This window comes from Tenacibaculum sp. SG-28, from assembly GCF_002954385.1.
Classification (GTDB): Bacteria; Bacteroidota; Bacteroidia; order Flavobacteriales; family Flavobacteriaceae; genus Polaribacter.
Window position 1 is genome coordinate 384,919 of record NZ_MQVY01000001.1, and the last position, 115,343, is coordinate 500,261.

105 protein-coding genes and 3 pseudogenes (2 of these 108 only partly in view) are annotated in these 115,343 nt (G+C 33.4%); 53 read left to right on the top strand and 55 right to left on the bottom strand.

Annotated features, from left to right (window positions below; all coding sequences use genetic code 11):
• On the bottom strand, positions 1 to 336 hold the 5' portion of the coding sequence (locus BSU00_RS01700; RefSeq protein ID WP_105002847.1) for an orotate phosphoribosyltransferase. The gene continues 54 nt to the left of window position 1, outside the view; only the first 336 of its 390 coding nucleotides appear in the window; the start codon lies at positions 334 to 336; the stop codon falls past the left edge of the window.
• 19 nt (positions 337 to 355) lie between these two features.
• On the bottom strand, positions 356 to 1,000 hold the full coding sequence (gene pyrE / locus BSU00_RS01705; RefSeq protein WP_105002848.1) for an orotate phosphoribosyltransferase: 645 nt from the start codon (positions 998 to 1,000) through the stop codon (positions 356 to 358).
• A gap of 7 nt (positions 1,001 to 1,007) precedes the next feature.
• Between pyrE and BSU00_RS01710 the strand changes: the two genes are divergently transcribed.
• From BSU00_RS01710 to BSU00_RS01735, 5 genes are all read left to right on the top strand, one after another.
• Positions 1,008 to 1,616 carry an NUDIX hydrolase gene (locus BSU00_RS01710; RefSeq protein ID WP_105003385.1) on the top strand — a complete coding sequence of 203 codons (609 nt, stop codon included), beginning with the start codon at positions 1,008 to 1,010 and terminating at the stop codon, positions 1,614 to 1,616.
• Between the two features lie 129 nt (positions 1,617 to 1,745).
• The gene (dnaK, locus tag BSU00_RS01715; RefSeq protein ID WP_105002849.1) at positions 1,746 to 3,659 is read left to right on the top strand and encodes a molecular chaperone DnaK; all 1,914 of its coding nucleotides are present in this window, start codon (positions 1,746 to 1,748) and stop codon (positions 3,657 to 3,659) included.
• Positions 3,660 to 3,769: 110 nt separating this feature from the next.
• On the top strand, positions 3,770 to 4,351 hold the full coding sequence (locus tag BSU00_RS01720) for a two-component regulator propeller domain-containing protein (protein ID WP_105002850.1): 582 nt from the start codon (positions 3,770 to 3,772) through the stop codon (positions 4,349 to 4,351).
• A 348-nt stretch (positions 4,352 to 4,699) separates the two neighbouring features.
• Positions 4,700 to 6,670: a histidine kinase gene (locus BSU00_RS01730; protein ID WP_105002852.1), complete on the top strand. Its 1,971-nt coding sequence runs from the start codon at positions 4,700 to 4,702 to the stop codon at positions 6,668 to 6,670.
• Positions 6,671 to 6,790: 120 nt separating this feature from the next.
• Positions 6,791 to 7,525, top strand: a complete 735-nt coding sequence (locus BSU00_RS01735) for a LytTR family DNA-binding domain-containing protein (protein ID WP_105002853.1) — start codon at positions 6,791 to 6,793, stop codon at positions 7,523 to 7,525.
• Positions 7,526 to 8,347: 822 nt separating this feature from the next.
• On the opposite strand, the gene BSU00_RS01745 is transcribed toward BSU00_RS01735, so the two are convergent.
• The 3 genes from BSU00_RS01745 to BSU00_RS01755 form a co-directional block, all read right to left on the bottom strand.
• The gene (locus tag BSU00_RS01745) at positions 8,348 to 9,640 is read right to left on the bottom strand and encodes an amidohydrolase family protein (protein WP_105002855.1); all 1,293 of its coding nucleotides are present in this window, start codon (positions 9,638 to 9,640) and stop codon (positions 8,348 to 8,350) included.
• A gap of 13 nt (positions 9,641 to 9,653) precedes the next feature.
• Complete coding sequence (locus BSU00_RS01750; RefSeq protein WP_199176747.1) at positions 9,654 to 12,617, bottom strand: amidohydrolase family protein; 2,964 nt, start codon at positions 12,615 to 12,617, stop codon at positions 9,654 to 9,656.
• A gap of 90 nt (positions 12,618 to 12,707) precedes the next feature.
• Positions 12,708 to 13,751, bottom strand: coding sequence for an oxidoreductase (locus BSU00_RS01755; protein WP_105002856.1), 1,044 nt, complete (start codon positions 13,749 to 13,751; stop codon positions 12,708 to 12,710).
• A gap of 37 nt (positions 13,752 to 13,788) precedes the next feature.
• On the opposite strand from BSU00_RS01755, the gene BSU00_RS01760 reads away from it, so the two are divergent.
• The gene (locus tag BSU00_RS01760; protein WP_105002857.1) at positions 13,789 to 14,715 is read left to right on the top strand and encodes a patatin family protein; all 927 of its coding nucleotides are present in this window, start codon (positions 13,789 to 13,791) and stop codon (positions 14,713 to 14,715) included.
• A 58-nt stretch (positions 14,716 to 14,773) separates the two neighbouring features.
• On the opposite strand, the gene BSU00_RS01765 is transcribed toward BSU00_RS01760, so the two are convergent.
• On the bottom strand, positions 14,774 to 16,090 hold the full coding sequence (locus BSU00_RS01765) for a S41 family peptidase (RefSeq protein ID WP_105002858.1): 1,317 nt from the start codon (positions 16,088 to 16,090) through the stop codon (positions 14,774 to 14,776).
• 253 nt (positions 16,091 to 16,343) lie between these two features.
• On the opposite strand from BSU00_RS01765, the gene BSU00_RS01770 reads away from it, so the two are divergent.
• The 6 genes from BSU00_RS01770 (at position 16,344) to BSU00_RS01795 (ending at position 22,339) form a co-directional block, all read left to right on the top strand.
• Positions 16,344 to 16,853, top strand: coding sequence for an RNA polymerase sigma factor (locus BSU00_RS01770; RefSeq protein WP_105002859.1), 510 nt, complete (start codon positions 16,344 to 16,346; stop codon positions 16,851 to 16,853).
• Complete coding sequence (locus tag BSU00_RS01775; protein ID WP_105002860.1) at positions 16,840 to 17,316, top strand: hypothetical protein; 477 nt, start codon at positions 16,840 to 16,842, stop codon at positions 17,314 to 17,316. The genes BSU00_RS01770 and BSU00_RS01775 overlap by 14 nt, the downstream gene beginning before the upstream one ends.
• A gap of 33 nt (positions 17,317 to 17,349) precedes the next feature.
• Positions 17,350 to 17,847: a DUF4252 domain-containing protein gene (locus BSU00_RS01780; RefSeq protein WP_105002861.1), complete on the top strand. Its 498-nt coding sequence runs from the start codon at positions 17,350 to 17,352 to the stop codon at positions 17,845 to 17,847.
• Between the two features lie 88 nt (positions 17,848 to 17,935).
• Positions 17,936 to 18,472 (top strand): DUF4252 domain-containing protein, encoded by a 537-nt coding sequence (locus tag BSU00_RS01785; protein WP_158254381.1) that lies wholly within the window; start codon positions 17,936 to 17,938, stop codon positions 18,470 to 18,472.
• 394 nt (positions 18,473 to 18,866) lie between these two features.
• On the top strand, positions 18,867 to 20,507 hold the full coding sequence (pgi, locus tag BSU00_RS01790; protein WP_105002863.1) for a glucose-6-phosphate isomerase: 1,641 nt from the start codon (positions 18,867 to 18,869) through the stop codon (positions 20,505 to 20,507).
• Positions 20,508 to 20,902: 395 nt separating this feature from the next.
• Positions 20,903 to 22,339 carry a DUF1254 domain-containing protein gene (locus tag BSU00_RS01795; RefSeq protein WP_146104774.1) on the top strand — a complete coding sequence of 479 codons (1,437 nt, stop codon included), beginning with the start codon at positions 20,903 to 20,905 and terminating at the stop codon, positions 22,337 to 22,339.
• An 844-nt stretch (positions 22,340 to 23,183) separates the two neighbouring features.
• Here BSU00_RS01795 and BSU00_RS01805 read toward each other — a convergent pair.
• The 3 genes from BSU00_RS01805 to BSU00_RS13830 form a co-directional block, all read right to left on the bottom strand.
• Positions 23,184 to 23,942, bottom strand: a complete 759-nt coding sequence (locus BSU00_RS01805; RefSeq protein ID WP_105002866.1) for a DUF3667 domain-containing protein — start codon at positions 23,940 to 23,942, stop codon at positions 23,184 to 23,186.
• Positions 23,943 to 24,100: 158 nt separating this feature from the next.
• The gene (locus BSU00_RS01810) at positions 24,101 to 24,712 is read right to left on the bottom strand and encodes a heme-binding protein (protein WP_233188539.1); all 612 of its coding nucleotides are present in this window, start codon (positions 24,710 to 24,712) and stop codon (positions 24,101 to 24,103) included.
• A gap of 264 nt (positions 24,713 to 24,976) precedes the next feature.
• Positions 24,977 to 27,451: an AAA family ATPase gene (locus tag BSU00_RS13830; RefSeq protein WP_369820235.1), complete on the bottom strand. Its 2,475-nt coding sequence runs from the start codon at positions 27,449 to 27,451 to the stop codon at positions 24,977 to 24,979.
• On the opposite strand from BSU00_RS13830, the gene BSU00_RS13835 reads away from it, so the two are divergent.
• A complete protein-coding gene (locus tag BSU00_RS13835) occupies positions 27,435 to 27,659 on the top strand; it encodes a hypothetical protein (protein ID WP_369820236.1) in 225 nt (74 codons plus the stop codon). The genes BSU00_RS13830 and BSU00_RS13835 overlap by 17 nt on opposite strands.
• A gap of 46 nt (positions 27,660 to 27,705) precedes the next feature.
• On the opposite strand, the gene BSU00_RS13840 is transcribed toward BSU00_RS13835, so the two are convergent.
• The 5 genes from BSU00_RS13840 to BSU00_RS01835 all read right to left on the bottom strand — a co-directional run bounded on the left by BSU00_RS13840 (position 27,706) and on the right by BSU00_RS01835 (position 33,912).
• Positions 27,706 to 29,829 (bottom strand): DNA repair ATPase, encoded by a 2,124-nt coding sequence (locus tag BSU00_RS13840; protein ID WP_369820237.1) that lies wholly within the window; start codon positions 29,827 to 29,829, stop codon positions 27,706 to 27,708.
• A 128-nt stretch (positions 29,830 to 29,957) separates the two neighbouring features.
• On the bottom strand, positions 29,958 to 32,057 hold the full coding sequence (locus BSU00_RS01820) for a flotillin family protein (RefSeq protein WP_105002867.1): 2,100 nt from the start codon (positions 32,055 to 32,057) through the stop codon (positions 29,958 to 29,960).
• A gap of 15 nt (positions 32,058 to 32,072) precedes the next feature.
• On the bottom strand, positions 32,073 to 32,735 hold the full coding sequence (locus tag BSU00_RS01825; RefSeq protein WP_233188540.1) for a hypothetical protein: 663 nt from the start codon (positions 32,733 to 32,735) through the stop codon (positions 32,073 to 32,075).
• A 56-nt stretch (positions 32,736 to 32,791) separates the two neighbouring features.
• Positions 32,792 to 33,505: a PspA/IM30 family protein gene (locus tag BSU00_RS01830; protein ID WP_105002869.1), complete on the bottom strand. Its 714-nt coding sequence runs from the start codon at positions 33,503 to 33,505 to the stop codon at positions 32,792 to 32,794.
• Between the two features lie 11 nt (positions 33,506 to 33,516).
• Positions 33,517 to 33,912, bottom strand: coding sequence for a molecular chaperone Tir (locus BSU00_RS01835; RefSeq protein ID WP_105002870.1), 396 nt, complete (start codon positions 33,910 to 33,912; stop codon positions 33,517 to 33,519).
• Positions 33,913 to 34,137: 225 nt separating this feature from the next.
• On the opposite strand from BSU00_RS01835, the gene BSU00_RS01840 reads away from it, so the two are divergent.
• The 3 genes from BSU00_RS01840 (at position 34,138) to BSU00_RS01850 (ending at position 36,623) form a co-directional block, all read left to right on the top strand.
• On the top strand, positions 34,138 to 34,893 hold the full coding sequence (locus tag BSU00_RS01840; protein ID WP_105002871.1) for a helix-turn-helix domain-containing protein: 756 nt from the start codon (positions 34,138 to 34,140) through the stop codon (positions 34,891 to 34,893).
• Positions 34,894 to 35,026: 133 nt separating this feature from the next.
• Positions 35,027 to 36,337 (top strand): NAD(P)/FAD-dependent oxidoreductase, encoded by a 1,311-nt coding sequence (locus BSU00_RS01845; RefSeq protein WP_105002872.1) that lies wholly within the window; start codon positions 35,027 to 35,029, stop codon positions 36,335 to 36,337.
• The gene (locus BSU00_RS01850) at positions 36,318 to 36,623 is read left to right on the top strand and encodes a hypothetical protein (RefSeq protein WP_105002873.1); all 306 of its coding nucleotides are present in this window, start codon (positions 36,318 to 36,320) and stop codon (positions 36,621 to 36,623) included. Before BSU00_RS01845 ends, BSU00_RS01850 begins: the two co-directional genes overlap by 20 nt.
• Before the next feature lie 426 nt (positions 36,624 to 37,049).
• On the opposite strand, the gene BSU00_RS01860 is transcribed toward BSU00_RS01850, so the two are convergent.
• Positions 37,050 to 37,526: a DUF6428 family protein gene (locus tag BSU00_RS01860; protein ID WP_105002875.1), complete on the bottom strand. Its 477-nt coding sequence runs from the start codon at positions 37,524 to 37,526 to the stop codon at positions 37,050 to 37,052.
• Positions 37,527 to 38,138: 612 nt separating this feature from the next.
• On the opposite strand from BSU00_RS01860, the gene BSU00_RS01865 reads away from it, so the two are divergent.
• The 8 genes and pseudogenes from BSU00_RS01865 (at position 38,139) to BSU00_RS01900 (ending at position 47,360) form a co-directional block, all read left to right on the top strand.
• Positions 38,139 to 38,555 (top strand): hypothetical protein, encoded by a 417-nt coding sequence (locus BSU00_RS01865; protein ID WP_105002876.1) that lies wholly within the window; start codon positions 38,139 to 38,141, stop codon positions 38,553 to 38,555.
• 74 nt (positions 38,556 to 38,629) lie between these two features.
• Complete coding sequence (locus tag BSU00_RS01870; protein WP_105002877.1) at positions 38,630 to 39,532, top strand: TolC family protein; 903 nt, start codon at positions 38,630 to 38,632, stop codon at positions 39,530 to 39,532.
• A 190-nt stretch (positions 39,533 to 39,722) separates the two neighbouring features.
• Positions 39,723 to 40,484, top strand: coding sequence for an HlyD family secretion protein (locus tag BSU00_RS01875; RefSeq protein ID WP_233188541.1), 762 nt, complete (start codon positions 39,723 to 39,725; stop codon positions 40,482 to 40,484).
• 1 nt (position 40,485) lies between these two features.
• Positions 40,486 to 41,655, top strand: coding sequence for an ABC transporter permease (locus BSU00_RS01880; RefSeq protein WP_105002878.1), 1,170 nt, complete (start codon positions 40,486 to 40,488; stop codon positions 41,653 to 41,655).
• 518 nt (positions 41,656 to 42,173) lie between these two features.
• Positions 42,174 to 43,027: pseudogene (locus BSU00_RS01885) on the top strand (PPK2 family polyphosphate kinase).
• Between the two features lie 64 nt (positions 43,028 to 43,091).
• Positions 43,092 to 43,919 (top strand): 3'-5' exonuclease, encoded by an 828-nt coding sequence (locus BSU00_RS01890; RefSeq protein ID WP_105002879.1) that lies wholly within the window; start codon positions 43,092 to 43,094, stop codon positions 43,917 to 43,919.
• Positions 43,920 to 43,929: 10 nt separating this feature from the next.
• Entirely contained in the window at positions 43,930 to 44,415 is a 486-nt protein-coding gene (locus tag BSU00_RS01895) for an ABC transporter ATPase (protein ID WP_105002880.1), read from the top strand.
• Positions 44,416 to 44,438: 23 nt separating this feature from the next.
• Positions 44,439 to 47,360, top strand: coding sequence for a glycoside hydrolase family 3 N-terminal domain-containing protein (locus tag BSU00_RS01900; RefSeq protein WP_105002881.1), 2,922 nt, complete (start codon positions 44,439 to 44,441; stop codon positions 47,358 to 47,360).
• Here the strand turns inward: BSU00_RS01900 and BSU00_RS01905 are convergent.
• The 6 genes from BSU00_RS01905 to BSU00_RS01930 are packed head-to-tail and all read right to left on the bottom strand — an operon-like array spanning position 47,344 to position 53,165.
• The gene (locus BSU00_RS01905) at positions 47,344 to 48,384 is read right to left on the bottom strand and encodes a lysophospholipid acyltransferase family protein (RefSeq protein ID WP_105002882.1); all 1,041 of its coding nucleotides are present in this window, start codon (positions 48,382 to 48,384) and stop codon (positions 47,344 to 47,346) included. The genes BSU00_RS01900 and BSU00_RS01905 overlap by 17 nt on opposite strands.
• Entirely contained in the window at positions 48,384 to 49,301 is a 918-nt protein-coding gene (locus BSU00_RS01910; protein ID WP_105002883.1) for a bile acid:sodium symporter family protein, read from the bottom strand. Before BSU00_RS01910 ends, BSU00_RS01905 begins: the two co-directional genes overlap by 1 nt.
• Positions 49,285 to 49,926: a DUF4159 domain-containing protein gene (locus BSU00_RS01915; RefSeq protein ID WP_105002884.1), complete on the bottom strand. Its 642-nt coding sequence runs from the start codon at positions 49,924 to 49,926 to the stop codon at positions 49,285 to 49,287. Before BSU00_RS01915 ends, BSU00_RS01910 begins: the two co-directional genes overlap by 17 nt.
• 60 nt (positions 49,927 to 49,986) lie before the next feature.
• Positions 49,987 to 50,706, bottom strand: a complete 720-nt coding sequence (locus tag BSU00_RS01920) for a 16S rRNA (uracil(1498)-N(3))-methyltransferase (protein ID WP_105002885.1) — start codon at positions 50,704 to 50,706, stop codon at positions 49,987 to 49,989.
• Positions 50,706 to 51,824, bottom strand: a complete 1,119-nt coding sequence (locus BSU00_RS01925) for a GTP cyclohydrolase (protein ID WP_105002886.1) — start codon at positions 51,822 to 51,824, stop codon at positions 50,706 to 50,708. Before BSU00_RS01925 ends, BSU00_RS01920 begins: the two co-directional genes overlap by 1 nt.
• 6 nt (positions 51,825 to 51,830) lie before the next feature.
• Positions 51,831 to 53,165, bottom strand: coding sequence for a transporter (locus BSU00_RS01930; RefSeq protein WP_105002887.1), 1,335 nt, complete (start codon positions 53,163 to 53,165; stop codon positions 51,831 to 51,833).
• A gap of 143 nt (positions 53,166 to 53,308) precedes the next feature.
• On the opposite strand from BSU00_RS01930, the gene BSU00_RS01935 reads away from it, so the two are divergent.
• The 7 genes from BSU00_RS01935 to BSU00_RS01955 all read left to right on the top strand — a co-directional run bounded on the left by BSU00_RS01935 (position 53,309) and on the right by BSU00_RS01955 (position 60,074).
• A complete protein-coding gene (locus tag BSU00_RS01935) occupies positions 53,309 to 53,596 on the top strand; it encodes a DUF4834 family protein (protein ID WP_233188542.1) in 288 nt (95 codons plus the stop codon).
• A gap of 2 nt (positions 53,597 to 53,598) precedes the next feature.
• Entirely contained in the window at positions 53,599 to 56,028 is a 2,430-nt protein-coding gene (locus BSU00_RS01940) for a YfhO family protein (protein ID WP_105002889.1), read from the top strand.
• Positions 56,029 to 56,072: 44 nt separating this feature from the next.
• Positions 56,073 to 57,263 carry a glycosyltransferase family 4 protein gene (locus BSU00_RS01945; protein WP_105002890.1) on the top strand — a complete coding sequence of 397 codons (1,191 nt, stop codon included), beginning with the start codon at positions 56,073 to 56,075 and terminating at the stop codon, positions 57,261 to 57,263.
• Between the two features lies 1 nt (position 57,264).
• Positions 57,265 to 57,648, top strand: coding sequence for a hypothetical protein (locus BSU00_RS13075; protein WP_233188543.1), 384 nt, complete (start codon positions 57,265 to 57,267; stop codon positions 57,646 to 57,648).
• On the top strand, positions 57,561 to 58,535 hold the full coding sequence (locus BSU00_RS01950) for a glycosyltransferase (protein ID WP_233188544.1): 975 nt from the start codon (positions 57,561 to 57,563) through the stop codon (positions 58,533 to 58,535). Before BSU00_RS13075 ends, BSU00_RS01950 begins: the two co-directional genes overlap by 88 nt.
• Before the next feature lie 37 nt (positions 58,536 to 58,572).
• Positions 58,573 to 58,815: an oligosaccharide flippase family protein gene (locus BSU00_RS13080; RefSeq protein WP_233188545.1), complete on the top strand. Its 243-nt coding sequence runs from the start codon at positions 58,573 to 58,575 to the stop codon at positions 58,813 to 58,815.
• 242 nt (positions 58,816 to 59,057) lie between these two features.
• Entirely contained in the window at positions 59,058 to 60,074 is a 1,017-nt protein-coding gene (locus BSU00_RS01955) for a lipopolysaccharide biosynthesis protein (protein ID WP_233188546.1), read from the top strand.
• Positions 60,075 to 60,179: 105 nt separating this feature from the next.
• Here the strand turns inward: BSU00_RS01955 and BSU00_RS01960 are convergent, their stop codons facing one another.
• The 9 genes from BSU00_RS01960 to BSU00_RS02000 form a co-directional block, all read right to left on the bottom strand.
• Positions 60,180 to 60,761, bottom strand: a complete 582-nt coding sequence (locus BSU00_RS01960; protein WP_105002891.1) for a Crp/Fnr family transcriptional regulator — start codon at positions 60,759 to 60,761, stop codon at positions 60,180 to 60,182.
• Positions 60,762 to 60,826: 65 nt separating this feature from the next.
• Positions 60,827 to 61,444, bottom strand: coding sequence for a WbqC family protein (locus BSU00_RS01965; RefSeq protein WP_105003388.1), 618 nt, complete (start codon positions 61,442 to 61,444; stop codon positions 60,827 to 60,829).
• Positions 61,444 to 63,198, bottom strand: coding sequence for a signal peptidase I (lepB, locus tag BSU00_RS01970; protein ID WP_105002892.1), 1,755 nt, complete (start codon positions 63,196 to 63,198; stop codon positions 61,444 to 61,446). The genes BSU00_RS01965 and lepB overlap by 1 nt, the downstream gene beginning before the upstream one ends.
• A gap of 76 nt (positions 63,199 to 63,274) precedes the next feature.
• Positions 63,275 to 63,976: a 4-hydroxy-tetrahydrodipicolinate reductase gene (gene dapB, locus BSU00_RS01975; RefSeq protein ID WP_105002893.1), complete on the bottom strand. Its 702-nt coding sequence runs from the start codon at positions 63,974 to 63,976 to the stop codon at positions 63,275 to 63,277.
• Between the two features lie 2 nt (positions 63,977 to 63,978).
• Positions 63,979 to 64,506: a DUF5683 domain-containing protein gene (locus BSU00_RS01980; RefSeq protein ID WP_233188547.1), complete on the bottom strand. Its 528-nt coding sequence runs from the start codon at positions 64,504 to 64,506 to the stop codon at positions 63,979 to 63,981.
• 55 nt (positions 64,507 to 64,561) lie between these two features.
• Positions 64,562 to 65,449 carry a ParB/RepB/Spo0J family partition protein gene (locus tag BSU00_RS01985; RefSeq protein WP_105002895.1) on the bottom strand — a complete coding sequence of 296 codons (888 nt, stop codon included), beginning with the start codon at positions 65,447 to 65,449 and terminating at the stop codon, positions 64,562 to 64,564.
• Entirely contained in the window at positions 65,449 to 66,222 is a 774-nt protein-coding gene (locus BSU00_RS01990; protein ID WP_105002896.1) for a ParA family protein, read from the bottom strand. Before BSU00_RS01990 ends, BSU00_RS01985 begins: the two co-directional genes overlap by 1 nt.
• Positions 66,223 to 66,469: 247 nt before the next feature.
• Complete coding sequence (gene dnaN, locus BSU00_RS01995; protein WP_105002897.1) at positions 66,470 to 67,588, bottom strand: DNA polymerase III subunit beta; 1,119 nt, start codon at positions 67,586 to 67,588, stop codon at positions 66,470 to 66,472.
• A gap of 70 nt (positions 67,589 to 67,658) precedes the next feature.
• Positions 67,659 to 68,609, bottom strand: a complete 951-nt coding sequence (locus BSU00_RS02000) for a lipid A deacylase LpxR family protein (protein WP_105002898.1) — start codon at positions 68,607 to 68,609, stop codon at positions 67,659 to 67,661.
• Positions 68,610 to 68,671: 62 nt separating this feature from the next.
• Between BSU00_RS02000 and ppk2 (BSU00_RS02005) the strand changes: the two genes are divergently transcribed.
• Positions 68,672 to 69,529: a polyphosphate kinase 2 gene (ppk2, locus tag BSU00_RS02005; protein WP_105002899.1), complete on the top strand. Its 858-nt coding sequence runs from the start codon at positions 68,672 to 68,674 to the stop codon at positions 69,527 to 69,529.
• A gap of 2 nt (positions 69,530 to 69,531) precedes the next feature.
• Positions 69,532 to 70,313 (top strand): annotated as a pseudogene (gene ppk2, locus BSU00_RS02010) (polyphosphate kinase 2).
• Positions 70,314 to 70,349: 36 nt separating this feature from the next.
• Here ppk2 (BSU00_RS02010) and BSU00_RS02015 read toward each other — a convergent pair.
• Positions 70,350 to 70,988 carry a hypothetical protein gene (locus tag BSU00_RS02015; protein ID WP_105002900.1) on the bottom strand — a complete coding sequence of 213 codons (639 nt, stop codon included), beginning with the start codon at positions 70,986 to 70,988 and terminating at the stop codon, positions 70,350 to 70,352.
• A 92-nt stretch (positions 70,989 to 71,080) separates the two neighbouring features.
• Between BSU00_RS02015 and BSU00_RS02020 the strand changes: the two genes are divergently transcribed.
• Together BSU00_RS02020 and BSU00_RS02025 are read left to right on the top strand one after the other, a co-directional pair.
• Positions 71,081 to 71,626 (top strand): Smr/MutS family protein, encoded by a 546-nt coding sequence (locus BSU00_RS02020; RefSeq protein WP_105002901.1) that lies wholly within the window; start codon positions 71,081 to 71,083, stop codon positions 71,624 to 71,626.
• 17 nt (positions 71,627 to 71,643) lie between these two features.
• Entirely contained in the window at positions 71,644 to 72,786 is a 1,143-nt protein-coding gene (locus tag BSU00_RS02025; RefSeq protein WP_105002902.1) for a cysteine desulfurase family protein, read from the top strand.
• Between the two features lie 168 nt (positions 72,787 to 72,954).
• On the opposite strand, the gene BSU00_RS02030 is transcribed toward BSU00_RS02025, so the two are convergent.
• From BSU00_RS02030 to BSU00_RS02070, 9 genes are all read right to left on the bottom strand, one after another.
• Positions 72,955 to 73,152: a hypothetical protein gene (locus BSU00_RS02030; RefSeq protein WP_105002903.1), complete on the bottom strand. Its 198-nt coding sequence runs from the start codon at positions 73,150 to 73,152 to the stop codon at positions 72,955 to 72,957.
• 109 nt (positions 73,153 to 73,261) lie between these two features.
• On the bottom strand, positions 73,262 to 73,528 hold the full coding sequence (locus BSU00_RS02035; RefSeq protein WP_105002904.1) for a hypothetical protein: 267 nt from the start codon (positions 73,526 to 73,528) through the stop codon (positions 73,262 to 73,264).
• Positions 73,529 to 73,615: 87 nt separating this feature from the next.
• A complete protein-coding gene (locus BSU00_RS02040) occupies positions 73,616 to 74,311 on the bottom strand; it encodes an HAD family hydrolase (RefSeq protein ID WP_105002905.1) in 696 nt (231 codons plus the stop codon).
• Complete coding sequence (gene kdsB / locus BSU00_RS02045) at positions 74,304 to 75,038, bottom strand: 3-deoxy-manno-octulosonate cytidylyltransferase (protein ID WP_105002906.1); 735 nt, start codon at positions 75,036 to 75,038, stop codon at positions 74,304 to 74,306. The genes BSU00_RS02040 and kdsB overlap by 8 nt, the downstream gene beginning before the upstream one ends.
• 149 nt (positions 75,039 to 75,187) lie before the next feature.
• Complete coding sequence (locus BSU00_RS02050) at positions 75,188 to 76,339, bottom strand: energy transducer TonB (RefSeq protein ID WP_105002907.1); 1,152 nt, start codon at positions 76,337 to 76,339, stop codon at positions 75,188 to 75,190.
• 180 nt (positions 76,340 to 76,519) lie between these two features.
• Positions 76,520 to 77,179 (bottom strand): energy transducer TonB, encoded by a 660-nt coding sequence (locus tag BSU00_RS02055; protein WP_105002908.1) that lies wholly within the window; start codon positions 77,177 to 77,179, stop codon positions 76,520 to 76,522.
• 183 nt (positions 77,180 to 77,362) lie between these two features.
• Positions 77,363 to 78,292 (bottom strand): peptidylprolyl isomerase, encoded by a 930-nt coding sequence (locus tag BSU00_RS02060; RefSeq protein ID WP_105002909.1) that lies wholly within the window; start codon positions 78,290 to 78,292, stop codon positions 77,363 to 77,365.
• A gap of 18 nt (positions 78,293 to 78,310) precedes the next feature.
• Positions 78,311 to 79,933, bottom strand: a complete 1,623-nt coding sequence (locus BSU00_RS02065; protein WP_105002910.1) for a hypothetical protein — start codon at positions 79,931 to 79,933, stop codon at positions 78,311 to 78,313.
• A gap of 26 nt (positions 79,934 to 79,959) precedes the next feature.
• Entirely contained in the window at positions 79,960 to 81,549 is a 1,590-nt protein-coding gene (locus BSU00_RS02070; protein WP_105002911.1) for a peptide chain release factor 3, read from the bottom strand.
• Between the two features lie 265 nt (positions 81,550 to 81,814).
• Here BSU00_RS02070 and idi point away from each other — a divergent pair, with 265 nt between their 5' ends.
• Genes idi through BSU00_RS02085 form a run of 3 tightly spaced genes read left to right on the top strand, consistent with a single transcriptional unit; the run spans position 81,815 to position 83,758 of the window.
• On the top strand, positions 81,815 to 82,336 hold the full coding sequence (gene idi / locus BSU00_RS02075; protein ID WP_105002912.1) for an isopentenyl-diphosphate Delta-isomerase: 522 nt from the start codon (positions 81,815 to 81,817) through the stop codon (positions 82,334 to 82,336).
• A 1-nt stretch (position 82,337) separates the two neighbouring features.
• Entirely contained in the window at positions 82,338 to 82,751 is a 414-nt protein-coding gene (locus BSU00_RS02080) for a 6-carboxytetrahydropterin synthase (RefSeq protein WP_105002913.1), read from the top strand.
• 26 nt (positions 82,752 to 82,777) lie between these two features.
• Complete coding sequence (locus BSU00_RS02085; RefSeq protein ID WP_105002914.1) at positions 82,778 to 83,758, top strand: type I phosphomannose isomerase catalytic subunit; 981 nt, start codon at positions 82,778 to 82,780, stop codon at positions 83,756 to 83,758.
• Here the strand turns inward: BSU00_RS02085 and BSU00_RS02090 are convergent, their stop codons facing one another.
• From BSU00_RS02090 to BSU00_RS02105, 4 genes are all read right to left on the bottom strand, one after another.
• Positions 83,759 to 84,220, bottom strand: coding sequence for a hypothetical protein (locus BSU00_RS02090; protein WP_105002915.1), 462 nt, complete (start codon positions 84,218 to 84,220; stop codon positions 83,759 to 83,761).
• A gap of 1 nt (position 84,221) precedes the next feature.
• The gene (locus BSU00_RS02095) at positions 84,222 to 84,773 is read right to left on the bottom strand and encodes a hypothetical protein (protein ID WP_105002916.1); all 552 of its coding nucleotides are present in this window, start codon (positions 84,771 to 84,773) and stop codon (positions 84,222 to 84,224) included.
• 34 nt (positions 84,774 to 84,807) lie between these two features.
• On the bottom strand, positions 84,808 to 85,353 hold the full coding sequence (locus BSU00_RS02100) for an RNA polymerase sigma factor (protein WP_105002917.1): 546 nt from the start codon (positions 85,351 to 85,353) through the stop codon (positions 84,808 to 84,810).
• 63 nt (positions 85,354 to 85,416) lie between these two features.
• A complete protein-coding gene (locus tag BSU00_RS02105) occupies positions 85,417 to 86,856 on the bottom strand; it encodes a nicotinate-nucleotide adenylyltransferase (RefSeq protein ID WP_105002918.1) in 1,440 nt (479 codons plus the stop codon).
• A gap of 81 nt (positions 86,857 to 86,937) precedes the next feature.
• Between BSU00_RS02105 and BSU00_RS02110 the strand changes: the two genes are divergently transcribed.
• Positions 86,938 to 87,723 carry an MBL fold metallo-hydrolase gene (locus BSU00_RS02110; protein ID WP_105002919.1) on the top strand — a complete coding sequence of 262 codons (786 nt, stop codon included), beginning with the start codon at positions 86,938 to 86,940 and terminating at the stop codon, positions 87,721 to 87,723.
• Positions 87,724 to 87,823: 100 nt separating this feature from the next.
• Positions 87,824 to 88,582, top strand: a complete 759-nt coding sequence (gene yaaA / locus BSU00_RS02115) for a peroxide stress protein YaaA (RefSeq protein ID WP_105002920.1) — start codon at positions 87,824 to 87,826, stop codon at positions 88,580 to 88,582.
• A 4-nt stretch (positions 88,583 to 88,586) separates the two neighbouring features.
• On the opposite strand, the gene BSU00_RS02120 is transcribed toward yaaA, so the two are convergent.
• On the bottom strand, positions 88,587 to 90,650 hold the full coding sequence (locus tag BSU00_RS02120) for a tetratricopeptide repeat protein (RefSeq protein WP_105002921.1): 2,064 nt from the start codon (positions 90,648 to 90,650) through the stop codon (positions 88,587 to 88,589).
• Positions 90,651 to 90,811: 161 nt separating this feature from the next.
• Here BSU00_RS02120 and BSU00_RS02125 point away from each other — a divergent pair, with 161 nt between their 5' ends.
• Entirely contained in the window at positions 90,812 to 91,117 is a 306-nt protein-coding gene (locus BSU00_RS02125; protein WP_105002922.1) for an STAS domain-containing protein, read from the top strand.
• Between the two features lie 150 nt (positions 91,118 to 91,267).
• Entirely contained in the window at positions 91,268 to 92,455 is a 1,188-nt protein-coding gene (locus tag BSU00_RS02130) for a glycosyltransferase (RefSeq protein WP_105002923.1), read from the top strand.
• On the opposite strand, the gene BSU00_RS02135 is transcribed toward BSU00_RS02130, so the two are convergent.
• From BSU00_RS02135 to BSU00_RS02150, 5 genes are all read right to left on the bottom strand, one after another.
• Positions 92,456 to 93,985, bottom strand: coding sequence for a cellulase family glycosylhydrolase (locus BSU00_RS02135; RefSeq protein WP_105002924.1), 1,530 nt, complete (start codon positions 93,983 to 93,985; stop codon positions 92,456 to 92,458).
• The gene (locus tag BSU00_RS02140) at positions 93,982 to 94,296 is read right to left on the bottom strand and encodes a hypothetical protein (protein WP_105002925.1); all 315 of its coding nucleotides are present in this window, start codon (positions 94,294 to 94,296) and stop codon (positions 93,982 to 93,984) included. Before BSU00_RS02140 ends, BSU00_RS02135 begins: the two co-directional genes overlap by 4 nt.
• Before the next feature lie 383 nt (positions 94,297 to 94,679).
• The gene (locus BSU00_RS02145; RefSeq protein WP_105002926.1) at positions 94,680 to 95,195 is read right to left on the bottom strand and encodes a hypothetical protein; all 516 of its coding nucleotides are present in this window, start codon (positions 95,193 to 95,195) and stop codon (positions 94,680 to 94,682) included.
• Positions 95,192 to 95,575, bottom strand: coding sequence for a hypothetical protein (locus tag BSU00_RS13845; RefSeq protein ID WP_369820238.1), 384 nt, complete (start codon positions 95,573 to 95,575; stop codon positions 95,192 to 95,194). The genes BSU00_RS02145 and BSU00_RS13845 overlap by 4 nt, the downstream gene beginning before the upstream one ends.
• An 86-nt stretch (positions 95,576 to 95,661) precedes the next feature.
• A complete protein-coding gene (locus BSU00_RS02150) occupies positions 95,662 to 98,283 on the bottom strand; it encodes a hypothetical protein (RefSeq protein WP_369820239.1) in 2,622 nt (873 codons plus the stop codon).
• Positions 98,284 to 98,449: 166 nt separating this feature from the next.
• Here BSU00_RS02150 and BSU00_RS02155 point away from each other — a divergent pair, with 166 nt between their 5' ends.
• Positions 98,450 to 99,208, top strand: a complete 759-nt coding sequence (locus BSU00_RS02155; RefSeq protein WP_105002927.1) for a glycosyltransferase — start codon at positions 98,450 to 98,452, stop codon at positions 99,206 to 99,208.
• Positions 99,209 to 99,215: 7 nt separating this feature from the next.
• Here the strand turns inward: BSU00_RS02155 and BSU00_RS02160 are convergent, their stop codons facing one another.
• Positions 99,216 to 100,094 (bottom strand): Brp/Blh family beta-carotene 15,15'-dioxygenase, encoded by an 879-nt coding sequence (locus BSU00_RS02160; RefSeq protein ID WP_105002928.1) that lies wholly within the window; start codon positions 100,092 to 100,094, stop codon positions 99,216 to 99,218.
• An 86-nt stretch (positions 100,095 to 100,180) separates the two neighbouring features.
• Between BSU00_RS02160 and BSU00_RS02165 the strand changes: the two genes are divergently transcribed.
• Positions 100,181 to 100,900 carry a bacteriorhodopsin-like gene (locus tag BSU00_RS02165; RefSeq protein WP_105002929.1) on the top strand — a complete coding sequence of 240 codons (720 nt, stop codon included), beginning with the start codon at positions 100,181 to 100,183 and terminating at the stop codon, positions 100,898 to 100,900.
• 56 nt (positions 100,901 to 100,956) lie between these two features.
• Here BSU00_RS02165 and BSU00_RS02170 read toward each other — a convergent pair whose 3' ends face one another.
• Together BSU00_RS02170 and BSU00_RS02175 are read right to left on the bottom strand one after the other, a co-directional pair.
• The gene (locus tag BSU00_RS02170) at positions 100,957 to 102,384 is read right to left on the bottom strand and encodes an L-serine ammonia-lyase (RefSeq protein ID WP_105003389.1); all 1,428 of its coding nucleotides are present in this window, start codon (positions 102,382 to 102,384) and stop codon (positions 100,957 to 100,959) included.
• Positions 102,385 to 102,468: 84 nt separating this feature from the next.
• Entirely contained in the window at positions 102,469 to 102,810 is a 342-nt protein-coding gene (locus BSU00_RS02175) for a DUF2853 family protein (protein WP_105002930.1), read from the bottom strand.
• Positions 102,811 to 103,007: 197 nt separating this feature from the next.
• Here BSU00_RS02175 and BSU00_RS02180 point away from each other — a divergent pair, with 197 nt between their 5' ends.
• The 4 genes from BSU00_RS02180 (at position 103,008) to gap (BSU00_RS02195) (ending at position 107,849) form a co-directional block, all read left to right on the top strand.
• Positions 103,008 to 104,375, top strand: coding sequence for a tetratricopeptide repeat protein (locus BSU00_RS02180; protein WP_105002931.1), 1,368 nt, complete (start codon positions 103,008 to 103,010; stop codon positions 104,373 to 104,375).
• 337 nt (positions 104,376 to 104,712) lie between these two features.
• Complete coding sequence (gene pfkA, locus BSU00_RS02185; protein WP_105002932.1) at positions 104,713 to 105,699, top strand: 6-phosphofructokinase; 987 nt, start codon at positions 104,713 to 104,715, stop codon at positions 105,697 to 105,699.
• Between the two features lie 15 nt (positions 105,700 to 105,714).
• On the top strand, positions 105,715 to 106,710 hold the full coding sequence (gene gap / locus BSU00_RS02190; RefSeq protein WP_105002933.1) for a type I glyceraldehyde-3-phosphate dehydrogenase: 996 nt from the start codon (positions 105,715 to 105,717) through the stop codon (positions 106,708 to 106,710).
• Between the two features lie 146 nt (positions 106,711 to 106,856).
• Positions 106,857 to 107,849: a type I glyceraldehyde-3-phosphate dehydrogenase gene (gene gap / locus BSU00_RS02195; protein ID WP_105002934.1), complete on the top strand. Its 993-nt coding sequence runs from the start codon at positions 106,857 to 106,859 to the stop codon at positions 107,847 to 107,849.
• Between the two features lie 176 nt (positions 107,850 to 108,025).
• Here the strand turns inward: gap (BSU00_RS02195) and BSU00_RS02200 are convergent, their stop codons facing one another.
• Together BSU00_RS02200 and BSU00_RS02205 are read right to left on the bottom strand one after the other, a co-directional pair.
• Complete coding sequence (locus BSU00_RS02200; protein WP_105002935.1) at positions 108,026 to 108,406, bottom strand: Rid family detoxifying hydrolase; 381 nt, start codon at positions 108,404 to 108,406, stop codon at positions 108,026 to 108,028.
• 13 nt (positions 108,407 to 108,419) lie between these two features.
• Positions 108,420 to 110,541, bottom strand: a pseudogene (locus tag BSU00_RS02205) (putative LPS assembly protein LptD).
• 664 nt (positions 110,542 to 111,205) lie between these two features.
• Between BSU00_RS02205 and BSU00_RS02210 the strand changes: the two are divergent.
• From BSU00_RS02210 to BSU00_RS02225, 5 genes are all read left to right on the top strand, one after another.
• Entirely contained in the window at positions 111,206 to 112,411 is a 1,206-nt protein-coding gene (locus BSU00_RS02210; protein ID WP_105002936.1) for an N-acetylmuramoyl-L-alanine amidase, read from the top strand.
• 75 nt (positions 112,412 to 112,486) lie between these two features.
• The gene (locus BSU00_RS13090) at positions 112,487 to 112,891 is read left to right on the top strand and encodes an MlaD family protein (RefSeq protein ID WP_233188550.1); all 405 of its coding nucleotides are present in this window, start codon (positions 112,487 to 112,489) and stop codon (positions 112,889 to 112,891) included.
• Between the two features lie 41 nt (positions 112,892 to 112,932).
• Positions 112,933 to 113,442, top strand: coding sequence for a hypothetical protein (locus BSU00_RS13095; RefSeq protein ID WP_233188551.1), 510 nt, complete (start codon positions 112,933 to 112,935; stop codon positions 113,440 to 113,442).
• Between the two features lie 267 nt (positions 113,443 to 113,709).
• The gene (locus BSU00_RS02220; protein WP_105002937.1) at positions 113,710 to 115,026 is read left to right on the top strand and encodes a (Fe-S)-binding protein; all 1,317 of its coding nucleotides are present in this window, start codon (positions 113,710 to 113,712) and stop codon (positions 115,024 to 115,026) included.
• 54 nt (positions 115,027 to 115,080) lie between these two features.
• Positions 115,081 to 115,343: the 5' portion of a (Fe-S)-binding protein gene (locus BSU00_RS02225; protein WP_105002938.1), read on the top strand. It continues 517 nt past the right edge of the window; 263 of the gene's 780 nt are visible here — the first part of the coding sequence; the start codon lies at positions 115,081 to 115,083; its stop codon lies beyond the right edge, outside the window.

Consider the following 115,343-nt stretch of genomic DNA (forward strand, 5'->3'; position numbering starts at 1 on the left):
TTTTACCATCATCGCCATCATTGGGTTAAACTCTCCGTTGAAATTTAAGGTAACTTTAGATTCATTTTCTGCAATTTGTTCTATGCCTGAGCTCAATGTAAAGGGTAGTTTACTACTTGCAGCTCCTAAAATTACTTTAGAAAATTCTGTCTTTTCTTTTAAGACCAATCTAATTTCAGGCATCCCTTTTAAACCAAAGATAAAGCTTTCTCCATCTACTTCAAATTTCTCTGCATTTTCAGGCATCAGTTGCTCGTAGTTTTGTAGCGTAGAGAAAAAAGTAAAAAGTTCTTCTGAAGACTTTTTAACGGTTACAGTTGTTCCTTCGATATTCATTTTTTATGTTGTCTTAGTATTAATTTTGTTTCCATGTGCTTGGCGATACTCTCCAGTCTTCGAGTGTTCTAAGTTCTTCACTGGTAATGTATTTGCTATCCAACGCTTGCTCTAGTAAATATTCATAGTTACTCAGGGTACTTAGTTCGATATCACTTTTGGTAAAATTTTCTTTTGCAAGGTCGAAACCATAAGAAAATATGGCTACCATACCTTTAACCTTTACATCTGCTTCTTTCAAGGCTTTTACCGCATCCAAACTACTTTTTCCGGTACTTATTAAATCTTCAATAACTACTACGTTGTTACCACTTTCAAGATGCCCCTCAATTTGATTTTTTCTGCCGTGTTTTTTCGGCTCAGGTCTTACGTATACGAAGGGTACACCCAATTCTTGAGCTACTAGCACACCTATTGCTATGGCACCTGTAGCCACGCCCGCAATTGCATCTGGTTTACCGTGCTTTTGTTCCACAATTTTAGCAATCTCTTCTTTAATGAAATTTCTAACTGTTGGAAACGATAGTGTAATTCTGTTGTCACAGTAAATCGGTGATTTCCAACCTGAAGCCCATGTAAAAGGTTCTTGTGGATTAAGTTTTATAGCTTTTACTTGTAAAAGGAGTTCAGCTGTTTTTTTTGCTGTATCTTTGTTAAAATCCATACCGCAAATGTATAAAGTTTTTGTGAATGACAAGCCATTAATACTAACAACTTCTGTTAAAAAACAACATAATTATCCCGTTTACATGTTTGCGGCTGTAAGTGTTGATGCGATTATTCACAAGTTAGCGAATACATCTATTTCCGGACTGTATCTTTTTTCCAATGCTCTAGATAAGGATTGGGTTGTTTTTCGGGAAAAAATTGCACCAGTCATCGCTGGTGGAGGTTTAGTATTAAATGAAAAAGAGGAAATACTCTTTATATATCGTGGAGGTAAATGGGATTTACCCAAAGGGAGAACTGAAATAGGAGAGAACATTGAACAAACTGCGATTCGTGAAGTAGAGGAAGAGTGTGGTATACAAAATCTAACCCTCAAAAATTTTCTAACAATAACCTATCATGTTTATTTTCAAGATGGTCAATACAAACTAAAAGAGACCCATTGGTTTTTAATGTTTTCCAACTACAAAGGAGCTCTTTCTCCCCAAACAGAAGAGGGTATTACCCAAGTTTCTTTTAAAAATTCCACACAAATCAAGGCATTACTTCCAAACACCTATGCAAATATTCGATTAGTATATGAAAATTATCAGAAATTGGCAGAAAAATGACACTATGGCATTAAATTTATGCGCAAATCTTTCTTTTACTGACAAAAAACATTAAATAAATCATTGGCATACACTTTGAGTTAATCAACCTGTAAAATTGAATTAAAAATTTAAACTGAAAATAAAATTATGAGTAAAATTATAGGTATAGATTTAGGGACAACAAATTCGTGTGTTTCTGTAATGGAAGGAAACGAGCCTGTAGTAATTCCTAACTCAGAAGGAAAAAGAACTACGCCATCAGTTGTGGCATTTGTAGAAGGAGGAGAGCGTAAAGTTGGTGATCCTGCTAAAAGACAAGCAGTAACTAACCCAACAAAAACTGTCTACTCTATCAAGCGTTTTATGGGTAACAAATATTCAGAATCTCAAAAAGAAGCACAAAGAGTGCCTTATGAAGTAACTAAAGGAGATAATGATACGCCTCGTGTTAAAATCGATGATCGCATGTACACACCACAAGAAATTTCGGCAATGGTGTTACAAAAAATGAAGAAAACGGCTGAAGATTATTTGGGGCAAGGAGTATCAGAAGCTGTAATTACAGTACCTGCCTACTTTAACGATGCACAAAGACAAGCTACAAAAGAGGCAGGAGAAATTGCTGGTTTAAAAGTTCGTCGAATTATCAACGAACCAACAGCTGCAGCCTTAGCATATGGATTGGATAAAGCAAATGACGATAAAAAAATAGTAGTTTTTGATTTTGGAGGGGGTACACACGATGTATCTATTTTAGAATTAGGAGATGGCGTATTTGAGGTATTGGCTACCGATGGAGATACACATCTTGGTGGTGATGATGTCGATGAAAAAATCATTAACTGGTTGGCAGAGGAATTTAAGAGTACAGAAGGAGACGGTATGGATTTACGTAAAGATCCTATGGCCTTACAACGTCTTAAAGAAGCTGCAGAAAAAGCAAAGATAGAATTATCTAGTACTACTTCAACAGAAATTAATTTACCGTACATCACGGCTACTGCCTCAGGACCTAAACACCTAGTTAGAACTTTGAGTAGAGCTAAATTTGAGCAGTTAATTGACGATTTAGTAAAGAGAACTATCAATCCATGTCAAACAGCTTTAAAAAATGCAGATCTTACCACAGCAGATATTGATGAAATTATTTTAGTAGGAGGATCAACTCGTATTCCAGCGATTCAAGAAGCAGTTGAAAAGTTCTTTGGAAAAGCACCAAGTAAAGGAGTTAACCCGGATGAGGTGGTGTCTTTAGGAGCTGCAATTCAAGGAGGGGTCTTAACTGGTGATGTTAAAGACGTTCTTTTACTAGATGTTACACCGTTGTCACTAGGAATTGAAACCATGGGTAATGTATTTACCAAATTAATTGACGCAAATACAACCATTCCTACTAAAAAATCACAAGTTTTCTCTACCGCTGTAGACAATCAGCCATCTGTAGATATTCACGTATTACAAGGTGAAAGAGCTATGGCAGCAGATAATAAAACTATAGGTAGATTCCAATTGACAGATATTCCACCTGCACCAAGAGGAATTCCTCAAATTGAAGTAACTTTTGATATCGATGCAAATGGTATTATCAATGTTTCTGCTGCAGATAAAGCGACAGGAAAGTCTCAAAATATTCGCATTGAAGCTTCTTCGGGTTTAACGGAAGAAGAAATTCAAAAGATGAAAGCTGATGCAGAAGCTAACGCAGATGCAGACGCAAAAGCAAAAGAGACTGCAGACAAGGTAAACGGCGCTGACTCTATGATTTTTCAAACAGAAAAGCAATTAAAAGAGTTTGGGGATAAATTATCAGCAGATAAGAAGGAACCAATTGAAACTGCCCTAGCGGAATTAAAATCGGCACACGAGTCGAAGGATTTAGCACAAATTGATAGTGCAATGGAGAAAATTAATGAAGCTTGGAAAGTAGCATCTGAAGAAATGTATGCAGCACAGCAACAGGCAGGCGGAGCAGGAGCTAATGAAGCACAAGAAGCACAGTCGGAGACTTCAGATTCTCAAACAGATAATGTTGAAGATGTAGACTTCGAAGAAGTGAAATAATTGACAGTAATTATATTTATAAAAAAGCTCATTGTAGAATTACAATGAGCTTTTTTATTTTTTGATGCTTTGTTTTACATTTGTTTTAATTAATGTAGTTTTGAAGTGTATTGACACGTAATATTGTTCATATTATAATTCTTGTTTTATTGTTTATCCCACGGGTAAATGCACAACAGCCTGTTTATAACGAATTAACGGAGAAAGATGGGTTGCCAGATTTTGTTTTCTACAGCTTACTTGAAGATAGAGAAGGATATATATGGTTAGCCGCAAACAAAGGTTTGTATCGTTACGATGGAAGAGAGTTTAAACTATATTCAAGTAAAGAGAAAAGAGGTTTATCTGTATTTGGCCTTAAATTAGATTCGCATGGTCGCGTTTGGTGCAATAATTTATCCGGACAATATTTTTACATCGAAGATGATAGCTTAAAATTATTTTGTGATCTAAAAGATGTCACAAAAGGACAGCCCTCAAAATTTATTTTTTTCGATCGATATTTAGTAACCTCAAATTTTGACTTTTTTGCAAAGATTGATATGGAAACTAAAAAAATATCATTCGAAGAAAAGGTTGATTATTTTTCGGATATCTTTAAAAAAAGGACACCTTATTTTATGCGGATAATAAATCGATTCGATATAGTACAGATGGTGAGATTTTTAAGAATTACTTGCCGATTTCCATAGACAAAAAGATAAGGAAAACTCCAAAATCAACTTTTATATTCGAAGGAAAAACTTTTCATTATCGTCTCAATTATTATAATACTCCAAGTTTAAAAAATGACTACAAAACTAGTTTGTTTTATGAAAAAAATGGGGTATTAAGTCCGGTTAAACTTCCCGAAAAATTAAAAAGTATCGTAATACTCGATACTTACGTTACCGATGAAGAGATATGGTTCGGAACCGATAATGGGTTATACATATGCAATTTTAGAGAAGGAGAAATAAATTGTTATAATAATTTTTTGAGACAAAAAAAATTACAAATATCATAAAAGATAGAAGCAACAACTTTTGGTTTTCTACCTTATGAGTGGTGTATTTATAGTTCCCAATATGCATTTATTTAATATCGATTTTAAGGAATATAATTCTAATATTAGTGTAATCGAAAATATTGGTAATGACCGATTATTGTTTGGCTCGGAAAACGGAGATTTATTTTTATATGACGCTAATAAAAAGACCCCCATTAAAATTAAGTTAAAGAATAAAGAGAAAGTTTTTTCCATTCTCAAGATAAATACAAATCAAGTATTGATAGGTTTTTCTACCTACTCAATTATTTTAAACTTATCCGATTACTCTTATAAGAAAACTAACTACTACGGAAATATTAAAGATTTTACTTTAATTAATGCCAATACAATTGTTATTGCAGGACACGATAGAAGTTATGTTTCACAATTAAACAATAATAAAGAGAGGCTCTTGTATAATGAAAGAAGTTTTGCAGTTCATTACAGTAAAAAACAAAACTCCTTTTATATTGCCTATATAAATGGTATTAAAAAGTTTGATGCTGCTTTTAAGCCTAGAGATATTAAATTCAAGGAGCAATCTATTTATGCGCAGGATATTGCAGAAACATCTAACGGTATAGTTTGGTTTTCGACGACAAAAGATGGGCTTGTAGGTGTTAAAAATGATGAGATTATTTACCACTATACCGATCAAAACGGTTTGTTATCTAACTTGACAAATGTTTTGAAAAGTGATGGAGATTTACTTTGGGTAGTAACCAGTAAAGGAATACAAGTTTTAGATACCGTTACTGGAGAGTTCCAAAATTTAACTAAAAAAGATGGGTTGGTTTCCTATAATATTTCTGATATTGAGATCCTTGACAATACGCTCTACTTTAGTACCAACACAGGAGTTTTTGTGGTGGATAAACGAAAAATTTTTAAAAAAGGAGTTGTTTCTGATTTTTCTTTTACCGAAATACTAATTAATGGTAAGAAAGTTCCGATTCAGGAAAAGTTTGAGTTTCTATATGGGGATAATACCATACAATTTAAGTTTCATACCAATGGGTATCTTTCTAGCGATCACATGCAGTATCAATACCAATTATTGGAAAATGAAGACTCGAAAAGTTGGATTACGCTAGACCAAGGCGATAGCCAATTAACGTTTAATAATTTGGCTTCTGGGCAATATGATTTAAAGGTAAGAGGGGTTGAAATCGACGGCAAAAACGAAACTCCAATAAAAAGAGCTATAATTGAAGTGCGACTCCCTTTTTACAAATCTCTATGGTTTACCATTCTTATTTTTTTATTGATTTTAATGCTTGTTTGGTACGGATTTACTAAACAAATTCAAGATATTGAAAACAAGCAGATTAGGGTGTTAGAACAAGAGCGAATCCAGAAACAACTCGTTTTCTCCAAACTTGAAAGTCTTCAGGCGCAAATGAATCCGCATTTTATTTTTAATGCCTTAAATTCCATTCAGAATTTGGTTTTGAAAGAGAACAAATTTTCAGCGTATAATTACTTAACCAAGTTCTCTCTTTTTATTCGAGAAAATTTGAATATGAGTAGAAAAAGTTTTGTTGATTTCCAGGAAGAGTTGGATTTGATCTATAAATACTTAGAACTTGAAAATTTACGTTTTGGAGACGAGTTTAGTTATGTGATTAATGTGCAAGATGAGGTACACAATATTAAAATTCCAACAATGATTATTCAGCCCTTTATCGAAAATGCTATCAAACATGGTTTACTGCATAAAACAAAAGGGGATAAAAGGTTAGTTTTGGATTTTTATAAACTAGATGTTTTGGTTTGTGTAATTACAGATAACGGTATAGGAATGAAAGCATCGAAGGAGCTTAATAAAGCAAATATACTCAAACCAAATTCTTTTTCAACGACTGCTATTCAGGATAGATTAAAATTACTGAAGGATTTTTATACCATCGATGTTGGTGTGTCATATAAAGAACTTGAAGAAGGTACAAGAGTTATTATTAAAATTCCTTATAAAGTATAATATACTGGATTTTAGAGGCTTAATTTTAAGAAAAAAAAAGTACCAGATAAAATTGTAGATTGCCGCCAACCTTAAGTTAAATATTTTTATGATATTTGTTGTATAAAAAATTACGTTACTATGAATACAGTGGAGGCAATAATTGTTGATGATGAGCAAAATGCTCGGGAAAATTTAAGGTATTTATTGCAAACATTTTGTCCGAATATAATTATTGTAAATGAATCTTCAAATGTAGATCAAGCCTACGAGGCAATACAAAAATACAAGCCCAAATTAGTTTTTCTAGATATTGAAATGCCTCGTAAAAATGGTTTTCAACTATTGGAAATGTTTACAGACATTACTTTTCAAGTAATATTTATAACCGCTTATGATAGCTACGCCATTAAAGCTTTTGAGGTATCTGCAATTGATTACCTTTTAAAACCAATTGATATTTCTCGCCTTGAAACAGCTGTTCTTAAAGCCTCCAAAAATTTGTTAGGAGATAGTGGCAATATGGATGCGCTTAAATCCAATACAAAAGAGATTAAAAAATTAGCAATACCATATAAATCCGATTATGTCATAATAGATATAAATGATCTTCTATGCATTGAGGCAGATAGAATGTACTCTGTACTGCATACCAAAGATGATAATCATTATTTGGTATCCAAAAAGCTAAGTTATTATGAAGAAATACTTTGCCAAGACAAAAACTTCATTCGAGTGCATCGATCGTGGATTGTAAATTCTAACTTAATTCAAAATTATTCAAAAAAGAACAAAGAATTAACCTTAGAAACGCAGCTCAAAATCCCGGTTAGTAGAGGGTATAAAGACAATTTTGAAAGTTTATTGTACAATTAAATACTTAAAAAATATAAATGTCTTTTGCTACAAAACTAGTAGTTTTCCCTTGAAGGAACTCCCTTGTCGTTGTTTGGAAGTAAATATAGTTCGTTTAGAAGTTTTTTTATTCAATACAAGAGATATTTTGTATATTAGCTGTTGGGAAGAAATAATTTGAAAAACTAAAGAGAGTAACTCTATTTATGATTTACTAAAATTTTTATTTTATCATTTTATAAATAGATAAAAATCCAGACAAATGTGTCTGGATTTTTTATGCGTTCTCTTCTAAATATTGGTTTGTATGGAAATACCAACAAGAAATAGTGTTTTTCCTATTTTTAAAACAGTCTTTTTTTCATTCGGAAGTATTTACTTGCATTTTGGAAGTAATATTGTGGAAAGTATTGTACAAGTATGTTTATTTGTACAGAAGGGAAGAATAGCAATTTTTGAAAGAAAAAGAAAGGAATATGTTTTGTAAAATATTATATAATTGTATTTAAATAATACGGTAATAATCTTTGTTTTTAACATTGTTTTTGCAATGTTGTTTTTATTGAGGTTTTAGTTTTTTCAAAGAGAATTACATTTTTTGTATAACGATTCACAGTAACATTTTCAGCTAACCAAAGCTTTTTTATCCGACACTAAATTTTTGAAATATTTTATTAGTAAAAAAAATACTACGTATTCTTTCAGGCTAATAAGGGGTTTTATAAAAAAGAGTTTTTTTATTTTGAAGGGGAAACCTGAATTTTGATTATTTAGCAAAAACCGAATAGAGCATAGCTCTTTTCGGTTTTTTTATAATGTATTTATTGGAAATAGGTAAAAATCTTACTTATATTTTTTGGTGTATCGCTTCCATAATTTTGTTTGATGCGTTTCTAAACTTATATTCCTTCCTTGAATAAAAGCTTTTCTTACAATATTTCCTCGCATATCCAAAGCATCACCATCCGATATAAATAGTGTAGCGTCTTTCCCAACTTCTAGAGACCCTGTAAAAGTATCAATACCTAAAATTTTTGCGTTATTAAGTGTTATCAAACTCACTGCAACTTCTTTTGCTAAACCATAAGCAGCATAAGTTCCTGCATAAAATGGTAAGTTTCTGGCACTCATACGTTCCATTTCACCATCCATTCCTAATCCTACTGTGATACCTGCATCAAAGAGTATTTTCGCAGTTCTATAGGGAAGGTCATAGTCTTCGTCTTCATTAGAAGGTAATCGATGTGACCGTTCTAGGATCACAGGAATAGTATGTTGCTTTAAAATGGATGCAATTTTTTCTGCTTGAAATCCACCGACAATTACTAGATTACTTATAGCTAATTCTCTAAACATGGTAATTGCATCTTGTATTTGAGAAGCTCCATTTACATGAACATAAACTTTTTGTGTGCCTTCAAACACATTTTTTAAAGCTTCATAAGGCAGATTTTTAGATTTCTTTTCTCCTGTTAAATATCTCTTTGCATCCCTAAAAAAATCTTTAATTTTTGCTGTATTTTTGGTGTAGTTTTTATTGGGTTTTAAAGACGGATCTTCACCTAGCCACCATCTACCTCTAGCGAATAAACTTGGCCAATTAACATGGATTCCATCATTTGTTTTAATTGCAGCATCCTCCCAGTTCCAAGCATCAAATTGTACAATAGAAGAAGTTCCAGAAATCGTTCCACCTCGGGGTGTTATTTGTCCTAATAAAACACCATTTGGACGCATAGTTTCAATAATTTTACTTTCAGCATTGTACGCAATAAGACTTCTTATGTGGGGTAACATGCTACCAACCTCATCATCATCAACAGTAGCTCTAACAGCATCAATTTCTGCTAGCCCAAGGGATGTGTTTGCAGCAATAAATCCTGGATAGAGATGTTTTCCTTTTGCATTTATAACTTCTCCTTTACGCGCAATTTTCATATTCGCGCTACCTACAAAGGTTATTTTTCCTTCGGAAAACATGAGTAAAGAGTTTTCTATAATCTTCCCGTTACCAATATGTGCAGTTGCACCTTCAATAGTAAAATCTTTGGTTTGTTTTCGGCCTGGTGTTTGTTGTGCAATGCTATTTCCAACTAAAAAGAAATAAAACAAAGTATATATAGTTATATGTTTCATGAATCTTAGGTTTTTATTCGGTATCACAGTGAAATAAGGTCTTAGATTTTTTAATTGGAGCTTGTGTTTTTACTCCTTTAATTTTTTCTTTCAGCATCATGTTAATTAATTTCGAACGTTCTGCTTTGATTGCTTTTCGCTTTTGGGTATCTGTATCGATATCAAAATAAATGGCACCGTCTACTATTGTTTTTTCTGGTTTCGCATAAATAGATAAGGGGTTTTCGTTCCAGAGAACTAAATCTGCATCTTTCCCAATCTTAATGCTTCCAGTTCGATCATTTAAATGAAGTAGTTTGGCAGGGTTTATTGTTACCGTACTCCATGCTTCTTGCTCTGATAATCCGCCGTATTTAATTGTTTTCGCTGCTTCTTGGTTTAATCTACGAGACATCTCAGCATCGTCAGAATTTATGGCTACTACTAAACCTTGACGTTGCATTATTGCTGCATTATAAGGAATCGCATCATTCACCTCATATTTATACGCCCACCAATCTGAAAATGTCGATGCACCAACTCCGTGTTCTTTCATTTTATCCGCAACCTTATAGCCCTCTAAAATATGGGTGAAGGTATTTATGTTAAAGTTAAATTGTTCAGCAACTTTCATTAACATGTTTATTTCTGACTGCACATAAGAATGGCAAGAAATAAAACGCTCTTTATTGATGATTTCCGCTAATATTTCTAATTCAATATCTTTTCGAAAGGGTTCTCCGCTTTTTTTAGCGGTATCGTATTCTTTGGCTCTTTGGAAATAATCGATATACACTTGTTCGACACCCATTCTCGTTTGTGGGAACCTGATGGTGTTTGTTTCTCCCCAATTGGATTGTTTCACATTTTCGCCAAGGGCAAATTTTATGAATTTTGGAGAATTATCATAAAGCAGTCCTTCTGCATTCTCCCCCCATTTCAATTTAATAATTGCCGATTGTCCTCCAATTGGATTGGCGGAACCGTGTAAAATTTGGATAGAAGTCACACCTCCGGCAAGGTTTCTGTAAATGTTGATGTCATTCGGGTCAACTACATCTTCTATACTTACTTCTGCAGTAGAATTATGTCCGGCTTCATTAATCGCTGAGGCGGCTATGTGCGAGTGCTCGTCAATAATTCCAGCAGTCAAAAATTTATTGGTACCATCAATTATTTTCGCTCCTCTCGAGGATATATTTTTACCAATATTTTTAATTTTTCCCGCTTCAACTAATACATCGGTATTTAACAATACCTCTTGATTTTCTGAGGTCCATACCGTTGCATTTGTTATGAGTAGTTTTTCTTGTTTTGGAATACTAGCATTACCGTATCCGATGTTCGGAAAACTTACGGGTACAACTTCCATATTTTTTGTTTGCGTTTCTTCGTTTTTCTTCTTTTTTTCTCTGGGGTTCTCTTTGGTTACTTTTTTAGACGCCGACCAATTGATAGCATTGCCGTTAGCATCCACTCCAATTCCTTGCATTACATTAGCGCTATTAATAATACTACCCGATAAACGTATAAATTTATCAGCATCGTTAATAGTTAATGCTATTTTATTATTGGTGTAATTAAACTTAGCGTTTAATTGCTTATCTCCTTTTTTTATGGTTGCCTTTTGTTTAGAACCAACCCCACTGATACGCATAGAGTAATTATTATTACCTGCATACAACATGTATTCTCCGGATAGGTCTTTACTATTAATGTCTTGAATAACATTTTTCTTACCTTGTACCCAGTTTTCATAAAGGATTGTTTTTTTGTCGAAAATCTCTCCTGAGGTTATTAGTAAATTTGCATAGCTACCTACTTTTAAATTTCCGATTTTTTCATTTTTTAGAATTTGTGCAGGTATAGTGGTTAATGCTTCTAACGCTTTTGTTTTGTCTAATCCGTACGCAATTGCCTTTTGCAAATTTGGTAGAAAGTCTTTTGCCGCTTTTAATTGGTGTAGCGTAAGCGCAAAAGAAATGTTGTTTTTTGCCATAACACCTGGATTTGTCGGTTCCTGATTCCATCGACGCATATCACTCAATGCTATGTTATTCGCTAAATCTATATTGCTAACATCGTATGCTTTTCTGAAATTTATTGGAAGTACAAATGTTGCGTTTGTATTTTTTATATCCATTACTCTTTCGTATTCGTCTCCACCACCAACAATGATGTATTGTATGCCGAAGGCATCTCCTATTTTGTCTGCACGGATATCATTTAAATTATCTCCTGCTCGGAAGATTTGTGGTAAATCTTTTTTCGCATTTAGTGCTTCTAGGGCTAAATCTTTATTTTTTGCATTTCCTTTTGCATACCATTCCGCATCCATGTAGGTCTGTTTTAATAATGCTATAGCACCCATTCTAGAGGTTGGGTAACTTTGTTTAGAGGTATTACTTTTAGAAAAGGATAGGTAATTACCCGATCTTCGATTAAGAATTCTATAAGCGTCTGTTTCCTCTGTGTTGAGCGCTACTAATAAACCATTTCCTTGCATAATTCCATCATCGACATGCGTATTTACAGTACCAAATCCTATATTGAGATATTCTTTTGCTTTTTTGTTATCAAACTTGAATACATCGAAAGCATCTATATCTGGTCTGATATGATCATTCCAATAATATCCTTTTCTGCTAGCATCGTATTGTGGTGCAGAGCTGTAGGCACTGCTGCTGCGCTTTACCTTAGCAACTCCAAAATTGGAATAAACGTCAATAAAAGATGGGTAAATAGTTTTACCTAATAGGTCGATCACTAATGCTTCTTTTGGAATCGAAATAGATTTTCCTACCGAAATAATTTTTCCGTCTTTAATTAAAAGAGTTCCTTTCTTTATTTGTTCGGTTGGGGTTACCCAAATAGTTGCATTTTGGAAAGCAATTATTGTGTTTTTTCTGGTTTTTACGCCAGTATTTGTCGGAAAATACTCTTGTGCATGCAGATTTGAAAAATAAATGCACAAAAGTATTATTAAGTATTTTTTCATTTTGGGAAATTGAATTTGATTGTTAATTTTAGGTCGATAAAAGTATAAAAACCTTAATTTTTTGAATATCTCTTTAACAAAAAATTAAGATTATTTTATAATGAGCTTTCCAATGCAATTGTTGCCTCCAAGCCATGCGATATTTTCATTTATAAATTGTATGGTGTAAAAAGAAGAATCACTTACTTGTTTCCAGGTTAAGCCGCCATCGTTGGAATAAGAAATTCCTGTTTTTCCAACGGCAAAAATTTCTACACCATCGGTATTAGGAACGAATTGAATGCAGCTTTTATAACCAGGTGCCTTATTTTTCGCAACAAGTGTCCAGGTTTTTCCACCATCTTTAGTGATTGCTTTGTTAGCTTGATTCCTTTCCGGATATGCATAGTCGCCACCGATAGTTATACCGTATAGTTCGTTGTAAAAATCAACCGAATACATTCCCTCTGCGCCCTTTCCTTGAATAATTGGAGTCTCGTATATTTCCCAAGTTCTACCTTTGTCTTTCGATTTAAGTACTCTTGCTTTTGTTCCTCCAGACACCATCCAAACGGTTTCGTCTATAATTTTTATATTGGTGTTGCTTGCGGCAAAGAAAGCTTCTCCCTCTCCAAACTTAGGAAGTTGATCACATGGTATTTTATACCAAGAATTACCGTAATCCGAAGTAAGGAGTATTGAAGGACAATCTTCTGTTGGATCACCAACTGCTATACCGTGTTTTCCATCGCTAAAAAATTGTAATGCATCGTAAAATACATTTGGATGCTCTTCTTTGTACACCAAATTAACCTGATTTTTAAATACCTTAAAGAGTAATCCTGGATTTCCAATAGATAAAACAAAAACGGTATCTTTTACAACAGCAATACTTCTAAAATTTGGAGTTGTTTTTTCATTGTGTTTTACAGGAGTAACTTCCCAGGTTTTTCCACTATCTATTGTTTTACCGATATTCCCTTTTGCATCTGCAAAATAAAGAGTATTTTCATCTATGGCTTTTATGGCTCTTATGTTTGAGCTATCTATGGTAAAATGAGTTATATGGACATTATTAATGATTCTTGGATTGTACGGTGTATTGCAGGCGATAAGCATAATTCCAAGTAGCAATGATAAAAAGACATACTTCATTTTTTATATTTTTAAACAACTAAATTAGACAATTTAAATGAAAAAGGCATTGGTTATCTCAGGAGGTGGAAGCAAAGGAGCTTTTGCTGGTGGTGTTGCAGAATTTTTAATGAAAGAAAAAAATCAAACTTACGATTTATTTTTAGGAGCTTCTACCGGAAGTCTTATGGTAAGCCATCTAGCACTTGGTAAAATACTAGAATTAAAAAAGCTTTACACTAGTGTTAACCAAAATTCTATCTTTAGCAACAACCCGTTTCGAATCAAAACTGTGCACGGAGAAAAGGTGATTTCTATAAGACACCTCAATACTTTTTGGAACTTTCTAAACGGTAGAAAAACCTTTGGAGAAAGTAAAAATTTGCGTCGTCTAATTCGACGAAATATCACTGAAGCAATGTATACTGCTATTCGAGAACAACATAAGGATGTGGTGATAACAGTTTCAAACATAACAACGAATACTATAGAATACAAGTCTATTTTAGATTGTTCCTACGATGATTTTTGCGATTGGATTTGGGGGTCTTGCAACTACATCCCTTTTATGAGTTTGTTGGAAAAAAACCACTGCCAATATGCCGATGGAGGATTTGGTTGTTTGGTGCCAATAAGACAAGCTATCTTGAGAGGTGCAAAAGAAATTGATGCCATTATTTTAGAAACTGAGATTCCAAAGTTAAATAGGTTGCCTGCAAAAAATCCTTTTTCATTAATGTTGAATGTTTTTGATTTTATGTTAGAGCATGTAGAAAAACACAACGTAACCATTGGAAAGTTATCTGCCAAACACAATGATGTTAAACTAAATTTATATTATACACCTACTGTTTTAACTACCAATTCTCTTGTTTTTGATAAAAAATTGATGACAAAATGGTGGCAATACGGCTATGAACATGCAAAGTTTAAAAACGATTCTTTCCGTAGCACCGAATTTAGAGCAGAGTTAATTGATAAATAGAGGATTTTAAATATTAAAACAAAAAAGAGAGGGTTGCCTCCTCTCTTTTATTTGTGTTTTATTTCGATTGCAAGTTTACATACATATTGTTATACAATGGATAGTTAGCCTTAGAACTGCTAATAGTTTTTAGTACAATTGGAGTATTACCAGATTTAGCAGCTCTATTTCCTGTTGTAATCAATTGCAGTGTCCTCGCTAGTAAAGGTTCTTCACGATTTCCCAATACACCTAAATTACCAAAGTCTTCTAGTATTTCTACGGTAGGTTCAATGCCATCTTTATCATTTTTGTCATTTTTGTTTACGATTTCTAAAACAATAGGTTGCATGGCCCAATTATGGTTTGGGTTGATATCTTCTTTAGTATATAGATTCGGAGAATCGTATAAAGTTACTGACCCAACGTATTTACCAACAGTTTTTTCTCCTACTGTGAAAACATTAATGTAAGGTTCAAGACTGTTTATTACAAGTTCAGATGCAGATGCTGAACTACTTGTTGTTATGAAGTAAATGTTTTCTAGGTTTAGAGAATTTATATTTTCAGAGGATTCTATTTTGTTCTTGAATCTATCGATTAGAATTTCTTGATTCTCTATAATATTCATATATTTTTCATTCCATCGTTGTTTAGAAAAAACATCTCCCGTAAATTGTCCGGTAATCATACTTCCTAAATAACTTGCAGTTCTAACGGAGCCTCCACCATTATAGCGAAGATCTATAATAAGTTCTGTAACACCATCTGATTTGAATTGAGAGAAAACTTGGTTTAGTTGAGAGTCAAAAGTAGAGGTAAATCCGTTGTACATTAGATATCCTATATTTTTTCCCCCTTCATTGATCGTTTTTGCCAAATGTATTGGGTTTTCAGTGTAAGAGTTTTTAGTTAGGTTTATGGATGTGCCATTTGTGATAGGATCTCCATTATTGTAATTGGATAAATTAATAGTTAACGAGGTGTTCTCGGAAAATAATAAGTTTCTGTAATTATCAATGGTTATTTGAGTGCCATTTACAGAACTAAACAGCATGCCTCGCTCAACTCCTTGACTAGCAGCATCTGTATTCGGTACAACATATCGTACATATCCAAAAACGTTATTCATTTCGTTTCGATATCTAACTAAACCAAACTCCATTCCTGTTGTTTGTGTTGTGCCTTGAAATTGCTGCTCTAAAGCAATATAATCATCTACAATCCAAGACCATTTATCTATGGTTCCTCTCTGGTATAATAAAGATTCAAAAAGTAGGTTAGGATCATCAAAATCATCTAAGTATTCATTGAGTTGCTGCTGTGACGAAAATCTTCTATCCGATAAATCTGGGATATCGTTTTGCCATAAATAGTAGCGTTTAGCCCTTTCCATATAAAATCTTGAATTTCAACATTGTCTGGTGCGTCTTCTTTTTTACTGCATGAGGAAACAATTGAAAAAAGAAATATTAAAATAAATATATTAGTAAATCTCATGAAAATATAGGTTTTGTTAAGCCAACGCAATTTAAGCAATATTATTATTTTTCAATACAACTTGTAACAAACTTTAACATGTGTCGTCGTAATATTGTAAACGCATAATTAAAAGTGATTTTGAGCTTGCTAGATTAACTAATGAAACAATGAATCAATCCGAATTTTTAAAATCTGTTTTACCGTTTAAAGACAAAGTTTTTCGTTTGGCGAAAAGATTTTTAGTGTCGACCGAAGAGGCAGAAGATGCCACACAAGAATTATTTTTAAAGTTGTGGAAGAATAAGAATAAATTGGGGGAGTACAGAAATGTAGAGGCTTTCGCAATGACGATGACAAAAAATTATTGTTTTGATAGATTGAAATCGAAACAGGCAAGTAATTTAACTTTGGTGCACAGTAATTACAAGGAGAATAATACGTCTTTAGATAAAAGGGTGGAAGATGATGATACTGTTACTTTAGTGCACAAACTAATGGAAAACCTCCCTGAACAGCAAAAGTTAATTATGCAGTTACGAGATATTGAACAATACGATTTTGAGGAGATATGTAAAATGGTACATATGAAACCAACTGCTGTTCGAGTAGCGCTATCAAGAGCCAGGAAAACAATACGATTAGAACTAATAAAACAACAAAACTATGGAGTTAGCTAACATAGAAAAATTAGTAGAGAAATACCTAAATGCAGAAACAACATTACGAGAAGAGCAAGTATTACAAGATTACTTTTCTTCTAATAACATTGCGCCACACTTGCAAGAGTATGCTTTTATGTTTGGGTATTTCAGACAGAGTAGAGATGAAACCTTCAACAAAACCATTCAGTTAAAACCGGAAACTACATTGAGAAAGAACTGGAAATGGTTGTCGGTGGCTGCATCTTTCGCATTACTAGTGAGCACCTACATTGGCGTACAGAAGCAAGAAAATCGTCTAAAAAGACAACAATTAGCACAAATCACAGAGGCTTTAGAGATGGTTTCGGTTAATTTAAATAGAGGGAATAATGCATTGTATGCTGTTTCCAATTCTATGCAAAAAGGACAAGACGCCATCCAGCGCTTAAACACTTACGAGAAATCTGTAAACAATGTATTGCAAAAATTAAATTATTAATAAAAAAACCAAGTAAAATTAAATATTCAAATTATGAAAAAAGTAGTATATATTCTAGCTTTTCTTTTTGTTTCCAATGTCACATTTGGACAATCACTTTTCGATGAATTAGAAGATTTGGAAGAGGTATCTTCTGTGGTAATAACAAAAGATATGTTTGATTTGTTGAAGCAATTTCCAGATGCTAAATCAGAAGATATGGAGGTTTTTAATACCGCAAAGGGATTAGATGAATTGAAAATGTTTTCTACCGATGATCTATCCATAGCAACTAAAATGGAGCAAATGGTGAATAGAGCTATCAAAAACTCGAATTTAACACAATTAATGCGTGTTAAAGATAAAGGTTCAAGAGTGAAGATTTATGTTAAGACAACGCCAAATAAAGAGATTGTTAGTGAGGTTTTAATGTTTGTTAAAAGTGCTGGCGACAATCAGGACGGAAAAAGCTCTACTGTCGTTTCTTTAACAGGAGATATTAATTTAAAAGATCTCTCTAAAATAACAAATAAATATTCAGAGAGTAACTAATAATTAGCGAAGTGCTAGTGTTGTGAACACACCTCTAGCACTTTCTTTAGATATTTTTACCGTTTAACCTTAAAATATGAATTTATTTATGAAAAATATAGTTATGTATGCTTTGGTTATGTTAACTGCTTTTTTTGTCTCTTGTAAAAAAGAGTCTTTGCAAACTTTCATAGTCGAATCTCACGATAAAAAGGGATATGTGAATATGGATATACCGATTAGTGTTTTAGAAATTGCTAATGATGCCATAAATGACGACGACAAAAGTGCGTACGAGAGTATCCGAAAAATTAACATCACTGGATTACCAATGAGTAATACAGATGCAGAGACATACACCAACGAAAAAGCAACACTGCAAAGAATTCTTAAAGAGCCTACTTTCAAGAAGTTGATGAACTTCAAAGATAAAGGGATGCATATAACAGTATATTACACTGGAGAATCTGATGCGATTGACGAAATTGTAGCCTTTGGTTATGGAGAAAAATACGGTGTTGGCGTTGCTCGTTTGCTGGGAGAAAATATGAATCCAGCAAAAGTTATTAAAATGATTCAAAATACCAAGATTGATGAAGATAAGATGAATCTTTCTCAATTATCTAAGTTCTTTGAAGGAAAATAAAAACGAGAAGCATTCTTAAAAAGAGAGAGATATCAATTAATATGATATCTCTTTTTTAATTCTGCACATTTGCAAGGTATAGTATTATAAATACCGGATAATAATCACTGGAATATTTAAATTGTCTTGCTAGTATTGTCACTAGTATACTATTTATTCAGTTGTTGATAGTGTAAATGAACTATATGTCACATCGATTTATGATATTTTAAACAATAGAAAAACATGCCGTATTTTGGCAAACTTCTGTAGAAAGAAACTAGAAAAACAAAAAAGTACATGATGAAAGGCTATTCCTTCAAAACTGTTTTGTAATTGCATTCCAAATAACGAGAAATCTTTCTATATTGCCCTACTAAAATGCCAATCTAAAAACTGAATAGAATTATTATTTATGGGCTTACCAACTACCAACCCTACCACTACAAAATCATGGACGGAATTACAAAGACATTTTGAAATTATCCAAGCAGAGGAAATGAAAGTGTGGTTTCGAGAAAATCCAAAGAGAGCTAAGGAATTAAGTATTGAAATTGAGGATGTATATCTCGATTATTCCAAGAATAGAATAACCAAAGAGACCATGTCTATTTTGTATAGTTTAGCAGAGGAAGTAGGGTTGAAAACAGCAATAGAGGCACAGTTTAAAGGAGTGCAAATTAATAAAACGGAGGAGAGATCTGTTCTGCATACGGCCCTTAGAGGAGGGGAAGAGCTAGAGGTAAATGGTATTCCTATTCATAAAGAAATCACGGATAGTTTATCCAAAATTAAAGCATTTAGTTCTAAAATTCATTCCGGAAAATGGAAGGGATATACTGGAAAACCCATTGATACGGTTGTAAATATTGGTATAGGAGGTTCTGATTTAGGACCGAAAATGGTGGTAGACGCTTTATTGTATTATAAAAGTTCCATAAAATCTCACTTTATCTCTAATGTAGATGGCGATCACGTACATCATATTTTACAACAATTAGATCCGGAAACAACACTGTTTATTGTAGTTTCTAAATCTTTTACCACACAAGAAACGCTTGCAAATGCCGAAACTGCGAGAGCTTGGTTTTTAGAAGGTGCAGCAGAAAAAGACATAGCAAAACACTTTGTAGCGGTGTCTACTAATATGAAAGCGATCAAAACTTTCGGTATCGCTACCGAAAATACATTTCCATTATGGGATTGGGTAGGAGGTAGATTTTCACTTTGGAGTAGTGTAGGACTTTCTATTGCTTGTGTTTTGGGCTACGATCATTTTGAGCAGCTTTTAGAGGGAGCTTTCTCTATGGATGAACATTTTAGAAAGGCCTCTTTTGAAGATAATATCCCTGTTACCCTTGCACTGATAAGCGTTTGGTATAATAATTTTTTCAACAGTGAAACAGAGGCTATAATACCATACAACCAAGCCTTAAATTCTTTAGTTCCTTATTTACAACAAGCCATAATGGAGAGTAACGGGAAGCATATCGATAGAGAAGGCAATTCTGTTGCCTATCAAACAGGAACCATTGTTTGGGGATCTACCGGAACGAATGCGCAACATGCATTTTTTCAATTGCTGCATCAGGGAACTAAGTTTATTCCTGCAGATTTTATAGGATTTAAACAGTCATTTTACAACGATAAAAGTCACGATTTTAAATTAATGTCTAATTTCTTTGCACAAACCGAAGCTTTATTGGTAGGAAAAACCAAAGAAGAAGTTCGAGAGAGTTTACTGCAACAAAATATACCAACTACTAAATTAGAAAGTTTGGTAGCCTACAAATCCTTTGAAGGAAACAGGCCAACCAATACTTTATTGTTCTCTAAATTAACTCCAAAAGTTTTAGGAAAATTAATAGCCATGTATGAGCATAAGTTATTTGTGCAAGGTGTCATATGGAATATTTTTAGTTATGACCAAATGGGCGTAGAATTGGGAAAAGAGTTATCTTCATCTGTATTACAGGAAATACAAAGTTCCTCTGTAAACTCGGAACATGATGCTTCCACAAAGACATTATTAGATACCTATTTGCAAGCACAATAATAAGTTTTCAATTGCTTCAGAACTTTAGATTTAAGGTTTTTTGTTTTTTATAAAGAGAGCTGTAGTTACCAATTTGAGACTATAGGTATCCTGTTTTTTATGGTTTTTACAAATTCGCAAAAAGGAAATGTAATTCTAAATTTTTGAGTTTGGTGCAGTATGTATCTTGGAAAATATCATGATTTTAGGGAAGAATTCCTGGATTGAGCTACCCTTTAAAAGAGTTAGACTGTTGATTCGTTGCTGTTTTTAGTGTGTTCTTATATCTTGTGTCTCCAAGTAGCCTACAAATTGGTTCATGTTCATGTTTTCTAGAAATAAAAGTTTTTTTAAAAGAAAACAATTGATTTTTAAATGATTAATTGTTAAATTTAAAAGAATTAAAAATTTTTATTATGAAAATACTCAACAAGTTTCTTTTTTTTACGGCTGCTTTGTTTCTTTTTTCTTGTGCCTCGGATAAGAATAAAGCCGATACAAATGCATCCGCATCGCTAACTCCCGAAGATTCCACTAAGATAGCATTGGTTACCCAAGCATATATTTTCGGATACCCCATGATGACTATGGAGTATACACATTTAATCTCTTCGAATGTAAAGTCGGATAACGGTATGGGTAAAGGCCCTATAAACCAGTGGGGAAATATGCATAAATTTCCGAAAGCTGGTTTTACCGATGTTGTTCGACCAAATTTAGATACCTATTACAGCGTAATTTATGCCGATTTATCCAAAACACCGCTTTACTTGCACATTCCAGCGACAGAACGATATTACCTAATGCCAATTTTGAATGCGCATGGTGATGTCATTAAATCTTTAGGGACTAGAACTACCGGTCAAAAAGCTTTAGACATTGCTTTGGTAGGACCGTCTTTCAAAGGAGAGATAGATGACGATTTAATGGTTATCCGATCTTCCACAAGTTTGAATTGGATGTTAGGAAGGGTTGCCGTAAAAAACGATGAAGATGGAAAGGCCGAAATTGCAAATTTTCAGTCTAAATTAATTGCTAAACCTCTTGCAGAGAGAAATAATAAAGATTATGCATTACCCAAAGGAGTTGTTAATCCTGATTTAGTGAATTTGGTTCCTATGGATTTGGTTGATGATATGGATATAACTACTTACTTAAATAAAGTAATGCAATTGTTAGTAACCAATCCCCCTTATAAAGCCGATCAGCCGCTGTTTACAGCATTGAAAACTGTTGGAATTACGCCAGGAGGGTCTTTTGATATGAGCCAATTTAGTCCTAATGTACAACAGAAAATCAAAAACATTCCATTTTTTGTGCAAGCACAATTTTCTAAAATGACAGCTAATCCTCCTGTAGAGAATCTACAAAATGGCTGGAATGTCATTACTTCAGGTTTGGGAGAGTATGGCACTAATTATTTTTTACGAGCTTATGTTACCAAAATTGGCTATGGGGCAAACCAATCGGTAGACGCGATATATCCAAATGCTGCCGTAGATGCTAATGGAGATAATTTTAACGGATCTAACCAATACATTTTGCACTTTGATGCAGACAAGATGCCGCCAGCAAAAGGGTTTTGGTCGTTAACGATGTACGATAAAAAAGGCTTTTTAGTGGATAATGCTATCAATCGATATAATTTAGGAAACATGAAAGACCTTACCTATAATAAAGATGGTTCTGTAGATATATACATTCAGTTTGATGCACCAGTTGGTAAAGAATCTAATTGGTTGCCAAGTCCTAAAACAGGAGAGGAGTTTGAATTAACTTTCCGAATGTATTATCCTGGTCCTTCTGTATTAGATAGAACTTTTGAAATGCCTGGTGTACAAAAAGTGAAGTAGTTGTACCTTGTCTTGTTCTGATAAAAGTACTTTAAAAATACTATTTGTGTCTTGTAAATTAGGGTACTAGCGCAATCGATATCAATAGTGTTTTTAAAGTATTTTTTATACTTGTAATTGTTTTGGTAATAACAATTGTTCTTACATATTAATAAATCATTTTTCAATTTATACCTAGATATATGAAACCTATTTTAAAGCAACTTTACGGTATCGTATTATTTTTTTACTTTTTACCGCATGCAACTCTGAAGCAAAAAAAAATACTGCTTTACCAATTAAAAATAAAGAAGTAAAAGCTACCAAATCAAAGTTCGATTCGCTACTTTTTGGGAACTATGTATCGGCATCGTATGCCGATAGAAAAAAAGGATACGACTGGGTCTCGGTTGCTGTTCGAAAAGGGCAAGAAAACCAAATTCATATATCTGTTCGGTCTAGGGCAGATAAAAAAAGCCTACCTGTACTTTTGATGCCATAGCCACCAAACGAAATGATACCGTTTATGAATCTTTTATCAATGAAGCTAAAATAACCTATTTGTTCACGCAAAACTCAGTTACAATAGATACAGAAAATGAGCAGGATCTTGGAGTGCTATATTATTTTTGTAGCGGAGGCGCTTCCTTAAAAAATACCTATCAAAAATTAAACGAGCATCTAGATCTACAACAAATAGATTCTACTAGTTTTTCCGTTTCAAAGATTTTACAAGAGTAAGTATTTTTAATAGGTAATGAAAAGTATTTTTGTTCATGTAATCTCACGTTTTAAGCAACTGCTATTCGATGTTGTATTGGTAGTTGTACCGCACTAAAATATACAAGAGTTTTGTCGATTTATTCTACAAATTTAAGCCTATTAAGGTTATTGAAAAAAGTAACCCTATTAAAATGTAGGTGACGAAGTAGTAGAGTACTAATCGGAATACAATACTTGTTTTTTTTATTTTTTTAAAAAAACCGAAATAGGTGTATAGTCTATAGCCTATGGATAGTAATAATGCAAAACCTATTACATCTTCTTTTTTTGTGCCCCACGCTAGAATTGTAAATACTATGTAAAAGATGGTTTGTTGTGCAGTTATATAGAGGTTTAAAACAATATGTTCCGTGTAGTTTTCTTCTTCTTTGCGAAAACAAAGAAAGGAAGAAATAGATATAACCGGAATAAGTAACAGAATTAGGTAGGCATAATTATTGGATATCCAAACCGATAAGCTATTAACAGAGCTTATCCCGTTTTCTGAGAATTTGACTGATTCGGTAAAACCTTGAATAAATCCATTGATAATATCTGTTACAAGCAAGTTGTTCACGGGGCTAAATGTGGTAACCAAGATATATAGTGTAGTTATCACGAAGAAATATCCAATAGGTTTAAAAAAATATTTTCGTTTACCAATAAGATATTCTTTAATAGAGCCTCCTGGTGCTATGCTTAACTTTATCATGGTATAGAAAAAACCTTTGTTTAAATTAAAAAGCCCCGCCGAAAGTTCATACAACAAATTTGCTGCGTTGATTCGTTGTACGTTGCTTTTCTGACCACAGTAATTACAAAAATTACCTTTAAATGTATTCCCACAATTCTTACATTTCATTGTTAAATCGTTAATAGCGTTAATCTTTTTACTAATTTTTCCAATTTTACGTTTGGTGTTGCGATTAGAAAGAGTACTACGTTTTAGTATTTTTTTATAGTTTAAAATTAGGTTCTCTGTGGATACTAATTTCTTATATAGTATCTATGCTCGACTCTTTATTTTAAATAGCTTTTGGGTAATTCCACTATAATTTCATTTTTCCGATTAAAAAATTCATAAGGAGCATTGTACCCTAAAAAATAAAATTTGTTGGAATAAGGAATTTTAGCAACGTCTAAAGCCTTACACAGCTCTTGTTTATATTTTGTGATTTTATCATCGTTTGCCCATCCTGTAAAACGAATTGCGGCAACAGTTTTAGCAGGTTCCTCAATAAATTTAATTTGTTGTTCTAATGGTTTTGGAAGTTTCTCCTTTTGTAGCTTTCTCGGTACCATAAACATCATGGTAGTAGAGTCGGACAAAGACATGCTAACTGGAGAAGTCATTGCGATTTTCTCGTTTGTTTCGTTGTTTCCAAATATATACCCGGCTAGCATGGAGAATCCTTTTTTAGAAGATTTTTTGTACGTGTCATTAGAAATGGTAACTGATGTAAACAAACTAGCCTCATAAGCTCTAATTTCAAATGTACTTCCCTTTTTAATTAAGGTATATGGGTACATTTCAATATTTCTTTGGCTGTTTAAAGCAAATACTTGTACCACTATAAAAGCGAGAAATAGTATCCCTAAAGCAAGTAGTAGTAGTTTTATTTTTACTGGCATTAGTCGTAAATATTAGTAGTTAAAAAGTAATGTATTTCAAGTGATAAAACAGGTGCACAAATGTATTTGAAATACAATAAATACGTAAACTAAAATAGTAAATATTGATAACAATAAAAATTCAGACTATTAATACTTTATGGTACCGTTTTTAAAGCTGTATTATTTGAGTCCTCATAACACATTTGCTAAAATCATAGTAATGGCTTGGGTATTCCTTTTTTTACATATGATTAAATTTTATACCTATTTTTAGTTTTGTGTTTATTCAAACTTTTTTTGAAGTACGGCTTTAATTCCTTCTAAGTTTTCTGTAAATAATTCCATTTGACTTATAATTTGTACCATTTCATTATTGTTGCCAATACTTTTTAATCTGTTGTTTTTTGCAAATATTGTTTTGATCTCTTGCCATCGAACCATATCCTCCTCTGTTTGCTGTTGTACTAGTTCTTTGTATTTTAATAAGTTAGCTTCGGCAGAGGCAGTAAGGGTTTGTGATTCACTTTCGTAATGACTCAATAATAAACGATTTAGTTCTTTTTCATTCATAATAGGCACTAATTTGGCTACCAACTTGTTCATGTCACGGTAGGAGCCTTGAAGTTTAAAAGATGGTTCCGTTCTGTATGCATCTTCCATTGCTGCAGATTGAATGTAGGTCCTATTCACTTTAACAATCGTGTCTCTAACAGCTAATACCTTTTTTAAGATTGCCAAATAATCTTGAACTTCTTGTTTGGTATGGTTTCCTTGTAATTGTATATCTTCGTTATTGTTTTCAAGTTTTTCGATTAAAGCATACACATCCTCAAAATGTTTACTACTTAATTGGTGTAAAATAGGATTTGAGGTTAATGAGTTTTCAATTAAGCTCAATTTGAACAAATGCTCAGTATCACCAATAATATCTCCTAAGTTATAAATGTCTGCTCTATTTGCGAGCATATCTGGTATTTGGAACTTATCTCCACTCTCGGTGTATGGGTTTCCTGCCATAACAACACAAAACTTTTTTCCTCGTAAATCATAGGTTTTTGATTTGTTGTTGTAAACTCCTTCTATTTTTCGAGTACCATCCGATAAGGATATGAATTTTTGTAAGAATTCAGGATTACAGTGTTGTATGTCATCTAGATATAACATCACATTATCTCCCATTTCAAAAGCAAGATTTAACTTTTTAAGCTCTTCGCGAGTTGCGGAATTAGTAGCAGCCATTGGATCTACAGATGTAACTTCGTGACCAATTGCAGGGCCATTAATTTTCATAAAAACAAGACCTAATCTATTGGATAGATATTCCATGAGTGTAGTTTTACCATATCCCGGAGGCGAAATGAGTAATAACATTCCCATACGGTCGGTTCTTTTATTATCTCCTAAAGCTCCAAGTTGTTTCGCAAGGTTATCACCTATTATTGGAAAGTATACTTGGTCAATTAATTTGTTTCGAACGAAAGACGTAAGTACTTTTGGTTTAAACTCTTCTAGTTTTAGGGTTTCTTTTAGCGATTCGGTTAATTTTTGCTTTGTTTTTTTGTATCGTAGATAATTCGGAACCTCAATGTTGCAGAAAGCCTCAAGTTCTTTAATAAACTGATGGTAATTAAAAGAATACGCACCATTTTCTATACTTGTATGATTTCCTTTTAATCCCGAAATTTTAACCTCAGGATGTACACTAATGGTATTTTGTAAAGAAAGATCTTCAAAAAGAAGTGTTGCAACTACCTCGGCGGTGTAGTTTTTTAAGGTTGGTTCTTTAGCTAAAATATACGATTGGACCCATTGTGTTGTAAGTTGGATTCTATCAAAGTATTCTTTTTGTTTTTCAATTCCTGTTTTGAATTTGTGTAAAGCGTTTTCTTTTTTAATATTTTTTAAGAAGTTATGCTTGATGTTTGCAGCCTCTGCACTCACTTCAAACGAATTTTTGTTTTGCAATTCTCTACATAAATAATCGGCAATATCCGCAGTGTTTATGTCTGAAAAGAAATCTGTTACTTTTAAAAAATCAAGAATGGAATCTTGTAATTCATCCTTTACAAAACCATAAGATGAAGTCGTAGGGAATACCTCTAGTACCTCTCCTGTTGTTCTTATAGCAGACTGCAAACGTTTTTGTTCTTTTTCTTCTAAATAATTCCAATAATACTGAGCAAATGCTCTTGTTTCTGGAGTGTAAGTTAATAGTCCTAGTTCACTGTGTTTGTGTACCAGTGTATGTAGTATTTTTGCTGCATCAATATCATGCACTCCCTTTAAATATCCCTCAGAGTATAAGTTACTACTTTCTTGTTGAACTAGGTTAATAAGTTGGTTTTCCGATAGATTTAGTAATTCACTTTCAGAAGATTTTTTAAAAATGTTATATGCTAAATATGCAGACCTGTATACCTGCATATTTTCGGATACCAATTCTTGATTCCAGTATTTTTTCGATGCTAATAAGGTTTCGTTATTTATTTCTTGATAGAAATCAGTACTTGTTAGGTGGTAGTACAATTGTTCATTTTTAAATACAATGGTTAAATCAAGTATTTGTTTATTTACGCCAAACTTATGTTTTCCTAATTTAATTACATTGTCGCCATCCTCATATAACTCTTGCTTATCTTTTAATTTGCGTAAGGCGTCTTCTTTTGCTGATTTTAATTGGGTTTCAATAGCTTCCGCTTTTCCGATATCTTCAAGTTCTTTTAACTGCGAAACGATATCTTTGACTTTAGCAATCATTAAATCGGATGAAAAGTATCCATTGATTTCAGAAACAGAGCCTAAAGAAAGCGCTTTTTTAGTTATTCCTTTAATAATGCGTTCTGAGGCAGTTTGTAATGCAGTACTCTTTTTATTTCTTCTTTCAAGTAAGTTGTTTTTTCTATTGTCAAAAGCATTGTGTATTTCCTCTCGTTTTTCGATTATGATTGATATGAATGCTTCATAGTTTGCAAACCTGCCCTCTAATTCTTCTAATTGAATTATCGTTTTCGTTAAGATTCATCACATTTTTCTGGAGTATTGGCAATATCTATATAATTTATTATACTTTGATCTAGTAATTTCAATTGCGCAGTAAAATCGGCTTTAGCTTCAATACTCCCAAGGCTTTTAACTTTGTTTTTAATACCTGCCTTAAGCTGGTTAATACTTGAAAAAATTAAAGAGATATTAGTAATGATTTTTGTAGATTGGGAAGTGTCTTCGATATTTAGATTCGAAACAATATCGATAAGCATTTCTAAATCACTAGTAATTTGATTTACGTCTTTCTCTAATTCTTTGGCTGTGATTACCTTGTTTATAGATTGTAGTTCATTTTCTTTTTCTGCTACTCTCTTGTGATATGGTGCTAAGGCTTTTTCATCCAATAAAAATTGCACACATCTCGTTGCAATGAGGTCGTTTTGTTCAGCAACACTTTCCTCCAGGTTATCCAAATATTTTTTATCGATGTACCTAATGTCTTGTAGGCTTAAAACTTCACCTCTAATAGTTCGGAGTTGACTCAGTAGTACTACAAAATTATCTATAGATTTAAAAGAAGTACTCTTTATCTTCTGGAATAGATTCTCTGATTTGATTTTGATGTCTTTGATTTCCTCGCTAGCTTGTTTTTTTAATGCAACTACTTTTTCAAATTCATCAATGGCAGCGTTAGCCGCTGTATTTATTGCCAGTATTGGTATAGTAAGTTCGTTAGCCTCTTTTTCAGGAAGCCAATAATAGGAATCGTTTAAATCCTTAGAGGCCTTTGCTACATCATTGTACAAGCCATTGTAATTATCTTCTTTGTTTAGTAATGTAATTAGTGCTTGGCAATCGGCCATGGCTCTTACAATATCTTTGTTACCAATTTTATATAGTAGGCTATTTTTGTGTTTTGAAGGGATTGTTCCACCTTTTACATAAGGGGTTTGCCAAATCTGCACAATATGATTTTTAGTTTGCTCATTTTCATGTTTAAAGTAACAAAGCTCTCCATTTTGTAGCACCGTAAAGCCATTACAAATAATTGGTGTTTTTACTTTTTGTTCAATTATGTTGTAAGACATCAATATATATAACCCTCTGATAGTAGCATAGAATACGTAAAGAAAATCCTCTCCATTGGGGGAGACAATTTTCTCTTGAAACTTAACAGCTTTTACATCACTTTCAAATAATTTGTATTCTCCTGTTTGCAGGTAATATCCATTTGGGAAGATAATACCCTGGTCATCAGGAAGTTTTACAGCGGTGTCTTGGATGCTGTCAATTTTAATTACCTCTTGTAGTTTGTGGTTGTACACAAAGTATCTAGGAACTTCCTGAAAAGGCTTAATCTCTAGAATAATAAGATTTGCAAGATCGCCATATCGGAACTGACCATCATCTAAGGTTTGATCTGCATGAAGAACAGGTTCTTCTATAATACCTTTTCCATCGTCGGTATTATCTTCAATTTTAATGGTTAAATCGCCACCAATTGTCTCTACAAATACTTTATCTAAAATAGAAATATGTGGATGTTTTCCGTAGCGATGCATGTCTCTTTGCACTTCTTGCCACTGAAATTCATGCTGGATTGGAAATTTGTATTCATGTTCACTTCGATTATCTATGTATTTTAATTCATCCTCATCGATTAGCCACTTGAATGTTTTAATGTCACTTTTGCTTTCACTCAATTGAAATACCATATGTAGGTAGTTTCCAATTATCGCAAATTTAGAAAAGGCAGTATTTCGATAGTATTTATAGAGGTTGGTAAAATCGTCCTCAAAGCCTTGGTCATTAATTAAATCTAAAGATTTTTTCTGAAAATGATTTTCAGAATATTCATAGATGCTGAATACATCAGAGAGCGTAATATTGGTTCTTAGACCGAAGTGTACATTATAGCCAAAAATAGATGTATTCTTAAGTGATATTATATCTTTGGCAATACAATTATTTTCTGTTGAAATTCGATCATTAGCAATTAATTTTGTTTCGATTGTACCAAATACCTCTTTTCTTGCACTGTTTAATAATTGTAATTTTTCTAATAGTATTGCCTTTTCTTTTTGAAGCCTATTTTGAATTATTTCATAAGTTCCGCCATCTAGTTGTTGTGTAGTATTTTGCTTTTCCATGTGCTTTTATGTGAACGTTTAGAAAAAAGAAATTAGAGGGTAGGATGCGGTTAAATACATCGTATGCGAATGCATCCTTTTTTAAAATAAAGAACCCAACAGAAACCTGTAGGGTTCTTGTAAACTTTTTAGGATAATTTCTTATCCGCAATATTTAAACCTTTGGCAAGATTAAAAAGATTACCAAACATATTTTCTTCATTTGTGCTAGCAGCATTTTCTTTTAGGTTTAGTAATATATTTGCGATACTTAAATTTTTAATATCCTCCGAAGATATACCGTACTGATTTGCAAAATCTTTTACTTTTTCAAGTAAATTACCTTTTACATCATCACTACCTAAAATAGCATCTTTTACATCGTCAATGGTAGTACTATGTTTTACTAATCTATCTACACCTTTGGCTTTTGTTATTTGGCCGATAATTTGCTCAAAGAACATGGTTTCTCCTCCAACAATATCAATATTTGAGGCTTTCAGAGCGTCTCCGATAACTTGAGCTTGGGCATCTGCAATATCTTTTTGAATTTCAATGTGAGCAAGATCTACCTGTAATTCTTTGTCTAATTTTAACTTGAATTCTTCGTGATCTTTTCCAACGCCATCTAATTTCTTCATTGCTTCTGCTTTTTCTTCAATACCTGCAGCTTCTGCAAGGGCTATTTCTTTATTTCCGATAGCTTTGGCTAATGCTTTTTCTTTTATAACGATAGCTTCAGCACTACCTTCCTCTTTTAAAGCTTCTGCTTTTGCTAATATTCCAGCAGCCTCTGCTTTTGCCTTTTTCTCAATGATACTTGCTTCAACAAAACCTTGTCTTTCGTGCGCATCTGCTTTTGCGTGCATAACTTGTGCTTCCGACATTCCGATAGTAGCTTCTTCTTTTGCTTGCGCTTCAGCTAGTGTTTTTCTTGCTTCCGCCTCCTTTTCGCTTGCCTCTTTTTGTGCTTGCGCCTCAATATTAATTTCCTCTGCTTTTTGTTTCGCAGCTTCTTTTTGTGCTTCTGCGGCAATTGTTGTTTTGATCAAGGCTTCTTGTGCTTCTGCTTCTGCAGTGGTAATTTTTACTTGTTTTTCACGATCTGCCGTTTTAAAAGCTTCAATATCTTTCATGTTTTCTTGCTCTTCAATTACACCTTTTTCTAGCGTAACGCGGTCGCGAATAACATCTTGTATATTTTTCTTTTCTACCTCTACAACCTTCTCTTTTTCAATTTGAGCAAGTGTAACAATGCGTTCGCGTTCGGTTGCTTCCAGCATTCTATCTTTTTCAACTCGTTCTGTCTCCACAACCTCGGTTCTTTGTTTGTTTTTTGCAGCAACGATAATTTGTCGTTGCATATTTTCTTCCGCTATTTGAACTTTTTCCTCCGTGATAATTCTAGCACTTTCCGATTTGAGTCGTTCCTCTTCTGCGACTTTTAGAGTTTCGGCTTCCTCACGTGCTTTTATATTCGCGATTTCCCGTTTTTGTTGCTCCTCTTTCTCTGCTAGTTGCTTATCAAGTTCTAAAATTGCCTCCCTAGCTTCAACATCTTGCTTTCGAATAACTTTTTCTTCATCCCGTTTAATCAAGTTAGCCTTTATGTTTTGTTCTGCAGTTAATTCTGTAATTTTTTTAATTCCCTCTGCATCTAAAATATTGTCTGCTTTTAAATAAGTTACAGGAGTTTGTTCTAAATAATCAATGGCGCAATCCTCTAATGTATATCCATTTAAGTCGGTACCAATTATATCAACAATTTCGTCTCTAAATTCACGTCTTGCTTCATAGAGTTCTGTAAATTGGAACTTTTTACCAACCGTTTTAAGTGCTTCAGAGAATTTAGCCTCAAAAAGATCTTCTAGAGTACTAATGTGAGATGCTCTTTCACAACCAATAGTTTGCGCTACTTTTTTAATGTATTCTACCTCGTTATTAACTCTAACGAAAAAAGCTACTTTAATGTCTGCTCGCATGTTATCTTTACACACTAATCCATCGTTTCCTAAACGTTCAATTTGAATTTTTTTTACGGAAATGTCCATTATTTCCACTCGATGAAAAACAGGTACCACATATAAACCTTTGTCTGTTGCAACTTTGGTTCCTTTGAAGCCAGTTCTAATAAGAGCCTGTCCTTGTGGTACTTTTTTGTAAAACATTGCAACAATAGCAAAGTAAAGTATTACGAGGAATAAAAGTAAGCCGATACCTATTCCTATAATTTGAAGTAAATTATCCATAGAAATTAAATGATTTTAGTTAGTGTATTTTTGTGCGTAATAAAATGATTTGTCGGGACTTTTTTTAATGATTAAAATTTGATCTCTGAAGGCTATTTTTTCACCATTAAGAGATTTAATATTAATGCTCAAGCTGTTCCCTTCAGCTTTGACCTCAGCAGAACCTAGTTTTTTATCTTGTATGGTAGATAGCGAAATACCAGTTCTGCCAACAATTTCTGTTGGTGCATCTCCATCCTGATTAAAACCTTTGAAAAAGTTTTTAAACGGTGTGGTGAATATTTTGGTGAGAACTAACGAGGGAAAAAAACCGGCAAGCATTAAAACAAATCCAAAACTATTTTCATAACTCTGCGTTATTGTCGTGCTAACTGCGGTGCACATCCACCAGATAAATATCCATGCGGTGAATGTAAACATAAACGGTAATCCTACGAAATTAAAATAAATTAAGACTACCTGCCACCATCGCAGTGGTTTTCTTCTTTTTCCAACGACATCTTCTTTATTGATTTCTGTATTGGAAATGTCATGAAAATCGGCATTTCCCCCCTCTATACCAACATCGATATCAATATCGGCATCTACATCTACATCTACATCAATATCTACATTTAAATCGAAGTCAATACCAGATAGTAAGGTTACTATCCAGTATGCTAGAAGTAAAATAACCAATAGTGTCAATGTTATGTTGACGGATGAAAATAGTATGTCGCTTAGTGTATTCAAGTTTATTCTTCTTTAGAGTTTATACCTAATTGTTTTTTTAATTTTGCTAAATCTTCTTCTGCGGAACTTTCTTTTTCGTTAATTGCATTTCGAAGCTCATCGTCGATTGATTTTGAGGCGTTGGCCAAGTCTCCATATGCCTCTGCTAAAGCTTCCTCTTGGTTAACTTTATCTTTCATTCTTTCCAGCATACTAACAGTGCTACCACTGTCTAATTCTGCCATTTGTTTACTTAGGTTTTGTGTAGCCTTACTTACCTTAACTCTCGCTTTTAGGGTTTTTAATTCGCTTTCCCATTTGCTAATGTTATTTTTTATTTCTTGCACATTCCCTTCTAAGGTCGCAACGGAGTTTTTGTATTTTTCAGAATTACTCTGAAGTGCAGTAATTTCCTCTATGGTCTCTTCTTTTTTGACTAAGGCTTCTTTTGCAAGTCTATCTGCTTCTTGAGAGTCTAGTTCTTTTTTTTGTGTTTTTTTGAGAATTAGCATTGCTTTTTGCTGGTAGTCTTCTGCCTTCGCTGTTAGTTCATTGATCTCTGTTGTCGATCGAATGGCCAAAGCCTTAACTTGCGCTAAAGATTCGAGACTTTTTTCTAAGTCAATTTTCATGTCTCTAATTCCTTGTTCTGTCATCTTAATGGGGTCCTCCATTTTGTCAATTGCAGAATTTGCCTCTGATTGTCCTATTTTGAATAACCTTCTAAATATATTCATGCCTATTTTTTTTAGTATTTTGAAAATGTAATTATGTTTTCTGAATATTCGCTTAGTAAAAGACTAAGAGAATTTAAACTCGCCTCTAGTTCATTGATATCTAGATTTTCCAATTGTAAAGTATCTCTAAATATTACTCTTTTTCCGCTTTCATCTAGGACAAAAGCACCGTGAATAATATCTCTATTTTTCTTAAGAAGACTTTTAAATATTTCTTCGTTAGGTTGTTTAACTTTAAATATGAATTGTTCAATTATTAGTATTGGGTTTGCAACCCCAAGGATCAAATTTTTTAAACCAAAATCCTCCTTTTCAATAACAAAAACACCATCTTCTTCATTTTCCTTTAAAATATGGAAGTTAAGTTCTTGTAAAAAAGTTTTTGTCTTTTGAAAGTATGTGGTCATATGTAATTAAGTTAGGTTGGTTTTTTAGTCTCGTAATATTACAAAAAAGATGTTAATATCCAGCTTGTAATGTAAATAGTTGTTGCAATCATTTGGTGTTTTTTTTAGGATTAGTTCATTTTTTTTGATTTTTTCTAATTTTTTTAGTAATTATATGGTATATTAGCTAATATTATTAGTGTAAAGATACAAAAAAAAATTAATAATGCAAATAAAATTAGCAAAATGTCTTTTTTTGGAAAAAATATAAAAAAAATAAGAGGAGTAAAAGGCTTAAGTCAACAAGCATTCGCAGAGCTTTTTGACCTAAAAAGGGCTACACTTGGAGCATATGAGGAGGGCAGGAGTGAGCCAAAGATTGATACGATAATTAAAATTGCTAATTATTTTAGCACCTCTATAGATGATCTCTTAACCTCTGAACTCACGGTTAATGCCTTGCTTCAGTTTAAAGATGATCTAACTTTACATGCAGATGCTTTTCACAAGGTTGAAATGTCTAGTATACCACTATTACAAGGGGATGCTATAGGTGAATATCCAAATCTATATAACAACATCTCTTACATAGAGGATTTACCGCAAATACAATTTCCTTTAGCTTCCTCGCAAAAATTTAGAGCATATACCATCTCTAATTTAGAAATGACCGCAAATGACAAAGGTCTTTATCCTGGAGATATTGTTATTGGAGAACAGGTTTTACTAAAAGATATAGTTTCGATTCCCGAGGGAACTGTTGTACTAATTCTTGTTCATGACAAATTAATGGTACGTCATTTGCAGGTAAAAGAAGACATGGTTTTTTTAAAAGCTGCTCATAAAAATATAGCACCGTATAAATTTTCGTTAAATGAGGTGAAAGAGGTTTGGAAAATTTGCTATACTATATTGTTTCGTTTGCCAGAATTTGGAAATCCTTTAGAAGAAAAATTAAATTATTTAGAACGAGAATTTAGACGTTTTAAAGAGGGTTTTTAGAATAGGTTTTTGAGATAGCGCTTTATGCTGTTTTTTGGGGTGCTCTTACTGTAAAAATTCCAATAGATTTACCTTTGTCAGAATCACTTTTTGGTGCTTTTTTTGTACCTTAGTATTCTAAAAATTTTACCGAATGAATATACCGCAAAGCAGTTTCCCTAGAGTTGTAATTGTAGGAGGAGGATTTGCAGGATTGGCAGTCGCTAGGGGCTTAGAAAATGAAAAACTTCAAGTTGTTTTAATAGATAAACATAATTATCATACCTTTCAGCCATTGCTTTACCAAGTTGCAACTGGCGGTCTTGAACCCGATAGTATTGCCTATCCTTTAAGAAAGAGGTTTAATGGTGTTGCAAATTTTTATTTTCGATTAGCAGCGGTAACGGAGATTTGTTCCGATAAGGATGAAATCAACACAACGATTGGAACTATAGCGTATGATTATTTGATTTTAGCAACTGGTTCTACTACTAATTTTTTCGGAAATGCTAATATTGAGAAGTTTTCCATGGAAATGAAATCAGTGCCACAAGCACTTAATATTCGCAGTTTGGTTTTGGAGAATTTTGAAGAAGCTTTATTAGAAACCAATGTAGAAAGGCGTCTTGCTCTAATGAATTTTGTTATTGTCGGTGGTGGCCCCACTGGAGTGGAATTAGCAGGAGCTTTAGCGGAGATGAAAAAAGGTATTTTGCCGAAAGATTATCCGGATCTTGATATACGCCAAATGAAAATTAATATCATCCAAGGTTCTAACGCACTATTAGATGGGATGAGTGGGGAGGCGTCTGAGAAAGCAGAAAGTTTTCTGCGTGATCTCGGTGTGGATATATGGAAAAGTCTAATCGTTACCAATTACGATGGAGAAACCATAACCACCAATAAAGATCAAAAATTTTTCGCACAAACCGTGATTTGGGCAGCAGGAGTAAAAGGAGAGACCGTTAATGGCTTAGCCGATGAATGTATTGTTGCAAGAGCTAATAGAATTCGGGTAGACAGTTTCAATAGAGTGCAAGGGTATACTAATATTTTTGCAATTGGGGATGTTGCTGCTATGGCTACGAAAAAATACAAACATGGGCATCCAATGATGGCGCAACCAGCAATTCAACAGGGAAAGTTACTTGCACAAAATATAAAAGCAACGATAGCAAATAAAAAACTTAAGTCATTTACATACCACAATAAAGGATCCATGGCTACTATAGGAAGAAACAGAGCTGTTGTTGATTTACCAAATTGGAAATTTCAGGGCGTTTTTGCCTGGTTTGTATGGATGTTCGTACATTTGTTTTCGTTAATTGGTTTTAGAAATAGAGCAATTGTGTTTATGAACTGGGTTTATAATTATATTCGTTTTGATAGAGAGACTCGTTTGATTATTAGACCATATAGAAATAAAAATAAGTATTCTTTTGATAATGAGCGTGACGAGAACTAGTTCGAATGTAAAGTGTGGAAGCTGTGGTGTATTTACCGAGAATTCTGATTATTGCAAAAATTGTGGTGCCTTAATTTCGCATAAAAAAATTCAGGAATTGAAGGCAGAAAAAATCAAACAAGAATTTATCGAAGAAGCCAAATACGAGTTAGAAAACCCTGGTGTTGCTAAACGCTTAATGCAACATCCATTTTTTCTGTACAAAATAATTGGTTGGATCTTACATTCTGTATTTCTCGTGGTAAGTGCTATTGGTGCTTTTCTTGGGTGGTTCATTGCATGGTAGCTGCAGGATAACCTTGCCTAATAAAATTCTCACATATTATTTTTATTTTTCCTCCTGCCTTGGATGTCTCGTTTATGTGTTGAAGCGTGTTTCCATCTCCTTACCAACTTGGGTTCAAAATTATTGTAATGATTTTTTAATTATACCGATTGTATTGTATTTATGTTTGCAGACACTTCGATGGAGTAGAGGTAACACTAACTATTCTTTACCCTTGTGGTCTATTGTATATATAGTTTTATTCTTTAGTTTTTTATTTGAATATTTTTTACCAAAGTTTAAAGAACGTTATACTGCTGACGCTATTGATATTTTGCTTTACATTACAGGAGGATTAATATTTTATCTTTTACAAAAAAAATAAAATCACACTAACACTTTATGCAACCTTTGCATAAATTGGTATTAATCCTTTTAAAAATTATGTTAACAGCATCCACTATTTGGGTCACATTCATTTTTACGCTGATTGCCCAATGCGGAAATACGGATTTTAGGTTTTTCTTTAGGTGTGATTCCACATTGTTCTTCAGCTAAACAAGCAGTTGCCTTATTTCCTAAAGTAAAATTTTTTCCATTAAAACCCAGTTCGTATTTACCGATAGTTTCTCCTTGGTATTCTACCTCAATGTTTACATCTTTAATACCAAGTGTTTTTTCAGATAGTTCAATAATCTGTAGCAACTTTTCAGGGTGTAAACGATGGTTGTAATCGTTTGCACTCCACAATTGAAAATTCACTACTTCTTCTTCGCGAATAGTACCTCCACAATCTATAAAGTGTTTATGCACCTTTCCAACTTCTGTTACATGAAAATGTTTTGGAACAAGTTCTCCGTTTGGCAATTCAAAGGCGATTGTACTTAATTTTTTTAAATGATTTTTTATTTCTGATACTTTCATGATTTGTTTTATCAAGCGCTAAGTAGATAATTTAATGGACCAACGATTTGTTAAACATGTTGGTTTTGTAATACTTTAAATTTGTGTTAACTGTTGGACTATTAATTTTAACATCAAAGGTACGAAACATGTTTTATTTTTTATTAATGAAGGAAAAGTACAATAAACCTCGGGTTTTCCTGCTGTTAAATATATGTTTGACTTGTTGTCATCTATTTTTTGATGTAGGGATATTTGCTTTTGTACTAGTATACTTTTATATGCTTAACCAGTGTAAACAAATGATTTTATAGGTGTTAAATATTCCCATTTGGCAATTCTTTCATATTGTACAAAAACTTACGCGATTTGTGTAATTTGATGTAGTGCTATGTGATAGAAGAAATATTTTGTAAATCTATTCTAATTTTGAGTTTTACATCAAGGTATTTCCTGTTTTTTCTTGCTGAAATATATGGATATTTTTAATTGTGTATAATTTATTGTAAATTGTTTGAGCTATATAAAAATAAATCTATGTTTTTAGAGCTGTCATTACTTTAATTTAGTGACATAAAATTTTTCCCCTGTAATATTCAATTAAGGTTACCTAGAATTTAATAGGTATTTATTATGGTTTTAAGATTACGCTTACTATGTTTCTTTTTTTGTGGTGTATTACAAGCACAAATCAATGTACATCCTGTGGTTAAAAGTGGAATTGATAGTGCAATTGTACGTAATAAGATTTTAAAAAATAAAAAGTTAGATACAGATATTGACAAACTTAAAAAAGAAAGTGTCGCAAATTTATACCTGCCTAAAGTGGAACTTGAGGCTGCATACGGTTATATGCAAGGCGTTATTAATTTAGATTTACCAACGGAAGTTATTCCATTACCACCACCATTGAATCCAATTACTTTGTTTGATGGTTTTGGTTCTTTTGATTTTAATTCTCAGTTTTACAATGCTTCCTTAATGGCCAAATCTGTGATTTTTTCAGGGTTTCAAATTCCGAATTCAGTACGTGCACTCGAAAAAAAATAGAGGGAAATCAATTTTTAATTAATGTTGACGAAGAACAAATTATCCAAGAAGTAATTACGAGTTTTGACCAATTAATGCTTTTAAAGCAAGCTGAAATACTTATTGCTAATAGCAGAAAACGTCTAGATAAAGAACAATTACGCGTTCAAAAAGCAATACAATTAGGTCTGGGAGTCCCTTACGATAGAGATAAAATAGTGTTGGCGAAATTAGAATTGCAATCTAAAAATATAGAAGTAAAAGGCAAACAAGAAGTGCTTAAAAGTAAGATTGCTTTGTTAACTGGTTTCTCTTTAGAGGTGATAGAATCTATCTCGTTTATTCCGGAGCCTGCAATTTCATTACGGGAAGACTACACTGTTCAAAATAAAAATGAGCTAAAAGCTTTACAATCATTTAACGAAGCTCAAGAGTACTTAATTAAAAAAGAAAAAGGTTCCTATTTTCCAAAAGTTGGAGTTTCCATAGGTCTCACTTATGTCGGATTATTTGGCTCGCAGATTGAAACAGAAGTATTGCCGGTGCTCGATGAAAAACTCTCCTTAGATATTGATAATCTTGGTTTACAGCCAATATTTACTGCAGGTATTGGTTTGCAATGGGGTATTTTTGATGGTTTGGAACGGAGTCATAAAATTAAAATAGCAAAAATTGAAAAGGCACAACTGGAAAATAAATTATCGGATGCTGAAGAGAAATTAGACCTACTTCTTACCAATGCCCAACATCAATATACTGCTGAGGTTGCTAAGTTAGAAGTGGCGTATCAACAAGAACATGTGGCAAAAAATAACTTAGTAAAAGCGCAAAAACAATACGCTTTAGGTTTGATCAGTGTTACCGAACGATTGGCGTCTGAAAACGATTATGTTAAAGCAAAATTACATACTGTTGAATCTCTGGTAAATCAAAGAACCTCTGCAGTTAAATTATATATAGCTTCTGGAGCTTTACAACAAAATATACGAGTAAAATGACTAAGAAAATACCTTTACTATTCCTGTTAGTTTTGATGCTTATAACAGGCTGTTCCGATACCACCAATAATGTTTTCCAGGGTAAAACAGAACGCGAATCTTTGAGTGTGGCTGGCAAAGTTCCCGGTAGAATTTTAAAAATATTTTTAAAGAAGGGGATCAAGTTCAACAAGGAGATACGCTTGCTATCTTGGAAATTCCTGAAGTAGATGCAAAAAAAGTACAAGTGGAAGGAATGGTATCTACTGCGGATGCACAATATCAAATGGCCTTAAAAGGAGCTACTGATGCTCAAATTACCCAATTAACGGCAAAGCTAAATGCAGTAAAAGAACAGTATGATTTTGCAACAAAATCAGTTAAACGTTTGCAGGGGATGTTACAGGATTCTTTAATCCCTCAACAAAAATATGATGAAGTCTACACAAAATACCAAGGAGCTTTGGCACAATATCTAGCTACTAAATCAGCATTAAACGATGCCAAGTCTGGCGCAAGACAGGAACAAAAAAATATGGCGCTAGGGCAGAAAGAATCTGCATTAGGAGCACTTCAAGAAGTAAATACAGCTGCACATGAACGTTTTATCATTGCGCCCAAAAACATGCTTTTAGAAACGATTTCTTTGCAAGAGGGAGAGTTAGCCCTACCCGGATATCCGTTGTTCTCTGGGTTTTTGAATCACAGCATCCATTTCCGATTTACACTTCCTGAGGAAGAACTCGGACGAATAGAAAAAGGACAAGACATTACCGTAACAGTGCATTACAACAATCAAAAAATTGCAGCAAAAGTACAAACCATAAAGGCTTTATCTAGTTATGCCGATATTGCCACTGCCTATCCAGATTATGAAATGCAACAAGCACTTTTTGAGGTGAAAATTATACCAAATAATATCGAAGATACTTTTTCTATTATTACCAATACCACAGTAACTATTCCAAAATAAGATGAGAGTATTTCTAAATTTATTGAAAAGAGAATTCTCTTTGTTTTGGAAAAATAAAGTTTTAGTTGTTTTGTTTCTGGGTGCTCCAATGTTTTATGGAATATTATTAGGTTACGTTTATAGTAAAGGAAAAGTAACAGATTTACCCATCGTTGTGGTAGATCAAGATAATAGTGCCTTGAGTAAAAAGATAATTGATATGTTAAAGGACAATGAAGTGGTTTCTGTTGCCAAAATAATGCCAGACAAATTCTACTTATCGCAGAGTATGATAGCTGAAAATGCTGCATGTGCCATTATAATTTCAGAGAATTTTGAGCAAGGAGTTTACAGTAAAAAATATCCGGAAGTAACCACAATTGTCAATACCTCAAATGTGCTAACTGCTAATTATGCCTCTTCGGCTATCAATAAAGTCTTAAGTACCTTAAAGGCTGGAATAGCTATTGAAGCATTAACAAAACAAGGCATGCCAAGAACTATAGCAATGCAGCAATACGAACCATATAAAATGACTTTTATTAAGAAGAACAACAGAGGGAGTAATTACATGTATTTTTTATGGCCAGGTGTTTTAGGAACTGTATTACAACAAGTTTTATTTTTAGGTTTAGCGCTTTCCTTTTCTGCGGAGTATGAAAATAATACGTTTGGAGAACTCCTTGAGAAGAGTAGCTCTGCATTTATTTTACTAAGTTCTAAAATTTTTCCTTACTTGCTTATGAGTATTGGAGTTTGGATTTGTTATATAATATTTGCTTTCTGGTTTCGTATGCCCTTGCATTTAAATATTTTCAACTTAACGCTAGTAACTGGTCTTTTTGTGTTATCTGCAAGTTGTATTGGTGTTTTAGTAAGCGTAATTTTACCAACACAATTGAAAGCGACAGAAGTTTTGATGGTAATTGCAACTCCGAGTTTTATTTTGAGCGGATTTACTTGGCCCTTGAGTCAGATGCCTGTTTTTATTCAGGTAATTGCTAACCTAATACCAACCACACATTACCTGCATATTGTAAAAGTTTTGATTGTTGAAAATGGGACATTATCGCAAGTAGCTACCTCTATTTATGCTTTACTAGCCATAGGTATGGTGTGCGGAATTCTGGCTTATCTAATCCTTTCAAAAAGGATTAAGAAATTTAAAGTTGCAAAGAGTGGTATTGTATAGCATGCAATGCATATAGTTGTCTTTTTTTAGGGTAATTTTTGCTTTGCGTATTCTCAATCGTATCTTATTTTGTAGTGATTCAATTTTTGTAAATAAGATAACCTAAAGGAATATCGCTAACGTGTCTGTTTTTAGTTTGTACTAACCGAGTAATTTCCTAAATAAAACACCAAGGTTTTATTGTTACCTACACAATAAAGACTTAAAATATTCTACAAATTTTCGTTTCTAAATTAATACGTAATATCATTTTCAAATGTGCATCAATCGGAGTAAAATAGCCATTTTGTATCTTGTTATTTTTGTATAGAAGATCCTAAGGGTATTGCATCCTAAACTATTTTCTTGTATCGCTTTACAGAGGATGTTTAATTTCTTACTATTGTAACTAGATTTAAGAATTAATAATACCGTCTGTACCATAGGTAATACCTAGTAATAAATTGCTAATACATCGTTAAAATCAATCTACAAACGCATTTATTTTCTTATTTTTATACATCGAATGTAATATTTCTATGAAAGTAAACGATTATAAGATTTCTTCTGTTATAAAATTAGCGAATTTAGAGACAAAGCAAGAAATTCAGAGTTCCAAAGGAAAGCTTAAAAAATTAAGAAAAAAAATTAGCGAACTTCAAGATGCTATGTATGCAGAGGGTAAGTATAGTATTTTAATTTGTTTGCAAGGTATGGATACATCTGGGAAAGATAGCTTAATTCGAGAGGTGTTTAAAGATGTTAATGCCAGAGGCGTTGAGGTGCATAGTTTTAAGGTTCCAACAGCGCTTGAACAAAAGCATGATTTTTTATGGCGGCATTACCTAGCACTTCCGTCCAAAGGAAAAATTGGAGTATTTAATAGAACCCATTATGAAAATGTTTTGGTAACCAGAGTACATCCAGAATATATTTTTGCTGAAAATATACCCAATATTAAAAGCCTAGAAGATATCGATGATGCATTTTACCACAGTAGAATGGAAAGTATTTTAAATTTTGAAAAACACTTACACGATAATGGCACTATCGTTTTAAAGTTTTTTTACATCTTTCAAAGGAAGAACAAAAAAATAGATTGTTGCGAAGATTGAACATCCCAGAGAAAAACTGGAAATTTTCCGAGGGAGACTTGAAAGAAAGAAAATTGTGGGATACCTATCAAATGTGTTATGAGGATGTACTAAATAGAACTTCTAAAGAATTTGCTCCGTGGTTTGTCATTCCAGCAGATGATAAACCAACAGCACGTTATTTAGTTGCAAAAATATTATTAGAAGCAATGGAAAAGTGTAATTTTGAAGCACCTAAATTATCCGATGCTATTTTTAATAAAATCGATGATTTTAAACAGGAATTAAATAAAGAATAAAAGGTAGGTGCTGTAACAAAAGATAATTTTAGTGCTATTTGAAGCCCCTACAAAATGTATATACATGGAATTAAATTTAACAAGACCAATAATATTTTTTGATTTAGAAACAACTGGAATCAATATTGCTAAAGATCGAGTAGTTGAAATATCTATCTTAAAAATTTACCCCAACGGAAATAAAGAAAGTAAAACATGGTTAGTAAATCCCGAAATGGAAATTCCTGCAGAATCAACTGCAGTTCATGGTATAACCAATGAAAAAGTTGTTACTGAACCGACGTTTAAAGAATTAGCGCCGCAAATTAATGCGATGATTTTAGATTCGGATCTTGCAGGTTTCAATTCTAATCGTTTTGACATACCGCTTCTAGCGGAAGAGCTTTTACGAGCCGATATAGATTTTAGTATGGAGGGAAGAAAGGCGATTGATGTGCAAGTAATTTTTCATAAAAAAGAACAACGTACCCTAAGTGCAGGGTATAAGTTCTATTGTGGAAAAGATTTGACAGATGCACATTCCGCTGAGGCAGATACCATCGCAACGTATGAGATTTTAAAAGCGCAGCTAGATGCTTATGATGATTTAGAAAACTCCGTTGACAAATTAAGTGAGTTTTCAGCACATACGCTAAGAGCAGATTTTGCTGGTTTTATTTTATTTGATGACAATGGCAAAGAGATCTTTTCTTTCGGAAAATACAAAGGAAGGTTAGTCGAGGAAGTCTTAAAAGAAAATCCTGGTTATAATTCTTGGATGCAAAACGCCGACTTTCCACTATACACCAAAAAAGTGTTGCGAGAGATAAAAGCAAGAATGACAAAACCCACTAAAGTTATGTCGGACAGTGAAAAGTTGCAAGCTCTTCAAGATAAGTTTAACACAAAATAAGACGAGAAAAATGTATACAACGTATGATAATTTACCTAAAGATGCTAGAATTTGGGTGTATCAGGCAGATAGGAGTTTTACCAATGAAGAAGTGGCGGTAATAAATGCAAAAGCTAAAACATTTATCGAAAACTGGACGCGTCATGGAGATGACTTGAAAGGTTCATTTCTCCTTAAATATAACCAGTTTTTGATCTTGGCGATTGACCAAAGTTTTAACACAGCATCCGGCTGTTCTATTGATGCCTCTGTTCGTTTTGTGAAGGACTTAGAAACCGAATTGTCTGTCGACTTAATGGATAAAATGAATATTTCGTTTAAAGATGGTGCAAACATAAATGTTATTACATTGGCTGATTTTCAAGCTTACGCAAAACAAAAAAAAATACATGCAGATACCATTGTTTTTAATAACATGGTAGCAACCAAAGAAGGATTAGAACACAACTGGGAAGTTCCTGCATCTGCTAGTTGGCACAAACGATTTTTGGGGTAGATAAAAATTTGTAAAAATTAAATATGAAGAAAAAGTTATTAGCTATTTGTACCCTATTGGGTACCCTGTTATCTTTTGGACAGTACAAAAATCCTTTGCAAGCTAAAGACTCCCTATTGCAAAGCATTTGGGTGGATAGTATTCTGAAATCCATGACTGTAGAGGAGAAAATTGGACAGCTTTTTATGGTGCAGGCCTATTCCAATAAAGATGATAAGCACAAATCTGAAATACGCAATATGATTAAAAAATATCATGTTGGAAATCTCATCTTTATGCAGGGAACACCAGAGAGGCAAGTTGTTCTCAACAATGCCTACCAGAGGGAGGCAAAGATTCCTTTATTGATTGGTTTTGATGGTGAATGGGGTTTGGATATGCGTCTAAAAAATAGTTATCGCTTTCCTTGGAATATGACTTTGGGAGCCATTTCCAATAATGCGCTGCTAAAAGAAACCGGAAGAAGTATTGGAGAGCATTGTAAAAGAGTTGGAATTCATATAAATTTTGCTCCGGTAGTAGATATTAATACCAACCCAAGTAATCCAATTATAGGAAACCGTTCGTTTGGAGAAAGCAGAGAGAATGTTGCTTTTAAAGGTGTAGCATTCACAGAAGGAATGCAGAGTGTTGGCGTATTGGCTAGTGCAAAACATTTTCCAGGACATGGAGATACCGAGAAAGACTCCCACAAAACATTGCCTACAGTAGATTTTTCTCCAAAACGATTAGACTCTATTGAACTCTATCCCTATGATAAAATGTTTGCTGCTGGCGTTGCAAGTGTTATGGTAGCACACTTGAGCATGCCGCAATTAGAACCAAACAAAGAATTGCCATCCTCATTATCTAAAAATATTGTCACCGATTTACTACAAAGAAAAATGGGTTTTCGTGGCTTGGTTATAACCGATGGTTTGAATATGAAAGGTGCTGCTAACTATAGCTCCTCAGCTGCTATCAACCTAGCTGCTTTTCAAGCAGGTAATGATATTCTGCTCATACCGCAAGACATCCCTAATACTGTAAAATTATTTAAGGATAAATTAAAAGCTGGAGAATTAACAGAGGAACGAATCGATGTTTCTGTTACCAAGATATTGCAAGCGAAATATTTAGTTGGTCTTTCAAAATTTACTCCAATAAAAACGGACAGTATCCGAGAGGATATTTATCGTACAAAAGATGAATTATTACACAGGAAATTGCTTTCTAATGCTATTACTGTTTTAAAAAATGAAAAGTCTAATCTTCCATTACAACATTTAGAGAAAAAGAAGATAGCCTATGTTCCTTTGGGAGATGATACCGGGAATTCTTTTTTTAAAATGTTGAAAAATTATACCAAAGTAGATAAAGTTACTAGTGCGCAGTTGAACGATTTATTAGATAAATTAAAACCGTATACGCATGTTATTATCGGTTTTCACAAATCGAATAAACACCCGTGGAAGAGCTATAAATTTACAAACAAAGAGATGGTTTGGTTGCAAGAAATTGCTCGAGATAAAAATGTAATATTAGACGTTTTTACAAGTCCTTATTGTCTGCATCAAGTAAAATCATTCACAAATATTGAGTCGATTGTAGTGTCCTATCAAAATAGTATAGAGGCACAAGAATTGTCAGCACAAGGCCTGTTTGGGGCTATTGCCTTGCAAGGAAAGTTACCGGTAAGTATTCTCGAGGAATTTAAAGTTGGAGAGGGATTACTTATAAACAAACTAAATATTTTGGGGTATACATTGCCTGAAGAGGTTGGCTTATCTTCCTCTAAATTAGCAATTATAGACAAAAGAATTGATACTATTTTAGCAGAGAAAATGGCACCCGGAGGACAAGTTTTAGTGGCAAGACACGGAAAGGTTGTTTACAACAAGAGTTTTGGATACCACACGAACTCTAGAAAAAGAAAGGTTAAAAATTCAGATGTCTATGATCTTGCATCTTTAACAAAAATATTAGCATCTTTACCAATGGTAATGAAGGCTGAAGAGGAAAAAAAAATTAGTTTATACTCCACGCTAGGGGATGTATTGAGCAGGTATAAAGACTCTAATAAGGATACTTTAATGCTGAAGGAAATTCTATCCCATTATGCTCGGTTAAAAGCCTGGATTCCATTTTACATTGCTACGAAAGACGAAAAAACTGGCAAGGCGTCTTCCGAATTCTACAGAACTAAAAAGTCTGAGGATTTTTCCATAAAGGTAGCTTCGAATTTGTATCTAGCAAATACTTACCGGGATTCAATTTACCATAAGATAGTTGCCGCTGAGCAGCGTTCTAAAATAGGCTATAAATATAGTGACCTTGGGTATTATATGCTACAAGAAATAATTGAGCATGAATATAACGAACCATTAAATGTTTTGGTTAATGAGATGTTTTATAAACGTTTAGGAGCTAATAGAACTAGTTATTTGCCCTTAAATACCTTTTCAAAAACTGAAATAGTTCCTACCGAAAATGACACTTATTATCGAAATCAGTTGGTACACGGTTATGTTCATGATATGGGGGCCGCTATGTTGGGTGGTGTCGGCGGGCATGCAGGCTTGTTTTCCAATGCGAATGATGTCGCAAAAATAATGCAAATGTATCTGCAAAATGGTTCCTACGATGGGTATCAATTTTTACAACCAGAAACGATAGCAAAGTTCAATCAAAGATATTACGCCGATAAACAAGTTAGAAGAGGCTTAGGGTTCGATAAAGTGCAAATTAGAGTAGAGGAAAAACCAACTTGTGGCTGTGTTTCTGAAAAGAGTTTTGGTCATAGTGGTTTTACTGGAACCTATGCATGGGCAGATCCTGAAAGCGATATCGTTTATGTTTTTTTATCCAATAGAGTGTTTCCTACAATGTCGAATCGCGGATTAGTAACGAGCAATATGCGAACTAAAATTCAAGAGGATATTCAAAATGCTATTTTGGAGGAGTAGGGGCAATTTTACTATACAACATCACCAAAACCACACTTAGTATACTGTAGTACCATGCAATTTGGGAATTCAAAAAATAACAGATGATTCCTGTCTGTATTAGCAGGAAGGTAGGGTATAAAATTAAGTTGCTTCCAAACCTAAAGGTATCTATAAATTCAAATTCATTAATTTTCTTAGCTATTCTTTTCCATATAATATAAGGAATGATTCCATTTATAATAAGGAGAAATAACAACGGTTTGAAATAGTTACTTTTTATTTTTTTGGGTAATACCGTCTCTTTTTGTTGTATCATTTGATTTACAGCAGATACCTCCGTATAATCTACTTGTGCCTTGTTTAAAGATTGAACAATGCTACTGTAATTTTCATCATCTTTTATGTGAACTGTTAAACCTTCTAGTTGTTTCGATACTTCACTCTTCAAGTACTTTACGCTAGTGAATTGGTCTTGTTCGTAGGAAGAATTAGCACATATAGGCGTACCGATATTTACTGCTAGTTTTAAAGGGTATTCCGATGGGTTTTGATAGGTAATTCCTATTGGTATTACGTAAATTTTTGTCTCAGGGTTATGTTCTAAAGTTTGATGAATAATTCTTGTAAAACCTTTACTCAGTGGTCGAATGGTTCTTTTTTTATTATGACTTCCTTCCGGAAAAATTAAAATAGCTTCGTTTTTTTTAAGTAGTTTTTCACATTTGTTAAAAATTGCTTGGTTTTTGGATAGTTGCTGGATACCATCCCGAATTCTATATACCGGCATCATTCCTAGTATATCAAAAAAAGAGGAAACTATTTTGTTGTTAAATACTCCTGCTCTAACTAAAAAATTAGTCTTGCGAGAAATACTTGTGGCAATGACTAGCGGGTCAATTAGTCCATTGGGGTGGTTTGCTGCAAATACAATAGCACCGTCTTTTGGTATCGGCTGCTGAACGGTGACCTTTATTTTTTTGGTGTAAAAGAAAAGCCCAGTTTTTATAAATAGTTTGAAAAATAAATAGATAAAGTCTTGCATTACTTATTGTTTTTTCTCCCCCAGTACGTGGCGAGGGCCATGCCTGAAAATATGTCCCACACACCCCAAAAAGCAGCTAAAAGAGCCATGCCACCCAATCCATCAAAAAAACTAAAGATTAATAACAACCCTAAACCACCATTTTGAATTCCTGTTTCCACAGCTATGGTTCTTTTATCTTTCTCTGAAAGCCTAAATGATTTTGCGGTAAAATAACCAATGCAATAGGCAAATATATTATGAAAAACTACAAGGAATAAGACCAAATGGATGTAGTTTTTAAAAATATTTGCATTGTCGTATAAGGCAATAACAATCAGTAATAAAAAAAATAGTAACGAGGAAGGTCTTAGTAAAGTGTTAATTTTTTTCGCCATTTTAGGGTGGTAATGGTTTACTAGCATACCCAAAACAAGCGGGATACCTAAAATCAAGAGAACTAATTTTGTTAATTCATAGGCATCGAGTGCTACTGTTTGAAGTATTTCATTTGTCGGTGGATATAAGGAACCCCAAAATTTTAAATTAAAAGGTGTTAAGACAATACATATTAACGTAGCAAAAGCTGTTAAACTGATGGATAATGCGGCATTACCTTTTGCCATTTTACTAAAAAAATTAGATACATTTCCTCCAGGGCAAGCGGCGATCAGAATCATTCCTAAGGCAAAACTTGGGTGTGGTTTCAAAATTAAAACCAATACGAACGTTAAGGCAGGTAACAGTATAAATTGTGATAGTATTCCAACAAGTAAGATTTTAGGGTTTCTAATTAGTCGCTTAAAATCGTCTATTGTTATGTCTAGTGAAATTCCAAACATTATAATTGCTAGTGCGATATTTAGCATCCATAATGCTTCGGTATCAAAATTAATTTGAATTTCGTCTATGTTAATTGTGCTAGTTTTTAAAGGCATATTCAATAATATTGGCTCCCATTTGTAAGGCTTTTATTCTTATTTCCTTTGAATTATTATGAACCTCTTGATCTTCCCATCCGTCACTTAAGTCACTTTCATAATCGTAAAAAACAACCAAGCGACCTTCGTAAAATATACCTAAACCTTTTGGTGCTTTTTTATCGTGCTCGTGTATTTTAGGGAGTCCATTTGGAAAGGAAAAGGTTTGGTTATAAATTGGATGGGTTGTGGGTAGTTCCTGAAAATTCTTATTTGGAAATACTTTTTTCATTTCTCGTCTGATGTATTTGTCTAATCCATAATTGTCAGAAATATGCAAAAATCCGCCAGAACTGAGGTAATTTTTTAACATTGTCGCATCTTCCTCACTGAAATAAACATTACCATGTCCTGTCAAAAAAACCAGTGGATAGTGGAAGATTCCATTGTCATTTAAAGCGACCACATCGGGGTCTTTAGCTATAGCGCTTTTTATATTTTTATTGGTAAAGGCAATTAAGTTAGGCAATGCGGTAGGATTGGCATACCAGTCTCCACCTCCGTCATATTTAAGGGTTGCTATCTCTTGCGAAAAACAAAAGGACCGTATAAATAGTATCAGGAAAATTGTTGTTGTTTTCAAGAATGTTTTTTTATGTACAATATACTAACAAAATTAAAAATATCTAATTATTGTTAGATTTTAGTAGTCCTTTTCGTTCACGAAAGCTATATGTGACGCAGCTGTAATACCCGCTGTTTCTGTTCGAAGTCTATTCTCCCCTAAGCTAATAGGTTGGTAATTCATCTTTATAGCGCTTTGAATTTCAGCAGGCGAAAAATCTCCTTCAGGTCCTATTAAAATCGTATAAGAGTTTCCAGGTGTGCTGCATTTTTGTATAGTTGGTTTTTCAGTGCTCTTCTCACAATGTGCAATAAATAATTCGCCGTCTTTTTTAGAATTGATAAAATCAAGACATCTTACAGTATCGTTTAAATGTGGCAATTTATATTGCAAGGATTGCTTCATTGCTGCTTGGATTATCTTTTCCATGCGCTCTTTTTTAATTGATTTCCGCTCTGAATTAGCACATATTATTGGTGTTATTTCGTCGATGCCAATTTCAGTTGCTTTTTCTAAAAACCACTCGAAACGGTCGTTGTTTTTAGTTGGAGCAATAGCGATGTGTAGTGTATAGTTTCTGGAGGATTTTTTTTGGAAAACCTCTGCAATAGAAGCGATACACTTTTTATCACTTGCAACACGTATTTTTACCGTAAATAGAAAATTATTACCATTGGTAATATGAAGCGTATCTCCTTCCTTTTTGCGAAGCACCTTTATAATATGACGACTTTCATTTTTGTCGAAAGTAATCTCTTTGTCGTTTTCCGAGATGGAAGAATTAAAAAATAATTGCATTATAAATTTATTCTGTACGTTCTTCTTCGTTTGTGTACCACCGGATGAAATTCCTTCCAAATATTTTGAATAGCAGTGTTCTCTGCTAATTCAGGCGTACGAATACAATTTTCAATGCCTTTAGCACTGAAGGTTTTATAAAATTCTTTAAAAATTAGGGCAGTAACTCCTCTGTTTTGATATTCGGGGTCTACACCGATAAGATAAAATGTAACATCTTTGGCTTTTTTTCTCGCTTTTAAAAGATGCCATATTCCGAAAGGAAAAAGTTTGCCATTTGCCTTTTGAAGTGCCTCTGAGAACGATGGCATTACTATTGCGAAGGCTATTAATTTTTTGTTTTTATCAATAACAAACTTAATGTATTCGGGATTTATAAAACTGATATATTTTTCTTTAAAATATGTTATCTGAGCCTCTGAAATAGGAACGTAGGTAGAGAGTTTTGAATAGGTTTTGTCAAATAAACCAAACATTTCAGTAACATACGGCAGTATATCTTTGGTATTCGTGAAGTTTAGCGTTTGTAACCCGTATCTTTTCTCTATTAGTTTAGAAGCTCTTTCATATTTCGTGAAATCTACATTTTTAAAAAGGAATTTATGTTCTAAATATTCTTTTTCTTTAACAAATCCTAATTGTTCTAAATGCTTCTGATAATAGGGATGATTATACCAGGTAATCATCGTTCCAATATGGTCGAATCCTTCGGTGAGTACTCCAGTTTTATCCAGGTTATTAAACCCAATTGGCCCCTCGACATATCTTAGGTTATTTTGAATGCCTATCTCTTTAACTTTGTTTAACAGTATTCTGGATACTTCAATGTCATCGATAACGTCAAACCAACCAAAACGCATTTTTTTTATATGCTGCTTTTCAACTTCATAGGTGTTAATTATAGCTACAACTCGCCCTACAATCGTATCATTTTTATATGCAAGAAAGAATCTAGCAGTAGCATGCTCAAAAACCGGATTATTCTTTTTATCAAAATTTGCCAATTCATCTTTAATAATCGGAGGAACCCAATACTTGTTATTTTTATAAAGTGTAAAAGGAAATTTAACAAATTGTTTCATTTCCTTTGTAGAAGCTATTTCTTGAATTCGTATCATGCTATTTTAGTTGTCCTTTTTATTTTGTGCTTTTTTTTGTTTTTCTTTCTTCTCTTTTTCCTCTTCTTTTTTAATTTCCTCTTCTAGTTTTTTTATTTCTTTTTCAAGTTTTAAACGCTCTTTCTCTTTTCTTTTTGCTTCTTTTTCTTTTTCTTTCTCAATCCTTTTTTTGTTTTTCTTTAACTCTTTTTCTTTTTTTCTAGCTTCTTTTTTCGTCTGTTTAGCTACTTTTTTCTTTTCTTTTTTATCTTCTTTTGAAATAATATCAACTAGAGATTCTTTTCGTTCTCTTTTCCTACTGCTTTTATTGGTACTAGTTTCGTTCACATTTGGAGAGATATCCAAATCTACTTTCTGCTCTCTGGGATCTTTTTTGTTAAATACATTTCCAATCTTACCAAATATTCTGCCAAAGAAAGATCTGTTTTGGTCGTATTTTATGGGCTCCTCCTCTTTGATCACATTACCAAATTCATCAATTTCAGTGAATTTGTCCTTATGCCTATCTATACGATACGAAACTCCAATTCCTGCGGTTATACCGCTCTGTTCTTTTTCAAAATTAGCTCGTAAGGATGCGTTGACTTGGAGATTTAAATGTAATAGATAGGCTACCCCTGTAGCAAGGCTACTATTTTGCGGTTGTTTTCCAAAAAGTCCTTCCGTCTCGAGAAATCCAGACCAATAATTATTAAAATTATAGGTTCCGGTAAGTATATATCTGAAGGATGCAAATTCGCTACCTATATAATCGTAGTAAACATTTGTTATCACATTTAATTTGTCTGAGAATTCGTTTTGCAATAGAACCCCTATTTTCGGTGTAATCCCGCCTTTGTTAAAGTAGTCTGGAGTGACATCTCCGAAATTTACACCTGCATACACACCTACATGTGGAATCCATCGTTTGTAATCGAAAGAATGCCTTGCTTTCCAACTACGTACCTCTTTAGATTTATCTTCGTATTTTGGTGCATATATAAAATATTTTGCACCGAGAACGAGATTGTTTATCCCCGTTGTTTTATAGGTAGATTCAAAAATATTTTTAAAGCCAATCGTATTGCTTGCTATCGCAGTATTGAGATTGAATTCTAATTTATCACTTAAAAAACTCGTTCGGAACGCAAAGTCGATACCAAGAGATTTCGGATTACTGAAAGTCTCTGCCAATGGAATACTTCGATAAAACAGAGTAGATTCAAATTGATAAACACCCGACCCGACACTGTATGGGCTTTCTGATAACCCTGGTTTATTGGAGTTTATAACAGGAGTGTATTGTGCATAGGCAGCTATTGTGAATATCAAGCATAATAGTAAAGGGGATGTTTTTAACATTTTTCAAATTCCATTTTAGGCACAAATACAAACATACACTAAAATTATGAAATACGATATAGGGTAAGTTTTGTAAACTCTTAACGTTACCTTTGCTGTCAAATTGTTACTTTTGATTAATTTTTTAAAAGCATTTAAAAACGATGATGTTATATCTACTAGGCATACTTAATTTGTTAAAAACCATAGTAATCATATTGTTAATTTATTACGGATTTAAACTTTTCGTGCGATTTTTTGGACCATATTTAATCAAAAAAGCTGTAGATAAGGCGCAGAAAAACGCACAACAAAACTACGCTAATCCTAACGAAACTGCCGTAGAGGAAGGAAAGACAGTCATAGATAAAAAGCCAAAATCAAAATCGAAAAACACAAACCAAAGTTATCCATCCGATGATGAATACATCGACTTTGAAGAAATTGAATAACTATGAATAAGAAACAGATTTTACCATATATAATTGTTTTTTTTATTTTTTCCATTGCCGCCTTATTGTATTTTAATCCAGTATTAAGTGGAAAAAAAATTAAACAAAACGACATTACGCAATTTATTGGTATGTCAAAAGAGGCAACTGATTATAGAGCGGAAAAAGGGAAGGAGTCATATTGGGTTGGAAATGCTTTTAGCGGCATGCCAACGTATCAAATTGGAACGTATTTCCCATATGATTTTATTCGATATATAGATAAAGGTATACGTTTTTTACCTCGGCCTGCAGATTATTTATTCCTATACTTTTTTGGTTTTTTTATATTGTTAACTGCCTTAAAAATAGATTGGAAATTGGCTGTTTTAGGTAGTCTATCCTATGGATTCTCTACCTATTTAATTATCATTTTTGGTGCGGGTCATAACGCAAAGGCGCACGCTATTGGATATATGCCACTGGTTTTGGCAGGCGTTATTTATGTGTTTCAAAAAAGATATTTGTTGGGTTTTTTACTAACAGCCATAGCAATGGCTCTAGAAATCTGTGCAAATCACATTCAAATGACTTACTATTTGGGCTTCTGTTTACTAATTTTAGGAATAGTAGAAGCCATTCAAGCCTTTAAACAGGGAGAATTAAAGCAATTCGGAAAGCAAGTAGGGATCATACTTTCTGCCATTTTATTGGGTGTTAGTACCAATGCTACTCGGTTGTTAGCAACAAAAGAATACGCTACTTATAGCACAAGAGGAAACTCAGAATTAACCATAAACCCCGATGGTTCTGATAAGTTGCCTACTTCTGGTTTAGATAAATCGTACATCACAGAATACAGTTACGGAATATTAGAAACTTTTAATCTTTTTATTCCTCGTTTTATGGGTGGGGGTACTGTTGAAGAATTAGACGAGCGTTCCAATTTCTATGAGGTAATTAAAGTGAATACAGATAGCAGAACGGCAAGAGAGTATGCAAAAAATGTATTTACCTATTGGGGCAAACAACCAATTGTGGAAGCTCCTGCATATATAGGAGCAGTAGTATTTCTATTGTTTTTCTTGGGGGTATTTTTAGTACGTCATAAATTTAAATATTGGTTGGTTGCGGCTACTGTCTTTTCTATACTTTTAAGCTGGGGAAAGAATTTCCCTGTCATAACTGACGCATTCATAGAGTTTGTTCCTTTGTATAATAAATTTAGAGCTGTTTCCTCGATTCAAGTTATAGCAGAGCTATGTGTTCCTCTACTTGGAATTCTTGGGTTACATGCTCTTTTCTCAGGAAATAATACTAAAAAAGAAAAGGTAGATGCGCTAAAAAAAGCAGTCTATGTTACCGGAGGAATAGCTTTATTGTTTGCCCTGCTAGGTGCAAGTCTATTTACTTTTGATGGACTTCGCGATGCACAATACCAACAAATGTTACCAGAATTGGTAGATGCGGTCATAGCAGACAGAAAAGCCATGTTATTTTACGATAGTATTCGCTCTTTAATTCTAGTCCTAATTTCTGCTTCTGTGCTTTGGTTTTTTATAGAAAATAGAATACAAAAGAATATTGCTATTGTACTTCTTGGCGTGTTTCTCATCTTTGATTTAGTTTCTGTAGATATGCGTTACGTTAACAAAGAAGATTTTGTGTCGGCCAGAAAAGTAAGTAAACCTTTCCAAGCGAATAAAGCAGATATTGAAATTAGTAAGGATACTTCTCATTATCGCGTGGCTAACGTTGCAGGAAACCTACTTAACGAAGCGAGAACCTCTTATTTTCACAATTCAATTGGAGGTTATCACGCTGCAAAGATGCGACGCTACCAAGAGTTATTTGAGTACCAAGTATACAAAAATAACATGGAGGTGCTGAATATGCTCAACGCTAAATATTTTATTTTAGGAGAAGACAAAGTTGAGGTAAATACTAATGCAAACGGTAATGCTTGGTTTGTTGACGCCATTAAATTTGTAGATTCTGCCAATGCGGAAATTATGGCATTAGATAGTTTAAATACTAAGCAAGTAGCGGTAGTGAATAAACAGATGTTTAGCGACTATACCACTTTATTACAACAAAAGAGAATTCGTAAAGATTCTACTGCTAGTATAGTCTTAACAAATTATAACGTAGCAACGCTTAAGTATACTACAAATACCTCGAAGGAGCAGTTTGCTGTTTTTTCTGAGATATATTACCAAGATGGTTGGAACGCTTATCTCGATGGAAAGAAAGTTCCTCATATTGCTGTGGATTATGTTTTGAGAGGGATGTTGGTTCCTTCAGGGAACCATATCATCGAGTTTAAATTTGAACCTACTGTCATACAGAAAGGGAGTATTTTGGTTCTATTGTCGTATCTCTTGTTAGGAATACTAATTCTTTATTTTTTGTACCAGAAAAGAACATTTTGGTTATTTAAAAGTAAACAGTAAGACGATTTGCACATTAACAAAATTATAATTTACAAAAGCTGCCTATGAGAATTGGTATGATACTGGATAATGTCTTTCCGCCCGATCCTAGGGTAGAGAATGAGGCTATAGAACTTATTCGTGGTGGCAACGAGGTATTTTTATTTTGTCTTACCTATTCCGAGAGTGAAGCAGAAAAGACAGTAGAAATTAATGGAATTTCTGTGGTACGTTATCTTTCCAACCAGTTAGAGTATAAATTATCTGCATTAGCATATACCGTTCCTTTTTACACATGGTCGATGCAAAAAAAGATTAAGCATTTTATAAAAAAGTATACGATTCAGGCATTACACATTCACGATATAAAGATTGCCCAAGCTACTTTTAATGCCAACAAGAATTTTGATTTACCGGTTGTTTTAGATCTGCATGACAACTATCCTGAGGTAATGAAATTCTATCCTCACTTGCAGACGTTTCCTGGAAAATATATTATTTCACCCAAAAAATGGAAACAGAAAGAAGAGGCATTTATCCATCTTGCGGATAAGGTAATTACAGTTTCGAAGGAGTTTGTGAATGATCTACTTCATAGAATCACAATGGATAAAGATAAAGTGGTATTAGTTCCTAACACGATACGGTCTTCTTTTTTCACGGATTATACCGTAGATGAAGAAATAGTAAAAAGGTATCAAGGTAAATTTATGTTGCTTTATTTAGGCGACACGCACCTAAGAAGAGGGCTTCTTACAGCAATTCGGTCTTTACAGTATCTTACAGCACCTATACCCGCTATTAAATTGGTTATTGTAGGAAAAAGTACAACCGATACTGTTTTGAAAAGAGAAGTTGCAACTTTGGGTCTTGAGGAATATGTTGATTTTGAGGGTTGGAAAGACGTAGCTTTGTTTCAAAGTTATATCGAAGCTAGTAGCCTATGTATTTCTCCATTACGAAGGAATTTACAGCACGATGTAGCGTATGCAAATAAGTTGTTCCAATACATGAGTCTCGGAAAACCTTTATTGGTAAGTGATGCCATAGCACAAAGAGATTTGGTAGAACGCATTTCCTCTGGGCTGGTTCATCAGGAGAAAAATCCTGAGGATTTTGCCGAAAAAGTATTGCAACTCTACACAAACAAAGATTTGCAAATAGAATTAGGAAATAATGGAAGATCATTTGTCAGAAATGAATTCACCTGGGATAAAACAGCAAAAGGATTAATTGCGTTGTATAAAGATTTGTAAGTTGAAAGTACTAGTAATAACATATTATTGGGTTCCTGCTGGAGGTTCAGGGGTGCAGCGATGGTTGAAATTCGTAAAATACCTTCGCGATTTTGACATAGAACCCGTTGTTTTTACGGTAGAAAACCCAAATTACCCAATTGAAGATACTTCTCTTGAATCCGACGTACCGGAAGGAATCGAAATTCTTAGAAATCCTATTTTTGAACCAAATGATCTCTTGTTAAAACTTAAAAAGGACAGTAGAAAACCTAATGGCGGTTATTTAGACGGTAAAGCTCTATTTTTGGAAAATTCTTGGAGTACATTAGGGCAAATTATTTTATTCCGGACGCACGTAAATTTTGGGTTAGATCTTCTGTTGCGAAAATTAAAAAGTACCTAGCCGAAAATACTATTGATGTTATCCTCACGACAGGACCACCGCACAGTGTTCACTTAATTGGATTGGCTTTGAAAAAGTCACTGCAGATAAAATGGCTCGCCGATTTTCGCGATCCTTGGACATCGTTGTATTACAATGATGAATTTAATTTTAGTTCCTATGCAAAAAAGAAAAATCTAGCTTTGGAACAAGAGGTATTAAAGCAGGCAGATAAAGTTCTTACCGTAAGTAATTCATTGCGAGAAGAACTGCAATGCCCCAACGATAAAATAGCAGTAGTCACCAATGGTTTTGATGGAGAAGTACAAGGTAAGCCACTGCGAAAGAATGGAAAATTTACTATTTCTTATATTGGATTCTTACCAAAACAGAGCAATCCGACAATTTTATGGGAAGTTTTGGAGGAACTTGTAAAGACGAATGAAGATTTCAAGAAAGATCTAGAGATTCGATTAACAGGTAGCATAAGTAGAGAAGCCAATGTATCTATTGCACAACACGGTATAGATGCTTACACTAACATTACTGGATACGTGCCTCATGAAGAGGCTATACATGAACAACTAAGCGCAAGTATTTTGTTATTGTTGGTTCCTAAAACAACGAAGGCTAAAGGGATTGTAACTGGTAAAGTTTTCGAATATTTACAGGCGAAAAGACCTATCTTAGCGATAGGACCAGAAGATGGTGATTTGGCAGCGATTTTAAATGAAACCAGTGCCGGAGTTATTTCAGGATTTGAGAACAAAACAAGTTTGAAAAATAATATTTTAAATTTTTATAGGAGTTTTCAAAATAATACCTTGCTTTGTAATTCCAAAGGTATAGAAAAGTACCATAGAAGAGCCCTGACTAAAGAACTTGTAGAAATATTGAAAGTTCTTTAAAGTAGCTGACAAAAGTTATGTAATTAAAAAGTACACATTGGGAATAATATTCAAACAATCGTTTAAGAACACTTTAGTAATATATCTTGGATTTTTAATAGGAGGTATCAATACTGTAGTATTATATACGCGTTTTTTGGAGGAAGACGACTACGGTTTGGTTACTTTTGTACTAGCTGCTTCGAATTTAATTATGCCATTGACGGCATTTGGTATTCATTACACTATCGTAAAGTTTTTTTCAAGTTATACTTCCAAAAAAGAAAGGGATAGTTTTTAAGTTTTGCCTTGCTACCTCCGTTGTTTTTTTCTCTGCTTATTGGATATTTCTGGGATTATTTTCAAACTTGGATTTTACATTTGGTATCGGATGAGAATAGCATCGTAGATAATTATACAATTTATATATATATAGTAGCTGTTTGTTGTGCCTATTTTGAAATCTTTTATGCTTGGGCAAAAGTACAAATGCAATCTGTTTTTGGTAATCTTCTAAAAGAGCTATACAACAGGGTTGTTATTATGCTTTTATTATTTGCTGTATATTTTGAGTTTATTCCTAAGGAAGATTTTATAGTTTATTTATCCTTTGCCTATATTCTAAGGACGCTATTAATGATGTTTTATGCGTTGCATTTGTACTTACCAAAATTTCAATTGCAATTACCAACCAATTACAAAGAAATTTTAAAATATTCTTTCTTTATTATCTTGGCGGGAAGTGCAGGGGCAATCCTTATCGATATCGATAAAATAATGATTGGGGTAAAAGATACTTTTGATAAAGCAGCGTATTATACTGTAGCTGTATTTATTGGAACTTTTATTGATGCACCCAGTAGAGCGATGTCACAAATTCTGCAACCTATGACGTCTAAGTCAATTAACGAAGAAAATGTTGCTGAGGTACAAAGTTTATACCAAAAGAGTTCTATTAATTTACTGCTGATAGGTGGATTATTTTTTGTTTTGATTAATTGTAATGTTACCGAATTATTCAAAATAATGCCTGAGCAATATTGGGGTGGGGAATGGGTTGTGCTATTGATCTCTGGTGCCAAGCTTTTTAATATGTCTTTGGGTAATAATGGTGCTATTATAAGTAATTCAAAGTTTTATAGAATTACCTTATTTACCGGAGTTGGTATGGCTTTAATGGTGTACTTTTTAAACAAGTACTTTTATTTTAATCTAGATTTTGGGACCGAGGGCTTAGCTTTATCTACGTTCTTAACCTTTATAATATTTGGATGTTTTAAGCTTTGGTACGTTTCAAAAAAATTACATATTTTTCCGTATACCCAAAAAACAGTGGTAATCTCTTTTGTTATACTCTTTTCGTATGTAGTATTTCAGTTTTGGAACTTTGATGTTGGAACTATCCTAGTATTTAAATTTCCAATACATCCAATTATAAATATTATTCTTAAAAGTTGCATTCTAATTCCAATTTATCTCCTAATCGTATACAGGTTTAATATTTCAGAGCAAATCAATGCTATAATCGATAATTTGTTAACAAAAAAAGGTTTGCGTTAAGCAAACCTTGTGTATTAGAGAAAAATAGATTAGGGGAATTTATCTATTTTTGAGTCGGCAAAATTATAGTTCTATCTAATGTCTTCTGTTAACATATGTTATATATTAAACAGAGTATAGTTTTTTTCGGATTCTACTCAATTGAACAGGAGTTATATTCAAATAGGAGGCAATATGGTATTGTGGTATCATATTGTCTATGTTAGGGATTTGTTTTTTTACTTTTAGATACCTTTCAGTGGCAGATAAAAGGGATAGATCGTCTACTTTTCTTTCTGTTCGAATAAAGATTTGTTCTAAAACCTTATTGTAAAAGATTGCCAGTTCGTGTTTCACTCGTGTAAGATGTAAAAAATGCTCAAAGTTTGCAACGTATAGTTCGCATTCACTTAAACAATTGTAAGAAGCATTAGAGGGTTTTTTCTCAATTAGAGAAGACAGTGCACCAAACGTACTTTGTTGAGTGTACAGTGTTCGTATGTGCTCTTTGCCGTCATTGTCTTTCATGTAGCTTCGAGCAATACCACTTTTAATGATGTAAAAATTACTTGCTATTTGACCTTGTTTGATTAACATTTTTCCTTTTGGATAATGCTCTAAAGTCATTATTGAGGAAAATAATTCGATGGAATCGTCTGAGATATTCGGTAAAAAATACCTCATAAACTTTTCAATATCTTTATTCATAAACTACTTATTTTATATTAAAAGCTTTACAAAAAGCTCATTTAATATACGGGGACAAACAAGTGTTATATCAAATCTAATGAATTTTTTTCTAATATGCTAATGGAATTAGGTCCTTCCATAAAAAGTAAGTCTAATACCGATAAATTTGGAAGAAATCCATATTTGTCATCAAACATTTGAACATAGGATTCCATAGGGTATTGTTTTCCTGATTTAGCAACAGAGAGTTCTCTAAAATCCTCTTTTGTTATCTTAGTTTGGTATGTTTTGGTGGTAGTGTAGTTTTCGTCAATTTGTAGTGCATCTGCAATAAAAAGGTGCGTATCTATATTTACATCGTGAAGATATGTGTATTTTTTTTCAAAAATCTGCGCTAAATCATCTTCGTAATATTCAAAAAAAGGAGACGATCTATAAGCAGATTTTATAGATTTAAAATGCTGTTGCTGCCAAGGGAAGTTGTTTTCAACGAGCATATCTTTCGTTTTTTTTCTAGTTTCTGAAAACTTGCTTTTTACAGGTACGATTAGCGATAATTTTCCATTCGCACCATAAATATAGCATCTATTTCTGTAGGTTTGTTTTTGGAAGTTATCTTGCATTTCAAATACCACATCCGACTTAATAATAGCGGTGTATTGCAGTACAGGAGCAAAATATAATGGAATAAACAGCGCCATTATTTTGTGGTTTTTTTCTTTTTCGAAATAAATCCATACAAAAGGTATCCTACTAAAAGAGCGATAACTACCCATAAATAAGAAACGGGTTTTCCTTCACCCCCAACTGTGGTAAACATTCTTTCCCAACGAATTGATTTTATTTTATCTACTATATTACTCGTATTTGGGTCCCAACTTAACCATATCATAACTGGTTTACCAACCACATGATCAAAAGGAACATACCCCCAGTTTCTTGCATCTAAAGAGTTTTGTCTATTGTCTCCCATCATCCAATAGTAATCTTGCTGAAACGTATAGGATGTTGCTTTTTTGCCATTGATGTAGTAAGTGTCGCCTACTGTAGTTAGATTGTTGTTTTCATATCGTTCAATAATTTCTTTATAAAAGGGGAACGAATCCGAATTTAAAGCTACTGTAACTCCTTTTTTAGGAATGTAAATAGGTCCAAAATTATCGGTCGACCAATGGTACTTAGGACTGTGTGGGAATATAGATGGGTTGTAAAATCCTTTAGGCTCTATAGTTTTTACTACACTGTCAATACCAGTCTCTTTTCGCAAGGCATTCGCTTCCTCATCCGTCAAGGTAATTTGACGCACTTTGGTAGTTATTTCTCGAATGTTTAAGTTGTTGTTTTGAATTACCTGTCTCGAAATACCATCTTCATTGGTAATCAGTTCAAATTCGTTATTTCCATTTTGGTTGATACCTCGCAAACTTGGTAATCTACGAATTAAATTAAACTCTTCTTGTGTGGTAACTTTAGCGATGAATTTTCTTTGGAATTCTTTATTTACAAATCCTTTTACTCTTTTTGTAGTAAGTCCGGTTTTAGCATATACTAGAAAGTTCCATTGGGGTTTTGCTCTATCGGGTAAAACTGTTTGTTTACCGTTAATATATACATAGCCATTTCGAACTTCTAAAGAATCACCAGGTATTCCTACACAACGCTTTACGTAGTTGGTTCGTTTATCAATTGGTTTATAGGTTTGCTTTCCGGAGTAATCTCCCCACATGGTTTTTGTAGTATCTGCCGGCCAACTAAAAACTACAATATCGTTTCGTTTAATTTTTTGTAGACCCGGTAAACGCATATACGGTAGTGCCAATTTATTTTTCCAGCTGTTCTTTTTCTCCGGATTGTCTTCCGATAAAAATGATTTGGTACCTAATATTGGTATCGTATCGTGGGCCATTGGAGCCGCAACTGTCGTCATTGGAACACGAGCTCCGTAATGAAATTTACTAACAAATAAATAATCCCCTACCAACAATGTTTTTTCTAGCGATGAGGTAGGAATTGTATATGGTTGCATAAAATAGGTGTGCACAAGCGTAGCGGCAATGATTGCAAAGGCTATAGAACTCAGCCATTCATCAACTTTATTTGGTGGTTTTAGACTTCTGTCTTTGCGATAGGTGCAATTCGTAGCGTAATTTATATAATAGATGTAAAATCCTAAGGATACTATTGCTAATACGGTGTCTTTTCCTTTGTTAAATCCAAAACTTCTGCAGGTTTCTATCCATACTATAGGAAACATTAAAAGATTAATAATAGGAACAAAAAGTAAAATCACCCACCATTTAGGACGCTTTATAATTCCCATTAAAACAATGGCGTTATAAATCGGTACTGCTGCTTCCCATGCTTTTCTCTCTGCCTTAACGTAGAGTTTCCACGTTCCAAAAAAGTGAATTATTTGAATTAGAATAAAGAAAATAAACCATTCTATAAATGTCATAACTTGTATGTTTTAATATGCAATTTTGATATGCGTTTTACAAATGTGAAGAAATTAAATTAATTGAACTTGTAATTTAACCTAAGTTTAACACGTCTCTCATCGAATAAACTCCTGATTTTCCTAGAAGCCATTCTGCAGCAATAACTGCTCCTAAGGCAAAGCCTTGTCTATTATGTGCAGTGTGTTTAATTTCTATAGTATCAATGTCTGATTGGTAACTTACCGTATGTGTACCTGGTACATCAGGAGTTCGGATTGCTTTTATCGGGATACTGTTCTCATCAGAGGTCTTATCTAATTCCCATTTACTTTTGTCAGAGATTTTTATTATTTCTTCTGCCAGAGTAATCGCTGTTCCACTTGGTGCATCTAGTTTTTTAGTATGGTGGATTTCTTCAATGGAAACATCGTATTGTTCTGTTCCTTGCATCATTTTTGTCAATTGTCTGTTCAACTCAAAAAACAAGTTTACGCCCAAACTAAAATTAGAAGCATAAATAAAGCCACCTTTATTTTGTTCACATATTTTAAGGGCATTTTCGTAGTTTTTTAACCATCCTGTTGTACCGGAAATAACGGGTACGTTATTGGTTAGACAATTGGAAATATTTTCAAAGGCAGTGTGCGGCAGACTAAAGTCAATCGCTACATCTGCAAGGGTAATATCACATGGTGCTTTACCATTGTATCGGATTACAATTTCGTGGCCTCTTTGTAAAGCAATTTTTTCAATTTCTTTACCCATTCTACCATATCCTAATAAAGCTATTTTCATTATTAAAAAGAATATTTAAAATTTACACCAACTTTCGGTGCGTCTAATAACATTGGATCTAAGGAAATCGCTGGTCTTACTGATAAGTTATCATTGGTGTCAAATTGTAATAGGTGCGCGTTTACACTAGCTTCCACAATTTGCAATACGTATAGTAAGACCCCAGATAATAGGGACAGATCCCTGTTTTTACGCAATACTTTTTGGGCATTTTCTAATCCGCTAGTGGAAACAAAAACATTCCCGTTATCTCCGTTAAATTCATCTGGTAGCCCTTGTGATCTTAGTCGGAACGCTGTTCTGTACCTATCGTATTCGTCACTATTGGTAATGTAAAAGTAAACACTTGTTCCAATGGCTCCCCACACAATAGGAGCTTTCCAATATTTTTTATTATAGATTTGACCACCACCAGGAAAAATTGCAGAATAGAAAGCAGCTTTTGAAGGAGAGAGCGGATTGTATTTGTTGCTAATTTGCGGTTGTTTATTACTTACAACAATACTGTCTTTCTGTGCAAAAATATGCATACAGAAAAGTATAAAAATAACTGTAAGTATGTTTTTTTTATGGCGCAAAGTAAAACTACTTTAGTAAGTTTTTAATACGGTTAAAATCTTCTTCTGAATTAAAACTAATTGCTATTTTCCCTTTACCATTTTTGTTAACGGTGATATCAACTTTGTTTCCGAAGTAGTCTTTTATTACGGCTGCACCTTCGCTAATATATTTTGGAAGTGCTTTCTTTTTAGTAGCTTTGTCAATAGTACCTGATTTTATATTTTTAACCAATTCTTCGGTTTGACGAACAGAGAGTTTGTCTCTAAGAATTTTTTCATAAACATTTAACTGGTCTGTGGTGCTGTCTATATTAATTAAGGCCCTTCCATGTCCCATAGAGATGAAATTATCTCGCATTCCCGTTTGTATGATAGGATCTAATTTTAACAATCGAAGATAATTCGTTACCGTGGAACGTTTTTTACCCACTCTAAAACTTAATTCTTCTTGCGTGAGTTTGATTTCATCAATTAATCGCTGGTACGATAAAGCAACTTCAATTGGATCTAGATTTTTACGCTGAATGTTTTCAACGATTGCCATTTCCAGCATCTCCTGATCATCTGCCAATCGGATGTAGGCCGGTATCGTTTTGTTTCCAATTAATTTCGAAGCCCTGAAACGACGTTCACCCGATACTAACTGAAAGGTGTTACCTTCTAATTTTCGAACTGTAATTGGTTGGATTACTCCCAGTGTTTTGATTGAATTTGCCAATTCGTGTAAGGCTTCTTCATCAAAATACGTTCTTGGTTGAAATGGATTTACTGCAATAGATTTAATATCCAATTCAATGATATTCCCGACTAATTTATCCGCATTTTTATCTTCGACAGAGTTAACATCTGCTGTTTCTTTTAAAAGTGCCGATAAGCCTCTACCAAGTGCTTGCTTCTTTGTTGCTTTTGCCATTATTTTGCCACTGCGTTTTTGTTCAAAATTTCGTTTGCCAAATTTAAGTAATTTACCGCACCTTTACTGGTTGCATCGTACGAAATTATACTTTCTCCGTAACTAGGTGCTTCACTTAGGCGTATGTTTCTGTGAACTATAGTGTCAAATACCATCGAATTAAAGTGCTTTCTAACTTCTTCTACAACTTGGTTAGACAAACGTAATCTAGAGTCAAACATCGTTAATAAAAGTCCTTCAATGTCTAAATCTTTATTGTGTATTTTTTGAATACTCTTAATTGTATTTAGTAGTTTTCCTAATCCTTCTAGTGCGAAGTATTCACACTGAATTGGTATGATCACTGCATCGGCAGCAACTAGTGAATTAAGAGTAATAAGTCCTAAAGAAGGAGCACAATCAATTAAGATATAATCGTACTCGTCTTTGATAGGAGCTAAAGCCGTTTTCAACATGTATTCCCGTTCTTGTTTGTCTACTAACTCGATTTCAATAGCTACCAAATCAATGTGGGCAGGAATAAGATCAACATTAGGAGAATCCGTTTTTACAACGGTATTTTTTGCTTCTGAAGTATGCTCTAAAACTTGATAGGTTCCTTTTTCAACACTTTCAACATCAATTCCTAAACCAGAAGTTGCATTTGCTTGGGGGTCTGCATCGATTAATAAAACTTTCTTCTCTAATACCCCAAGAGCTGCTGCAAGGTTTACAGTGGTTGTTGTTTTCCCAACACCACCTTTTTGATTAGCTATTGCAATTATTTTACCCATCGTTATTTATCCTGTTTGAAAAAGGTAAATTTACAATTATTTATGGTTTTTTCTAACGAAAGATGTTAACATTAGATAAGACGAATAAAATCAATTGTTTAAATATGTTTTTATTGTCTTTTTTAACGATATTTTGCAATCTATAAAGTGTATGTGTATTTATTTGGTAACGGTGTTTCTTTTGTATTACAAACAAAAAAACAGCACGTTAAATCTAACGTGCTGTTTTTACTTTATTTGTACTTGTTTAATTGTTTAACATCACCGGCATTACTAACATGGTGATGCTTTCTCCTTCCTCCGTACCATCGATTGGAGTTAGAATTCCTGCTCGGTTAGGTAAGCTAAGTTCAATAAGGATATCATTAGAGTTTAAATTACTTAGCATTTCACTTAAAAAGCGAGAATTAAAACCAATCTGCATATCATCTCCCTGGTAGTCGCATGATAGTCTTTCGTCTGCTTTATTGGCGTAATCGATATCTTCAGCAGAGATGTTTAGTTCCGTACCTGCCATTTTTAAACGAATTTGATGTGTCGTTTTACTCGAAAAAATAGAGACACGGCGAACTGAGTTTAAAAAAGTTGCTCGATCAACAGTTAATTTATTTGGGTTTTCTTTAGGTATAACTGCTTCGTAATTTGGGTATTTTCCATCGATCAATCTACAGGTTAGAACCACATTGTCAAACGTGAATTTTGCGTTTGCATCGTTGTATTCTATCACTACATTTTCATCTGCTCCATTTAAAATTCCTTTTAATAAATTTAATGGCTTTTTAGGCATTATAAATTCTGCTGATTTATCGGCAGTAACGTCTGTTCTGGAATACTTTACTAGTTTATGTGCATCTGTTGCTATAAAGGTCAATTCTTTGGTGCTAAATTGGAAAAAGACACCACTCATTACGGGTCTTAAGTCATCATTTCCAGTAGCAAATATCGTTTTTGTTATTGCTGCAGCTAAGATGTTCGAAGGTATTTCTGTACTGCTTGGAGAAGGTAATTCTAGAGATTTTGGGAATTCATCGCCATTAAAATAAGCCATGTCGTATTTCCCTTGTTCCGATATAATTTCAATGGTGCTTTCTCCTTCTGTTTTAAACGTTAAAGGTTGGTCAGGAAATGTTTTTAGTGTGTCTAATAAGAGACGTGCATTCACTGCTATCGCTCCTATATCAGTGCTTTCAACTGCAACAACAGCACTCATGGTAGTTTCCAGATCTGAAGCAGAAATTTTCAATTCATTTTCCGATAATTCAATTAGAAAATTATCTAAAATAGGTAAGGTATTATTGCTATTAATAACCCCACCTAAAACCTGAAGCTGTTTTAATAATTGAGAGCTAGATACTATAAATTTCATTGCCTGCGTTTCTATTAGTTATAGCTACAAATATATTTTAATTTGATGATATTAAAAATTTATTTTAGTACTAATTAAATGCATAATGAAGTAAAATAGTTCCGAAAAAATTCCTGTTAGGAACCGTAACACTTTTTATTTTTTTGGAATGGTAATTAATTTGATATCCAAAGCTCCACCTGTCGTAGGTATATCGAATGCCTAGTTCTGCGAGAAGTTTAAAAGGGGCAATGGCAAAAGTTACGGGACTATCATTGTGAAATAAACTTCCTTGTATGGTAGCATCGTATGCAACATACGTAATTGATGGCTTGAGATAAATAAAAAATTCTGATTCGTTATTTGTATCTGAATTACACTTATTTAGATTGCTTTGAAAAGCGACAGAGTTATAGTTTTTTTGTAAAGGTTTTATCCCAACTCTAGCTATAAAACCCGTGGTTACTTCATTGTGAACTGTACCTATCTTAGCTGCACTAGCCCAGTTTATATCAAAGTTACTAGAGCTTAATTTATTTATTTTTTTGGTATAATAGAGGTTAGCGTTTATAGCAAACATTGTGTTTATCTGATATTTCCATCCCTCCGCGATATCAAAACCGTAGATGGCATGGACAAAATTTTGAATCTCTTGTCCTTTGGCTTCAGGACCAATTACACCAATTTCTATTTCTTTTTTAAATATATTTTCTTCGTGTCGATATGTTGCAATACCAAACTTACCGTATACATACCCGGCAAATGGTCGGTCGTGCTCGGCTACAGTGGCTACGATAGCTTTGTAAGGAGTGTAAATTTCGTGACTTACAGTTATATCGTATATTTTTTTATGGATATCTGCGTTTTCTTTTGTGTTTAAAAAACGAAAAGAAATAAAAGTTCCATTGGTATAATACCTATCTTGACTAGTAGAAGTATACAAATCATTGTCGTTTACAAAACTGAATTCTTTAGTATATTTTTTTTGAGAAACTACAGCGACAGAAAATAAAATGAATAAAAAGACTGAGATTTTTTTCATGGCAACAAATATCCTCTTATTTTAGCAATACTACTGTTAAATTAATTTTATAATTTTCTTCTATGAAACAAAAAATGAAATTGTCTTCAGAAGACTTTCATCGCATTAGCAGCAATGTGGAATTGCGATCGATTTTGAAAAACAAATCCATTACAATTGGCAAAGTAGAAGAAAAACTTCGCTATGAAAATGAATTGCGAAATCTTCAAATAGAGTTAGTAAAATTACAACAGTGGATCGCCAAAAATAATAAGCGAGTTGCTATTATTTTTGAAGGAAGAGACGCTGCAGGAAAAGGAGGTAATATTCGCAGGTTTATGGAGCATTTAAATCCTCGTTCTACGCGACTTGTAGCTCTTAACAAACCAACAGAAGTAGAGAAAGGACAATGGTATTTTCAACGATATATTAGAGAATTACCCAATCCTGGAGAGATCGTTTTTTTTGATAGAAGTTGGTACAATCGAGCGGTCGTAGAGCCCGTTATGGGTTTTTGTACTGAAAAGCAGTATAAAAAATTCCTTGTACAAGTTCCTGAGTTTGAGCATATGCTCTATGAAGACGGCGTTATTATTATTAAATTTTGGCTTTCTATTTCTAAAGAGGAACAGTTGAAAAGATTTAATGCTAGGAATACAAACCCATTAAAGCGTTGGAAATTTAGTCCGGTAGATAAAAAAGGGCAAGAACTCTGGGATACCTATACTTTTTATAAGAATGAAATGTTTAGTAAAACACATACCTCGTATAGTCCGTGGTTAGTAGTTAAAACCAACGATAAAAAAGAAGCAAGAGTAGAGTGTATTAGACATGTTTTATCTCAGTTTGATTACCATGGAAAGGAGCAGGCAAAAACGATGTTAAATCCAGATCCTAATATCGTCATGCGTTATCATCGTTCTATAATTCATCTAGATTAATTATGCAGAAAATAGCACAAAAAGACCTGAATAAATTAAATTCACCAAGAGGTTTAAAAGCAATATTATCCAAAGAGCCATATAATATTGAGCGAGCACTTCGTTACGTGAATTACGAGCGTAAACTAAAAAAATTACAGGTAGAACTTATAAAGTTGCAAACTTGGGCCATCCAAAAAGACGAGCGAATTATAGTTTTATTTGAAGGAAGAGATGCCGCCGGGAAAGGAGGCGCCATTCGCAGAATTACAGAGCGCATAAATCCAAGGCATATGCGCATAGTAGCTTTACCAAAACCTAATGAAGACGAAAGAACACAATGGTATTTTCAGCGCTATGTAAAGCGCTTTCCAAAGGCAGGAGAAATGGTTTTTTTGATAGAAGTTGGTATAATCGCGCAGTGGTAGAACCTGTAAATGGGTTTTGTACTGCGGACGACTATGCTGTTTTTATGAACCAGGTAAATGATTTTGAACGAATGATACTAGACTCTGGTATACGGTTGGTGAAAATTTACATGTCTATAACTAAAAAAGAACAAGCAAAGCGTTTTAATGACATTAAAAACGATCCTTTAAAACAATGGAAAATGACTGCTGTTGATGAAAAGGCGCAAGAATTATGGGACGATTATACTGCTTACAAGAGAAAAATGTTTTCCAAGACCAATACAGAAATTTCTCCTTGGAAAGTTATTCGTGCAAATCGAAAAACAGTAGCTAGAGTTAACGTGATTAATCACATATTAGAAAGTATTCCTTACGATAAAAATATTGAGGTGTAAAAATATACTTAATATAATGTTAGGTATTAATAATAATTACAAGTTAAGTTGTCGGTGTACTTCTTTGAAGATATAAAAAATTTCTGCTGAAATTCTCTGGTTTGTTTCGGAATATACTTCTAAAGTATTTTCTTTATCATCTGCTCTTTTTGGGTCTTTAAACGGCAAGTGGAAACGATGTATTGCATCTGGAATAAAAGGACAATTTTCATCAGCATCATCACAGGTTGTAATGGCGATATATGGAAAGCCATTTTCTGGGTTGTCAAAGATTTTAGAATAAACTTTTAAGGGAGTTTTACATCCTTTGAAATTAACTAGGTATTTTGGGTTTTGATGCGAAAAAGTTTCTACGTTAAAATTAAATCCAGAATTTTCTAGAGCATTGATAGTATTTCTATGAAATGCAGAAGCTTCTGTACCTCCTGAATAGGAGTAAATATTTTCTAAGTTAAAGTAGGAGATTGCATAAAATGCCCAAATTTGCGCAAATTGGCTTCTTCTTGAGTTGTGTGTACATATAAAATTTAGATTTAATTTTTTTCTATCTGTATACTCCTCTCTAATTTTATCTGCAATTTGAAGGAGAATTTCTTCTCTATTGCTATCAATACGTATGCTGTTTGCAGCCGATTCAAAGAAAAATTTTATTGAAGTCTCTTTAGTGTTAATCATTTTTTATTAGTTATTTTGTACAAAAAATAAATGAAAAATTTACGACAAAATTAGGGTGTTTATATCTTTTGTGATTTAAGTAAAAGTTAATTATGTGTTTTGAAATTGGAAACAAAGTAGCGGTTATTGATGATGTAATTAAAGGAAAAGTTGTTGGTTTCACTGGAAAAATGGTTGTTGTAGCCGACGATTCCGGCATGACTTTTCACTTTCTACCGCAAGAACTTGTTAAAATAAATAAAGAGCAAAATCAATTCTCGAAATACAATGCTTTGAATACTGTCCCTGCAAAGGATGAAAGTTTCACCAATCAAAAAAAAGTACGTCGGTTTGTGAAATCAAAAAATGAAATCATTTTTGAGGTAGATTTACATATTGAAAAATTATTAAAAACAAGCAAAGGTCTTGATAATTATGATATTTTAAATTATCAAATTGCAACTGCTAAACGTAAATTGGAGTATTGCATACATAAAAGGATATCTAAAATTGTTTTTATTCATGGAGTGGGAGAGGGAGTTTTGAAATCCGAATTATACCATTTATTAAAACAATATGCTGTAGACTTTTACGATGCTTCTTTCCAAAAGTATGGCGCTGGAGCAACAGAAGTATATATTTACCAAAACTCCAACTAATTTTAATCCTTTATTTCATGAAAAGAGTTTATTTAGACAATGCCGCGACAACACCTATTGCAAAAGAGGTAATTGATGTAATGCATGAATCTATGGTAGAGAATTTCGGAAACCCTTCCTCTACACATCAAAATGGAAGGATGGCGAAAGCAGCTATAGAAAAAGCAAGAAAAAATATCGCGAAACAGTTTCATGTTTCTGCAAGTGAAATTTATTTTACATGTGGAGGAACGGAGGCGGACAATTGGATATTAAATAATGCGGTATCAAATCTTGGTGTTAGAACTGTAATCACAACAGAAATTGAACATAGTGCTGTATTGGATACCCTTTTACATCTGCAGAAAAAAAAAGGGATTACTATCGTTTATTTATCCTTAGATGCGAAAGGACGAATTTCTTTGGAGGAACTACAAAAAATACTAGCTACAGGTACAGAGAAAAAACTAGTGTCTCTTATGTGGGTAAATAATGAAATTGGCAATGTATTGCCAATTAAAGAAGTTGCTGAAATTTGTAAAAAGAACGATGTTTTATTTCACTCTGATACGGTACAAGCCATAGGGTCTTACACTGTTAACTTACAAGAGTTACCCATAGATTTTATTGTGGCAAGTGCGCATAAGTTCCATGGTCCAAAAGGAGTAGGGTTTGCTTTTGTTAGAAAAGGAATACCAATGGAACCGATGTTGTACGGTGGTGGCCAAGAAAGAGGCGCTCGATCTAGTACAGAAAATTTGCACTCTATTATAGGTATGGATAGAGCATTGCAATTGTCTTATACCTCTTTAAAGGAGGAAATGAGCATGATTGCAGATTTAAAAGAATATCTTATTCAGGGTTTGTATGCTATATTTCCAAAACTGTGTTTTAATGGCGATAGTGAATCTAAAGATTTAAGTTCTCCGAAAATAGTAAATGTTAGGTTTCCTTTCTCCGACGATATGCTTATTTTCAATTTAGATCTTCTAGGTATTTCTGTATCTGGGGGGAGTGCTTGTCAGAGTGGTGCTACTAAGGGATCTCATGTGCTTTTTAAAATTTTAGACCAAGAACAATTTCAAAAGTCTTCGGTTAGAATTTCTTTTAGCAAGTTTACTACCAAAGACGAGATTGAACAATTTCTTCAAGCAGTAGAGACAAGGAATACCATTCGATAATCCATATTTCAACGTCTGTTTCTTACTGTTTCAATTTTTAAATAGAGTTGCTTTCGATTTCGGAATACTTTACTGTAAATTTAGAAAAGTACTATTTTGCATTGGTGTTTTTTCGCTTGTTACCAATAAAATAGAACTCCAAAAACGGATATTTTTGGAGTTCTATTTTTAATTTTTAATCAATTCAAGGGAAGCATATAGCTCCGGTTTATTGGCTGTAAATTCATGTAGCCAAATTTTTAATTCATTAACTTCGTGAGGTAGCAATCGTTCTAAGGCCTTCTTTAGTTCCTTGTAAAATAAATCGGCATTAAAACTTACTTTCTTAAGTATGGTTTTCGTATAATCATACATTACTCTTGCCATAGTATAGGGAAATTTGGTTACTACTATTTGAACTTAAATTTACAAAAAAAAGCGATGCATAATGTTAAAATAAATCATAAAAAAAAAGCCAGTTTTTAAACTGGCTTTTTTATAAACTATTAACTTTTTTTATAAGTTCTTTGGCTTTCGACTCTAATTCAAGACTAATTGCTTTAAAGTGGGTCTTTTTATTATCGATATTTTTCACATGTACTTTATCTAATAAAGCATCAAAAGTTTGAATAGCTTCGTCTATGATAGCTTCTGTTTTTGCCGTATCTTCCTTTGGATTTAAAAGCTCCCATACATAACACTCTTCAATAATATCTCCTAATGTATAGTTAATATCTTTTTTTAAATTTTTTATGCTTGCCATAATTATTAATTTTTTGCAAAGTTAGTTGAATAATTGGTTTTGATACTATAATATTTAAGTTTTAATAATTCTTACAGATAGTATTTTTTAGAGATAAGTAAGTATATCGGTGATCTTTTGGCAAGTAATAAAAGCATTTTCAGCCGATGTCGTGCTAACTTGTTCGTATTTCCAGGTGGTGTGAAAAGGAATGTGTATTGCTTGCGCTCCAATGCCAATAAGTGGAAGAATATCTGATTTTAACGAGTTTCCTATCATCAATAATTCTTCAGAACGAACATCCAGATGGGAGAGTAATTTTAAGTAGTCACTTTCTTTTTTATCGCTCATAACCTCTATGTGATGAAAGTATTGTAACAACCCAGATTTTTTTAATTTATTTTCTTGATCTAATAGATCCCCTTTAGTTGCGACAATCAATTTGTAGTTGTTTTGCAAAGATTCTAAGACATGGGTTACGCCATCTAGAAGAATTACAGGTTTTTCTAGCATCGTTTTGCCAATAGTTAGGATTTCATTGATGGTTTTGGCTTGCAGTGTATTATTGGATAATTCAGTAGCACATTCTATCATGGATAAAATAAAACCTTTAATGCCATAACCATATAATGGCAAATTGGCTATTTCCTTTCTAAACAACTCTTGGTTAATTTTGTTTTCGGTTTCGTATTTAGAGAGTAGTTTTGCGAATTTATTCTCGGCCTCTCTAAAGTAAGTTTCATTTACCCAAAGGGTATCATCTGCATCGAAGGCTATTACTTTTGTTTTGGTAAAATCATACATTTTTTAACAACTCTATTGCTTTAACTAGATCTTCTGGTGTGTCGATTCCTATGCTTTCTGATTTTGTTTCAATCATTTTAATTTTCTTTCCAACCTCTAAGTATCGTAAACATTCTATTTTTTCAGCCGATTCTAAAGGTGTCATGGTAGTATTGTAAAAATACAATAGAGCTTCTTTACGAAATGCATAAACCCCTTTATGTTTGAAGTAGGAAGTCGATACATCCTTATCTCTAACATATGGAATTGCACTTCTCGAAAAATACATAGCGAAATTATCAGTATCCGTAATTACCTTTACATTATTTGGATTGTTGATTTCTTTAATATCCGTCATTTTTACTTTTAACGACGCTAAGTCTATTGTTCTTTTTGTATCATCTTTAAATGTTTTTATGAGTTTTTTCAAAGATTCTGTATCGATAAAAGGTTCGTCTCCTTGCACATTTACAACGATATCTGCTTCAATATCTTGAACTGCCTCAGCAATACGATCGGATCCACATGAATGTTCTTTTTTACTTAAGATGACTTTACCTCCAATATTTTCAATGGTCTTTTTTATTTCTTGGGAATCAGTGACAACGTATACAGATGCAAAAAGACCTGCTTTAACGGCTGCTTCAAAGGTTCTTTCAATTACGGGTTTGCCAACTAAATCTTTCATTAATTTTCCAGGAAACCTGGATGCTTGATATCTCGCAGGTATCATTGCTATTACTTTCATATATTAAAATCGATAGGTTGTAAAGAATAATAGAGTAACAAATATACTATTAATTCCTTTTTAAACTTACTTGTCAATCAAGTGTAAAAATAAAAAAGTCAGAATTTTAATTTCTGACTTTTTTTATTTTTTATCTGTTGTAATTATAATTATTTAGCGCTAATTCTAAAATTAATTGGAATAGTATATTGAACATTAGTTATTTTTCCTTCGTGAAATCCAGGTTTGAACTTAGCCAATTTTTTAACCATTCTTTCAGCCTCTTTTTCTAAAAGTATTCCATTTTTAGGTCCCCTAGATTTTACATTTTTAACTTCTCCATTTTTATCAATTATAAAACTAACCCATACCTTTCCTTGAATATTTTCTTCGGCAGCTTTTTGAGGATAATTAAAGTTACGTTGAATATGGCTCATCATTCTGGTGTTAAAACACTCCATCTTTTTATCGTCTGCTACTTTTACACATGCCTTAAAAAGCGGAATAGTTTGAACTTTATTGAACTTAACAAAATCAGTGATAATCGCCTCTTTTACTACCGGTTTTTTCACAGGGGCACTTGTTGCTAATACACCAGAACTTAAATTATCTTTTTTAACCGATCCAGGTATTTTAAAACCTATAGGTATACCGTATTTTACTTTAACTATTTTACCTTGCTGTTTGCCTGGTTCGAAGGTTGGTAATTTTTTTATTATTCTCTCGGCCTCTTCTCCAAGTAATTCTCCACCTTTTGGCACTCTAGTTCTAATATCAAAAACTTTTCCTAATTCATCAATAGTAAATTGTACCAAAACTCTACCTTCAATACCAGCATCCATTGCTTTTTTAGGATAATTAAAATGTTTTTTTATGTGTGCAGACATTTGTTCTTCAAAACAGCCAACTTGTTTCACAAAAGGTACGTCTACACATTTGCTGAAAAGAGGAATTTCTTCCACGAGATTAAATGGTATTTTTTCTAAGGTGTCTTCCGAATCTTCTAACTCTAATTTACCAACAATTAAAGAGTTATTTTTGATACTTGCGATTTGTTGCTCACTTTTATTTGTTGCTAACACGGAAACTGCTGTTTTGTTTTTTCGAACAACACGTCTTCTTGTAGAGACCTCAATGGCTACTTGTTTTTTAACAGAACCATCTGCGCCTTTTACTTCTTCTACAGCACATTTGGTTATGCTATTTGGATCTGCAATTTCATCTTCTGGGGTATCGCAATGCTCTTGCGCAGAGGATATAGAAGATATTAACAAAAAAATAACTAGCAACGATGGTTGCAATAATTTAGGGAAACTCTTCATAATTTGCAAGGTATAAGGGTTATTAATTAGACAACTCTGTAAACCTATGAAAACTATTTCAATAATCAAAAAATAAATACTGTAAATATTTTTTAACTCCCTTTTTTGTTTTAGTTGTGTTATGATTTTTATTCAGCAATTAATATAATGCCAATTGTGTTTTGGTTTTTTGTTTTCAAATTATATGGTTAAGTGTAAAGGAAATACATAGGTTACCTCTATTGGAAGTCCATTTATTGTTCCTGGTTCTATATCTTTTAGTTTTCCAAAAATTCTAAATATTTCTTTGTCTAATTTTTTACTTCTCTTCTTGCTTAAAACTTCGATGTCTTTTATTTTTCCATAAATAGAGATGTTAAATTTGATTATAAATTTTCCTTTTATTTCATCGTCTATTATGTTTTCAGGATTAAAATTTTTTTCAAAATGGTTATGGATTTCATTTTTAAAACATTTTCTTTTATCTTCTATATCTGAATTTTTACAGTTGGGTACTTCTGGTACATTTTCAACTACCTCAAACAATACATTTTCTACTTGTAATTTATCATCTGTTATAATATCGGGTATCGGTGCATCAGTTGTGGGTATATTTTTATTAATTTTATTTGCTTTTGTACTTATTCTGTTGGTTACTCTTCTCCTTAAGCTCTTTTTTGTTCGTAATACATTTCTTTTTGGTGTATTGGTTTTCTTTTTTTCTTCAACCTCACATTTGTTGATTACTATTGTATTTAAATCAATCAGTTCTTCTTCTGTAGGCTCTGTACAGTTCTCTTGAGAGCAAATAGATAACACAGATAGTGAAAATAGCAATAGAAGTACAATTCGTTTTTTCATTTTTTTTTGGTTTGAACGCAATGTAAATTTCTATTTTTAAGTACCTATTCTATTTACCTAAATGTAATTTTTATTTTAACAAATGTTTTTTTGAAAGTTATGAATGTTATCGAAACGTTATCTTCCTAAATAAAAAAAACCTACCGTATGGTAGGTTTATGATATGTGAATTATTTAAACTATCTACTTAATGTCCATTAGTTCAACGTCAAAAATTAAAGTTGCATTTGGCGGAATTACGCCTCCTGCACCACTCGCTCCATAGGCTAGATTTGCTGGTATAACTAATCTTGCTTTGTCACCAACTTGCAATAATTGGATTCCTTCATCCCATCCTGCAATTACTTGACCTACTCCAATTTGAAAATCAATTGGTTGTTTTCTTTTGTAAGAAGAATCAAATACAGTTCCATCTAAAAGTTGTCCTTTATAATGCACAGAAACCATGTCACCTTTTGAAGCTTTTTTACCATCTCCTTTTTGAAGTATGTTATAACGAAGACCACTTGCAGTTTCTTCGTATCCTGCGGCTACTTCATCTAAAATTTTTTGCATTGCAGCTTTTTCTCTTTCTTCTCTCTTCTCTCTTTCTCCTTCAAAAGTTCTAAAAGCCTCTACAGCATTGAATGCCTCTGCATCGGCACCAACACGAAGAATCGAAACTGTCATTTCATCATCTTGCGCAATAGCGTCCACTACATCTTGTCCTGAAACAACACTTCCAAATACCGTATGCTTTCCATCTAACCAAGGTGTCGCCACATGCGTAATAAAGAATTGTGAACCATTAGTTCCAGGCCCTGCATTTGCCATCGATAGTTTCCCAGGGGCATCATGCTTCAAATCAGGGTGAATTTCATCATCAAATTTATAGCCAGGATTTCCTGTTCCTGTTCCTAATGGGCATCCTCCTTGTACCATAAAATCAGCAATTACTCTGTGAAACTTTAATCCATCGTAGTATGGAGTTCCTTGCGGTTTCGCTGAGTTTTCTAAATTACCTTCGGCTAAAGCAACGAAGTTACCCACAGTTCCTGGTGTTTTTTCATATTCTAAATTCACTAAAATTTCCCCTTTTGATGTAGAGAATTTTGCATAAATTCCATTGTTCATGATCTACTATTTTATATTCTATTTTAAAACGGATAAGCTCGACAAGCTAAATTTACATCCGATATTTATATTCGTTGCATTCACATTACCGAAGGGAGCAATTAACTTTCCTCCAGATGCTGTTATTGCAAAATTACTATTTATATTATAATTTATTCCTGCGGTTGGTCGAACGACTATACCTTCACCAGTGTCTACTCCAGCACCACCTGCTGCACCACCTGCTATTTCTGCGAATACATGTATTCTGTTGTTGAAAAAACTTTTACTCTGTAGCCCCAAACCAACCAGGCCGTGGGCATAGCCACCCGATCTTCCATCGTAAGCAAAACCGGCCTCTCCAAGAACGTAGACATGTTTCGAAAGATCGTAATTGTATTGTATGGAGAGCAGTTGTAAATCTACCGCTAAGATTCCTTCTGAGTCATCTGTTTTAGCAACATCTAAATAAGATTGGTTTTCTACTCGGAAAGAACTTCCTTGTATACGTAAGTTATTATTTTCATTTTTATTTGCGATATATGTTCCTCCAGAGTAATTGGTGTATTTTAATCCAAATCCAAAGGTATATGCTTCCAGATCACCAGCGATAGCCCTGTAATATCCACCATGTCCGCTCAGTGCTATTCTGTTTGTAAGTTTTATGTCTACTCCTGCAGAAGGGTATATCATTAAACCTCCTTCGGGGGCAACTCTTCCGCCTGCAGCTCCTAGTGCTAATTTTGTAAATAAACTGAACCTATTATATTGATAAGGGTAATATCCAGCGCCAAAAAAAAGATCCATAAAGCCTGCTCTTAGACCTTTATAGACAGCATCTGTATGTACAAATAAGAACGTGTTGTCCTTGAGGAATTTTTGGTATTCAAAACCAACAACATAGAGCGTTTCTGTTAGTGCTTTTCCGTTGTCTTTTCTTGAATTCCCTATGGGTTTGAAAAAATCAAATCGTAATTGCTGTGCATTCCTCGTAGCAGGTTTGTTCCAAAAAATATCTGCGTTTATATTGGACTTTTTAAATTCTTGAAAAGAATTTTTATGATTCGAGTATTTAAGTGTGCTTGGAATTTCGATGAAGAAAGATACCGAGTTACTCTTTATTTCTCCAGAATAAAAATCTATGTGACTGTATTGCACTCCAAACGAATAGTCTTTCTTTTTAAATTGTAAGCCAATATTGGGATTGATGTATCCTCCGTCATTGACAAGATATCGATAGCCACCACCGCCTCCAAAATGGAAATTAGCGTCTAGATAAAGATACTTGTATATTTTTTTTGTGACTCCTAACTCAATACCTAAAGTAAATAATCCTCCCTGATCTCCAGTCACTGCTGCATACATAGCTGCACCTCCATAGAGCCAATCCGTTATCGGAATTTGGTAATGAAGTCCCATCAAACCCATGGTTGGTTTTAAATCTGAAAATTTTTCGGTGGGCATCGCAACGGGGATAAAATTTAATCGTACTTTATTATGTAGTTCTTTTCCCATAAAGATGTTTTCCTTTTCTTGTGCTCTTAACTGGCTACACAAAATAAAAAATACAAAACAAAGCTGGAGTTTTTTTTCTTTTTTAATAGCTGCAATTATGGTTTTAAAAACAGATGATTTTGTATGGATGTTTTCTCTACTATTCATTTCTGAAACTTCAATTTTTTCTTTTCTTATTCAAATTCACTCGTAAAGTGAAGTTTTACCGTGGGATATTTGCTTTGTGTCATTTGAATGGTAAAAGGAGAATCAGCAAGAAATACCATTTGTCCTTGTTTGTCTTTGGCTAGATAGCGCTGTTTTACTCTTTTGAATTCTTTAAATTCTTCATTTTTTTCATCTTCAGGTTGCACCCAACAAGCCTTGTGTACGGAAATATTTTCATAGGTACACTTTGCACCATATTCGTGCTCTAATCGATATTGAATAACCTCGTATTGTAACGCACCAACGGTTCCAATAATTCTTCTTCCATTCATGTCTAAGGTGAACAGCTGTGCCACACCTTCATCCATTAATTGGTCAAGACCTTTGTACAATTGCTTCGCTTTCATTGGGTCTGCATTATTGACGTAACGGAAATGCTCTGGAGAAAAACTAGGAATCCCCTTGAAATTCATCTGTTCACCTTCTGTAAGTGTATCTCCAATTTTGAAATTACCGGTGTCGTGCAAGCCAACAATATCGCCTGGAAAAGATTCGTCTACGATTTGTTTTTTCTCTGCGAAAAAAGCGTTAGGACTAGAGAATTTTACTTTTTTACCGAGACGTACATGAAGATATGGCGTATTTCTTTTAAAGGTTCCTGATACAATTTTAACAAATGCTAATCGATCCCTATGCTTTGGATCCATATTGGCATGAATTTTAAAAACAAATCCTGATAATTTATTTTCTTTCGAATCTACCAAGCGTGTATTGGACATTTTTGGTTGTGGATTTGGAGCGATATCAATGAAACAATCTAAAAGTTCTTTTACTCCAAAATTATTCAAAGCAGAACCAAAAAATACAGGTTGTTGGTCTCCTGCGATATACTTTTTTTGATCGAACTCAGGATAAACTTCGTATATTAATTCTAACTCTTCTCGTAAAGTATTCGCTGCTTTTTCTCCAACTATTTTGTCAAGTTCTGGATGGTTTACATCTTTAAATTCAATACCTTCAGAAATAGTTTGTTTATTGTCTCCCGAAAAAATATTGAGTTTTTTTTCCCAAATATTATAAATACCTTTAAAATCATACCCCATGCCAATAGGAAAGCTAAGAGGAGTTACTTTTAAATTTAGTTTTTGTTCTACCTCGTCCAACAAATCAAATGCATCTTTTCCTTCTCGATCTAATTTGTTGATAAACACGATCATCGGAATTTTTCGCATTCTACAAACCTTAACTAATTTTTCGGTCTGCTCTTCGACACCTTTCGCTACGTCAATAACAACAATAACACTATCTACAGCAGTTAGCGTACGAAATGTGTCCTCTGCAAAGTCTTTGTGACCTGGCGTGTCTAGAATGTTTATTTTTCTGTCTTTATAGAGAAAAGCTAAAACAGAGGTGGCAACTGAAATACCGCGTTGACGTTCAATTTCCATAAAATCAGAAGTCGCACCTTTTTTTATTTTATTGTTTTTAACAGCACCTGCCTCTTGAATTGCGCCACCAAATAACAATAATTTTTCTGTAAGGGTTGTTTTTCCGGCATCTGGATGTGAGATGATTCCAAATGTTCTTCTTTTTTCTATCTCCTCTAAAAAACTCATCTTTAAAATTTAAAAAGGGCAAAGTTACTCTTTTAATAATCGTTGAACAATTTCAAAGATTGATTTCTCCAAAAATTGTAAAATTGTAGTTGGTACATTTAATATAGTTTACTTTAAAATGCCCCTTTTTTTACCTTTTTATTATTGTTTTTTCCTATATTGTAATAAAGATAAGAATGGGGTATTAAGGAGTCTAGTTTTAATTAACTCTAAAGGATTTACTTTTAATACATTTTCGTAAGTTTGTTGCTTCTAAATTTCAAACATGAAAGAACACGTTATTTTAGTAGATAAAAATGACAACAAAGTTGGTTTAATGGAGAAAATTGAGGCGCATGAAAAAGCGTTGCTTCATAGAGCATTTTCTGTTTTTGTTTTTAATTCAAATAAGGAATTGTTATTGCAACAAAGAGCTAAGGATAAATACCATTCTCCTTTACTCTGGACAAATACCTGTTGTTCTCATCAACGAGAGGGAGAAAGTAATATCAGTGCAGGAAAACGTAGACTACAAGAGGAAATGGGATTTGTATGCGAATTAAAAGAAGTATTTAGTTTTATATACAAAGCGCCGTTTTCAAATGGTCTTACAGAACACGAGTTAGATCATGTTATGATAGGAACCTTTGATGAGGATCCAATTGTTAACCCTGAAGAAGTAGAAGCTTTTCAATGGATGCATTTAGATCAAGTAAAAAAAGATATCGAATTACATCCGGAGTTGTATACCGAATGGTTTAAGATTATATTTAAAGAATCGTATCAAAAGATATCCAATCAATTGTAAAATGCCAATAGTAACTGTTCATAGAAAGGCGCATTTTAACGCCGCACATAGACTGTGTAATCCGAATTGGACGGAAGCTCAAAATAATGAGATTTTTGGAAAATGCAGCAACGTACATTACCATGGGCACAATTATGAATTGGTAGTTTCTATTTCGGGAGAAATTAATCCTGAAACCGGTTATGTATATGACCTCGGAAAGTTAAGAGATATCATTAAAATTGAGGTAGAGGACAGTTTTGATCATAAAAACTTAAATATTGAAGTACCGGAGTTTAAAAATTTAATTCCTACGGCAGAAAATATAAGTGTTGTTATTTACAACAAATTGAGAGAGAAAATAGAGGAGGAATTTCAGATAAAAATTACTCTATACGAAACACCAAGAAATTTTGTCACGTATTCGGGAGAATAAATCCGTGATGTTATGTAAAATCTTTTATGCAGTTAAATCAAACTTTTTTTAAGTTTACGCCAATCCTTCAAGAAAAAATTTGGGGAGGAACAAAATTAGCTACCTTACTAGGAAAAAAATCTAACAATCCTAAGATTGGAGAAAGTTGGGAAATATCTGACGTCGATGGGTTTAGTTCCGTTGTATGCAACGGCAGGTATATCGGTTGGACTTTAAAAGAATTACTAAAAAAACATAAAGAACATTTAGTAGGGGTAACGGTATATGAAAAATTCAAAGATACCTTTCCGTTATTAATTAAATTTATCGATGCTAATCAAGATTTAAGCATTCAATTACATCCCGACGATAGTATTGCAAAAAGTAGGCATAATTCTTTTGGGAAAGCCGAAATGTGGTACATTATGCAGGCTGAAGAAAATTCAAAATTAATTGTAGGTTTTGCAAATGATTCCAGCAAAGAAGAATATTTAAAGCATTTAAAGAATAATACTTTAACCGCTATATTAAATCAGGATATCGTGCAGGAAGGAGATGTTTATTTTATACCTTCGGGTAGAGTGCACGCTATTTGTAAAGGTGTGCTAATAGCAGAAATACAACAAACCTCGGATATTACCTATAGAATATACGATTGGGGCAGAAAAGATAGCACAGGTAAACCAAGAGAGTTGCATACCGAGCAGGCATTTGACGCTATTGATTTTACGTCCGAGGAAAATTATAAATCTGCTTATGAAACAAAAATGAATGCTGTTTCTCCCGTTATTAGCAGTTCTTATTTTACTACCAATATCATTTGTGTAAAAGGAAAGGTATTGCTAGAAAAACCTACGTTAGATAGCTTTAAAATTTACATGTGTGTATCTGGAAAGGTCACTTTTATGCATGGTGATGAGGAAGAAACACTGCAACAAGGGGAGACCCTGCTGGTTCCTTATATTTGTAAAAATTACGCTATTAAGGCGTCGGAAACCTCTAAAATTTTGGAGGTTTACATTGTTTAATTACGATTTACTTTTTTCTTTTTTTCTTAATTTACGCAGGAGTTTTTTATTAAAATCGTGCTCTGCAATTTCAAGAGATAAAACTTTTTTGTAGGGTAAAAAAGAACACACTTCAGAGAAAAATTTCTCTTTTAAAACAACTTTGCTCTTGGCAATCGTACTGTATTTATCGAGTATTAGTTTTGCCTCCTCTTCCTCTAATTGTGATACGCCACCTAACGCTGCAATTTTCTTTTTAATTAGATGTCTTTCTTCCTTGTGCAGGGTAAGCATATTTTCATTATACGTATTATAGAGTGGCCAAAATTTTTGTGCTTCTGATTCTGATAAATCTAGCTTTTCGGTAAGATAAGCTATTTTGTAGACGCGAATTTTTTCATGGTGATTTTTGTGTTTTTGTGCCAGAGAAATACTGCTCACGAATAATAATAATAAAATAGTAAATTTAGTTTGCTTTTTCATGTTATGGAATTTCATCTAGTATCGAGTTAGGATCAATAGAGTTGAGATAGGTCTCAACAGATTCATTATTTAAGTTTAAAGCGCTAGCTATTTCCTCGTCGAAGTTTATGCTGTATTCACTAATGGCTAATGATAAGGCATCATTATCTAGGTTAAAATTACCATTTTCGTAGAGGGCATCCAATTCGTCCTGTGAAATGGTATCAATATCAAAAAGTAAATTATTTTTACTGCTGTTGTAGGTGTATATTGTAAAAATAAGTAGGCAGGCTGCCGCGATCGACGGGATGGTCTTAAGTACTTTTTTGTACAGAGGAATTACTTTAATTTTAGTAGTAGATTCCTTTTGTATTTTTTCAGTTAGCATTTCATCAAAGTTCTCAAAATAATCTTGTGGAACTTGGAAGGGGTTATTATTGGAAATAATTTTATTTTTATGTGTAATTAGGGTGTCACTAAAGTCTTTCAAGTAATCATCAGGCAAAACAAAGCCTGTTTTACGATTCGTTTTACTTTTAATGTATTGTAAACTTCTTTCTAATTCGTTGTTCATACTTGTTAGACTATCTAATAATGAAATGGTTTAATCAATTGTTGTTTTTAATATAGGATTCTATTTTTTTTACTGCATGGTGGTAGGACGCCTTTAAACTACCGACGGAAACTTCCAGAATTTCCGAAATTTCCTCATATTTCATATTGTCAAAGTATTTCATATTGAAAACTAATCGTTGCTTTTCCGGTAATGTTGCAATTGCTCGTTGTAGCATAAGTTGGATTTCATCACCGTTAAAATAATACTCAGCACTCAAATTTGAAGTGAGCTCTTGTTGGTAGTCTGAAATATCTATATTTTTTTCTTTTGCTTTCTTGTTTATTAAGGTAATTGCCTCGTTGGTAGCAATTCGGTAAATCCAAGAATACAATTTGCTATCCCCTTTAAATGAATCTATATTTTTGAATACTTTTATAAAAGTATTTTGCAAAACATCATCTGCATCAGCATGCAGGTATACAATCTTTCTAATATGCCAATACAATCGTTCTTTATATTCTGCAACAAGTTCTTTAAACGCTTTTTCCTTGGTGGATGCATTTTTTAGATTCTCGAGTATGCTGTCGTCCTTTGTCAATAAAAATATTTTACATTAGGATTTTGCTGATATCACTTGATTATAAATTTTCTATCTCTCGGATTACATTCTTCTTGAAAAACCGAAAAGTCTCTTCTCTTTAATCATTTTCGAGACACCTTTAGGTAGCATATCTTCCCATCCTTCTTCGTTGCTTTTAATCATTTTTAGAACTTTTCTCGAAAAAATATGTAAGATGTCTTGATTAAATCCTTTGAGGTCAACTAGTTTACCGTTTAGTTTAAAAAATTTATAAAGCTCTTTAATACGAGGATGTACTTTTAAGTTTTCACTCGTGATGTATTCACCGGTCTCTTCGTTTTTATATGGGTATAGGTACACTTTTAAGTCTCGATAAAATAATTTTCCAAAAGCTTCCAATATTCCTCCACTTAAATCTCTGTAATATTTTTCATCAAAAATTTGTATAAGATTGTTTACTCCCATTGCTAGGGCCATTCTCTCTTTTGTGAATTCACTAAAATATTCTACCAGTTTAAAATATTCTTGATAATTGGTAATCATCACATTTTGTCCTAACGAACAAAGTAGTTCTGCTCGATCTAAAAAGTCTCTTTCATTTATTCTACCTTCAGCTTTTAGATTACTGAGGGTTATTTCAAATATAATTTGAGTTTTGTCTGGGTTTACTTTTTTTTCAGCAAGAAATAATTCTTTCGACTTTTCAAACATGTCCATATTGACATTGGTAACAGGTCGGAAACTTCCTCTTAAGGCCAAGATATTTCTCTTGTACAGAACTTGTGCAGGAAGTAAATTGTTACCATCCGGACCAAACATAACCGCATTGGTCATGTTGTTTTTTACTAGTTGTAAACTCATTAAACGATTGTCTACATACATAAAACGTGGCCCTGAGAAGTTAATCATATCTATCTCAAGACGATCTTGATCGATATTGTCATAAAAGGATTTTAAAAGCTCTTTGGGGTTATCATTGAGATAGAAAGCGCCATAAATCAAGTTAACTCCTAAATTACCTAAAGTTTCTTGTTGTTGTCTCGCATCCGTTTCTTTAAACCTTAGGTGAAGTACGATTTCGTTGTAATCTTCGAGAGGGTCTAATTGAAATCGAATACCAACCCAACCATGTCCTTTAAATTTTTTCGAAAAGTTAATTGTGGCAACTGTGTTGGCATAACTGAAAAAGAGTTTATCCGGATGTTTATTGCGATCCAAACGCTCTTCGATAAGCTCCATTTCATGCTTTAGCATTTTTTTTAATCGAGCCTCAGTAACATACCGTCCATCGTTTTCAATACCGTAAATCGCATCAGAAAAGTCTTTGTCATAAGCACTCATTGCTTTTGCTATTGTTCCCGATGCTCCACCAGCTCTAAAAAAATTTCGAACCGTTTCTTGTCCAGCACCAATTTCTGCAAAGGTACCGTATATATTGGCATTTAAATTTACTTTAAGTGCTTTTGACTTTATCGTTGGTACCGTATTAATCTTCTGATCTCCTTTTAACGTTATTGCCATTTTTTATTTTTTTGTTACCTAAGGCAAATGTACTAAATATTGCTTCCATCCCTCAATATTTATTGTATTTTTGTGTAATACATGAATCAAAAAAAGCAGCTTAAAATAACTTTTTTAGGAACAGGGACCTCAACGGGGGTTCCGATGATTGGTAGTCGACATCCTGTTGCGTTTTCAAAGGATACTAAAGACAAGAGATTGCGATCTTCCATACTTGTTTCTTGGGGAACTAGAAATTTTGTAGTGGATTGTGGTCCCGATTTTAGAGAACAAATGATTCGAGAAAACGTTATTGCCATAGAAGCTATTTTATTTACGCATGAACATTCGGATCACATCGCTGGTTTTGATGATATTCGTCCTTACAGTTTCCGGCAAGGCTATGTTTCTATCTATGGGAGTGAACGCGTTTTACATTCTTTAAAGGAAAGATATGCTTATATTTTCAAAACAGAAAATAAATATCCGAGCGCACCAAATGTAGAAATCCATACCATTTCGGAAGAGGATTCATTAGAATTTCGAGGTCTTTCGATTCTTCCGGTAGCAATTATGCACGGCGATTTACCAATTCTAGGATATCGATTTAACAATGTGGCATATTTAACCGATATTAAGTCTATTTCCCAAGTAGAAAAAGAAAAGTTATTACATTTGGACACCCTTATAATTACTGGTTTGCGAAAGGAGCCACATGCTACTCATTTTAATATTGAAGAAGCATTGGCTTTCGTGGAGCAAATCCAGCCAAAGCGAACTTATTTAACTCATATTAGCGAACTCTTAGGGTTTCATGAAGAGGTGCAAAAAGAGCTTCCTGAAAATGTTTATTTGGCATACGACGGACTTTCTTTTACGGTGGATTAAATAGTTTTTTTATAGGTAACTATCATGAATTTCTATAAAAATTTTGATGTTGTTTTCCATAAGATTTATACTTTTAAAATCTAAATATAATTGAACTGTCATGAAAATAATAGTATCACCCACCAAGTCTCTTGATTTTGAAACAAAGCCTGCTATAGCAACTTATACCCAACCAAGGTTTTTAGAAGATTCACAAAAACTAAATAAGGCTTTAAAAAAATTATCGGCCTTGGAACTTGCTAGTCTTATGAAAATATCACAGGATTTAGCAACTTTAAATTACCAAAGAAATCAAGATTGGCATCCAGATTTTACCGAAGACAATGCCAAGCAAGCAGTGTTTTCTTTTACAGGAGAGGTATTTAGAAGTATCGATGTGAATTCCATGACCAATGCGCAAATAACCAAAATGCAAGAAAAGTTACGAATATTATCTGGTTTGTACGGATTGTTGAAGCCATTAGACCTTATACAGCCATATCGTTTGGAAATGGGTACAAAATTACAGGTAGGGCAAACTGATACATTATACAAGTTCTGGGGAACCAAATTAGCCGAATCTTTAAATGAGGAAATGAATGCTGATTCTTTGCTAATTAACTTAGCGAGTGCAGAGTATTTTAGAGCGTTACCAAAGAAGGCTTTGAAAGTTCCTATGATTACTCCTGTATTTAAAGACTTTAAGAACGGGCAATACAAAACGATAATGACCTATGCCAAAAAGGCACGGGGATATATGGTGCGATACATTATAGAAAATGATGTAAACTCCATTGATGGCCTTAAAGGTTTCAATACCGATGGGTATGGTTTCTCCGAAGAAATGTCGCAAGGGAACGATTTAGTTTTTACTAGATAAGTTCTCACTCTGTTGGTATGGTAAAAAAGGTTTTTTTTGAAAAATACCATTGTAATCCAAACCCGTATTCGGTAAATTCAAAACCTGTAGCGGTTGCAGATGCTATATTATTGTGTTTACCGAATACATACACCTGAAAATAGTTGGATAATCTATAACCAACATTGGCATCAATTCTAAAGGTGCCTGACTTATCTTCGTCTTCAATATATTGATATCCTAAAGCGCCATTTATTGTATAGGTTATTTTTTGTTCCTCCGGGCTGGTAAGATTGGTGAAAACTTCCACAGAGTTAAATTTATTAGGGCTAAAATAAAGATCTGCCTTAGTTTCTTTAAACGTCATGTATTGATAATTCACTCCTATCTTTAATGCAGGAGTATTACTTAGTTTGTAAAAAAGTGAAGTAAAGAATATATTTCTAGTATTGTCGTCACTTTGTGAAGTGAACATAGATTGTGAAAATAGCCCAAGATTAAAGTTGGTTTCTAATAAATAATCTATTAGGTAGTTGTGCATCATTATATTTTCTGCTATCAGTGGTGCATTAAAGTTTTGTAATTCTTTACTAAAAAGAATTTTAATATCTTGAAGAGGTGCGGGCTTATAGTTTATTTTTAAATGTCCAATGACACTAGTAAATTCATTTTCAATATGGAGTGCATTTATTAATCCTAGGCTTCCTTCTAGCTTAAATTTAGGATGTATGCGATAGTGAGCACCCAACTCAAATTGATTGGTAGTAGCCTTTTTTTCAAGAATTGCATTGGTCGTTTTTCGATTGGTGTATTTTAAGATCGGTGAAAATTTAAAACTTGTAGGTAGTTTTGCCATGACGTTAAATGCATTGGCTTTGTTCTCTCCGTTATCATAGGTGTGCGTGTATCGTTGTGTGATATACGGAAGTGTTTTCCAGGTGAGTTTTTTATTAAATTGCAAAGCATCTTCCTGATTAGGGTATATTTTAAGAGTTCTTTTGTTATATACATAAGCATTTTCTAAATCACCATATGCAAAATGCGCATTGGCATTTCCTAAGTTTCCATCGAAACTTTCTGTATTAAGACGCAAAACCGTATCGTAGTTGTGTATGGCTTTTTGAAAATTATTGGTATACATGTTATACATCGCTTGTAAAACTTGTGTCCTTTCTGAATTGGGGAATACCTCCGTTATTTTTGTCAATTCTTTTCTAGCTTCTTTATATTTGTAATTCCAAAGTAACGCTTGAATATAACGCTCTTTAGCATCGACGTATTTTGACGTATTTACAGGTATACTTTTTTCTGCAAAGGCATTGGCTATCGATGCAGTTTCTAAAGCTTTTTTGTCTTTTTTTTGCAAATGATAAACAAGTGCTGAACCACAAGTTGCTGTTAGATATCCATCTTTTTGTTTCTCCATAAATTCATAGGATTTCAGAGCTGCATCGTATTTTTTGGATTTAATTTGAAGGTTAGCTTTGGCATCTATTACAGCAATGTCGTTTGGGAATTGTTTAAGCGTATTTTCTAAAATATCCATTGCTGTTTCGGTATTGTTTTTCTGGCTTTCCTCATATGCATAATTGAGTTGTATGTATTTTTTCGAACGTAATGCATTTTCATTATTTGGTTGTATGGCAAGTGCTAAATCAATATATTGCATAGCTAATTTATGTTTCTTTACATTGGTTAACGTATTGGCATATGACAAATTTGCAGCGAAACTTTCGGGGTTTTTTCGTACTAAATTTTCAAAATATTTTTCGGCTTCGGCATAACTTTCATCCCATAATAAACTCTCTCCGTAATTGAGTTTAATTTCAAAATCGTCAGGATAACTGTTCTCTAGATTTTTAAAAATAGATACAGCCTCTTTAGTTTTACCCTGTAAGCCAATAGATCTTCCGTAACACAGTTTTGCAGTTTTATTGTTAGGATATTCTTTTAGAATTTCAGAAAAATATTTTTCTGCGTTTTTATACGCTCCATTCTCTAAAAACTGGTATCCGGTTTCCATATTCTGCGCATAGTTTTGCACTAGTAAAAGCAAAAAAATACAAGTGAGACAATACTTACTTTTCATTTTATTGTTGTTTGGTTCATACTACACCTTCAAGTTAAGTATAACTTTTTAATATTCATCGATATATAATAGCGTTTCATCGAAATCAAATTCTATTTTAATCGTAGGTAACTGAAATTTGTATGCAGTTAAAAGTTTATGCGATATAAAATTTAAAGCTTATGCAATTACAAATAGTAGAGAGTAATGGAATTCACGAAATCAATGGAGATATTACCAAAGAAAATATCGAAGTGGTAAAAACCTACCTCGAAACTGTCTTGGATGCAAACGACATCCACATTATTGATTTAAATAAGGTAAATAAAATAGATATATATGGTATTAACTTATTAATTTCTTTTTACCGAAATATAGAACTACAAAATAAAAGAGTTCTACTTCTTGGTTACAATAATAGAGGTATTAAAAGCATGTTGCTCCAAACAAAAATGTCTTTTATTTTAAGTGATGTTTTTCAGAAGTGAATTCGTAGTTGTTCTATTAGTTCAAATATTATTTAATAATAAAAAGCTATAAAAAAACAAGTAACCGATACAAAACATACGTTTATCGATTGCCTAACTTGATTTGATTATTTTAAGAGAAATTTAAACTGTCATTATAAATTATACGCGATGAAACTAGCCATTGTATCTGCATATCCACCCAGTAAAGTTACTCTAAATGAATATGCCTACCATTTAGTGAAAAATTTATCAGCTAAAGAAGAGCTTAACGAAATTGTAATTTTAACCGATGTAAAACCCAGTCAATCGCTCTTAGAATTTAAAGAAAGTACTTGTGTTGTAACCGCTGTTCAATGTTGGACTTTTAATAGTTATCACAATTTCTTTTCTATTATGAAAACAATTCAAAAAGTAAAGCCAGACCTTGTATTTTTTAACCTCCAGTTTATGAAATTTGGTGATAAAAAGATAGCGGCAGGTATGGGATTATTACTTCCTTTAGCGTGTAAAATTATTAATATTCCTTCGCTAGTCTTATTGCACAATATATTGGAGCAAGTAGATCTTAAAACAGCTGGTTTTACGAAGAATAAACTATGGAAAAATGTCTTCAATTTTATAGGTACTTGTCTTACCAAATCTATATTAGCATCAGATTTAGTTGCTGTAACTATTGGGAAATACGTAGATATTCTGGAAAAAAAATACAAAACTAACAACGTTGCTTTAATTCCTCATGGAACCTTTGAAATTAGTAATACTCTTGAAATGCAGCAAGATGGTGAGGTTTTCAGAATTTTAACTTTTGGTAAATTTGGTACCTATAAAAAAGTGGAGGTATTAATCGAGGCATTAATTGCTATTCGTAAAAAAGTTCCGATAAAGATTGAGCTAATTATTGCTGGGACAGACAATCCAAATGTCCCTGGGTATCTAGAAAGTGTTCAAACTACATACGCACATGTTGAAGGCTTGTTTTTTCCTGGATATATAGAAGAAGAAAATGTGGCCTCACTTTTTATGAATAGTTCTGTGGTTGTCTTGCCATATACAGGAACAACAGGTAGTTCCGGGGTATTGCATCAGGCCGCTGGTTATGGCAAAGTAATCGTCTTACCAGATCTTGGAGATTTTAGTTTATTGATGAAAGAAGAGGGATACGTTGGTGCATATTTCGAGCCTGAGAACTACCTTAGTTTAGCAGATGCTTTGGAAAAACTTATTAAAGATAAACAGTATCGAGAAACTATTGCCCATATTAATTACAAAGCATCTAAGGCTTTATCTATGGCAGATATTTCGAATTGGTATATTGTTCACTTTCAAAACATTTTACTTAAAAACAAAGCTTCCTAATTATTTTGAGATATACTCAAAGGCAGGTTTTTCATTTCCGTCAGTATCTATAAATCCAAAGTTTTTTTGTCTATTTTTTCTCCATGGTAGCACACCAACTACGATATCAGGGATGGATGTAAAGTCGTATAAAGTCCATGATAAATAATCGATGCTATTTTCGGAGAGTATTTTTTGAAAATCTCTATAGAAGTGCTCTTGTTTGGTACGATTCTTCCCGAATGGATTCCAAAAACCAAAGTCTGAGGAAGCGCCAAACTCTTGCAGCACTAACTTTTTGTTTGGAATGATTTCCTTTAGGGAAGTGTAGTCTTTTATAAAATTTTTTGGTTTACCGTAGTAATGGTAGGATATAAAATCCAATTCATTATGCAGTATGTGTGCAACTTTAGAGGAAGACCACCCGATGGTAATTTGATGATTAGGATCGATTTCCCGCAAGTAGTTCACAGTTATTCTTAACCAGGCGAGTACATTTTCTTTTTTTCTAGATTTGAAATCTAGGTCTGGTTCGTTTTTAATATCCCATGCAAGAATGGTAGGGTTAGTAATAAATGGGGTGACTATTTGTTCAAGATGCCGCTGGGTAATACTCCAATCGATAACTTTATAATCTCCATAGGAGTCGAATAAGGTTACTATAACTTTAAGTCCGTTGTCTTCTGCAATTTGTAAAAGTGTTTTAAGTTGTTCTGTTTTAGAGGAAGGAATATCACTTTTGCCAAAATCATGATAGGGTATAAATATTCTAATACTATTTAAGCCTTGTTCTGCAATTAGGGAAAAGTCTTTAGATATAATCTCTTTGTCAAAGCGTTCACCAAACATATTCCATGCAGAATTTTGGGGATAGTAATTGATGCCTTTATACCGAAAGTTGCCCGGATATAACTTTTGGTTTGCTGTATTTGTACTATTTGTCTTTGAAGTAGTACTTTTAGTTTTTACCATATGTCGAATTCTCCAATATCCATCTTCTTTAAGCATCACAACTTTGTAGGAATAATAACCAATGTTTTCGAACAACATCTTATCGTTTTTAAATACCTGTTGGTATTCTTTTACGTTTCGGTCTGTAAAAGCAATTAATTGTCCGTCTTCACTGTAAAAATGAATATCGATTGCATGTTCTAGTGTCGTTCCATTAGTTCGAATATTTTGTCTTTTATTTTCTGCAACTATTTTCTGTAAATTTTTTCTTGCGTTTTGCGTGTAGTAATCTTCAATTCCTTTTGTCGTGTTGGTTTCGAAAGACATAAAACGGAGGTACCAAGCGTGCAAATAGTCTCTTTTGAGATCTACCATGGTTTGCTTTTCCATAACTCGCCCTGGATTTTTTGTATTGATCCAGCTAAATTTTGGCATGTAAAAGTTTTTGGTGTCTTCGGCAACTTTTAACATAGTACTTCTATCTGCACCTTTATTGAAATAACTCAAAACTTTACTGATACCAAAAATTACAAATACATTTATAAGAATAAATGTAGAGAAGATTAAAATTTGATAACTATTTCGAGTATAATTTTTCATTGTAATTTTACGTCCTTTATTTCTTTTAGCTTCCCCATTGTTGCAATGGATATAGTGTAAGTTCCTGGGGCAATTGTAGTTTTGTTTAGATCAAAACTAGCAATGCCCTTTAAGCTATGCTTTCGTAGGGAACTAATTATTTTTGTATTCTTTCGTATGTTTAATGTTACCAGAGCACCGTCGGGGATTCGTTGCTGTATAAAGCTAACCAATGGTCCTACGATTACTTTATTTTTTTCGGGAGTAACTTCTACAGGAATTTCAGAGAGCGCTGCGATAAAAGAGGTTTGAAGCCAATTACTTTCTGCCATTCCAACCACATAAGCTTTGATCTTCCAGGTTTGTGCAGACTCCGGATGTAAAATACTTCCAGTTGCAATTCCTCCAATCGTGTTCCCAGAAGTTTGTAATTTGTATCCTAAATTATTTTGTATGATGAAGGAAACTTTTGTTCCGTCGCTTACTACATTTCCGTATCGATCTTTTAAAATCGAGGTGGTAAAGGTAATGACTTGATTCCCATCGGCGTAATTATGTGTTTTATTTGCTTTAATGGTGAAATTTTCAGGCGTGTTTGCTGCAATATCTACAGTAAATTCCTCTGATGTGCTATTGTTGCATTCTATCGTGGCAATTATTTTTCCTGTTTTTGGATACGCATATATTTTTCTCCATCCAATAAGATTATGTAATTCTAGGCTATCTGTCTTTTGTTGCGATCTAAAAATTCCGTAACCTTAATTTTTGTTTTGTCTGCAAGTGGGTTGTCAAAAGTATCGGTCGGCACACTAACTAGCATGGCAAAATCTTTTGCAGTATTAAAGATTTCATTTGGGCCAACATAATTTTCCATTACTATGTGCTTGTTATTAGGACGAATACTGATAGATCCCTTTTGAAGTACTGATTTTCCTCCTATTAGTTTCCAGTGAAGTATTCCAGATTTGGCGCAAAAATAGGTTGGTATTTTAAACAGGTGAAATTCCTTTTTCCTCGCTGTATCCTCTACTAAAGAACTTCCATACGAATTATGAATCCAGAGTTGGACCTCTCCCTGTGAAATAGTTGCAAATTTTAAAATGATTGGACTACCAGCGGAATACGTAGTTCTATTAAGAAAGTATTCGGTATGTTGTCCGTAGCTAATTGAAAAGCTATTTGCCAACAGAAAAAATAAAACAAGACGATATGTAGTTTTTTGTAAAATCATTTAAAGGCACCATTATATTCATTAAGTTCCATTTTCACATAAGAAAATTTTTTGCTCTGTATTGGCTGTAATAAAACCTCATGTTGTTTCTCATTTCGATTCGGAAGGAAATTATTTTTAATTTCTCGGTTCAAGATTCCGTTGCTGTAACTCTGTGAATAATCGTTAGAATAAACTTCAATATTTACATTTTCGGGTATTCTATAGCTAAAATAATGTTTTCTACGAGGTCGAATACTCTCCTCTATAAACAAATGATCTATCCATACTAACCTTTTATTTTTATCATAAAAGGAGAGTAAAATTTTAGGAATGGTTGCATTCGTGGTACCTTTATTAAATAAAACTCCAGTTAGAATAGAATCCTTTTGATTTACCATGTTCAGTACTAAATCATCTCGGAGTTCATTTCCCGAGAGTATACTCGTAGAGAGGATGTTAAATTTTGCAGGGATGTCATTTATTTCTATTGGAGTGAATTCTTCCGGATTGAATGTCTTTGGAATCGAGTCGTTCGCATTTGCCCAGCAATGCCTTCAAAATCTACTTTAAAGCTAGTTATTTCCTTGGGATACAAATTATGTTTGATAAGGTATTTGGCATTATAGGTAGCAAGTAACTTGTCTTTATAGTTAAAAATACTTCCTCTGACATTTACATCTGCCGGAGAGTTATCTATATTTTGTAGTTCACCAATAATTGAAAATTTACCATCACTTTTAATTAATGTTGCAGACAAAATTTCTAAAATAGGTTGTTTTAAAATATCCTCGTGATAGGTTTGTTCTGAAGTAACTTTTCTTCTTCCATGGTTGTAATATATGGAGGTGTTTTGTATTACGAGTTGTTCCGGAGGAAGATCTCTGTCAAAATCATCGAGAATAAGATACCACTTGTTATTTCTCTTGATGAGATCGTGGTAGTATACTTTCGTAAATCGTTCTAAAGAAGTTATCCAGTGTGTTGTCACCATAACTTTTGCTTTGTTGTTTTTCTGTTCGATAAGAATTGGTTCCATGGCGTCTAGTTTTGCATAAGAACTCAACAAACCATCTGTTACTGAAATCTCCAATAAAAATTGATCTAGTGTTTTATTACTCAATGGATCTAAATGTTCATAGGCTCTTTCAAATTTTTTAAAATCGAGAGCATCGTAATACGAGGCTACGGCATTTGTCGGTGTAAGGTGGGTGTTATTCGATTGATAAATCGAAAAGGTGTACATACCAAGGCTCACTGCAACAAAAAGCAACCAAACACAAATAATTATTGCGATTCTTTTAATTTCTTGGTTGTTACTTTTATAGATGTGAATTCCCGATATAGGAATGTCTTTCGTTTTATTTGCTATATGTTGTATCCATCGATATTGAATATTTACAATAAAAGCTATCAGTAAAATTAGCATTGGTAAGATACCCCACCATATTTTTTGATACAAAGAGACATCTTCTTTTGGAAGAACTCCTGGTAAAGGAGGTACACTTAGTTTTTCCCATACCATAATTCCATTTTCTAAAACTTGAAGTCTTTGCCATCCACAGAAGTATAAAATAGGATCATAGAACTTATCATTCGAAAAGATGTATTTTAAATGGTATTTTTCAGGAACAGTTAAAAACTGTTGCAGAGAACCAATGCCTTCTACACCTTTAAATTTTGAGTTTTCTAGTCGCTCAATGGCTCTAGAGGTTAATTCGGGTAATCTTCGAGCCGAATGATAATTACCATCTATTGTTTTTGCTTTAGTGAGAGAAGCTAACCATGCCATCTGATCACCAAAACCAAGCGTAAGGTACCTCCATTTGTAATGTTGGTCTGCATTCAAAAAATTTACTATCGGTAGCATTTTTATTTTCTGTGGTTGGAAAGGTCTAAAATATCCCAAACTAATAGTTAAAACCGCTATGCTTACGTATACTAAAATAGTTGAGCTGCAAATTGTACGAAATAAGAATAGTCCGAATTTTTGAATTATTTTTATTTTAATATCTCCCGAAAATAGGCGGTAAAAGAATTCTCCTGCTATTGGAATAGCCATCACAGAACCCCAAAAACTAAAACGGTCTAAGGTGAGGATATTAAAGGCATTTTCGCCTAGTATTAATTTAGGTATGACTGAAGTTCCGCCAGTTCCTAAAAGGGTTAATATAAGAATTGATATTCCAAAGAACAATAGTCTTCGGGATAGGTACCGGTACCAGATATAGGGAAAGATACACAAAAGTATGCCCCAAGGAATTAAAAAAAACATTAGCCCGGAGGAGGCAACCTCTAAAAAATCATCTCTAGAACCATGCGGAATTGGGACTTGTGTTATTGGATTGTTTTTAATGTTTATCCAATACGGTAAAATACTTAAAATAATAACCAATATTGAGGATATGGTAAATACCAGAATACTCGCCATTTTTTCACGTAAACTTCGAATAAAATCTAAAAAACGGATGTCTTCATATGTTGCATCACTTTTTTTTGCATGTTCCATTACAGCCATACCAATAGTGGGTATAATAAAAAAAACCATTCCAAATATTGGGGTAACATGATGGGCAGTTGCACCAAGGCCTATTAAAGAAATCGCACAAAAAAAACTGTATTTGCTTTTGTGTAATACCCAATTGTAAATATGCGGTAAAGTATGTAACAAAAAAGCGATTCCAAGAATCGTTGGAATTTGTCCGAAAATATGAATGGTTTCAATAAGAGAGGAGGAGCAAACAGCAAAAATTGTTGCATATCCTGCTACTTTTCTATTTCTCAAGAGCAGTAAAGAAAAATTATAAACACCTTGAAGAAATAATAGAATACTGAAGATACAAAGGAAAAATAAACCAAATTTTATACCACCTATAAAAGATAGTAGAGCAATTATTTGATGTGACAATGGCGGGTACCCTAAAACAGAGAATCCATTGTACCAATTGTAATTCCATGGGTCAAACCAAGAAGTAATGTAATGATTGGAAAAGAAAACATGAATAAGAGCGTCATACGTATATTCTAAGGTAAAAAACATAGAACTTCCATGGAACACCAAACCAATCAGTAGGGCACTTAGCAAATATGGATTTCTTTTTGTATGCAATATGCGTTCTTTTTTTGATGTATTATAAATATACAAATAACTATGGTAACTCTAAACCCACTGATAGGTAGATATTTACCTTTCATCTAAACTATATGTGCTGAAGTCGAATGATATATCAAATTCAGAATATCCCCAATAATTTAGTTTAAAAAAACATCAAATAATGAAAACAGCAATTATAATTCCTTGTTACAACGAGGCCCTAAGAATTGACGTTTCTAGGTACATAGATTTCATTGCAACACATCCATTGTACCATTTGTGTTTGGTTAATGATGGTAGCGAGGATACCACTTTAGAAATTCTAAATACAATACAAAACGCATGTTCCAAACGAGTGACGGTTATCCATTTAGAAAAAAATAAAGGAAAAGCAGCCGCTATAAGAACCGCAGCAAAATATTTGTATCATCAAGATGCTATTCGTTACATAGGATATATGGATGCTGATCTGTCTACTGATTTTATAGATTATAAACGTCTAACACAATGCCTAAAACAAAATGATAATTTAAGTTTAGTGTTTGGTTCTCGCAAAACAAACGGATTCAACAATATTATCAAAAGAGGAAACAAAAGAAAATTTTTTTCCATGGTAATTAAGTCCATCATCAATTTAATTCTGGGTTTAGAAATATCCGATACACAATGTGGTGCCAAGGTTTTTAAAAAAGAAGAAATTCCACTCATTTATGGTAAAGCTTTTGTAAGTAAATGGCTTTTTGATGTGGAAATATTTTTACGTTTAAAAAAGCGCTATGGTAAAGAAATAGTTATGCAAAAAATTAAAGAAGAGCCATTACTTAAATGGATTGGAGTAGAGGGATCAAAAATAACTATTTCAGATTCTGTTCAAATACCCGTACGTTTGTTGAATATATGGGTTACCTATAGCGTTATGAATACCTTTGATATCCGATAAGATTTTCTCACACTTTCTTAAATTTATTCATTAAGGTTATAACAATAACATGCGGAAGAGATATGACAAACAATACACCAAATAATATAGATTCTAAAAGAATGCTATCCCTGTAATACCAAAAAAGTATACCAATTGTTAGCAGACCAATTCCCCAAAAAAGTATTGATTTTTTAAGATATTTTATAAAGTTTTGTCGAGATGCTTTGCCATACATGAACTCTAATTGATCAATAATAGATGGAATACTGTGCCATACTATAAAGTAAATTCCGAAACTAATAATTAAATCGGAGGCACGAAATATTACAAAAAGAACAAAAAGATACAAAACTTCTTCTGCTAAAATGGTATATTTTTTTTTTGCTGCAGCGTATTGTAAAAGAATGCAAATAAATATAACAAAGGAGCAAGCTGCAATATAAATGAGATATGTTTTACTTAATTTTATGGCGAACATTTCTTGCATTATGACTAAAGTTTCTTGAAAATTATTTAAAAATAAAATAGAAAAAACAAACGTTCCATAAGTAAAGTAAAGCAATACGCTCTTCGTCTCTGAATCTACATTAATAGTATGAAAATTTTGCTCTCCAAAATGGTGACAACTGAATAATAAAAATAAAAGAAAAGCTAACTCTTTAGAGAGTATAAATAATGCACTAGCCAATACAATTAGTAGCAAATATTGGCCTAGTGTTTTTAAATAATTAAATTTTTTAGTTTTAATTTCTAACAAAATTTCAAGGTCATTTGTGCCGTGTATTATACCAATAGATAGAATGAAAATGTAGGTTAAGTAGCTGTTAATACTAGAGCTTGTGATGGAAAAGAGCCAAAGTATTAAAATACTTATGTAAATTCTAAAATATTGTTCTTTAAGCATTTGAAATTATTTTACTAGTAAATTTAATAAAATTTTATTAAATTTGTTTAACTATTATTTATTAATATTAAACAAACCTTTTAACTATGTTTTACAATTTAAATTTCTTAGCGGTTAGTAAAATGGCCACAGACGACTATGTTGGTTTTACCTTTTTTGTTGGATGTATGGCAATGCTAGCGGCTTCCGTATTTTTCTTTTTTTCCATGAGTACTTTTGATAAAAAGTGGCGTCTTTCTATTTTAGTTTCTGGGCTAATCACTTTTATAGCAGCAGTGCATTATTGGTACATGCGTGACTATTGGGGTGCTTATGGAGAATCACCTACATTTTTTAGATATGTAGATTGGATCTTAACCGTACCTTTAATGTGTGTTGAATTCTTTTTAATTCTCAAGGTTGCTGGCGCTAAAAAATCTCTTATGTGGAGATTGATATTTTTATCGGTTGTAATGTTAGTTACAGGATATATTGGTGAAGCAGTAAATAGAGACAACGCTTGGTTGTGGGGTCTTATTTCAGGTATTGCCTATTTCATAATAGCGTATGATATTTGGTTCGGACAAGCAAAAAAGTTAGCTCTTTCTGCGGGAGGTTCTGTTTTGAGTGCCCACAAAGCCTTATGTTGGTTTGTATTAGTTGGTTGGGCTATTTATCCTTTAGGATACATGGCTGGAACTCCAGGGTGGTATGATGGTTTGAATGGTTTGAGTATGGATGTTATTTATAACATTGGAGATGCAATTAATAAAATAGGTTTTGGATTAGTTATTTATAATCTTGCAGTACAACAAAGCAATGATTAGCAAATGAAATTTTATAATCTTGAAATCCTTTCTATTTCGGTAGAAAGGATTTTTTATTAGCAATCTGCTAGCCCAACTGTCACAGCCAAGCCTCCTTCTGATGTTTCTTTGTAATTTCTATTCATATCTTTTGCTGTCTCCCACATGGTATCTATTACCTCGTCTAAAGAAACTAGTGATTCTTTGGGATTTGTCTCTAATGCCAGCTCTGCAGCATTAATTGCCTTTATAGCGCCCATGGCATTTCTTTCAATACAAGGTACCTGCACCAAACCGCCAATAGGGTCACAGGTTAAACCTAAATGATGCTCCATAGCTATTTCAGCAGCTGTTAAGCACTGCGCGGGGGTACCACCCAATAACTCTGTTAGAGCACCTGCGGCCATAGCAGAGGAAACACCAATTTCAGCTTGACATCCTCCCATGGCTGCCGATATGGTTGCATTCTTTTTAAAGATACTTCCAATCTCTCCAGCCGTCAGTAAAAACTTTTTTATATCCTTAAAATCCGCATGGTGATTTTCTATGACCATGTAATACATTATGACAGCAGGAATAACTCCAGCACTTCCATTTGTTGGCGCTGTAACAACCCTTCCAAGGGCAGCATTTACCTCGTTTACAGAAAGCGCAAAACAGCTCACCCATTTTAAAATTTCTCTAAATTTCACCTCGGTACTGCGAATCGCTTTTATCCAGGATTCTTTATCATTATAAATAGTTCCCTTTATAAGTTTTTTATGAGTTTCATAAGCTCTTCTCTTCACCTTAAGTCCACCGGGTAAAGTGCCTTTTGTGTGGCACCCTATGTACATGCATTCCAGCATGGTATCCCATATTCGGTGTAATTCGGTATCTATTTCTGTTTTTTCTCTAAGAATACTTTCATTGCGGAGTACGATGTCAGAGATAGAACAGTTGTTTGTGGTACAATAGGTTTCGAGTTCAGAGGCCCTATTAATCGGATAGGGGAAATTTTGTTTGTTAATTTCATTAGCAGAGGTAACTTTGGCTTCCTCTTGAATTACAAATCCGCCACCTATAGAATAATAGGTTTCTGATGAAAGTTTTTCCCCTTTTTCATTGCAAGCAATAAAGGTCATGCCATTTGCATGAAAGGGTAAAAAGTTTTTATTAAATACTATTTGTTTCCTAGAAAATTCAATCGACTTTTCTCCATTAAATTGCAAGGTTTTTGTAGTTTCTATAGCACTAATAATAGTGCTGATAGTATCGATAGGAATGCGCTCAGGGTCTGTGCCACTTAATCCTAACAATACCGCCAAATCGGTAGCATGTCCTTTTCCTGTTAACGATAAGGAACCATACAATTGCACCGAAATAGAGGAAACCTTTTCTAGTGTATTTGCTTTCTTTAAAAGTTGAATCCATGCTTGTGCTGCTCTCCATGGCCCTAAGGTATGCGAGCTTGAAGGACCTACACCAATTTTTAGCATATCAAAAACACTAATAAATTGCGACATATTTTCTTGTTGTTTGTTCGGTGCTAAAATAAAAAAATCCTGCATAATTTACTATGCAGGATGTTCGTATCACAAAGATTCTTTTTATATCCCGTAAACAGATTCTTTATTAAACTTTTTAGTTAACATATAGTAAACTACTGCGCGATATTTATTTCTATCCGACTTACCTATTCGTTCTAGTACACCATCAATAGCGCTGTCTAATTCTGGTCCACTACTTAATCCTAATTTTTTAACTAAAAAATTATTTTTTACTGTTTCCAGTTCTTTGGTATCTGTACCGGAAACTATTTCTGCATCTTTTTTATAAATAGAAGGCCCAAGCCCTTTAGTTACAGCTGCTAATAATTCTGTATTGCATGGAATATCTTTGTCGTCCATAAACTTTTTGTACATAGCAACCTTTTCATCAAATTTACTCATAATTCTTTTTTTTAGTTAATTAATATGTTTGGATGTTAATTATCCAAATATAAGGAAATATTTCCTGGATTCAAACCAGCTAACTTTCTCGCTAAGCCCCTATGATTGTTAACTATTTTGTTAACAATTAAAAAAAGTATTCGTAATTTTGCGCTATACATAGCTTAAATTTAACTAAAATTCAAAATCTTTTGTCTATGCCTGTTTCGAAGTTTGAATCTATGTTGAAAACTAATAGTGTATTCTTTTTTGATTCTGCAGATTTTGAGACCATCATTGATCATTATCTTACCATTGGAAAACACGCTTTGGCAAAAAAAGCTGTAAAGCTTGGTTTAGACCAACACCCTACGTCTGTTCCATTAAAATTATTACAGGTAGAACTTATGATTTTTGAGGGAACGTTTAGCACTGCTACCAAGTTGTTAGCGGAAATTGAATCGATTGCACCAAATAACGACGAGGTATTTCTACAAAAGGCAATAATTTATTCTAAAGATAAAAAGCACAACGAAGCAATTAACGTGTTGCGAAAAGCATTAGATTTCTCAGAGGATCCCCAAGAGATATGGGCCATGCTTGGAATGGAGTATATTTACTTGGAAGATTATCAAAATGCAAAGCAAAGTTTTAAAGAATGCATCGCTTTGGATATAGAAGACTATGCCTCCTTATATAATCTTATGTATTGTATCGATATGGAAGGAGGTTGCGAAGAGGCTATTGTATATTTAAATAATTATTTAGAAAAAAATCCTTATAGTGAAATAGCATGGCATCAATTAGGTATTCAGTATTATGATTTAGGAATCTATAAAGAAGCACTTCCATGTTTCGAATACGCCGTCTTAATAGACGATACTTTTATTGGAGGATATTTTGAAAAAGCCAAAACTTTAGAAAAGCAAGCTAAATATCATGAAGCGATAGTTAATTATACAATTACCACAGAGCTTGACGATCCTACAGCTTATGCCTATTTTAGAATAGGAGAATGCTATCAAAAATTAGGGAATTCTAAAGCTTCCTTTGATTTTTTTAAAAAAGCAGTACATGAAGATCCGCTTTTAGATAAGGCCTGGATGAAGTTGACGGATGTTTGTTATATAGAAAAAGAATACAACAAAGCCCTCTACTACATTAATAAAGCATTGCAAATTGATCCCCAAAATGCCTTGTTTTGGAGAAAAAGTGGCGAAGTTAACCAAAAGCTTTCGTTGTACGAAGATGCTGTGATTTCGTTATACAAATACTTTGAATTAGATGGTAAAGAAATTGATGTTTACGTAACATTAATTGATATTTTAATAGAGCAATCGGAAATACATGAGGCTTTGGAAGTTTTACACAACGCCAGTAACATATATAAAGATTTTGCCGAGTTAGAATATCGTTTTTTTGGTGTGTACCAAATGCTCGAGAAAAATAATTTAGCCAAATTTCACTTACAAAAAGCACTAGCCATAGATTACGAGTACTCTTTTATTCTAGAAGAGTTATTCCCCATTCTGTTACAAGATCAGAAATTTGTGCAAGTAATTTCTGAATTTAAAAAAACAGTATAGGTAATTAATTTCTATGCATAAGGTAGCTTAGGCGTATATTAAATACGAGTATTATATTCCTGAATTCTCGCATGCTCTAGAGGCTACTTGTTGTTATTATCTCGCCCTCAATAAACTCGCAAGAAAAAGTAACTTTTTTTTAAGTAGTATTTTTTATTCTTAGAAGAAGCGTATTAATTTCTATGGTATTCTTTTTCTAATATAAGAGATGCTATCCTTTATTTTAAAAGCATTAGAATCATTCAAAAACCACTATTTTAGTAGGTTGAAACCGAAAACGATTTCGTTTTTTTTAAAATTATCAAGCCAAAAATTAATTAGATTTGAAACATAAATTATGATAAAAAGTATAAAAAAAATAGCAGTAATGACCTCTGGAGGAGATGCTCCAGGAATGAATGCAGCAATTCGTTCTGTCGTAAGAACCTGTGCCTATTACCAAATTGAATGTATCGGTATTTATAGAGGATATCAAGGAATGATTGAAGCGGATTTCGTTACCATGACCGCAAGAAGTGTAAATAATATTATACACAAAGGAGGTACCATATTAAAATCAGCAAGGTCAAAAGAATTTAGAACTGCGGAGGGAAGAAAGAAAGCGCATGCTAATTTAATAAAGCATAATATAGACGCTTTGGTTGTAATTGGAGGCGATGGCTCTTTTACAGGTAGTGTTGTGTTTAATAATGAATACGGCTTTCCTGCAGTTGGTATCCCTGGGACTATTGACAATGATATATACGGAACCTCTCATACACTAGGCTACGATACTGCCTTAAATACCGCTATGGATGCCATAGATAAAATTAGAGATACAGCTTCCTCACACAATAGACTGTTTTTTGTGGAAGTTATGGGAAGAGATGCAGGATTTATCGCATTAAATGTAGGTGTCGGAGCAGGAGCTGAGGAGATTTTGATTCCTGAGGAAGATTTAGGTTTAGAGCGAATGTTAGAATCGCTAAAGAAAAGTAAGAGTTCCGGAAAATCTTCAAGTATAGTAGTCGTGGCAGAAGGAGATAAATCTGGTAAGAATGTATACCAACTAGCTAATTATGTTGAGGAAAATATGGACGAGTACGAGGTACGAGTTTCTGTTTTAGGGCATATGCAAAGAGGCGGATCACCATCTTGTTTTGATAGAGTTTTAGCTAGTAGGTTAGGGGTAAAGGCAGTAGAACTTTTACTAGAAGGAAAAACTAATTTAATGGTTGGTTTACAAAATAACGAAGTAATTGCAACAGATTTAGAAAAAGCAATTAAAGGAAATAACGATATTGATATGGAGCTGCTCAGAGTCTCTGATATCATGACCACATAAAACTAAAATAATATTATGATTAAAATTGGGATTAACGGATTTGGTAGAATAGGAAGATTAGCACTAAGGTCTGCTGTACAAAGAGATAATGTACAAGTAGTGGCGATAAACGATCTACTAGATGTAGATTATTTGGCCTACATGTTAAAACACGATTCGGTTCACGGTGCATTTGATGGAACTGTAGAGGTAAAAAATAACAGTTTAGTAGTTAATGGAAATGAAATTAGAGTTTCTGCGGAACGCAATCCTGAAAATCTTAAATGGGATGAGGTAGGTGCCACCTATGTTTTAGAGTGTACTGGCTTTTATACTTCGAAAGAAAAAGCAGCATTACATATTGCTGGAGGAGCAAAAAAAGTAGTAATCTCTGCTCCATCTCCAGATGCGCCAATGTTTGTTATGGGTGTAAATAATAAAGAGTTAAAAAAATCGGATACAATTTTTTCTAACGCATCGTGTACTACAAATTGTTTGTCGCCAATAGCAAAAGTATTGCATGATAATTTTGGTATAGAAGAAGGTTTAATGACAACGGTGCATGCTAGTACTTCTACACAAAGAACCGTTGATGGGCCATCTCTTAAAGATTGGCGAGGAGGAAGAGCTTCCCTTCATAATATTATTCCATCCTCTACGGGAGCAGCAAAAGCAGTAGGAAAGGTAATTCCTGCTTTAGATGGAAAACTAACTGGTATGGCTTTTAGAGTACCAACAATGGATGTCTCGGTAGTGGATCTAACCGTGAAACTCGAGAAAAAAGCAACCTACGAAGATATTAAAGCTGCTATGCATAAAGCTTCTGAAGAAGAAATGAAAGGAGTTTTAGGGTATACGGAAGAACTCGTTGTTTCTCAAGATTTTGTTGGAGATACACGAACTTCTATATTTGATGCCAAAGCAGGAATTGCCTTGAACGATAATTTTGTAAAAGTAGTTTCTTGGTATGACAATGAAATAGGCTATTCGTCTAAAATAGTTGATTTGGTAGAATATTCTGCTTCACTATAACATATATACTAATATTTGTTAAAAACTGATAGGAATCCTTTTCCTATCAGTTTTTTATTTTTTTAAGTTTTATATTTGTATAGCAATAGAGAAGGATGTAAAATTCCACTCGGCGTATAAAAAAATACGAGGAAAATTTAGAAAGAATGATAAAAATTGGAATAAACGGTTTTGGTAGAATAGGAAGAATAGCGCTGCGTTCTGCGATGAAGAATGAAGGCGTAGAGATAGTCGCCATCAATGATCTTTTGGATGTTGATTATTTAGCATATCTATTGCGCTACGATTCTGTGCACGGTCGTTTTGAAGGAACTGTAGTAGTAGAAGATGGAAGCCTAGTAGTAAATGGGAAAAAAATACGGGTTACTGCAGAAAAAGACCCAAGTAAGTTAAATTGGGAACAAGTAGGTGCAGAATATGTTATTGAATCTACTGGTTTTTTTACCACCAAAGAAAAAGCTAGTTTGCACTTAAAGGGAGGCGCAAAAAAGGTAGTTATATCTGCACCTTCCAAAGATGTAAATATGTATGTTATGGGGGTTAATCACACCAGTGTAACGAAAGAGGAAAATATTATATCCAATGCGTCGTGCACTACCAATTGTCTTGCACCACTTACTAAAGTACTGCATGATAATTTTGGTTTAAAAGAAGGTTTAATGACCACCGTTCATGCAGCTACATCCACTCAAAATGTAGTAGATGGACCAAATAAAAAATGGAGGCGAGGTAGAACTGTTGTTAATAATATAATTCCTACAAGTACTGGTGCTGCGGATGCAGTTACGAAAGTTATACCAGCATTAAAAGGTAAACTTACAGGCTTAGCCGTTCGAGTACCCGTTCCAGATGTTTCTCTGGTAGATCTTACTTTTCGAACAGAAAAAGCCACTTCTCTAAAAGAGATACTAGAAACGTTAAAACATGCTTCTGAAAATGATTATAAAGGTATCATAGGGTATACCGAAGATGAGGTTGTTTCCCAAGATTTTGTTTCTGAACCACGAACCTCAGTTATTGATGCAGATGCTTGTTTAGAGCTTAATCAAAATTTTTTTAAGGTTATTTCCTGGTATGATAATGAATTTGGTTATGCCACTAAAATCATCGATTTGATTGTATATTCGGCGGCTTTATAATTTATATAACTAGTTCTTCGTAGCATTAAAAATAAATATCCAAAAGCTTTATACAAAAACTAGAAGGCTTACATCAGGAAAATCTATAATTATGTAACATAATTCATAACTAATAGCAATTAAAAAAAGTCAAGTTTATTTAATAGTAAGCTCGACTTTTTCGCTTAATTTATAGATTACTTTACTGCAATCATACTTATTTCAACGTTTACAAACTTTGGTAAATTAGCGACTTCTACAGTTTCTCTTGCAGGGGCGGTTTCTTCTTTAAAGTAGGTTCCGTATACTTCATTAATTTTAGCGAAGTTATGCATGTCAGAAATAAATATGGAAGTTTTAATGACATGTTCAAAAGTCATGTCAGCTGCGGCCAAAACTTCTTTCATATTCTCCATCACTTGTTTGGTTTCTGTTTCTATGGAATCTAGAACTAATTCTCCTGTGACAGGGTCTAAAGCAATTTGTCCGGAGGTATACAGTGTATTTCCGCTTAAAACTGCTTGGTTATATGGCCCAATAGGTTGTGGTGCTTTACTAGTTTGGATTATTGTTTTCATACGGTACATGTTTTTAAAATAAAACTCGATCTGGTGGTTTGTTTTTATCCCATTTCAGGTCACTTAATACTCCAGATTTTACCCCAATAAAAAAGTAATATGCAGAGTTTACACCAAAGGGTGTCCAGTTAAAATTAAAACGCCAACTATCTAAATCTCTTGAAAAATTTAGTCGTGTAAATGTAAAGGCGTTATCTTTTAAATCGTAACCAGAAGAGAATCCAACTTTCCATTTGGGAGAAAGTTCAATATCTCCACTGAACATTAAAGAATTATTCGTAACCTGACTTTCAAGACCATTGTTTGTATAATTCATTGCGTATACAAGATTCAAGGTCCATGGAATCTTTATTTTGTATAATTTTGCGACTTTTGTTCCAGATTCATTTTTTGCATTACTTGTACCTGGCTGTAAACCATTCGTTACTCCCATGTTTTGACCGAATACATCTGGTGTGTTTTGAGCACCATTTCCTGTACTTTTTTTCTTGTTTTTGTCGTCTTTTTGGAAATCTTTACTCGAAATGGAGTAATTCGCAGATACCCCTAAATTGGTTAATCTTAAAAGTCCGGTATTAAATTTGTTTATTCTTTCTCCTTGGCTATTTATTTGGTACGGATCTAAAGTTGCATTCATATTTACAGCGAGCTTGTCTTTAAAAAGCCTTGTTCCGGCACTAGCACTTACGGGACTCCAATTCAAACTATCGGCTGCAATGTTGTAATTGGTACTAAAATTTAAGTTGTTTAAAATGGTAATCTTTTCATCCTCTTCATCGCTGTCTGGATCTTTTGGAGCCACTTTTGCCTCAAGTACGTTGTTTACGGAGATACCGATTGAGTTGGAAATACCACTTCCAGGTGTTCCATAAATACCTCCTTCAAAAGGGGAGTAGGTAATAAGATCATTTGGGTCATTACTTTGTTGCACTTGCAAGTTGTATTGGTCTGCAAAATTAGGACGATATCCATACGATATGGTTGGTCGTACGGTGTGTCTGATAGCTTTTAATCGTCCTTTTTTAAACGCAAAGTCACCGTATACCGTGGTAGAAAGTGACGCGCCAACATTGTATTGGTTAAATCTTGTAAATCCCCGAATTGTGTCGTTTACAATTGTACCGAGGTTACCTGTGCTTTGATTAATTGTTTCGGGTTCAAATCGCTTATTAATTTTTTGAAAGTACCAAGTATCTGTATAATTAATCGAGGGAGCTAGTGTAAAGAATTTTAGAACTTTAACATTTGTGTTTGTACTAGCAGTATGTTGTATACCAGATTTTGCATTTTGAAACATGATAGGTTTAAAAAATTCTTCATCTGTTGTATTGATACGATATTCTCCTTTCAAATTGTAATTGAGGCCAATTTTTTGAATTGGATTATTTTGCACTCCTCCTTTCCCTGCAAAAGGATATATTCGATCCATATTTAATTGCAATGAGGGAAGCGTCATTGTAATACTATTGTTGTTAGTGTTTTGTTGGTGCGTAGCAGTCACATTAATGTTAAAAGGCGTACCCACAAACTTTTTATAGTAAGAAACAGAGGAGGCCAGTGTATTTGTGAGGCGTTGTGAATTATTAAATTCGTTCAGCGACTGGTTGTAGTATTGGCTACTTCCTAAATTAACCGATGCAGAAAACCGTGAATTAGGACTTGCTTTAGTATCTTGACTGTGATTCCATCGAATGTTAAAGTTAGAGGATTTACTGTAGTCACTGAGTCCTCTAATGCCCTCTGTAATGCCTTCAAATCTTATGTTAAAAGAGCCGCTAGATTTATAACGAAACCTGTAATTAGAATCAAATCGAACACCCCAACTCCCGTTGGTGTATAAATCTCCCAATACTGTTAAGTCTATATAGTCATTAATGGCAAAATAATACCCTCCGTTTTGCAGAAAAAAACCTCTGCTATTACTATCACCCCAGGAAGATAATAAATCCTGAAGAACGTTTGTCCGTTAAAGGAAAATATGCAAATGGCAGTATTAGAGGAGTTGGTACATCCGCAAGTACAAGGTTACTCGCTCCGACGATAATCTTTTTTCCAGGAACGAGTTTGGCTTTGTTGGTCGCTATATAATAATCAGGATTTTTCTTTTGTGATGTTGTAAATCGCAATTTACGCATGTAGATGGTAGAATCGTTTACACGTTTAGTTTTTTCTCCATAGGTTATAATGCCACTTTGCTCTGTTTTGACTCCATAAACAAGTGCTTTTTTGGTTTTAAAATTAAACAAAATAGAATCTTGTTCGCTTTCTATTCCACCTTGGTTAAAAATAGGTCGCTGCTGGTAACCAAGACTGTCTTTAATCCCTTTTGCATAAACGGTATTATTTTTATAATCTACGATAATTATACCCGCTTTTAAAGTAATATCAGTATAGGTCACATTGGCATTGTTGTACAGGGTAAGCGTTTGGTTTCTGGTGTTCGATATGGTATAATCTTCAGCGTCGTGTGTGATGATACCGTCAATCACCTCCTTTGGTAGGATAGAATCCTGTACAATTGAGTCTTTATTTTGTTCTATTTTCCCTTCTTTATAAGCGTTAAAAATAGAATCTTTATCTGTTTTAACCGGCTGTTTAATTACAGCTTTCTGAGAGGGAACTTTTGATTTTCCAAAATCTTGCGCCTGCAATGTAGGTAGAAAGAACACAAAGATTAGGAAAAGGATATATGTAAGATTTGCTCGCAATATATTAAATACTATTTTTGTGATAAATTCTGATTTTGGCTTCTTCTTTGCAAAAGTTAAATTAAAAGTCAAAATTACTTAAAAATTATGGATGAAAAACTTAAAATTCAGCAAATATTATAAAGAACAAATCTGTTATTTCCTCATAGTGTTCCTTTCAGTTTTTTGTACTGCTGATTTTTCTTTTGCGCAAGGTACGTACAAGGTAGTTATAGATGCTGGGCATGGCGGAAAAGATCCGGGTAATCTTGGAAATGGTTATCGAGAAAAAGATATCGCTCTAAGAGTAGCTTTAGACGTGGGAAAAGAATTGTCAAAAAATAAAGATATTAACGTGTTGTTTACACGTAAAAAAGATGTCTTTGTCGAGTTGCACAAAAGAGCAGATATTGCCAATAGTTCTAAGGCAGATTTATTTGTCTCTATTCATTGTGATGGATACTCTAAAGAAGGACCTCACGGTGCAGGAACTTTTGTTTTGGGGCTGCGTGGAAACAATAAAAATTTAGAGATAGCCAAACGAGAAAATGCCTCTATTTTATACGAAGATAATTATAAAGAAAATTATGATTACGATCCTAATTCTCCAGAATCACTAATAGGTTTGTCTTTGTTGCAAGAAGAAAATTTAGATTACAGTTTATTAATTGCAGGATTAATACAAACTAATTTTACCGCACTAAAAAGATTCGATAGAAAGGTTAAACAAGATAATTTTTTAGTGCTTCGCGAAACGATAATGCCGAGTGTTCTTGTGGAGTTAGGATTTTTAACTAACAAGGCTGAAGGTAGGTTTTTAAACACCAGAAGTGGTCAGTTAAAAATGGCTAAAGCTGTTGCGAAGGCTATTGAAAAGTACATACGACAATTACAATTAAATAGAGTTACAGATGCAAATGCAACCGAAAAAGTGATAACCCAAGCTGCCTTGCCCAAAAAAGTTACGCCAAAAAAGAAGGTAGCCAATCCTAGCGTTGTAAAAAAAGTAGGTTCCTTAAAAGAAGAAGTTTCCGCCACAGTTTTAAAGGGGAATGAAAAGGAGGTGTATTTTAGAGTTCAAATTGCTGCGGCTAGAAATAAATTAACAACAAATAACTTTAATTTTAGGGGTTTGCAAAATATCGAATCGCTCCAAATTGATGGCTATTACAAATATTATTACGGTAAAACTTCTGTATATGAAGAGGTTAGAAGGATGATGTATCATGCAAGAGAGGTCGGGCACAAAGACGCCTTTGTGGTCGCCTTTAAAAATGGCGTAAAAATTTCTGTGAAGGATGCTTTAAAAATGCAATAATTTAGATGAATTCTACGTATATACTACCAAAAATAATTAGTATTTTCGCTTAATATATTAGAAAATGTATTTTGCATGACTAGGGAATTAAAAACAGGAATTGTAGCAGTTGTTATTATAGCGTTATTTATATGGGGTTACAATTTTCTTAAAGGGCAAGATATATTTAGCGCAAACTCGCGATATTTTTATGTAGAGTATAACGATATCAGTGGTTTGAACGTGGCAAGCACTGTAACCATAAATGGATTAAAAGTTGGAAAGGTAGATGAGATATTACTGAGTTCTAATCCGTCTAAAAAAGGACAACTTTTAGTCAAGATTACAATTAACAGTGATTTTAAGTTCACTAAAAATAGTGTTGCTAAAATCTACCCTGCTAGTTTGATGGGAGGCAAAAACATAGCAATCATTCCAAGTTATACAGGTGTTGAAGCAGTTTCTGGAGATTATTTAAACGGAGAAGTTGAAGCGATTTAATAGCTTCTATAAGTAACCAAATTACGCCTAAATTAGAAAGTATGATTGTTAGCGTAGATTCTTTAGTAACAAGTATTAACGACGTTCTCGATAAAGAACAAAGAGAAAGTCTCAAGAAAAGTATTACTGGTTTAGAAGCAACAATAGCCAATATTAATACTTCTGTAGGTTCTGTTAAAAATCTTTTAGCGGATAGCAAAGAGGACATTAAAGCAACTACTACGAATACAAAGAAAATAACAGAAAATTTTGCGCAATTTTCGGAGGAATTAAATAATGCTAACCTCGGTAATTCTGTCAAGAAACTAGAAGCTGCTCTCGCAAGTGTAGATACTTTGATGACAGATATTAAAAACGGTAAAGGTACATTAGGTAAATTAGCAACAGACGAACAACTATATACAAACTTAACTAAATCAACCAAAGAGCTTGAAGAACTGCTCCGAGAAATGAAATTGAACCCGAAAAGGTTCGTTCATTTTTCTCTTTTTGGAAAACGAGCAGCACCTTATAATGAGGAAACAAATAAAAAGAATGTAAGTAATCAATAAATGAGTTAAACTCAAGACATATTAAAATTTTAAAACGGTGTTATAAAAGTTTCGTAATTTATTTACCTAACCAATACTAGTTTAGAATAGTATGCATTGTTTTTAAGCTTGCTAGTGCGTTGAAGTTATATAGTAATATTTCAATTACTAATTTTGGTAGATGAGATATCTTAGTATTTCTTTCATGCCTACTTCAGTAAAAGTCTGTGTCTCTCAAAATATTGATATTTAAGCGTTAACAAAACAATAGAAAACAAATAGACAAAAATGGAGAATTACCTACCGAACATCTTTTTTGCAATATTATTAGTTGCAGGAATTGGATATTTCGTTATGAATGTGAAAAAGTTGATACGAAATATCAAACTTGGAAAAGACATAGACAGAAATGATAGAAAACCAGAGCGTTGGAAGAATATGGCTAAGATTGCTTTGGGACAATACAAAATGGTCACCAGACCATTATCCGGTTTTTTACATGTTATAGTCTACGTTGGCTTTATCTTAATAAACATCGAATTGTTAGAAATTGTTATTGATGGTTTATTTGGTACCCATAGAATTTTTCAACCCATTCTCGGAAATGCTATTTACGGTTTTTTAATAGGTACTTTTGAAGTATTAGCCTTTTTAGTACTTGCCGCGGTTATCGTTTTTTGGTTGCGTAGAAATGTCGAAAAAATCAAACGTTTTTGGAGTAAAGAAATGCAAGGCTGGCCAAAGAATGATGGAAACATCATTTTATATTTTGAAATCGTACTAATGTCGCTATTTTTAATTATGAATGCTACAGACGTTCCGTTTCAACAAGCGGGTGCAGGTAATATAATCTCTCAATTTGTAGCGCCTTGGTTTAACAGTTTTTCTACCGAAGAGTTACACACCATTGAAAAAACAGCTTGGTGGTTGCACATTGTTGGTATTTTAATATTCCTAAATTACTTGTATTATTCGAAACATTTACACATTTTATTGGCCTTTCCAAACACATATTTTGCAAATTTAAAACCAAAAGGTCAGTTTACCAATGTAGATGCAGTAACTAAGGAGGTACAAATGATGATGGATCCAAACGCAGATCCTTATGCAATGCCTGAAGAAGGAGCAGAGGAAGAGGAGCCAGAAAAGTTCGGTGCTTCGGATGCCACAGATTTAAATTGGGTGCAATTGATGAACGCTTATACGTGTACAGAATGTGGAAGGTGTACTTCTTCTTGTCCTGCAAATTTAACAGGGAAAGAACTTTCTCCACGAGCCATTATGATGAAAACTCGTGATCGCGTAGAGGAAATAGGTAAAAATATAGATGCGAATGGAGGAACGTTTGTTCCCGATGGGAAACAACTTTTAGACGATTACATTACCAGAGAAGAGTTGTGGGCATGTACCAGCTGTAATGCATGTGTACAAGAGTGTCCTATAGGAATTGATCCACTTTCAATTATCATGGAAATGCGTAGGTATTTGGTTATGGAAGAATCTGCAGCACCACAAGAATTAAATATGATGATGACAAACATAGAAAATAATGGTGCACCATGGCAGTACAGCCAAATGGATAGGCTAAATTGGAAAGACGAATAGATAAAGATTTTCACGATTTAAAAAATATACGTAACAAAACTAAACATAGAAATTATGAACGTACCAACAATGGCAGAAATGATGGCCCAAGGAAAGCAACCAGAAGTGTTGTTTTGGGTGGGGGCTGCAGGAAGTTACGATGACAGGGCTAAAAAAATATCAAAGGCTTTTGTTAAAATCTTACACAAAGCAAACGTGGATTTTGCCGTACTAGGAACAGAAGAAAGTTCCACAGGAGACGCCGCAAAAAGAGCAGGGAATGAGTTTTTATTTCAGATGCAAGCAATGACTAATATTGAGGTCTTGAATGCGTATGA

Bases quoted from the DNA above. Each gene is read 5' to 3' on its own strand.
- pyrE (WP_105002848.1), bottom strand. From the start codon at position 1,000: ATGGATTTTAACAAAGATACAGCAAAAAAAACAGCTGAACTCCTTTTA.
- BSU00_RS01710 (WP_105003385.1), top strand. From the start codon at position 1,008: ATGTATAAAGTTTTTGTGAATGACAAGCCATTAATACTAACAACTTCT.
- dnaK (WP_105002849.1), top strand. From the start codon at position 1,746: ATGAGTAAAATTATAGGTATAGATTTAGGGACAACAAATTCGTGTGTT.
- BSU00_RS01730 (WP_105002852.1), top strand. From the start codon at position 4,700: ATGAGTGGTGTATTTATAGTTCCCAATATGCATTTATTTAATATCGAT.
- BSU00_RS01735 (WP_105002853.1), top strand. From the start codon at position 6,791: ATGAATACAGTGGAGGCAATAATTGTTGATGATGAGCAAAATGCTCGG.
- BSU00_RS01745 (WP_105002855.1), bottom strand. From the start codon at position 9,640: ATGAAACATATAACTATATATACTTTGTTTTATTTCTTTTTAGTTGGA.
- BSU00_RS01750 (WP_199176747.1), bottom strand. From the start codon at position 12,617: ATGAAAAAATACTTAATAATACTTTTGTGCATTTATTTTTCAAATCTG.
- BSU00_RS01755 (WP_105002856.1), bottom strand. From the start codon at position 13,751: ATGAAGTATGTCTTTTTATCATTGCTACTTGGAATTATGCTTATCGCC.
- BSU00_RS01760 (WP_105002857.1), top strand. From the start codon at position 13,789: ATGAAAAAGGCATTGGTTATCTCAGGAGGTGGAAGCAAAGGAGCTTTT.
- BSU00_RS01765 (WP_105002858.1), bottom strand. From the start codon at position 16,090: ATGGAAAGGGCTAAACGCTACTATTTATGGCAAAACGATATCCCAGAT.
- BSU00_RS01770 (WP_105002859.1), top strand. From the start codon at position 16,344: ATGAATCAATCCGAATTTTTAAAATCTGTTTTACCGTTTAAAGACAAA.
- BSU00_RS01775 (WP_105002860.1), top strand. From the start codon at position 16,840: ATGGAGTTAGCTAACATAGAAAAATTAGTAGAGAAATACCTAAATGCA.
- BSU00_RS01780 (WP_105002861.1), top strand. From the start codon at position 17,350: ATGAAAAAAGTAGTATATATTCTAGCTTTTCTTTTTGTTTCCAATGTC.
- BSU00_RS01785 (WP_158254381.1), top strand. From the start codon at position 17,936: ATGAAAAATATAGTTATGTATGCTTTGGTTATGTTAACTGCTTTTTTT.
- pgi (WP_105002863.1), top strand. From the start codon at position 18,867: ATGGGCTTACCAACTACCAACCCTACCACTACAAAATCATGGACGGAA.
- BSU00_RS01795 (WP_146104774.1), top strand. From the start codon at position 20,903: ATGAAAATACTCAACAAGTTTCTTTTTTTTACGGCTGCTTTGTTTCTT.
- BSU00_RS01805 (WP_105002866.1), bottom strand. From the start codon at position 23,942: ATGAAATGTAAGAATTGTGGGAATACATTTAAAGGTAATTTTTGTAAT.
- BSU00_RS01810 (WP_233188539.1), bottom strand. From the start codon at position 24,712: ATGCCAGTAAAAATAAAACTACTACTACTTGCTTTAGGGATACTATTT.
- BSU00_RS13830 (WP_369820235.1), bottom strand. From the start codon at position 27,451: ATGATTGCTAAAGTCAAAGATATCGTTTCGCAGTTAAAAGAACTTGAA.
- BSU00_RS13840 (WP_369820237.1), bottom strand. From the start codon at position 29,829: ATGGAAAAGCAAAATACTACACAACAACTAGATGGCGGAACTTATGAA.
- BSU00_RS01820 (WP_105002867.1), bottom strand. From the start codon at position 32,057: ATGGATAATTTACTTCAAATTATAGGAATAGGTATCGGCTTACTTTTA.
- BSU00_RS01830 (WP_105002869.1), bottom strand. From the start codon at position 33,505: ATGAATATATTTAGAAGGTTATTCAAAATAGGACAATCAGAGGCAAAT.
- BSU00_RS01835 (WP_105002870.1), bottom strand. From the start codon at position 33,912: ATGACCACATACTTTCAAAAGACAAAAACTTTTTTACAAGAACTTAAC.
- BSU00_RS01840 (WP_105002871.1), top strand. From the start codon at position 34,138: ATGTCTTTTTTTGGAAAAAATATAAAAAAAATAAGAGGAGTAAAAGGC.
- BSU00_RS01845 (WP_105002872.1), top strand. From the start codon at position 35,027: ATGAATATACCGCAAAGCAGTTTCCCTAGAGTTGTAATTGTAGGAGGA.
- BSU00_RS01850 (WP_105002873.1), top strand. From the start codon at position 36,318: ATGAGCGTGACGAGAACTAGTTCGAATGTAAAGTGTGGAAGCTGTGGT.
- BSU00_RS01860 (WP_105002875.1), bottom strand. From the start codon at position 37,526: ATGAAAGTATCAGAAATAAAAAATCATTTAAAAAAATTAAGTACAATC.
- BSU00_RS01865 (WP_105002876.1), top strand. From the start codon at position 38,139: ATGGTTTTAAGATTACGCTTACTATGTTTCTTTTTTTGTGGTGTATTA.
- BSU00_RS01870 (WP_105002877.1), top strand. From the start codon at position 38,630: ATGCTTTTAAAGCAAGCTGAAATACTTATTGCTAATAGCAGAAAACGT.
- BSU00_RS01880 (WP_105002878.1), top strand. From the start codon at position 40,486: ATGAGAGTATTTCTAAATTTATTGAAAAGAGAATTCTCTTTGTTTTGG.
- BSU00_RS01890 (WP_105002879.1), top strand. From the start codon at position 43,092: ATGGAATTAAATTTAACAAGACCAATAATATTTTTTGATTTAGAAACA.
- BSU00_RS01895 (WP_105002880.1), top strand. From the start codon at position 43,930: ATGTATACAACGTATGATAATTTACCTAAAGATGCTAGAATTTGGGTG.
- BSU00_RS01900 (WP_105002881.1), top strand. From the start codon at position 44,439: ATGAAGAAAAAGTTATTAGCTATTTGTACCCTATTGGGTACCCTGTTA.
- BSU00_RS01905 (WP_105002882.1), bottom strand. From the start codon at position 48,384: ATGCAAGACTTTATCTATTTATTTTTCAAACTATTTATAAAAACTGGG.
- BSU00_RS01910 (WP_105002883.1), bottom strand. From the start codon at position 49,301: ATGCCTTTAAAAACTAGCACAATTAACATAGACGAAATTCAAATTAAT.
- BSU00_RS01920 (WP_105002885.1), bottom strand. From the start codon at position 50,706: ATGCAATTATTTTTTAATTCTTCCATCTCGGAAAACGACAAAGAGATT.
- BSU00_RS01925 (WP_105002886.1), bottom strand. From the start codon at position 51,824: ATGATACGAATTCAAGAAATAGCTTCTACAAAGGAAATGAAACAATTT.
- BSU00_RS01930 (WP_105002887.1), bottom strand. From the start codon at position 53,165: ATGTTAAAAACATCCCCTTTACTATTATGCTTGATATTCACAATAGCT.
- BSU00_RS01935 (WP_233188542.1), top strand. From the start codon at position 53,309: ATGATGTTATATCTACTAGGCATACTTAATTTGTTAAAAACCATAGTA.
- BSU00_RS01940 (WP_105002889.1), top strand. From the start codon at position 53,599: ATGAATAAGAAACAGATTTTACCATATATAATTGTTTTTTTTATTTTT.
- BSU00_RS01945 (WP_105002890.1), top strand. From the start codon at position 56,073: ATGAGAATTGGTATGATACTGGATAATGTCTTTCCGCCCGATCCTAGG.
- BSU00_RS01955 (WP_233188546.1), top strand. From the start codon at position 59,058: ATGCTTTTATTATTTGCTGTATATTTTGAGTTTATTCCTAAGGAAGAT.
- BSU00_RS01960 (WP_105002891.1), bottom strand. From the start codon at position 60,761: ATGAATAAAGATATTGAAAAGTTTATGAGGTATTTTTTACCGAATATC.
- BSU00_RS01965 (WP_105003388.1), bottom strand. From the start codon at position 61,444: ATGGCGCTGTTTATTCCATTATATTTTGCTCCTGTACTGCAATACACC.
- lepB (WP_105002892.1), bottom strand. From the start codon at position 63,198: ATGACATTTATAGAATGGTTTATTTTCTTTATTCTAATTCAAATAATT.
- dapB (WP_105002893.1), bottom strand. From the start codon at position 63,976: ATGAAAATAGCTTTATTAGGATATGGTAGAATGGGTAAAGAAATTGAA.
- BSU00_RS01980 (WP_233188547.1), bottom strand. From the start codon at position 64,506: ATGCATATTTTTGCACAGAAAGACAGTATTGTTGTAAGTAATAAACAA.
- BSU00_RS01985 (WP_105002895.1), bottom strand. From the start codon at position 65,449: ATGGCAAAAGCAACAAAGAAGCAAGCACTTGGTAGAGGCTTATCGGCA.
- BSU00_RS01990 (WP_105002896.1), bottom strand. From the start codon at position 66,222: ATGGGTAAAATAATTGCAATAGCTAATCAAAAAGGTGGTGTTGGGAAA.
- dnaN (WP_105002897.1), bottom strand. From the start codon at position 67,588: ATGAAATTTATAGTATCTAGCTCTCAATTATTAAAACAGCTTCAGGTT.
- BSU00_RS02000 (WP_105002898.1), bottom strand. From the start codon at position 68,609: ATGAAAAAAATCTCAGTCTTTTTATTCATTTTATTTTCTGTCGCTGTA.
- ppk2 (WP_105002899.1), top strand. From the start codon at position 68,672: ATGAAACAAAAAATGAAATTGTCTTCAGAAGACTTTCATCGCATTAGC.
- BSU00_RS02015 (WP_105002900.1), bottom strand. From the start codon at position 70,988: ATGATTAACACTAAAGAGACTTCAATAAAATTTTTCTTTGAATCGGCT.
- BSU00_RS02020 (WP_105002901.1), top strand. From the start codon at position 71,081: ATGTGTTTTGAAATTGGAAACAAAGTAGCGGTTATTGATGATGTAATT.
- BSU00_RS02025 (WP_105002902.1), top strand. From the start codon at position 71,644: ATGAAAAGAGTTTATTTAGACAATGCCGCGACAACACCTATTGCAAAA.
- BSU00_RS02030 (WP_105002903.1), bottom strand. From the start codon at position 73,152: ATGGCAAGAGTAATGTATGATTATACGAAAACCATACTTAAGAAAGTA.
- BSU00_RS02035 (WP_105002904.1), bottom strand. From the start codon at position 73,528: ATGGCAAGCATAAAAAATTTAAAAAAAGATATTAACTATACATTAGGA.
- BSU00_RS02040 (WP_105002905.1), bottom strand. From the start codon at position 74,311: ATGTATGATTTTACCAAAACAAAAGTAATAGCCTTCGATGCAGATGAT.
- kdsB (WP_105002906.1), bottom strand. From the start codon at position 75,038: ATGAAAGTAATAGCAATGATACCTGCGAGATATCAAGCATCCAGGTTT.
- BSU00_RS02050 (WP_105002907.1), bottom strand. From the start codon at position 76,339: ATGAAGAGTTTCCCTAAATTATTGCAACCATCGTTGCTAGTTATTTTT.
- BSU00_RS02055 (WP_105002908.1), bottom strand. From the start codon at position 77,179: ATGAAAAAACGAATTGTACTTCTATTGCTATTTTCACTATCTGTGTTA.
- BSU00_RS02060 (WP_105002909.1), bottom strand. From the start codon at position 78,292: ATGAACAATGGAATTTATGCAAAATTCTCTACATCAAAAGGGGAAATT.
- BSU00_RS02065 (WP_105002910.1), bottom strand. From the start codon at position 79,933: ATGAATAGTAGAGAAAACATCCATACAAAATCATCTGTTTTTAAAACC.
- BSU00_RS02070 (WP_105002911.1), bottom strand. From the start codon at position 81,549: ATGAGTTTTTTAGAGGAGATAGAAAAAAGAAGAACATTTGGAATCATC.
- idi (WP_105002912.1), top strand. From the start codon at position 81,815: ATGAAAGAACACGTTATTTTAGTAGATAAAAATGACAACAAAGTTGGT.
- BSU00_RS02080 (WP_105002913.1), top strand. From the start codon at position 82,338: ATGCCAATAGTAACTGTTCATAGAAAGGCGCATTTTAACGCCGCACAT.
- BSU00_RS02085 (WP_105002914.1), top strand. From the start codon at position 82,778: ATGCAGTTAAATCAAACTTTTTTTAAGTTTACGCCAATCCTTCAAGAA.
- BSU00_RS02090 (WP_105002915.1), bottom strand. From the start codon at position 84,220: ATGAAAAAGCAAACTAAATTTACTATTTTATTATTATTATTCGTGAGC.
- BSU00_RS02095 (WP_105002916.1), bottom strand. From the start codon at position 84,773: ATGAACAACGAATTAGAAAGAAGTTTACAATACATTAAAAGTAAAACG.
- BSU00_RS02105 (WP_105002918.1), bottom strand. From the start codon at position 86,856: ATGGCAATAACGTTAAAAGGAGATCAGAAGATTAATACGGTACCAACG.
- BSU00_RS02110 (WP_105002919.1), top strand. From the start codon at position 86,938: ATGAATCAAAAAAAGCAGCTTAAAATAACTTTTTTAGGAACAGGGACC.
- yaaA (WP_105002920.1), top strand. From the start codon at position 87,824: ATGAAAATAATAGTATCACCCACCAAGTCTCTTGATTTTGAAACAAAG.
- BSU00_RS02120 (WP_105002921.1), bottom strand. From the start codon at position 90,650: ATGAAAAGTAAGTATTGTCTCACTTGTATTTTTTTGCTTTTACTAGTG.
- BSU00_RS02125 (WP_105002922.1), top strand. From the start codon at position 90,812: ATGCAATTACAAATAGTAGAGAGTAATGGAATTCACGAAATCAATGGA.
- BSU00_RS02130 (WP_105002923.1), top strand. From the start codon at position 91,268: ATGAAACTAGCCATTGTATCTGCATATCCACCCAGTAAAGTTACTCTA.
- BSU00_RS02135 (WP_105002924.1), bottom strand. From the start codon at position 93,985: ATGAAAAATTATACTCGAAATAGTTATCAAATTTTAATCTTCTCTACA.
- BSU00_RS02140 (WP_105002925.1), bottom strand. From the start codon at position 94,296: ATGGCAGAAAGTAATTGGCTTCAAACCTCTTTTATCGCAGCGCTCTCT.
- BSU00_RS02145 (WP_105002926.1), bottom strand. From the start codon at position 95,195: ATGATTTTACAAAAAACTACATATCGTCTTGTTTTATTTTTTCTGTTG.
- BSU00_RS13845 (WP_369820238.1), bottom strand. From the start codon at position 95,575: ATGGTAAATCAAAAGGATTCTATTCTAACTGGAGTTTTATTTAATAAA.
- BSU00_RS02155 (WP_105002927.1), top strand. From the start codon at position 98,450: ATGAAAACAGCAATTATAATTCCTTGTTACAACGAGGCCCTAAGAATT.
- BSU00_RS02160 (WP_105002928.1), bottom strand. From the start codon at position 100,094: ATGCTTAAAGAACAATATTTTAGAATTTACATAAGTATTTTAATACTT.
- BSU00_RS02165 (WP_105002929.1), top strand. From the start codon at position 100,181: ATGTTTTACAATTTAAATTTCTTAGCGGTTAGTAAAATGGCCACAGAC.
- BSU00_RS02170 (WP_105003389.1), bottom strand. From the start codon at position 102,384: ATGTCGCAATTTATTAGTGTTTTTGATATGCTAAAAATTGGTGTAGGT.
- BSU00_RS02175 (WP_105002930.1), bottom strand. From the start codon at position 102,810: ATGAGTAAATTTGATGAAAAGGTTGCTATGTACAAAAAGTTTATGGAC.
- BSU00_RS02180 (WP_105002931.1), top strand. From the start codon at position 103,008: ATGCCTGTTTCGAAGTTTGAATCTATGTTGAAAACTAATAGTGTATTC.
- pfkA (WP_105002932.1), top strand. From the start codon at position 104,713: ATGATAAAAAGTATAAAAAAAATAGCAGTAATGACCTCTGGAGGAGAT.
- gap (WP_105002933.1), top strand. From the start codon at position 105,715: ATGATTAAAATTGGGATTAACGGATTTGGTAGAATAGGAAGATTAGCA.
- gap (WP_105002934.1), top strand. From the start codon at position 106,857: ATGATAAAAATTGGAATAAACGGTTTTGGTAGAATAGGAAGAATAGCG.
- BSU00_RS02200 (WP_105002935.1), bottom strand. From the start codon at position 108,406: ATGAAAACAATAATCCAAACTAGTAAAGCACCACAACCTATTGGGCCA.
- BSU00_RS02210 (WP_105002936.1), top strand. From the start codon at position 111,206: ATGAAAAACTTAAAATTCAGCAAATATTATAAAGAACAAATCTGTTAT.
- BSU00_RS13090 (WP_233188550.1), top strand. From the start codon at position 112,487: ATGACTAGGGAATTAAAAACAGGAATTGTAGCAGTTGTTATTATAGCG.
- BSU00_RS13095 (WP_233188551.1), top strand. From the start codon at position 112,933: ATGATTGTTAGCGTAGATTCTTTAGTAACAAGTATTAACGACGTTCTC.
- BSU00_RS02220 (WP_105002937.1), top strand. From the start codon at position 113,710: ATGGAGAATTACCTACCGAACATCTTTTTTGCAATATTATTAGTTGCA.